This is a genomic window from Brevundimonas sp. EU05-FHT14B07 (assembly GCF_058790795.1).
On sequence record NZ_JBYTCZ010000002.1, the window covers coordinates 445736 to 556554 of the forward strand.

Sequence of the window (110819 nt, forward strand, 5' to 3'; positions counted from 1 at the left end):
CTGATCGTCCGACACCTCCGCGATCAGGCCGATCATCAGTTGCGACGGAAAGGGCCAGGGTTGGCTGGAGTGATAGGCTGTGGCGATAACGGTCAGGCCGGCCTCTTCCTTCACCTCGCGGGCGCAGGCCTCCTCGATGGATTCGCCCGGTTCCAGGAACCCGGCCAGAGCCGACATCCGTCCGGCAGGCCAGGCCGCCTGCCGGCCCAGCAGGCAGATGGGCTCGGCCCCGCCTTTATAGACCGGCAGCATGATGGTGACCGGATCGACGCGCGGGAAATGTTCGGTCCCGCAGGCCGGGCAGATCCGCTTCCAGCCGCCCGACGCCGTCTCGCTCAGCGTGCCGCAGTTGGCGCAGAAGCCGTGTTTGCGGCGCCAGTCGAACAGGCTCTTGGCCCCGCCCGCGATCGCCGCATCCGCCGCCGGCAGGATCGCCGCCGCCGCGCGCATCTCTTGAAAGGCGCCCAGCCCGGCCAGCGGCCCATCGGTCGGATCGATGGAGCCTTCGAACTCGATGGCGAAGACGGGTTCGTCGTTCCACAGGCCCAGAAACGCCTCGCGATCGCGCACCAGAGCGCGCGCATGGCGCATCTGCAGCCACGCCAGCCTCGGCCCCTCGCCCGTCTCCTCGATCAGCGGCCGCCCTTCCCAGAGCACCAGGGCCTGGGCGTAGGGCTTGGCGGCCTGCTCGGCCAGCCAGTCGGGATCATTCCTCAGGTCCCCGGCCCGATCGAGCGGATTGCCGGCGAAGGTGTTGTGATGGGCCATGCGGGTTTGTAGCTCTTGATTCCAACCGCCGCACCCGTCATATCTCCGTTTGGAGATCGCGGGCGAAGGTTTCGCCAATCTGGTCAGGGCCGGAAGGCAGCAGCCACAACGAATTCCCCTTCGGGTCGCGGTCTCTACTTCCTCTTTTTTGCGCTAGCGCTCGCCGCACGGAGGCTCGCTGCTCGAGCGCGTTTGGCGCGCCATTTTTTGAACGCCAGGGCAGACGGTTGTGATACGCCACAACTTCTGCGAACGTCGTCCTATGAGACGTGTATGGCTCCTTGGATTGTTGGGGTTGTGCGCCTGTGGATCGGCGCCCGCGGAGCCGCGACCGCAGTTGACGGGGTTCAGCGTCTACCGGACGATGGGCTGTTACGAGACGGCGCTTCAGACAAACGGCGCTCAGATCGATCTCAACCCTGACGGAACCGTCCAGATTTCGACGTACAACGGCGACAAATCTCAACGTACTCCCGCAAGTGAAATCGGTCGCCGCCTGTACGAAATGGGCCTCGATGTCAGGAACCCGATCTACGTCGGGCCGAAAGCATCCAATCGATACACCGACGTCGTTGGAATTCTTAAGGACTTGCAGATGCGAGGGTACCAGCACGTACGGCTGATGAACTTGCCTGCATGACCGAGTCCTAGCGCCGCGTTTCCAATCCGAGATAATCCAGCCTTTTGGGTGAACGGCCGCTTCGCTGCGGACCTCGCCCGCTGTAAGACTTCCTCCCATGACGGACAGCGACACGAATCTCGACGGCCCGCCCTGGGAAGAGGACGACGTCGTCGAACGCGACGAGAACACCGAAGATATGTTCGGCGCGCCCGCCGCGGCGGCGCCTGAGCCGGTCGCCGCCCCCGTCGCCAAGCCCGCCCCCGCCGAAGTCACAGCCCACGTCGATGACGGCGCCGCCTATCAGGTGCTGGCGCGCAAATACCGGCCGCGCACCTTCGAGGACCTGATCGGTCAGGAGGCGATGGTGCGCACCCTGACGAACGCCTTCGCCACCGGCCGGATCGCCCACGCCTTCATGCTGACCGGGGTGCGGGGCGTCGGCAAGACGACCACCGCCCGCCTGTTGGCCCGCGCCCTGAACAATGAGACCGACGTCATCGACAAGCCGTCGCTGACCCTCACCGCCCACGGCCGGCACGACGCCGCCATCATGGCCGGCCAGCATATGGACGTGATGGAGATGGACGCGGCGTCGCACACCGGCGTCAACGATATCCGCGACATCCTGGAAAGCGTCCGCTATGCGCCCGTCGAGGCGCGCTACAAGGTTTATGTGCTGGACGAGGTCCACATGCTGTCGACGCAGGCGTTCAACGCCCTGCTGAAGACGCTGGAGGAGCCGCCGCCCCACGCCAAATTCATCTTCGCCACCACCGAGATCCGCAAGGTGCCGGTGACGATCCTGAGCCGCTGCCAGCGCTTCGACCTGCGCCGGGTCGAGCCGGAAATCCTGGTCGAGCATCTGGGCCGGATCGCCGACCGCGAAGGCATGAAGATCGAGACCGACGCCCTGGCCTTGATCTCGCGCGCGGCCGAGGGGTCGGTGCGCGACGGCCTGTCCCTGCTGGATCAGGCCCTGGTCCAGGCCGAGAGCGGTCAGATGGTCAAGACCGAGACGGTCCGCGACATGCTGGGTCTGGCCGACCGCACCCAGACCATCGCCCTGTTCGAAAGCGTCATGGCGGGCCGCACGCCCGAGGCGCTGGAGAGTTTCCGCACCCTCTACGGCTTCGGCGCCGATCCGGTGCAGGTGACCAACGACCTGTTGGAACATTGCCACGCCGCCTCGGTCGCCAAGATGCTGGGTCCGAATGCGACGCGCCTGCCCAATGATCAGGCGCAGAAGTTGGCGGCCCTGGGCGCGGCCATTCCTGCGGCGACGTTGTCGCGCACCTGGCAGATGCTGCTGAAGGCGCTGGACGAGGTGCGGCGCGCGCCCAATCCGGCCGATGCGGTGGAAATGGCGATCGTGCGCCTGGCCTATGCCGCCGATCTGCCGGGACCGGAGGAGGCGCTGAAGCGGCTGCAGTCCGGTGAACCGATGGGCGGCGGCTCGGCCCCGCGTGGTGGCGGTGGTGGAGGCGGCGGCGGAACTTCGGCGCAGCTGGCCGCGCGGCCGGTGATGGCCCCCGCCCTGCCCGATCCGCAGACCTTCGAACAGGTCGTCGCCCTGATCGGCGAGAAGCGCGAGGTCGGACTTCAGATGGATGTGGAGCGGTATGTGAAGCCGGTCTCGTTCAAGCCCGGCGCCATCGTCTATGAAAGCGTCCAGGGCGCGCCCATCGAACTGGCGCGCAAGCTATCGGCCCGCCTGCGCGAATGGACTGGTCGCACCTGGCTGATCGCCGCCAACGGCCAGGGCGGGGCCGAGACGGTCATCGAGGTCCAGAAAAAGGCCCGCGCCGCCGAACGCGCCGAGGTCGAGGCCAATCCCTTCGTCCAAGCGGTGCTTCAGGCCTTCCCCGGCGCCAAGCTGGGCGAGATCAAGACCATCGCCCCGACCGTGGTCACCCCGGAAATCCCCGACGTGGTCGAGGACGACGACGAGGATTGAGGGTTCGGCCTATCGCGGCGCGCGCTTGGCCAGGATGCGTTGCAGGGTGCGGCGGTGCATGCCCAAGCGGCGGGCGGTTTCCGAGACGTTGTGGTCGCACAGCTCGTAGACGCGCTGGATGTGCTCCCAGCGGACGCGGTCGGCGCTCATCGGGTTTTCGGGTGGTTCGGGCGAATCGCCGGTTGCGAGCAGGGCCTTGACCACATCATCCGCGTCGGCGGGCTTGGACAGATAGTCGACGGCGCCGGCCTTGACCGCGGCGACCGCCGTGGCGATGGCGCCGTAGCCGGTCACCATGACGATGCGGGCGTCCTCGCGCTTCTCACGTACCGCCTCGACGATCTTCAGCCCGTTGCCGTCCTCAAGCCGCATGTCCAGCACGGCGAAGGCCGGGGCCTTGTCACGCAGCAACTGCATCGCCTCGGCGACGGATTCAGCGGTTGTCACCTGAAAGCCGCGCGCCTCCAGCGCCCGCCCCATCCGGGTGCGCAGGGCCTGGTCGTCATCCAGCAGCAGCAGGGACTTGTCGGGAAGGGCGGCGATGCGGGCTTCGAGTTCTGACATGCGTTTCTCTCCTGCCGCTTCAAGTCGGGACGGGTAGCGCGCGGGTCAAGGCCAAGGTTCCGCCTGCGACGCTTCGACCCAATCGCCTCATGCCGCGACCTCCAGCGCCGGTCGCGCCCAGCGCACCGCCACGCGCGCGCCACGGGGGGCCGCCTTGGCCTCCGATTGCGGCAGGCCCTGGCCCACGCTGACCGAGCCGCCGGTCCGCTCCAGCAGGGTGCGGGCGATGAAGAAGCCCAGGCCCATGCCGCCCTGACTGGGGGCGATGGGCGGCTCGACCGTCGCGCGGGGTTTGGACGGGCGAGCGGCGGCGGCGATCTGGGCGGCCAGGGCCTGGCGCGCCTTGCCCTGAGGCCGACTGGTCACATAGGGCTCGCCCAGCCGGGGCAGGATGTCCCCCGCAAAGCCCGGGCCATCGTCCAGAATCTCGATCTCGATCCAGCCGGCGTCCACCACCGCCTGGACCCGCACCGTCGTCTTGGCGAAATCGGCGGCGTTCTCGACCAGGGTGGACAGGCCGTGGATCACCTCCGGCATCCGGCGCACACGCGGTGCGGGTTGCCCCGGCGGTGTCCTGACCAGAACATCGAAGGCCAGGTCGAAGCCCCGGTGGGGCTCCACCACCTCTTCCAGCAGGGCCTTCAGCGAGACGTCGGCATACAAAGCGTCGTCGCCCTCGGGCTGCTGCGACAACTGGGTCAGGATGCCCCGGCACCGTTCGGCCTGTTGCAGGATCAGGGCCGCATCCTCGGCCGCGTCGCTGTCGGGGGCCGAGGCGCGCTGAAGCTCCTTGGCCACCACCTGAATGGTCGCCAGCGGCGTGCCTAGTTCGTGCGCCGCCGCCGCCGCCAGGCCGCCCAGCGCCGCCAGCCTCTGTTCGCGTTGCAGCACGTCCTGGGTGGTCGCCAGAGCCAGTTCCAGCTTCTCCGCATCGGCCGCCACCCGCCAGGCGTAGCCGGCGGTGAAGACCACGCCGGTCACCAGGGCCATGGCCATGCCGAGACGATACAGCGTCGGCAGGTGGAAGTTCTCGTGCGGCCGCCACGGCAATGGTTCGGACCAGAAGAACAGCACCCCGACCGCGATCAGGGCCAGCACGCCCAGCATCAGGGCCTGACGCGCCGGCAGGGCCGCCGCCGCGATGGTGACGGGCGCGACCAGCAGCAGGCAGAACGGGTTCTCCAGCCCGCCGGTCAGACCCAGCAGCACGCCCAGCTGGAAGATGTCGAAGCCCAGATGGATCGCCGTCGTGCGCCCGTCCGGCAGGCTGGCCTCCAGCCGGCGCACCCGCGCCATGGCCCCCACATTCACCGCCGCGCTGATGGCGATCACGATCAGGCAGGGCCAGAGCGGCAGGGGGAAATGCAGCCCCTGATGCGCCGTCAGGATCGCGGCGCTCTGGCCGATGATGGTCAGCCAGCGCAGAACGATCAGGGTCCGCAGCGAAAACCCGCGGCCGCGACGCGGCGCATCGCTCCAGCCGTTCAACGGCTCCGAAGAGGATGCGCCGTGCGGCGCCATGCGGGCTTCTGTCGAGGTCACACGCCTTCTATAGACCGATCACATCCGTTTCGTGAGAGGCCGTCATGCCGCGTCGTTCCATCCTGCTGTTCGCGGGCGCCTGCATCGCCATCGCCGTGGCCCTGGCCATCATCACCGTCGTGGTGGTCAGCGGTCGTGCGCCCACGTCGGACGGCGCCGAGGTGACGTCGACCGGCCAGCCCCTGGTCGGCGGCGACTTCAAACTGGTCAATCAGGATGGGCGCCCCGTCGATCAGACGATGCTGAACGGCAAATGGAGCCTGGTCTTCTTCGGCTTCACCTACTGCCCCGAGTTCTGCCCGACCACCTTGGCCGAGCTGGGCGCGGTGCAGCAGCGGCTGGGCGACAAGGCGGACAATTTGCAGATCGTCTTCGTCAGCATCGACCCTGAACGCGACACGCCCCAGGCGCTGAAGGACTATCTGTCATCCGACGGCTTTCCCAAGGGGACCATCGGCCTGACGGGCACGCCCGAACAGGTGGCGACCGCGGCCAAGGCCTACCGCGCCTTCTATCAAAAGGTCGGCGAGGGCGAGGGCTATACGATGAACCACTCCCTGACTGTCTATCTGATGGGCCCGGACGGAAAGTTCCGCACCGCCGTCGCCTATGGAATGGGGCCGGACAAGACGACCAGGATCATCGAACAGGCGATGGCGCGGGGTTAGCGGCGACCCCATAATCCTTTTGCAGGGTGATGCATTATATGTTGCCCTGCACAAAACGGCGCTCGGCCGTATCGGATCGTCATGCTCTACGCCTTTCATGAACTCGCCTACCAGTCGGCCCTGCCGTTCCGGGTCGGCGCGCAACTGGCCCGCAGCTTCTGGACCTCGCCGTTCAACCCGGCGGCCGACACCGCCATCGGCCGCACCGCCTACGCCTCGGCAGAACTGTTCGAGAGCGTGACGCGGCGCTACGGCAAGCCGGCCTGGAAGCTTGAGACCATCGACATCGGCGGCAAGCCGGTGCGCACCACCGAACAGGTGATCTGGCAGAGCCCGTGGTGCCGCCTGGTCCGCTTCGCCCGCAACATCGGCGACCTGAAGCGCGCCAAGAAGCCCGCCTCCGGCCCGGCCGTCCTGATCGTGGCCCCGCTGTCGGGCCACTACGCCACCCTGCTGCGCGGCACGGTCGAGGCCTTCCTTCAGGACCACGACGTCTATGTCACCGACTGGGTCAACGCCCGCCAGGTGCCGATGCTGGAAGGGCGGTTCGATTTCTTCGACTACATCGACCACGTCCGGCTGATGCTGGCCGAGATCGGCGGCCGCGCCCACGTCGTCGGCGTGTGCCAGCCCGGCCCGCCGGTGCTGGCCGCCGGCGCGGTGATGGCCGAGGACGAGGACGAAAACCGTCCCCTGTCGATGACCTTCATGGGGTCGCCCATCGACGCGCGCCTGTCGCCGACCGTCACCAACCAGCTGGCCGAGGAAAAGCCCTTCACCTGGTTCAAGTCGAACATGATCCACACGGTGCCCCTGCCCTATGCGGGCTTCGGGCGGCGCGTCTATCCGGGCTTCGTCCAGCTCTACAGCTTCATGTCGATGAACGAGGATCGCCACCGCGACGCCCACTGGAACTATTTCACCAGCCTGATCGCCGGCGACGGCGACGAGGTCGAGAAGCACGAGGAATTCTACGACGAATATCTGTCGGTGCTGGACCTGACCGAAGAGTTCTATCTCCAGACCATCGACATCGTCTTCCAGCAGCATCTGCTGGCGCGGGGCCTGTTGGAGCATCGCGGGCGCAAGGTCGATCTGTCCAGGATCACCGACATCGGCCTGATGACCGTCGAGGGCGAGAAGGACGACATCTCCGGTGTCGGCCAGACCCAGGCCGCGCACGGCCTGTGCCCCAATATCCCCGAGGATCGCCGCGTCCTCTACGTCCAGCCGGGCGTCGGCCATTACGGCGTGTTCAACGGCCGTCGCTTCCGTGACGAGATCTATCCCCGCGTGCGCGATTTCATCGCCCAGAACGAGGCCGCCGGTGGCGTACCGCAACGGTCAGCGGCTGCCGCTTGACGAAAGCGGGGCCGGCGCTGGTCCCGTTCTAAGACTGTCGGTCAATCCACGCGCGCGCCGCCTGTCGGTGAGGATCGACGCGCGCGCCGGCGAGGCCGTGGTCATCGCCCCGACCGAGCGCGGCCTGAGCCAGGCCGTCGCCTTCGCCCGATCCAAGGCCGTCTGGATCAGCGAACGCCTGGCCGTCCGTCCCAAGAGCCGCCCGCTGCAACCGGGCCAGGTCATCTCCCTGCGCGGGCGCCCCGTGCGGCTAGAGGCCGTGTCCGGCGCGGGCGCCGCGCGCTTGGTCGAGGACGGGACCATCATCCGCTCAGGCGGCGAAGGCGAGGCCTATGCCCGCCGGGTCGAAAACCTGTTGAAGCGCGAGGCGCGCGATACGCTTCTGGAACGCACCGACCACCATCTGCGCGCTCTTGGCCAGGGCCCGGTCAAGATGGGGATCGCCGACACCCGGTCGCGCTGGGGCTCGTGCAGCCCGCACAACCGCACCATCCGCTATTCCTGGCGCGTCATCATGGCCCCGCCCCCGGTCATCGACTACCTCGCCGCCCACGAGGTCGCCCACCTGGTCCACGCCGACCACAGCGCGGCCTATTGGTCCGTGGTCGAACGTCTGGTCGGGGATCACAAGCCCTGGCGCAAATGGCTGAAGGATTACGGCGGGGCGCTGCACGCCGTGGGACGCTAGGCGGAAACCCTGGCGGCCGGGCGCGTTTCAGCATGGCTAGTCCACTCAGGAACGCCCCATGAAAACGATGATCACCCTGTCGATCGCGCTCGGCCTCGCCGTCACCGCCGCCTCGTCCGCCAGCGCCCAGTCGCAGGCCACGATGAACGCCAACGCCGCTCAGGAACTGCAGCGTGCCGATCGGGCGCTGAACAGCCAGTACACGACGACGATGGGACGGCTATCGCCCGCCAGCCGCACCCTGCTGCGCACCGCCCAACGCACCTGGATCAGCTTCCGCGATCAGCAATGCCGCTTCGAGGCCTCCGGCGTTCAGGGCGGTTCCGCCTATCCGATGGTGCATTCGACCTGCCTCGCGCGTCTGACGACCGAGCGGACGCGCCAGTTGCGGACCCTCAGCCAATGTCAGGAAGGCGACCTGTCCTGCCCCCGCTGACCCAGGCCTGAAATGCAGAGGGAGGCGACCTCCGGGTCGCCTCCCTTTTCTATGCGCCGTTGGCGTCGCGATCAGAAGAACAGGGCGTCGCCCTTTCGCTCCGGCGCCGGGCGGCCCTCGGGCTGCTGCGGGTTCGGCGCATCGCGATAGCCGCCCTTGGGAGACGCGGGACTGGACGGCTGCGGCGACGACTGCTGCATCGGCGCCTGGTCGTCCGGGACATAGGGCTCGCCCGCCAGAGGATCGACGGGTTCGATGGGCAGGCCGTTCTGGTCCAGCCCGCTCATCAGGTCGCCGACCGGATCGGGCGCGACCCAGCCTTCGGGCATGGGCGGACCGTTGGGGATGGCGGGGGCGTCCAGGCGCGGCAAGGCTGCCTCCATGAAGCCCTTCCAGATGGCGGCGGGCGACGAGCCGCCGGTCACGCCGCGCATGGCGGTGTTGTCGTCCTTGCCGACCCAGACGGCGGTGACGAAGCCGCCGGTATAGCCGACGAACCAGGCGTCCTTGTAGTCCGAGGTCGTGCCGGTCTTGCCCGCGAGGTCGCGGCCAGAGATCGCCGCCGACCGCCCCGAACCGCTGGTCACGACGCCGCGCAACATCTGGTTCATGTAGTACAGCGACGGATTGTTGATCGCCTGACCGCTCTGGCCCGACTGGCGCTGATAGATGACGCGGCCCTGCGGCGTGCGGATGCGGCTGATGCCATAGGCGTCGACGCGGCGCCCGCCATTGGCGAAGGCGTCGTAGGCGGTGGCCATCTCGATCGGCGAGACCTCGACCGCGCCCAGCGCCATCGCCGGCTCCAGACCGATGCGGCTTTCGATGCCCAGGCGGCGCGCGGCGCGGGCCACGCTGTCGCGCCCGACCTGATCGGCGACGTAGGCCGCCACCGTATTGGTCGACTGGGCCACAGCCTGGGCCAGGGTCATGTTTCCGCTGAAGGTCCCGGAATAGTTGCGGGGCGACCAGTTGCCGATGGTGATCGGCTGATCGACCACCGGGGTCTGGGGCGTATAGCCGGCCTCGACCGCCGCCAGATAGACGAAGGGCTTGAAGGCCGAACCCGCCTGGCGCTTGGCGTCAACGGCGCGGTTGAACTGGCTGTCGGCATAGGAGGAGCCGCCGATCATGGCGCGCACCCGGCCGTCGCCGTCCAGCGCGACCAGGGCCGCCTGCTGTACGCCCTTGCCGGCGTCGCGGTCCAGAATGCGACGCACCGATCGTTCGGCCGCCGTCTGCAGCGTCAGGTCCAGCGTGGTCTCGACCACCATGTCCTCGGTCGGTTCGCCGACCAGGCTGCGGATCGACTTGTCCAGCCAGTCGATGAAATACTGGGCGTGCTGGGTCGCGAGCGTCCGCGAGACGATGACCGGCTGGGTCACGGCCTGTTCGCGCTGGGCGGCGGTGATGACGCCGGCCTCTTCCATCTCGTTCAGCACGACGGTGGCGCGGGCGGCGGCGCGTTCGCTCTCGGACACCGGCGAATAGCGCGAGGGCGCCTTCAGCAGGCCGGCCAGCAACGCAGCCTCGCCGACTGTCAGGTTCTTGGCCGACTTGTCGAAATAGCGCTGCGACGCCGCCTCGATTCCGTAGGCGCCGGCGCCGAAATAGACCCGGTTCAGATAAAGGGCCAGGATCTCCTTCTTGGAGAATTTCATCTCCAGCCAGACCGCCAGCATCAGCTCCTGCACCTTGCGGCGCATGTTCTGGTCGGGCGTCAGGAACAGGTTCTTGGCCAGCTGCTGCGTCAAGGTCGAGCCGCCCTGCACCACCCGACCGGCGCGGACGTTGGTCGCCATCGCCCGCATCATGCCGATGGGGTCAAAACCGGGATGGTGATAGAAACGCCGGTCCTCGATCGCGATGAAGGCGGCCGGCACATAGTCCGGCAGGGCGTCCAGATCGGCGGGCGGCGCCATCTGGGTGCCTCGCGTCGCGATCAACGCCCCATTGCGATCCAGATAGGTGATCGAGGGCTGGCGATCGACCTGATACAGGCTGGAGGTGTCCGGCAGGCCGCGCGCAAAGACGGCGAAGAAGACGACCAGGAAGATCAGCCCCCAGACCGCCAGCACGGCGCTCCAGTAGAACAACCGTCCCAGGGCCGACCGGCGGGGCTTGCCCTGCGCCTGTGGTCCGCCCGCGTTCACCGGTCCCGCCATGTCCGTCCTTCAGATGCCGCCTTGGGCGAGTTCTCGTTCATCGGCTGTGTATCGCGTATGAACGCCCGCCGAAACGGTCCCGCCGACTTCACGGGATCGTGAGCGGCTATTTCGCCGAAAGAAAGGCGCGCCTGCACAGCCAAACGCCGCTTTCCGCCCCGTCGTATTCCACGCGCAATCCGGCGTCGGCCAGCAGGGCGCGATAGGCCTCCGGGTCAAGACTGGCGTGATAGAGCGGCTCGCCCCGCCACTGTCCGATGGTCTCGCCGTACGCCGGGCCCGAGGTGAACATCAGCCGCCCGCCCTCGGCGACGCTCGCGGCCAGCTTCGGCAGCACCTTTTTCTGATCGTCGGGGCTGAGATGAAACAGGCTGTGCCAAGCCAGAACGCCGTCGAAGGGACCAGGCGGAAACGCATCGCGCATATCCGCCACCGACCACACGCCCTTCGGCAGCGTCGTCTGAGCATGGGCGATCAGGCCCGGCGACGCATCTACCCCGGTCAGCTGAAACCCCCGCTCCAACAGGGCGGCCCCGATGGGCCAGCCCGAACCGCAGCCGACATCCAGAATAGATGCGCCTGCGGGCAGGCCGGCGACGAACCGATCCAGCCAGACCGCTTCGTCCGCCCCGGCCGCGCCGGAATACAGGGTCGCGCCTCGATCCCGGACCCAGTCGTCGGCCTTGTCCCGATAAAGGCTGACGGTTCGTTTCGCAGACGGGTGGGTCACCGCGCCTATTTCGCCAGGAAGGAGTCCAGGTCGGCGTAGAAGGCCTGGGGCTGGTCGAACATGATGAAGTGGGCGCTGTTGTCGATCCGCTTCAGCTGGGCGTCCTTCAGATTGGCGAAGGACATCCGATAGATGCTGTCGGTGATCTGGGGCGTCATGCGCGGGTCGTTGAACTTGGCGTACACCACCTCGGTCGGGGCGGTGATCTTGGACAGTTCGGGACGCAGGTCCGTCGTGATCAGCTCTCGGAAGGCGGCGGCCGAGACCTTCTGGTCGCTTTCGCGCATGTCTTCCAGCGCCTCGGCGCGGCGGCTTTCGGTGTTGATCATGCCGTTGATGCTGGCGGTCGCCTGGGCGACATAGGCCTCGCGCGGGCTGTTGGCCTGGGCGGCCCAGATCTGATCGGCGACCGGCGTCACGCTTTCGGCCGAGGCGCCCGGCGCGGCGAACATCGCGCCCATGAAAGGCACCATGTCCACGACCATCAACTTGCCGACCGCATCGGGATGGCGCGCGGCCAGCATCATGCCGATGGTGCCGCCCATCGAATGACCCACGACGACCGGCTTCGTCAGGCCCTTCTCACGGATGTAGCGGGCGATCTCTTCCGCGACCGGCGCGGCGACGGGCGAAGGGGTCGCGCCCTGCGCATTGCCCTCGGCGGGCGCGCCGGCGAAACCCTGGACGTGAATGCGATGCACGCGCCAACCGGCGCCCAGATGATCCACCGTCCCCTGCCAGACCTCGGGCGAGGAGCTGAGGCCGGGGATCAGGATGATGTCGCGTCCGCCGGCGTCGCCATCGACGCGGACGTGGATGCGGTCCGACTGGAAGGCGGCATGCTGGTGGCCGTGGGCGTGACCCTGGTCGGCATGGGTTCCGTGGCCGTCCTGAGCGAATGCGGCAGGCGCAGCGAGGATGATGGCCGCAGCGGTGGCGCGCACGAGAAGATCAGCGACGGACATGGTGTAACTCCCCTTCGAGGCACCCCTTATGGCGCTCTAACTTTGTTTTGTAAAGCACTCTATATGTTGCCTTGAGACAGAAGGCGCAGCCCTCTGTTAGACAGACGCCATGAAGCCCGCCGCGCCCTCCTCCGTCCAGCCCCTTCAAGCAGAAGCCGCCCCGTCCAAGGCGGGCGTCAGTCCGTTCGGCAAGGGGTTCGTCACCGACGCCTGGTATTTCGTCGCCCTGGGCCGCGACGTCGCCCCGGCCAGCCTGAAACGCTACGAGATCATGGGCGAGCCGGTGCTGGTCGGACGCACCCGCGCGGGCCAGGTCTATGCGATGCGCGACATCTGCCCCCACCGCGCCGCGCCGCTGTCGGCGGGCAAGCTGGTGGACAAGCCTGGCGAGGGCGAGACGGTCGAATGCCCCTATCACGGGTGGCGTTTCCGCCCCGACGGCGTCTGCGCCGCCATTCCTTCGCTGGTCGAGGATCAGGCGTTCGAGGCGAACCGCATCCGCGTGCGGTCCTATCCGGTGCGCGAGAGCCAGGGCATCGTCTTCGTCTGGATGGCGTCGGACGCGCGCAATCCGATGGAGCCGGACCATGAGCCGCCGCTCTTCCCCGGTGTGGTCGGCGGCGAGGCCAAGCTGGTCGAGGCGATGGATTTCGACAGCCACATCGACCACGCCGTCGTCGGCCTGATGGACCCCGCCCACGGGCCCTATGTCCACCAGCAATGGTGGTGGCGGTCCGAACATTCGATGCACGAGAAATCCAAGGCCTTCGCCCCGACCGAGTTCGGCTGGGCTATGGTGCGCCACGCCCCGTCGTCGAACAGCCGGCTCTACAAGATTCTGGGCGGCGCCCCCGCGACCGAGATCACCTTCCGCCTGCCCGGCTTCCGCTGGGAGCACATTCAGGTGGGCGAAAAACAGGTTCTGGCCCTGACCTGCCTGACCCCGATCACCGACACGAAGACGCGCATCACCCAGATCTTCTGGTCCGACCACTGGGTCTTCGGCCTGGCCAAGCCTTTCCTGCGGATGGGGGTGGTCGCCTTCCTGAAACAGGACGGCGGCATGGTGAACCTGCAGAACGAAGGCCTGCGCTACGACCCCGCCCTGATCTGGATCGACGACGCCGACAAACAGGCCAAATGGTATCAGCAGCTGAAGCGCGAATGGGCCAAGAGCCGCGCAGACGACCGGCCGTTCATCAATCCGATCCAGCCTGTGACTCTGAGGTGGAAGAGCTGAACGTCCTGCTCAGCCGATCGGCTTAAGGCGCTTCACCCCATCGCCGTGCCGACGCCCGATCCGCCGCCGGGCACCTTGGCCACGTCCAGCAGTTTCAGCCGGAAGATCAGCACCGAATTCGCCGGGATCTTGAGGCTGCTCCGCTCGCCATACCCCAGCTCGGGCGGCACATAGAGCAGCCATTCGTCGCCGACGCGCATCTTCTGCAGCGCCTCGGTCCAGCCCTTGACCACTTCCTCGGGCGTGAACACCGCCGGCGCGCCGCGTGCGAAAGAGCTGTCGAACACGCTGTTGTCGACCAGCTTGCCCTCGTAGTCGACCTTGACCAGGTCGTTGCGGTCCGGGCTGACGCCGCCGGCCGGTCCCGCCTGAACCACCTTGTATTGCAAGCCGCTCGGCAGGGTCTGAACGCCCTCCTCCTTGGCGTTCTTGGCCATGAAGGCGGCCGCCTCGGCCTTGCCTGCGTTCGGATCGACCGGCTCGGCCTGGCCGCAGCCCGCCAGCAAGAAGGCCGCGACGATCGCCGCCCTACCCCATCCGAAGTTCATAGCCGCGTTCCTTCAAGGCCTCGCCGATCTCGTCGGCGTGGGCGCTATCGCGCGTTTCGACCATGATGTCGAACTCGGCGCCCTTGGCCGGCACGTCCAGCGCCAGCCGGTTGTGAACCACGTCGATGATGTTGCCGCCCAGGCCGCCGATCACCGCCGCCATGGCCGACAACATGCCCGGCCGGTCGTCGCCCAGGATGCGATAGACGATCAGTCTCCGTTCACGGACCATCTCGCGGTTCAAGACGACCGCCAGCATCCGCGCATCGATGTTGCCGCCGCACAGCTCCAGCCCGACCTTCATCCCCTTGAACCGGTCGGGGTAGGCCAGCAGCGCCGCCAGACCGCCCGCGCCGGCGCCTTCGGACACCGTCTTCTCATAGGTGACATAGGTGGCGACGGCCCGTTCGAAGTCGGCTTCCTCGCAGACGAAGACCTCGTCCACCAGCGGGTCGGCCAGGGCGAAGGGAATGTCGCCCACCGCCTTGATGGCGATGCCCTCGGCGATGGTCTGGCCGGTGCAGACCGGCGGCTTGCCCGCCCGTCTGGCGGTGAAGGACGGATAACGGGCGGCCTCGACGCCAAAGATCTTGATGTCCGGCTTCATCGCCTTGGCCGCGATGGCGCAGCCCGCAATCAGCCCGCCGCCGCCGATGGGGATGATCAGGGCCTCGACCTCGGGCGCATCCTCCAGAAGCTCGATCGCGCAGACGCCCTGGCCCGCCACGATGCCTTCATCGTCGAAGGCCGAGACGAAGACATAGCCCTTTTCCGCTTCCAGCCGCTTGGCCGCCTCGGTCGAACCGGTGAAGTCCAGCCCCTCGATCACCACGGTCGCGCCGTGCGAGCGGGTGCCGTTGATCTTGGCGAAGGGCGTGCCCTCGGGCATCACGATGGTCACCGGCACGCCAAGCCGTCCGCCGTGATAAGCCAGGGCCTGGGCGTGGTTGCCGGCGCTGGCGGCCACCACGCCGCGCTTCATCTCCTCGGGACTCAGCATCAGCAGCCGGTTCAGGGCCCCGCGCTCCTTGAAGCTGCCGGTGAATTGCAGATTGTCGAACTTCACCCAGACCTCGGCCCCCGTCAGCTGCGACAGCTTTCTGGAATAGCGGGTCGGGGTGCGGTCAACCGCGCCCGCGATCCGGGTGCGCGCGGCTTGGATATCGGCGAAGGTGACGGTCATGCGGGGCGTTTCCGAGCTGTCGCGCCTCGACGAATGGGCGCGTTGTCGGGCCTGTTTCGCGCGTTGTCGGGTCCGGGTCCAGAGGGGGAATCTTGAGCGTGGAAGTCGCCCGGCCTGTCGTGCGATAGTGGGGGAAGTCGTCCCCCCACGACCCCGAAATCCCGGAGGAAGCCCCATGTCGATCCGTTCGTTCGCCGCCCCTGGCCTGGCTCTCGCCCTGACCGCCGCAGCGCTCTCCGCCTGTGCGCCCACTGCCGGCGGCGGCCTGCCGAACGGGGGCCCGGCCGCGTTCAACGAGGCCGATTTCGGTTGGTCCCAGATGCCCGGCCGCAACAGCATTCAGGGCCAGATCGCCTTCGCCCGGGACGGCAAGGCCTTCGATTGCGTCGCCAGCGTCGGCCTGACGCCAGACACGCCCTACACGCGCGCGCGCATTCGCACCCTGTACGGTTCGACCCAGCGCGCGGCCGTGCCTGCCGCCGTCGTCCGCGCGCGCACCGTCGCCGACGCCAACGCCGACTATCGCAACTATGTCCGCTCCGAGCGGTGCGAGAACGGCCGTTTCCGCTTCGACGGCCTGCCGGACGGCGGCTGGTTCCTGATAGTGCCGGTCACCTCGGGCGACGCGCCCCTGGTGCTGATGCAGTCGGTGCAGACGCGCGGCGGCCGGGTCGTCTCGGTCACCCTGTGACCCGCGTGCCCCTTCTCACGAAGATGCGACCCCGGTAACGCGGATCGCCATCTTCTGACCACGAGCGCCCCGGACTGATCGCTGCTTCTGTGCGAGAGTTCGGGGAACTTTTTTCTTGTCCCAACACAATATCATAGGATCCGAGGCCTTTACGCGAGGGCCGTCGGTCATCATCCGCAAATACAAGGCGGGCGGCATGCGGCGTCGCCGGTCCAAGACCATCGCCACCTTCATCGCCGGCGCGGGCGCCATGCTGGTGGTGGGCGCCGTCGCCGTCGCCGCCGTCTATGGCCCCGCCCTGGCGGGCGGCTGATCCTGCGGGCTGGCCGTCAGGCCAGCCACACCATCATGCGCGTATCGGCCTCAGCCCTACGCGCCCGGCTCCATGCCCGGCGCGTCTCGCCGGTGTAGAGAAAGCCGGCCTTTTCCAGCACGCGGCCAGAGGCCGGATTGTCGGCGAAATGCCCGGCGACCAGCGCCCGGCGCTTCCACTTGCGGCTGGCCCAGACCAGAGCGGCGTCCAGCGCCTCGGTGGCGAAGCCCCGGCCCCAGTATTCACGCCCGATCCAATAGCCGGTTTCCGGCACCCGGTCTTCGCCCTCGAACAGGCCGATGACGCCGATGGGCCCCACGTCCTCATGGTCGATGACGAAGGTATTGGCCCGCCTGGGATCCTGCGAGGCGACCTGCAGCACGAAGTCGTCGGCGTCGCGCATCTGAAACGGATGCGGCATCCGCTTGGTCATGCGCGCGATGTCCAGGTCGTTGGCTAGGGCGGCGATGCGCGGCGCATCCTGGGGCGCGGGCGCGCGCAAGATCAGGCGCCGGGTCTCGACGACAGGAGAGGTTTCGATGACGCACATGGGCGTTGCCTCGGATTGTCGACCATCTCCTTGAAGGGCTCGGACGGTCTTCGAGGCGGGGAAACGCAAACGGGGAGCCTGGTGATCCAGACTCCCCGCGGATTATCATCCCTGGTCCGGATCGGCTGCTGGCAGGAGCAACGCGATCCGGGAAGGTCCAGACTGCGTTACTCGGCGGCCATCGCCTGAGCGGCGTCGTCATTGGCCGCGAGGATCGACACGTAACAACGGCCGCCACGTTTGGTGGTGAATTTCACAGCGCCGTTCGTCAGGGCGAACAGGGTGTGGTCGCGGCCCATGCCCATGTTCTCACCGGCGTGGAAGGTGGTGCCGCGTTGGCGCACGATGATGTTGCCGGCCAGCACGCGCTCGCCGCCATACTTCTTCACGCCAAGGCGCTTCGACTCGGAGTCGCGACCGTTACGCGACGAACCACCGGATTTCTTGTGAGCCATCTTGCCGCTCCGTACTTTCTTGGTGCGCTACCGGCCTTTCGGCCTACTTGAGCGCGTCCGTAACTAGGTCTGGCGCCGAGGCGCCGGTGAATGTCTTAGGCTTCGTCGCCGGCGGCTTCAGCCTTGGGCGCAGCCTTCTTCTTGGCCGGGGCCTTCTTGGCGGGAGCCGAGCTCTCGACCACGACGCCCTTGACCTCGGCGCCGTCCACGTCGGTCACGACCGTCTCGGTCGAACCCAGCGAGGAGGTGGCGTCACGAGCGGCCAGGTTGCGAGCGCGCAGGTTGATCTCGGCCTTGGTGGTCAGATCGACCTTGCCGTCCCACTTGGCGGTCTCGCCGGCGCCTTCGATGCCGGTGATGCGCAGGACCGATTCCATCTGGCGATGGCCGTTCGTGCGGCGATAGCCCTGGCGACGGGTCTTCTTGAAGATCTTGATCTTCTCACCCTTGCGGGTCTCGACCAGGGTCGCGCCGACGAAGGCGCCGTCGATCAGGGGGGCGCCCAGGGTCACGCCCTTGTCGCCGCCCAGCATCAGGACGCTGTCGAACTTCAGCTCAGCGCCGGCGTCGCCGTCGAGCTTTTCGACGACGATGGTGTCGCCCGGTTGGACCCGGTACTGCTTGCCGCCGGTCTTGATCACCGCGTACATGTTGAAGCCTCAGCGCAAACGCAAAAAAAGATACGCCCCCGGAGCGGGCCCCGGCGGCGAAGAGCGGCGACATATACGGAAGGGTGTCGGAGAGTCAACGCCGAACCGGGCGGAAATTCAGCCCCGGACGGATTATCCCCGGTGTCGCCGCGCCTGAAACTCAGTCCAGGGCGCAGATGTCCGGCAGGCCCCTCAGCGTCCCGGCGTGGTCCAGGCCATAACCGACCAGGAAGCGGTTCGGCGCCTCCCAGCCCACGAAGTCGGGCTCGGGCGCGCGGGGCTTGGGCCAGGGCTTCCTGGCGAAGACGCAGGTCAACACTTCGGACGCGCCGGCGTCCTTGGCGATGCACACGGCCTCGGCCAGCGACAGGCCGGTGTCGAACACGTCGTCCAGTATAAGGACGCGGCGGCCCGCGATCGGGCGCTGGAACGGCGCATAGACGTCGATCCGGCCCCGGCTGGTCTGTTCATCGCCATAGGAGGCCAGCCACAGGGCGTCGAAACGGACGTTGCGGCCAACGCGCGACAGGGCGCGGGTCAGGTCGGCCGCGAACCACAGGCCGCCGGTCAGCAGCACGGCGGCGACCGTGTCGTCGTCGATGACGGGCGCGATGCGCTGGGCCAGGTCGGCGACGATGCGCGCCACCTCGGCCTCGGACAGAAGAACGGTCGGCGTCGGGGAGGGATCAGCCATGATGCGAGGCCGATACCGCCTCACCATGCCCCTTGTCCACAGCCCCGACCGGCCGCGCGTCGATCGGCGCGGCCGTGTTCGGCGCCTCGGCGCCGGGCGCCGTCGCCGAGCGCAGCCCCTGCGAGGTTTCGGCGGCGGGCTGCGCTGCGTGCGCGGGCGCGGCCTTCGCATCATGTCCGCCGTGTTCAGCTGGGGGTTTGGCAGGCGCCGGGCTGGCCGGCGCGAAGTCGACGCCGATCCCGGCCCCGTGGCCGCCCGGATCGGGGATCAGGGCGGCGAAGCCCTGGACCTTGCCCGGCAGGACCGGCGCCGCGTCGATCTTTACGATCTTGAACCCGACCTCGGCGCCGGCGGCGTCCAGCAGGGCCACGCGAATCGGCGGCGAGACGATCTCTACGTCGCGCACATTGCGGATGGCGCCGGACACCACGACCATGCCGGGATGGTTCGGCGCAGCCTTGGCCGTGAGGGCTTCGAAGTCCAACCCGACCGGATTGACCGGCGCGCCGAAGAATTTGTAGGCCGAAGCGGCTCGGGGGAAGGCCTGAACGATCTCGACACGGAACAGGAAGGCCGAAACGATCAGGCCGATGAAGACGCTGGCCAGACCCGCCCAGATCACGCCCTGGGTGGCGGCGCGGCGCAGCTTCTTCTGGCGATCGGCGCGAGCGCGGAACGCCCGGGGCAACTCCGGCGCCGGCGTTTCGGCCAGGCTGGCGGCGGTCGGTGCGGGATCGGGTTCGGGCGGGGTTGCAGGCGTGGCGGCGGCGGCGACCGCCGGGTCGGGCGCCAAGGTCAGTTCCAGCGGCTCGTCCGGCGTCGCGCGCCAGACTTCGCCGCACGATTGGCAGCGCACCTTGCGGCCTTCAGAGCCTATGGCTTCGTCACGAATGAAATAGCTGGTGGCGCAGGCGGGGCAGGTCAGTATCATGTGGCTGACTGCGAGGCTGTCGCCCCCTCCCGTAAGGCGCGACGCCGCGCCCTGTTCCTGAAACACATACCATGCCGTCCTCGCCCGCCGAACCCGCCGCTATGACCGAGACCGTTCGCCTGTCCGGCGTCGGCTTCGGCTATGTCGGCGCGCCCGACGTGCTGCGGGACGTTAACCTCATTTTGCCGCGCGGCTCTTTCCACTTTCTTACCGGGCCGTCCGGGGCCGGAAAGTCTTCGCTGCTGCGTCTGCTGACGCTGGCGGACCAACCCCGAACGGGAACCCTCCGCCTGTTCGGATCGGATGTCACGCGCATCGATCGTCGCGACATCCCGGCCTTTCGGCGGCGGATGGGCGTGGTGTTCCAGGATTTCCGCCTGCTGGATCATCTGTCGGCCTTCGACAATGTCGCCCTGCCCCTGCGCCTGGCGGGCGGATCCGAGGCCGAGTACGCCGATGACGTACGCGAGATGCTGAAGTGGGTGGGCTTGGGTCGCCGGATGGACGCCCGCCCCCCCGCCCTGTCCGGCGGCGAGAAGCAGCGGCTGGCCATCGCCCGCGCCGTCATCACCCGCCCCGGTTTGATCGTGGCGGACGAACCGACCGGCAGCGTGGACGCCGTGATGGCCGACAAGCTGCTGCGGCTGTTCCAGTCGCTGAACAAGCTGGGGGCCACCGTCCTGATCGCCAGCCATGACGAGGCCCTGGCCCAGCGGTCGGGCGCGCGCGTCTTGAGGCTGGAGGCCGGGCGGCTCAGCGAACCCTCGCGGGCCACCGCATGATCCGTCTGTCCGATTTCAGCCTCTCCAGCCGCCGGCCCGGCCTGCTGCCGCCCGCCGCGGCCGGCGAGCCGTGGCTGATGACCGTCATCGCCGTCCTGTGCTTTTTGGCCTGCCTCGCCGCCGTCGCCGCCTCGGCCGCCGACCGCGCCGCGCACGGCTGGGCCCGACAGCTGGGCGCCGAGGCCACCGTCCAGGTCCGCCCCCGCGTCGGCGAAACCGGCGACACCGCCGCCGCCCGCGCGGCCGAGACCCTGTCGGGCGTCGATGGGGTGGAGGAGGCCGCCGCCCTGAGCCGCAAGGCGGCCGAGGACCTGCTGCGCCCCTGGCTGGGCGACGCGGTCCTGCCCGACCTGCCCCTGCCTCATCTGGTGACCGTGCGGCTGAACCGCGACGCCCCCGCCAGCGCCGTCACCCTGAGCCGCGCCCTGGCCGAGGCCGGACTGGACGCCACGGTGGACGATCACAGCCTGTGGCGCGGCGAGGTCGAGCGGTCCGCCGGCATGATCACGGTCCTGGCCGGCGCCGCCTTCCTGGCCGTCGCCTTCGCGGCGGCCGCCGCTATCGCCTATGCGACCCGGGCAGGCTTGGCGGCCGGTCAAGGCGTGATCGAGACCCTGAGCCTGAACGGCGCGACAGACGGCGCCATCGCCTGGCTGTTCCAGCGGCGGTTCGGCCTGATGGCGGCTGGCGCGGGCGCGATCGGCGCCGGACTGGCGGCGGTTCTTCTGATCCTCCTGCGGTTCATCGGCGGATCGGGCGGCCTGACGGCGGCCCTGCCGATCAGCTGGAGCGACCTGGCGTTGCTCTCGCCTTGCCCGCTGCTCGCGGCTACGGTTGCGGTTCTCGCGGCGAGATTCGCCGCCATGCGAATGCTGGCTTCAGGACGGCCGACAGAGGGAGGGGGCGCATGAGACTGTTGAGCGTCATCTTCATCGCCGGTCTGATCTGGCTGGTCGGCCTGTTCGCCTTCGCCCACCGGGTGCGCGAACTGACGCCGGCCGACGACCCCGCCCGCGCCGACGCCATCGTGGCCCTGACCGGTCCGTCGTCCGAACGGGTCAACACCGCCATCCGCCTGCTGGAACAGGGCAAGGGCGAACGGGTGCTGATCTCCGGCGTCAATCGCGAGGTGCGCCGCCAGGAGCTGCGCGAGCTGACGCCCGGCTCCAGCCGCCTGTTCAACTGCTGCGTCGATCTGGGTTTCGAGGCCGAGGACACCGTCGGCAACGCCCAGGAGATCGCCGCCTGGAGCCGCGCCAAGGGCTATCGCAGCCTGATCGTCGTGACCTCCGACTATCACATGCCGCGTTCGCTGGTCGAAATCCGGGGCCAGCTGCCGGGCGTGAAACTGACGCCCTACGCCATCTCCACCCCGTCGCTGGACAATGCGCGCTGGTGGCGGGCGGCGGTGACCGCGCGTCGGATGACGCTGGAATATATGAAATACCTCGCCGTCCTGGGCCGTGAGGGCGTGCGCCGCATCACCCGCGACCGGCCCGCCGCCGTACCGGCCGAGAGCGAAACCGCCCCTGACGAAAAGGCCGCGTCCTAAGTGAACACACTGCGTTCCCTGATTTTCACCGCCTGGCTCTATTTGTCGATGCCGATCATCGCCATCGGCCTGTCGCCGGTCCTGCTGCTGCCGCACCGCTATGTGCAGGGCGTGTGCAAGCTGTGGGCGAAGATCGTCCTGTTCGGCCTGCGCTGGATCGCGGGGGTGAAGGTCGAGGTGCGCGGGTTGGAGCACGCCCCGTCCGGCGCCGCCCTAATCGCGTCCAAACACCAGGGGATGCTGGACATCGTGGCCCTGCTGGCCGTCCTGCCCGACGCCTGTTTCGTGATGAAGAAGGAGCTGATGCCCCTGCCCTTCTTCGGCTGGTTCGCCTGGAAGGCCAAGATGATCGCCGTGGATCGCGCGGGCCACGCCAAGGCGCTGAAGGACATGACGCGACAGGCGCGCGACCGCCTGTCCGAAGGCCGCCAGATCGTCATCTTCCCCGAGGGCACACGCAACAATCCGGGCGTGCCCGGCGACTACAAGCCCGGCGTCGCCGCCATCTATCGCGATCTGGAAGGCCCCTGCTGGCCCGTCGCCACCAACTCCGGCGTCCACTGGCCGGCTCATGGTTTCCGCCGCTATCCCGGCACGGTCGTGTTCGAATTCCTTGAGCCGATCCCGGCCCAGCTGAAGCGCGGGGCCATGATGGCGTTGCTGGAAAGTCGCATAGAGACGGCGTCGTTGGCGCTGCTGGAGCCAAAGGCCCAGCTTGCGCATTCTGAACCGGCCTGATCTCCCCGCTCGGGCGCCACCCATGGAAACGCCCGATGCTTCGTCCCCTTCTGCTCTCCGTCGCCTTCGCCGCCGTCGCCGGCTCCGCTCTGGCCCAGTCGCAACCGTATGAGCAGATCCGGCCGGCCCCCCAGAACTGGACCGTCGATCTCGGCGCGGGCGTCCTCTATCGCAATGACTCCAACGGTGACACGGGCTCCAAGACGACGGTCGCCCCGTGGGTCTCGGCCAACTATCGCGACCTGGTCTATCTGAACCCGATCGACGGCGTGGGCTGGAACGCGATCAAGACCGACGACTTCCGCGCCGGCCTTCAACTGCGCCCACGCTTCTCGGCCGATGATATCGAAAGCCTGACGCTGGATCGTCCGGGCTTCGGCGCCGACCTGGCCGCCTACGCCTACAAGCGTCTGCCCGGGAATGTGGTGGTCGGCGGTCGGATCAGCCGCGACGTGTCCGACGTCAGCGAGGGCACGGAATACTATGCCTCCGTCGGTCATCAGCGCGTGACGTCGGTCGGCCTGCTGAACGCCTCGGTCTATGTGCGCGGCGGCGATTCCAAACTGGCCGACGCCTACTACGGCGTCAGCACGGCCGAGGCGGCCGCCAACGGCATCAGAGCCTATTCCCCCGGCGGCGGCCTGCAGGGCGCGGGCGCCAGCCTGGTCCTGCTGGTCCCGGTTGGCGACAAATGGGGCGCCGGAGCCTTGCTCAACTACGAACGCCGCCTGGGCGACGTGGCCGACAGCCCCCTGTCGCAAAGCGACGACGCCGTCCGCACCGGCGTCTTCATCGCCCGTCGCTTCGGCGGCTGAGGCGCGTCAGTTCGCCTTTTGGCGTTCGCGCCAGGCTCGGTGAGCTTGGCGCACGTCTTCTTTGCTCATGTGCGGGTCGAGCTGACAGCCAAGAAATGCGCCGCGTTTTTGCTGACCATCAGAGGTAAGTATGGGTGGTCCTTCACGCTCAAGACCACCCATAGCCTGGCATCGTTCAGCAGGGTCGGTCGGTAGTGGCGTAGCACAGGCCGAAATACCCAGCATCAAACCGCCGACAACGCCAAACGCTCGCCAGCGGCCCATTATTGCGCCGCAAACTCACTCAAGGCGTCGATGACAGCGCGGTTCTGATCCTCGGTGCCGATGGTGATGCGCAGGGCCTGAGGCAGGCCATAGCCGCCGACAGGGCGGACGATGATGCCCTTGGTGTTCAGATAGTCGTTGGCGGCGGCGGCGCGCTCGGCGCTGTCGAACAACACCAGCACGAAGTTGCCGGCGCTGGGCAGGACGTTCAGCCCAAAGCCGCGCAGCGCCTGGGTCAGGCGCGGCTTCCAGTTCGAAATCAGATCGCGCGACGCCGTCTGGTGCGTTTCGTCCGACAGGGCCGCCGTTGCGGCCTCAAGCCCCGGCACCGAGACGTTGAACGGCAGGCGAATGCGGTCGATGGCCTCGGCGACCTTCAGCGGCGCATAGCCGAAGCCGATGCGCAAACCGCCCAGGCCGTGGATCTTGGAGAAGGTGCGGGTGACGACGATGTTCTCGGCGTCCCTGGCCAGCGGGAAAGCGGTCTCCCAGTCGGCCTCGGTCACATATTCCGCATAGGCCTCGTCCACGACCAGGATGATGTGAGCCGGAAGCGCCGCGTGCAGGCGGCGGATCTCCTCGCCGGTGTTGTAGCTGCCGGTCGGGTTCGACGGGTTGGAGACATAGACGATCTTCGTCCGGTCATCGACCTGGGCCAGCAGGGCGTCGACCTCGGCCTTGAAGTTCGGCTCGGGCGCCAGCTTGACCTGGGCCTCGCAACCCAGGGCGCTGATGCGATAGGCCAAGAAGCCGTACTGGCCGCAGACGATGTTGTCGCCCGCCGTCAGATAGGTCTGGTTCAGCAGGGCGAAGACCTCGTCCGACCCGTTGCCGAAGATCAGCCGCTCGGGCTCCAACCCGTGCAGTTCTGACACCGCGTTCCGCAGCTTGGTCGCCCGGCCGTCGGGATAGATGTGGATGTTCCTGACCGCCGCCTCATAGGCCGCACGAGCCTTTTCGCCCGCGCCCAGCATGTTCTCGTTGGAGGACAGCTTCATCGGTTCGGCGACGCCGGCGATGGACGACTTGCCGCCGACATAGGGGGCGATGTCGAGGATGCCGGGCTTGGCTACAGGCGCGTCGGTCATGAAAAGCCTTGATCTCAGAAGATGGGGGCGGCGCCGATCACGCCGCTCATTCGGCCGGGCGCGCTCTTCAGCCGCCCGTCGTCGACCTGCACATAGCCCGTCAGCATGAACAGCTTCAAGCCGCCCGCCGCCGCCAGAGGATCGGCGACCAGACCCGCCTCGCCCAGGGCCTCGATGATCTTGCCTTCGGACCAGCCGCTGTCGGTGACCCAGAAGCTGCGGTCGTCGCCGGTCGGGCCGGACATGTCCTTGGACACCACGAAGGCCTGGGGCCGGCCGCGTCGGTCGTCCGGCAGGCCAGCGACGATCCTCAGTTCGGGCCGGGCCAGCAGCCGTCCCCACCACGGCCGGTCGGGCGACAGGTCGATCACCGCGCGCGACCCGGCCTCGACCGCTTTCAGCGCCTCGTCCGCCGACATCGGCCGCGCGCCCAGACCATAACGGTCGGTCGCCAGAGCCTGGGCCAGGCCGCCGCAAACGACGACGGCCGCGCCGGTCGCGACCTCCAGCCGTCCCCACACCGCCTTGACCGCAGCCGCCTCGGCCGGCGAGGCGCCGTCCAGCAGTCCACGCAGGGCGATGGCCGAGGCATCGGCCCGGTCGCGCGGTCCCGCCACCACGCGGGCCTTCACCGCCTCGACCAAGGCGCGGTCCAGCGCCAGCAGGGCCTCGTTCGTATCGGGTTCGTTCAACAGGGTCATCAGAACAGCTTGGGCGCAGGAGCCAGCGGGAAGGGACCGAGCCAGGTGCGGCCGTCGCGGAAAACCAGCGTCAGCGGCAACTGCTCCTGTCCGGTCGCCTCGGCCGCGCCCGCCGCTGCGGCGGCCCCGGCCGCGCCGATGCGGTTCACCGGCCCCTGACGCGTCGCCATCAAACCAGCGAGGGCGGGCAGAGGTTTCTGCGCCTGCAGCTCGACCTGGCCCGTCAGCCGTCCGTTCGCATCGGCTCTCAACACGTCGCTGGAGAGGGTCGCACGGCTGTCGCCGGCCTGAAGATCGCCGCGCACATTGCGAAACGTGCCGCCCGCTTTTGTCCAGGCGGAGAAGACGCCCGCCGCGTCGCCGCCGGTCTTCAGCAAGCTGGCTTGGCCGATCTCGGCCTCCAGCTGCGTCGTCAGGCGGCCGTCCTGGGCGAAGCCTTCGACGGGGCCGTCCGCCCGCCCCTGCCCGTCCACCAGCCGGAACATGACATCGACGTCGTCGGTCGGCGCGGTCGAACCTTCCAGATGCGGCCGGGCGTAGAATTCGATCCGCGCCGCGCGCGCGATGGGGAAGGGTTCGGCGCCGGTCTGGGCCGTGAAGACCGGATTGACCATCTCCAGCGCCAGATTGGGCCAACGCTGATCGATGCCGCTGGCGCTCATGCGGATGGCGTCGCCCTTGACCGCGACCTCGCCCTTGCCGGCGCGGGTCAGCATCAGGCCTTGCGGGGCCACCACCACCCATTTGGTCGGCTGATAGGCGTTGGCCTCCGCGGTCAGTTCGGTCGCCTTGATCGCATGGCCCGACGGCGCCTGAACGATCAGGTTCGTCAACGCCACATGGTTGCGAAACGGCCAGCCGTTGATGGATTTGTCGGCGAAGCGAATGTCCCAGCCAGCGTCACGCAGGCTCTGGACCTGGGCCTCCAGCCGCGTATCGATCTGGCGCGTCAGGAAGATCCACCATCCGGTCCAGGCCGCCAGCGCGATCAGCACCAGGATGAAGGGCGCATACAGGCCCTTGCGGCTGTGTCGCTTGGTCGTCGAGGCGTCGGTCATGCCGGACCTATAGCGCGCCGCACCTCGCCCTTCTAGGCGGTCAGGTCGGCCAGCACCGCATCCGCGACCCGGCGCGCATCCTCCGGCGCGATGCCCAGCAGCAGGCCCCGCTGTCCTGCGTTGATCAGCACCTGATCGAACAGGATGGCCGTCTCGTCCATCGCGGTCGGCACGGCCTTTCGCTGGCCGAACGGGCTGACCCCGCCGACCTTGTAGCCGGTCAGCCGTTCGGCGTCGGCAGGCTTCATCATCTGGGCCGACTTGCCCCCCAGCACCGCCGCCAGCTTCTTCATGCTGACCTCGCAGTCGGACGGCGCGATCACACAGGCGGGGGCGCCGTCGATCAGCACCATCAGGGTCTTGAACACCTGCTCAGGCGCCATGCCCAGCGCCTCGGCGGCCTGCAAACCTACGCGCGGCGCGTCGGGATCATAGTCGTAGGGAAACAGATCGAAGGCGACGCCGGCCTTGGTCAGGGCGACGGTGGCGGGCGTGGTCTTGGACATCCTACGTCGTCTCGGGGTTCAGGAAGCTGCGGGTCAGTTCCACCGCATCGGCCAGGCCCATCCGCTGGACCTCGGTTCCCGGCGGCAGGCTGGCGAACAGGCGGGTGGGGGTGGCGGCGTCGAGCATCAGGAAGATCCCCTTGTCGTCGCCGCGCCGGATCAGCCGGCCGAAGGCCTGGGCGATGCGGGCGCGGGCGAGCGCATCGTCATAACCCTTCCCGCCCAGCCGTTCGCGCCGCGACTTGTGCAGCAGGTCCGGGCGCGGCCAGGGCACGCGGTCGAAGGCCAGGACGCGCAAGGACCGTCCCGGCACGTCCACCCCGTCGCGCACGGCGTCGGTGCCCAGCAGGCACGAGTTCTCCTCGACCCGGAACATGTCCACCAGCGCCCCGACCTCCAGCGGATCGACATGCTGGGCGTAAAGCGGCACGCCCGACTTCGCCAGGTCCGGCCCCAGCCGCTCATAGACCGCCTTTAGCCGGCGGATGGCGGTGAACAGGCCCAGGCCCCCGCCGTCCGCCGCCAGGAACAGTTCGCGCATCGCCGCCGCCGTCTGGCGCGGATCGTCCTTGACCAGATCGTTGACGACGATGACCCGGCTGTTGGCGGCATAGTCGAACGGGCTCTCGACCTTCAGGGTGCGCGGCGGATCGATCAGCCGCGCCGAGCCGGTCCGCATCCGCGCCAGGTCGAACGGGTCCTCCTGCATCGGATCGGACAGGGTGGCGGATGTCACCAGCACCCCGTGCGACGGCACGATCACGGCGGCCTCCAGCGGAACGGTCGGGTCGATCCAGTGACGGCGCAGGGCCACGTCGTGGATTCGGCCGAACGCCGTCTCGGCCGACAGCCAATCGACGAAGTCGGGATCGGGCTGATCGCCCCCGTCCTCCAGCGCCGCCAGCATCGACCGCCACCCCGGCAGGGTCATGCGCGCGCGCCGGTCCAGGCCCCGCAACGCCCCCTCGATCCGGGACCGCTGCGACCCGTCCAGCTCGGCCGCCTCGTCGTCGAGAATGTCTTCCAGATGCCGCGACAGGGCCAGCAGGGGCGCCTCGATGGCGGCCAGGGCCTGGGCCGCCGCGCGGGCGGTCTCCGCCACCGGATCGGTCACGGGCTTCAACGCGCACTCCATGCCGAACTCGGGCCCGCCATAGGTGTTGGTCTCGGCGGTGCGCGCCCGAAGCTGGTCCAGGGCGGCGGCCAGGAAGGCCTCGATGGGGCCGATGGGGTTCACCTCGCCCGAGGCCGGCGCAACGCGGCCCGACACGCCTTCCCCCGGCAGGGCGGCCGAGGCGCGGATGGCGTCCTGAAGCGCCTTCAGCGCGGCGTCATTGTCGCCGACCATGTCGCCCAGCCGCTGCTCCAGCCCGCGCCCGCGACGCCCCCGCCCCTCAGGCCCCCGGATCCAGCGACGCAGCTCGGCCGCTTCCTGGCCCGACAGACAGGCGGAAAAGGCGCTGTCGGCCGCATCGAACAGATGGTGACCCTCGTCGAAGACGATGCGCTTCAGGGCCGCGGTCTCGCCGTCCTGCTTCTGGCCCCGCGCCGAGCGCGCGCCGTCGAAGGCGGCCTGGCTCAGGACCAGGGCGTGGTTGGCGATGACCAGGTCCGCGCGGCGGCTGGCGCGGATGGTCTTTTCCACGAAACAGGTGCGGTAGTGCGGGCAGGCAGCGTGGACGCACTCGCCGCGCCGATCCACCAGATTCGCCGCCCCCGCCGCATGGGCCGCCGGCATGGCGAACAGGCCGGGCAGCCAGCCGGGAAAGTCCCCGCCCGTCATGTCGCCGTCGCGCGTATGCAGCGCCCAGCGCCCGGCCAACGCCAGGCCGATCAGGTCGCCGTTCCCCAGCTGGGCCGCCTGGACCATGTCCTGAAGGTTCAGGACGCACAGATAGTTCTCGCGCCCCTTGCGGATCACCGCCTTCTTCTTGCGTTCGGCCGGATCCGGCCACAGCGAATGGCTCTCGCGATCGATCTGGCGTTGCAGAGCCCGCGTATAGGTCGAAATCCAGGCCGCGCCCTGGTTCCGCTCGGCCCACAGGGAGGCGGGCGCCAGATAGCCCAGGGTCTTGCCCGTCCCCGTCCCCGCCTCGGCCAGTAGGACACGCGGCCGCCCCTCCTCGTTGCGTGGCGAAAAGGCGAAGGCCGCCTCGGCGGCGTAGTCGGACTGCGTCGGCCGCGTCTCGTCCAGACCCGAGGCCTGAAGCAGTTTCTCCAGCCGGATGCGGGCGCTCTCGCTGTCGACCGGCGCCGATCCCGCCTCGCCGCGCGGCGCCTCGTCCTCCCATTCGGTCAGCCGCGACCAGACATCCATCCCGGACCCGCGATGCTGGCGCGCCCGCACGCCGCCGGCCTCCAGCGCCTGAACCACCCGCTCGCCCCAGGCCCAGCCCGCCCGCTGCATCGTCAGCGCCAGGATATAGGCCGCCTCGCGCTCCGGGTAGGCCGGATCAGCCAGTTCGCGCAGCAGCAGCCCCGCCGCCTCACGCAGGGCCGCCGCCTGTTCCTCCGCCGACTTCGGCTCGGCCAGCCCCAGCGACAGCGCCAGCCCCGTCGGCGAAGGCGCACAGAACCGCGCCGGCCGCACGAAGGCGTAAAGCTCCAGCACATCCATCAAATCAGCCGACCGCGGCGGCGGCGTCAGCCCCAGCCGGCGCGCCGTCAGCGACGCATGCGCCACCATCACCGGTCCGGCGCTGAAGAACCCCTCGGCCGCCCCGCGCCCGATCTTCCGGGCCCCCGCCTCGTCGCATACCGCCCCTGCGCCCGGCGGCGTAGCGAGCGCCGGCGGCAAGTCCGCCCACGGCTGGACGCCGGTCGGGCGGGTTTCGGAAATGACGGATTCGTCGGACACGTCCGATAGATAGCGAGCCTGGGGCTGAAACGGAACGGGAACATGCTATATCCCGTCCGTGACGACCGCCGCCGCTCCCGCAACGCTTCCGCCCCTGTTCGCCGACTGGTTCGCGTCGCGCGGCTGGTCGCCCCGGCGGCATCAGCTGGAGATGGTTGCGGCGGGGGAGGCCGGCCGCCACGCCCTGCTGGTCGCGCCGACCGGCGGGGGCAAGACGCTGGCGGGGTTTCTGCCCAGCCTGATCGACCTGGCCGAGCGCGGACCGAAGCCGGCGACCGGGGCGGGGTCGGGGGTGCATACGCTTTATTTGTCGCCGCTGAAGGCCCTGACGACGGACGTCGAGCGCAATCTGATGACCCCGATCCGCGAGATCGGGCTGAACATCCATGTCGAGACGCGCACCGGCGACACCAAACAGTCCAAACGCCAGCGACAACGCGACTTTCCGCCTGATATCCTGCTGACCACGCCCGAGCAGTTGGCCCTGTTCTGCGCCTGGGAAGGCGCCCGTTCTTATTTCGCCGATCTGAAATGCGTGGTTCTGGACGAGGTGCATGCGATCTGGAGCGGCAAGCGCGGGGACCTGTTGTCGCTCGGGCTGGGTCGGTTGCAGAGCTTCGCCCCCGATATGCGCCGGGTGGGACTGAGCGCGACTATCGAGGACCCCGATCTGATCCGGGGATGGTTGGCGCCGGGCGATGCGGAGACAAACAACCCCTCCCCCGCTTCGCGGTCCCCCTCGCCGCAAAGCGGTGAGGAGACGCAAGCCGACTTGTCTCCTCCCCATGCCATGGGGAGGGGGACCGCCGAAGGCGGTGGAGGGGCTCTTGACGCGGTGACCCTCGTCCGCGGCGACCCCGGCGCGCCGGCGGTCATCGACGTGCTGATCTCCGAGGGCAAGGTGCCTTGGGCCGGCCACACCGGCCAGCACGCGATCCCGGAGGTCTACGCCGCCATCCAGCGTTCGACCCTGGCGCTGATCTTCGTCAACACCCGCTGGCAGTCGGAGTTTGTGTTCCAGCAGCTGTGGGCCATCAATGAAGACAATCTGCCCATTGGCCTGCACCACGGCTCGCTGGCGGCCGAGCAGCGGCGCAAGATCGAGGCGGCCATGGCGCGCGGCGATCTCAGAGCCGTGGTCTGCACATCGACGCTGGATCTGGGCATCGACTGGGGCGACGTGGACCTAGTCATCCAGATGGCCGCGCCCAAGGGCTCCAGCCGCCTGGTCCAGCGGATCGGCCGCGCCAACCACCGGCTGGACGAGCCGTCGCGTGCGCTTCTGGTGCCCGCCAGCCGTTTCGAGATGCTGGAGTGCCAGGCGGCGCGCGAGGCCGTCGCCGACAACGCCTTCGACTGGGAGCCGGTCCACATCGGCACGCTCGACACCCTGGCCCAGCACGTAAGGGGCGTCGCCTGTTCCGAGCCGTTCGACATGCAGGTCCTGTATGACGAGATCACCGGCTGCGGCCCCTATCGCGACCTGACCTGGGAGCAGTTCGAGGAGGTGGTCGATTTCGTCGCCACCGGCGGCTATGCGCTGCGCACCTACGACCGGTTCGCGCGCATCGTGCGCACGCAAGACGGCCGCTGGAAGGTCCGAAACCAGCATATCGCCCAGCGCCACCGCATGAATGTCGGGGCCATCGTCTCGGCCGGAACGCTGAATGTCCGCGTCGCCAGCCGTCGCGGCGGCGCCGCGCGCCAGCTGATCGGCGGCCGCAAGGTGGGCGAGGCCGAGGAGTGGTATTTCGAACAGCTGACGCCCGGCGACACCTTCCAGTTCGCCGGCCAGACCTGGGCGTTTCAGGGCATCACCGGGACCGACGCCCTGGTCACCCACGCCAATGACAGCGACCCCAAGATCCCATCGTGGGGCGGATCGAAGTTCCCGCTGTCCACGTCCCTGGCCGACCGGGTGCGTACCATGATCCACGACCGCGACCACTGGCGCGTCCTGCCGCCCGACGTTCAGGAATGGCTGGAGTTGCAGGAAGCTCGGTCCGTCATTCCCGACGCCGAATCCATGCTGGTCGAAACCTTTCCGCGCGGCAGCCGGCATTTCCTGGTGGCCTATCCGTTCGAGGGCAATCTGGCCCACACCACCCTGTGCATGCTGTTGACCCGGCGGCTGGACCGGATGGGCGTCGGGCCGCTGGGGTTCGTTGTGACCGACTATTCGCTGGCGATCTGGTCGATCAAGCCGATGGATGCGATCGATCTGGACGCCCTGTTCCAGCCGGACATGCTGGGCGACGACCTGGAAGCCTGGCTGGAGGAAAGCTTCATGATGAAGAGATCCTTCCGCAACTGCGCCCTGATCTCGGGCTTGATCGAACGCCGCCAGCCCGGCGCCGAAAAGACCGGCCGGCAGGTGACCTTCTCCACCGACCTGATCTACGACGTGCTGCGCCGCCACCAACCGGACCATCTGCTGCTTAAGACCGCCCGCGCGGACGCCGCCTCCGGCCTGCTGGACGTGGCGCGCTTGGGCCAGATGCTGACCCGCATCGAGGGGCGTATCCGTCACCAACCCCTGAGCCGCGCCTCGCCCTTCTGCGTGCCCGTTCTGGTCCAGATCGGACGCGAGCGGGTCAGCGGAGACGCCGCCGAAATGATCTTGGACGAAAGCGCCGACCTGCTGATCGCCGAGGTCATGGACGACGCCGAGCCAGAATCCGCCGCATGAACGCCGCCCTGCGCCAAACCCTGTCCCCGGCCCGCAAGATCTGCGGTTCGCTGAGCGTGCGGATCGCGGGAGAGGCCTGCGTGCTGCGCTGTTCCGGAGCGATGTGGGTTCCGGCCTACGGCGCCCTGATCGTCGCGGATCTGCATCTGGAAAAGGGCTCTGCCTTCGCCGTGCGCGGCCAGCTTCTGCCGCCCTATGACAGCCGCGCCACGCTGGACAGGCTGGAAGCCGAGATCGTCGAACTGAACCCCGCCATGGTCGTGCTGCTGGGCGACAGCTTCCATGACACCAAGGCCATTCCCCGCATGGCGGCCGACGACCGGGCGCGGCTGGACCGGCTGGCGGCGGGGCGCGACTGGCTGTGGCTGGAAGGCAATCACGACCGCGAGGCGCTCGCTCGCGATGCGGACACGGCATCCCGCCTGCCCGGCCGGATCGTCGGCGATATGGCCTTGGGCGCGCTGCGCTTGACCCACGAACCGGAGGCGCTGAGCGCCGACGACGACCGTCGTGGCGAGGTCGCGGGCCACCTGCACCCCGCCGCCAAGGTCGCCGCCTATGGACGCGGCGTGCGCCGTCCCTGCTTCGTCACCGACGGATCGCGCATCGTCCTGCCGGCCTTCGGCGCCTTCACCGGCGGGCTGAACGTGCTCGATCCCGCCATCGCCGACCTGTTCGCCGCTCCGCCGCTGGCCGCCGCCCTGGGACGAGACCGTGTCCACGCCCTGGATTGGGCGATCCTGCGATAGTCTGTTCGTAAAGCGTTCAGCACATCGCTTCACCGCATCTTGGGGGACGGCGATGCAGGATGACGGCGGATCAAGGTCACGGACACCCGCCTCATGCTCACGCCCAGCCGCATCGTCATGGCCGCCCGCCTCGGCTTCGCCCTGGCGGCGCTGGGCATGGCCGTCTTGATGCTGGGGCCCTTTCAGGGTCTGGAACAGGTCTTCGGCCTGAATGACAAGGCCGCCCACGTGATCGCCTTCTATGGCGTGGCCAGCGGCCTGTTCCTGATCGCGCCGAACCAGCGCCGCGACGACCTGGCCCTCTATGTCATCGCCGCCGCCTTCGGGGCTGAACTGCTTCAGGCCCTGACCGGCCGCAGCGTCTCGGTCATCGACTTTCTGGCGGGCGCGGCCGGCGTCGCCGCCGCCTGGGCGCCGGGACGAATCGAACAGTTGCGCCAGGCCTTCCGCCGCCATCCGGACATGACTCTGGCCGAGATCGATCGTCTGGATCGCCGCCTGCGCCGTCGTCGCGCCGAAACCAGTCGCCCCGGCGTCGCCGTCCTGCGGCCCTAGGGCTCCAGCTCGATGTCCCAATAAAGGTAGTCCAGCCAGCTCTGGTGCAGATAGTGCGGCGGGAAGCGCCGGCCGGCGTCCTGAAGCTGCCAGGCGTTGGGGCGATAGGGTTCGCGGCGGATCGGCATCATGGCCTGGCGCGGCGTTCGCCCGCCCTTGGCCAGATTGCAGGGGCTGCAGGCCGCGACGATATTGTCCCAGGTCGTGCGTCCGCCCTGTGAGCGCGGGATGACGTGGTCGAAGGTCAACTCAGCCGACTGACCGCAGTACTGACAGGCGAAGCCGTCTCGCAGAAAGACGTTGAAGCGGGTGAAGGCGGGGCTGCGGTCCTGATCTACATAGCTGCGCAGCGCAATCACGCTGGGAAGCTGCATCTCCATCGACGGCGAGCGGACGACCTTGTCATACAGGGACACCACGTCCACGCGGTCCTGATAGACCGCCTTGACCGCCTCCTCCCACGGCCACAGCGACAGCGGATAGTAGGACAGCGGCCGGAAGTCGGCGTTCAACACCAACGCGGGAAAACCGGAGGGTGGTCGATGGAGAACCTGCATCAGGCCCTCCCGCGCGGACGGGGGGATTTTGAGGCGACAGAGGTGAGGACACGTCTCCTTCCCTAGTCTTGTGAGATCAGCCTACCCCTGATTCCCGCTCATCGCCATGACCAGTGTGCAGCGTTTTCGTGACGTCCTGCCTTAGACCCGTCGCGCGTGGGTCGGGAACCCCGGCAGGGTCCAGCCCCAGCGCAAGGCGGCCGCGCGCAGCAGGAAGCCCGACAGCGCCGCGACGATGGCGGCGGGCCAGACGCCGACGCCCGGCGCCCTCAGCATCATATAGACCGTCGCCGCCAGGATCGCGGCCGTGACGTTGATCTCTCGCCGCAGCAGGATCGACGGTTGACCCGCCAGGGTGTCGCGCACCACCCCGCCGAAACAGGCCGTGAGCGTGCCCATGACGATGCAGATCAGGGCCGGCGCCCCGGCCGCTTCGGCCTTGGCCGCCCCCATCACGCCATAGGCCGCAAGACCCACCGCATCCAGCCACAGCAGGGCGCGAAACCGCCAGTCGCGCTGCCCCACCAGCCAAAGGGCCGTCGAGGCGAAAAGGCAGACCGCCAGATAGCGCCAGTCCTGCACCCAGAAGACCGGCAGGCCGAGCAGCAGGTCACGCAGCGTCCCGCCGCCCACGCCGGTGATGGCGCCGAAGAAGGCGAAGGTGACGACGTCGTGCTTCTCGCGCGCGGCGGCCAGGGCGCCGGTGGCGGCGAAAACCGCCACGCCGGCGAAATCCAGCGCGGTTAACACGGTCTGCGGATTGCGCAGCGGTTCGGTCAGAGCGGGATCGAGCGGGGTCATGCCGGCGCATCCAGCGCGATCTCGCCGCGCTTCACGCCCGTGTACCAGGCCCACAGCAGATGGGTGGCGACCGCACGATAGGGCCGCCAGATCTCGGCGCGGGCATAGGCGCCCTTCTGATCGGGCCGCACCTCTGCGCCGTCCGCCCAACGGATCGCCTCCTGCAAGGCCACGTCGCCGCCGGGGAAGACATCCAGCCGCCCCTCGCACATCATCAGATAGGCCTCGGCCGTCCACAGGCCGACGCCCTTCAGCGCCGTCAGGGACGCGATCGCCGCCTCGTCATCCAGGTTGGCCAGATGCTCCAGATCGATCTCGCCCGCGATCTGCGCCCGCGCGATGCCCTGTCCATAGGTCGCCTTCTGTCGCGACAGACCCATGTCGCGCAGTTGATCCAGATCGTGCGCCAGCAACAGCTCGGGCGTGATGCCGCCCATGCCTTCACGCAGCCGCGCCCAGACCGAAGCGGCCGAGGCCACCGACACCTGTTGCTCCACGATCATGCGGAACAAACCTTCGAACCCGCCAACTCTCAACCGCCACTCCAGCGGCGGCGTCTGGGCGTCCACGCGAACGAGCGCCGGATCAGCGGTGACCAGCGCCCGGCGCGCGGCGGCGATATCATCAGGCGTGGGTGCGAGCGGCATACGCTATGCTTACGGCCCGTCGCGCTTGTCGGAAAGAGCGGGGGCGCCGTTGAGGACCGCAAACCGCTAAGGAGCGTCGTGATGTTCGCCACCCGCTTCGCCCCCTCGCCTACCGGCCGCCTGCACAAGGGCCACGCCTTTTCGGCCCTGACCGCCTGGACGGCGGCGAAGTCGGCGGGCGGGCGGTTCGTGCTGCGCATCGAGGATATCGATCCGACGCGATGCCGGCCGGAGTATGAGGCCGACATTCTGCAGGACCTGGCCTGGCTGGGTCTGGACTGGGAGACGCCGGTCCGGCGCCAGTCGGATCATCTCGGAGAGTACGCCGCCGTGATCGAAAATCTGCGGGCGCGAGGCCTGCTCTATCGGTGTTTTCGCACGCGCAAGGAGGTCCTGAGCGCCATCGGCGACGCGCCGCACGGGGCGATGGAGGCGGCGAAGCCCGGTCCGCATTCAGCGGACGAGGAGGCGCATCTGCTGGCCTCGGGCGCACCGTTCGCCTGGCGGCTGTCGCTGGATCGGGCGCGCGAAACTTTGGGCGAGCCGACCTGGAACAACCTGAGTTTCGTCGAGGAGGGCGAGGGTCCGAACGGCGAAACCGGCGTCATCGCCGTCGATCCCGAGGCGGCGGGCGATGTCGTTCTGGCGCGCAAGGATACGGGCGTCGCCTATCATCTGGCCGTGACGCATGACGACGCCTTGCAGGGGATCACACACGTGATCCGGGGCCAAGACCTGTTCGAGGCGACCCATGTGCAGCGGCTGATCCAGACCCTGATGGGCTGGCCGGCGCAGACCTATCGTCATCACAGCTTGCTAACAGGACCGGACGGGCGGCGCTACGCCAAGCGCGATCGCTCGATCACCCTGGCCGAGCTGAGGGCCGGCGGATTGACGGCCGAGGGCCTGCGCGCCGAGCTGGGCTTCAGCTCCGCCGGCTGAAGATGCGCGAGGCGCCATAGCCGGTCAGGGCGGCCAGCACGACGCACAGCACGCCGTACAGCCACGGCCGACGGTGGGCGAACTCATAGATGTCGCGCTCCAGCCCGACCTTCTCGACCGTCAGGGTCAGGTTCGACACCGACTGCGGCTCGCCGTCCTGAAACAGCCAGACCTCGGCGTAGTATTTTCCGGTGGGCGCCACGGTCGGCAGTTTGACCTCGGCGCGGAACAGGCCCCGGTCGACGAACTCCACCCCTTCGGAATCGGTGTCGTATAGGGCGGCGGCCTCCTTCAGCCGGATCACCGCGCGGCGCCAATCCAGATAGTCGTCGCCCAGACGGCTGACGACCACATCGCGCACGCCGTAGCGGGTGACGGTGCGGCTTTCCTCCGGTGCATCGATGCGCAGGTGATCGACGCCGACGCCCAGCCGGCGCAGCTGGCCGAAGTCCGCGATGTCGCTGAGCGGGCGCGTTGAGGCGGTCATGTAGAAGCCGGGCGCCCCCTCGAACAGCACCGGCCGGCTGTTCAGCCAGACACCGGACGTGCGCGTCTTCTTGACCAGGCGGATCGGCGCGTCCGGCCCCCGCACCACGACCACGACGTCCGCAGGTTCGGGCGTCGGATTGAACACCGCGCCGTACAGGACGATGGACGCGCCCCGGAAACTGCTGTCGACCCGGACTTGGGCGTCGGTCAGGGCGGCGGCGACGCGCAGGTCTCCGGTCGTCGCTTCGGACCGATCGAGCGGCGGGGCCGCGACAGGGGGCGGAGGGGGAGGAAGCGCCTGCATCAGTCGGCGATCCCCGGCGCGATCATGAAGATGTCGTTGGGCCGCACGAACAGATCCAGCCCCATCTGGATCCCCACCAGCAGCACGATCAGTCCTAGCGCCGCCCGCAGTTCCTCGGCGCGGAACCGCCCGGCGAAGCGTGCGCCGATCTGGGCGCCGACGACGCCGCCGAGCAGGAGAATGGTGGACAGCACGATGTCGACCGTCTGGTTACGCCCAGCCTGAAGGATGGTGGTGATGGCGGTGGTGATGATGATCTGGAACAGGCTGGTGCCCACCACCGCGCCCGCCCTCATGCGCAGGATATAGAGCATGGCCGGCACCAGGATGAAGCCGCCGCCCACCCCCATGATGGCCGACAGGACGCCCGCGAAGACGCCCAGGCCGAACGGCGGCAAGGCGCTGATATAGAGGCCCGACTTCGGGAACTTCATTTTCAGCGGCAGACCATAGAGCCACATCGGCCGCCGACGCTGCTTGTGCGGCGCGGGCAGCCCTCGGCGGCGGCGCAGGATCTCGGTCAGGCTCTCGTTCAGCATCAGAATGCCGATCGCGCCCAGGAAGACGAGATAGGACAGGGCCACGACGAGGTCGGCCTGGCCCAGCAGGCGCAGGTAGCGAAACAGCTCGACCCCCGCCAGGGCGCCGGCCGCGCCCCCGGCCGCCATCACCGATCCCATCTTGAAATCGACCGACCCCGCGCCCGCATAGCGGATGACGCCCGACGTCGAGGAGGCCACGACGTGGCTGGCCTGGCTGGCGACGGCGACGGTCGGGGGGATGCCCAGGAAGACCAGGATCGGCGCCATCAGGAAGCCGCCGCCGATGCCGAACAGGCCGGACACGAATCCGACCACCGCCCCCAGGATCACCAGGGTCGGCCAGTTCACCGAAACCTCGGCGATCGGCAGATAGATGTCCAAAGGACGCGCCTTCGGCTGGAGCGGACACAAGAATCGCCGTCAGGCGGGCGAGGTCGGGGACGACCGGGCGACCGATAGCCGCCCGGCGCCTGGGAATCTAGCCTGTCGCCTGGGCTTGGGCCTGCGACTGGGCCACGAAGGCGTCGGCGGCGGTGCGGGCCGCGCGCTGGGCCGTGGCGCTGGCCGTCGGACGCAGGCGCGTCACGGCGGCCTGGGCCTCCGCATCCCCGCCGCGCGCGGCGATCATGTACCATTTCAGCGCTTCGGTCGGATTCTTGGCCACGCCGTCGGCGCCGGTCTCATAGATGCGCGCGACATTGTACTGGCTGTCCGGCAGACCGCGCTCGGCCGCGTTCAGCAGCCAGGTCAGGGCCTCGGCCTGATTGGTCGCGCCGCCGTCGCCTTCATAGAGCTGCATCCCATACAGATGCATCCCGCGCGGATCGCCGCCCTCGGCCGCGCGACGGCCCCACTGACGGCTTTGAGCCGGGTCGGCGGGCACGCCATTGGCGCCGTCCAGATACAGCTGACCCAGATAGGTCTGGGCGGGGGCGTAGCCCAGGTTGGCGGCGCGCTTCATGCCGTCCAGGCCAGAGTTGTCGCCGGCCTCCAGCTTGCCGATCGCCGCCTCGTAATCCGCCGCGCCGGGGCCGCCGATGTCGAAGGTCGCTTTCGGACCGGTCGGCGTCACCGCCGACGCGGCCAGCGGCATGGCGCCGTTTGTCGTCGAGCCGCCGCCGAAGCTGGGCATCTCGAAGTCCGGCGCACCGCCGTCGGTCAGGGACAGATAGCCATAGACGCCCCCGGTCAGGGCGACCGCCGTGACCGAAGCCAGAAACGCCTTCTTGACCGTCGATCCGTCCTTGGACGCCTGCCGGTCCAGCCGTTCCTGCAGCTTGGACTTGCCGCCGCGCTTCAGGCCGAAACCCGACCGGGGCGCAGGTTCCGGCTCAGCGGGCGCGGTGATTGCAGCACGGGCGGCGTCGATGGTGCTGCGGGTCGAGGCGGCGCGGCCGGCGGCGGCGGCGGCTTCCATGCTGGAGCGCAGCCGGCGCGGATCCACGAACTCGGTCTCGCCGCCGAAATCGTCGTCGTCCGCGTCCAGGACGGCGGCGTCACGCTTTTCGGCCGGTGCGGTCGAGAAGCCCGGCGACGTCGCCTCCAGCGCATCGTCGACATCGGCGCCGCCGAAACCGCTGAAGGGCTGGATGATGGGTTCGACGCCGTCGGGATCGACCTGACGCATCGGCAAGTCGTCGGCCAGCGCCTCGACGGGCTCGGCCTCGGTCTGGACGACGGGCGCCGACGGGAAGGGCGCAGCGGTCGCGACTTCGGGCGTCACCGGATCGCTGGACCAGGCGTCCTGGTCGGTGAAGGTCTCATCGGGGAAGGCGGCGGCGCGCCAGTCGCCTTCGATGGATGCGGACTGGATCGGCGCCTGTATGGTCGCCGAGGCGGCGCGTTCCAGCACCTGTCGCGCCGGGGTCCACGCCGGCTCATTGTCCAGCGGCTTGTCGCGGATCGGCGTCGGCGCGCGGGCGTCGATGCTTTCGCGGGCCTCGGCCAGCAGACGGGCGGTGCGTTCCTCGCTCAGACGCATCCGCTCGGCCAGTTCGCCGGACGCGCGGTCGTAGCGCTGCTCGATCTTGTCCGAGCTTTCCGACAGGCGTCGGCCGATGTCTTCCAGCGCCTGCTGCGAGCGGCGTTCGGACTGGGCGATGCGATCGCTCAGCTGGTCCGAAATGCGGGTGATCTCGCCGCCAAGCTTCTCCAGCGCGATGGCGTGGCGATCGTCGCTGGCGGTCAGACGTTGGTCGACGCGGTCGACGTGGCGGGCGAACTCCTGATCCAGACGCGCGGCGCGGCGGGCGACCTCGGTTTCGATGGTCTGGCTGACGACGTCGGCGGCGGCGCGGGCGACGGCGTCGGTGCGACCGTCGTTGTCCGTCTCGACCTTCTTGACCCGCGCATTCAGGTTGCGGGCGATGCGCAGGACCTCGCGGCCCATGGCCTCAAGGCCGATGGCGCCCTTCTCTTCGGACGCCTTCAACTGATCGCCGACGGCCTGGACGGCGCGTTCGATACGGTCGATGCGCGCGCCGGTTTCGGCGGCGTCCAGACGCTGCATCATCTCGGCGCGATTGTTGTCGATCTGACGCGACAGGCTTTCAGCCAGCTTCTCGAAACGGGCCAGGTCGCGCGCGCTTTCCGGCTCGACGCGGCTTTCGGCCGTCCGCATCCGCTGGTCCAGCGCGGCGAACGAGCGTTCCAGCGTCTTCAGGGCTTCGGTCGTGCGGTTCTGGGCCTCGTCCAGACGGGCGCTGACTTGGGCCAGCATTTCGGTGCCGACGCCGGGGCCGGCGGCCTTCTCGACCGCCTCCATCCGCTCGCGCAGATCGCTGACGCCCAGACGCTGGCGTTCCTCGATGTCGTACAGGCGCCCGGTTAGCGCGCCCAGGGAGGTCTCGATCTTGCCGAAGGCTTCCTGGGTCGACGGGCCGGTGTCGCGTTCGAAGGCGCGCAGGCGGCGATGCCCTTCGCGCAGCTCCTCGGCGATGTCGTCGATGCGGCGGGCGGCGCCCTGGGCCTCAACCTCTTGGCCGTCCAGCCGACGCATCAGGCCCGCGACGGCCTGATCCACGCCCTGAATGGCGACGGTCGAGCGACGTTCGGCGGCTTCCAGCCGCGCGGCGATCACATCAATGGAGGCGCTGATCCGCTGCTGGCTGTCTTCGACCTCATAGGCGTCGTCCAGACGGCGGCTGCGGTTGCGGCGTTCGTATTCGGCGGCCTGGGAGCGACGCGGCAGGGTGGCGTAGCCCTCCTCCTCGTCTTCCATGATCATGGAGTTGAGCCATTCGCCCAGCGTCATGCCGGACCGGCGCGCCAGATCCTTGGCGACCTCGCGTGCTTTGGGATCGATTCCCTTAACGCTCCACGGCGCTGCAGCGCTCACTGATTCGTCTCCCAGCCCATGCGACGAAGGCTATACCGTCAATATCGAGGGTGTAAACTGATGGTTAACCGCAATATCTAGCAGCGATATCCCAATCCTGTGGACATCACGCCAGACAGCCGGATTTGTGAATCATCTCGGTTAACGCGGCATGAAGATTAACCTCCCGGCAAGGGTTCGCTTGCCAAGCGGCGCGGCTTTCGCCACCTGCGGCGCATGAGCTTGATCACCACCCTCGTCCTGCTGGGCGTCGCCCTCGCCGTCATGGTCTTTTGCGGATGGCGCGGCGCCCGGCCGCCGGATCCGTTCAAGGGACCGCGCCTGATGCCGTGGCGGTTCCTGATGGTCGGCGCGGCGGCGATCGCCATGCTGCTGCTGATCCACCTGGCTACGCTATTCGGCGCCGAGCGTGCGCCCTGGATACCTGGCGCTTAAGCTGCGGGAACCCGATTACGGCCGGTCGGTTGAACCTTGCGAACCACTCAAGGAGAGACCGCGTGTCCGACAAACTGACCCCCGCCGAGGCCGAGAAGGAATTCTGGAAGAGCCTGAAGGAGTCCAACACCGGCATGCTGGGCATCGATCGCCCCGGCTATCACCACCAGCCCATGACCGGTTTCGGCGAGGACGAGACGGGGACCATCTGGTTCTTCACCCGCGACGACACCGATTTCGCCCGTGACGTCGCCGGCGGTGGCCAGAACGGCATGTTCTGCTACCAGGCCAAGGACGGCAAGGTTCAAGCCTGCATCCACGGCCGCCTGGCCATCGATCAGGACCGCAGCCGCATCGAGAAATACTGGAACCCCGTCGTCGCCGCCTGGTATCCGGACGGCAAGGAAGACGCGCACCTGACTCTGGTCCGCTTCGACGCCGACGACGGCCGCGTCTGGGTGTCCGACAAGGGTGCGCTGGGCTTCGGATACGAAGTCCTCAAGGCCAACCTGACCAAAAGCGTCCCGAATGTCGGCGGCGTGTCGGACGTGAAGCTGTAGGCTTCGACGGTTCAGAAACCAGAAAGGGCGGACCCGACCGGGTCCGCCCTTTTTTCGTTCAGCCGCCGAAGCACCAGGCCAGAACGGCCTTCTGGGCGTGGATGCGGTTTTCGGCCTCGTCCCAGACCAGAGAGCGCGGCCCGTCGATGACGGCGTCGGTGACTTCCTCGCCACGGTGGGCGGGAAGGCAATGCAGGAAGACCGCTTCGGGATCGGCGAGATCCATAAGGGCTTCGTCGACGCCGTAATGTTCGAACGCCGCCAGGCGCGCCTCATAGTCCTGATCCCCCATGGAGACCCAAGTGTCGGTGACGACGACATCGGCGCCCTTGACCGCCTCGCGCGGATCGCTGGTCAGGGTTACGGCGTCGCCGCCCTTGGCCAGGTCGCGAAGGTCCGGGTGGTATTCCGCCGGGCAGGCGACATTCAGATGAAAGCCGAACTTGGGCGCCGCGTGCATGAAGCTGTGGCAGACGTTGTTGCCGTCGCCGATCCAGGCGATCGTCTTGCCGGCGATCGGCCCACGATGCTCCTCGATCGTCTGCAGGTCGGCCAGGATTTGGCACGGATGCGAACGGTCGGTCAGGCCGTTGACCACCGGCACGGTCGAGACGCGGGCGAACCGCTCGACATCCTCGTGATCGTTGGCGCGGATCATCACGGCATCGACCATGCGCGACAGCACGCGGGCGGTGTCCTCCACCGGCTCGCCGCGGCCCAACTGCATGTCTGCGGCCGTGGCGATGATCGACGAGCCGCCCAACTGGCGGATGGCCGCGTCGAAGCTGAACCGCGTGCGGGTCGAGTTCTTCTCGAAGATCATCGCCAGAACGCGGTCCTTGCCCGGCTCATCGGCGTCGGCGCGCCCCTGGGGCCAGCCCTTGCGGGCGGCCTTGCGGGCATGGGCGTCGTCCAGGATGGCGCGCAGGTCCGCTGCGTCCAGCCGGTGGATGTCGAGGAAGTGCCGGACCATCAGGCCGCCAGCTTTTCGCGAGCGACCTCGCAGGCCGCCTCGAAACGGGCCACGGCTTCGCGGGCCTCGTCCAGCGTCAGGTTCAGCGGCGGTAATAGGCGCACGCAGTTGTCCCCGCCGCCGGCGATCAGCAGCTGCTGCGTATCGCGCGCCAGGGCCATGAACTCGCGATTGTTCGGCACCATCTTGATGCCGATCAGCAGACCCTTGCCGCGCACGTCGGCGATCACATCGGGGAAGCGTTCCTGAAGGCCCGCGAACTGCTGTTTCAGATAGCCGGCAACCTCGTTGACGTTGTTCAGCGTCTCGGGGCTGTTGATCAGGCTCAGCGCCTTCTGGCCCACGGCCATGGCCAGGGGGTTGCCGCCGAAGGTCGAGCCGTGAACGCCGACCGTCATCCCCTTGGCCGCCTTGGCCGAGGCCAGGCAGGCGCCGATGGGAAAGCCCCCGCCCAGGGCCTTGGCCACCGCCATGATGTCCGGCGCCATGCCCGCCCATTCGTGGGCCCACAGCTTGCCGGTCCGGCCCATGCCGCACTGGACCTCGTCGAAGATGATCAGGACGCCGTGTTCGTCGCACAGTTCGCGCAGGCCCCGCAGGCACTGTTCGGGCATGGCGCGGCAGCCGCCCTCGCCCTGCACGGGCTCGACGATGATGGCGGCGGTCGTGGGGTTGGCGATGGCGGCCTTGATCGCCTCATGGTCGCCCCACTTCAGCTGGTGGAAGCCCTGCATCGGCGGGCCGAAGCCCTCAGTATAGCTGGGGTTGGCGGCGGCGTTGATCGCGCCATAGGTCCGACCGTGGAACGAGCCGTCGAAGCCGTAGATGTCGATCCGCTCAGGCGCGCCGTTGGCCGAGTGGTATTTGCGCGCCGTCTTCAGCGCGCATTCGACGGCTTCAGTGCCCGAGTTGGTGAAGAACACCACGTCGGCGAAGCTGGATTCGCACAGGGCGTCAGCCAGCGCTTCCTGACCCGGAATGCGGAAGATGTTGGAGACGTGCCACAGCTTCTCGGCCTGATCCTTGACCGCTTGGACCAGTTCGGGGTGGGCGTGGCCCAGGCCGTTGGTCGAGATGCCGGCGACGCAGTCGAGATATTCGGTCCCGTCGGTCGCCCACAGACGCGCGCCTCGGCCGCGTTCCACTTCCAGCGGCGCGCGATTGTAGACACCCATCAGATGTTCAGTGGACACGGGACCAAGACCTCCAAAAGCGAGACGGCCCCGGCGCGAGCGCGACGGAGCCGGATCAATACGGTCAGGCGTTGTCGGACGCGCGCGGGTCTTAGTCAACACCGGCGCCGAGGACGCCCCGCGCTCGCACATCGGCGATCAAGACGCGCAACGCCTGCCGTTGATCCGTCTCCATCACGCGCAGGGGCAAAATGAAGTTGGTGTTGGGCGAGGCCGCGAAGATCAGGCGATCCTTCTCCTCCACCACCGCGACCAGATTGCGCCAGCCGATGCGGGTGTCGAAATCCGCTCCCGACAGGGCCAGACCCCTGTCATCGATGCGCCAGTCGGTTGGCCTCTGCGCGATCGGCGACCGGCGCGCCGCCGCCATGACCCTGTAATGCGCCACGACCGATAGCCCGATAAAGCCATACAGTCCGACCAGCTGAAGACCGACGATCCAGCCGGTCCGCTCCAGGGGCAGGCCGAAGCAGACAGCGATGGTCGCCAGCATGGCGCCGCCCAGAAACAACACGGGCAGGTTCGCCCAGCGCCGAACGACGGGCCACGCCTTGACGGCCGCCCGACCTTCCTTCGGCGTCGGCTGGACGCCGCGAACCTCGATGACCGCCGTCACTCGCCGCCGGGCGTCGTCGCCGGAGCCGCCGGCGCCGTTTCGGCGGCGACGGCCGCGTCCTTGGCCTGGATTTCGACCAACTTCTTGTCCAGCGCCAGGCCCAGGTCGGCGATGAACAGGCCGAAACGGGCGACGTCGACGCCCTTCAGATACGACAGCTTATCTTCGGTCGAGTGGATGCGCTGGAAGACGGGCGGGACAAAGCCCTCCTTCAGGCCGTTGTCCTTGCCGCCGTTGAAGGCCAGCCACATCTGGTGGGCACCGACCGCATCTTGAGTACCCATCGACACCACCGGCACGCCCGCGGCCGAGAAGGCGCGGTCGTCGCTGGGCGGATAGGTCGGATAGGGCATGCAGTCGAAGCCGCGTTCGGCGCACAGGCCGCGAAGCGTCTCCAGCACGAAGGCCGACTGCGGGCCGTTGTTCTCGCCATACATGACCGTCTGGCCATAGGCGGCGACATCGGCGTTGATGACAGCGGCGATCCGGTCCTTGCCGTGTTTCTCAAGGAAGGCCTTGGCGCCCAGAAGGCCCAGCTCTTCCTGGTCGGTGAAGACGAAGACGAAGCGGTGGGCGACCGGCTGGCCTTCCAGCGCCATGTCCAGCGTCTTGGCCGCCTCCATCATCGCCATGACCGAGCCGACGTTGTCGACGATGCCCTGCGACAGCGTCCCGTCGCGCAGCTTCACCGCGTCATAGTGGGCGGTCAGCACAATGTCCTTGTCGCCCTGACCGACCGTCACGACGACATTGGCGCCTTCCATCGGACCGGTGGCTTGGTTGCCGCCCTCGAAGGTCTGGATTTCGGGCGTGAAGCCCAGCGTCGTCAGGAAACCGACCAGGACCTGGGTCCGCTCGGCGTTGGTGGGCTTGATGAACTGGGCGGCGCCGGCGGCGATGTCGGGGCGGTCGCCGGCCTGGGGCGTCGCTTCCTGAGCGAGGGCGGGTACAGCGGCGAACAGGGCCGTGGCGGCGACGAGCGAACGAAACAGCATGAAGCGGACCTCTCGGGGGAGCGATCCGCAACAGGTAGCGATCTAGCTCTTAAGACGCCAGCCCGAGCGGAACACCAGCCAGCAGACAACGCCCATGACGGCCATCAGCACGGCCGACCCTATGACGCCGACCGTCAGATTGCTCTCGGCATGGCCGATGAAGCCGTAACGGAAGCCGTCGATCAGATAGAAGAAGGGGTTGTAGCGGCTCAGCGCCCGGAACGGCTCGGGCAGGTTCTCGACCAGATAGAAGGTCCCCGACAGGAAGGTCATCGGCATGACAATGAAGTTCTGGACCGCCGACAGGTGGTCGAACTTCTCGCTCCACAGCCCCGCCAGCACCCCGGTCATGCCCATGATGAAGCAGGCGGCCAGGGCGAACCAGACGATGGCGAAGATGTTGGCGATGCCCAGCGGCGCGAACGGCAGCACGCAGATCGCCGTCACCAGACCGACCGCCAGACCGCGCGTCGCGGCGCCCAGCGTAAAGCCCAGCGTCAGCTCGAGCGGGCTGAGCGGCGGGGTCAGGAAGTCGGTCGCGGTACCCATGATCTTGGCCTGGATCAGGCTGGACGAGGCGTTGGCGAAGGCATTGTTCAACATGGCCATCATGATGAGGCCGGGCGCGACGAACAGCGCGAACGGTGTGCCGTGCAGCGGCGGCCGCGCGTTCTGAAGCGCCACCACGAACACCAGCATATAGAGCAGCGTCGTGACCACCGGCGCCGCCACCGTCTGGGCGCCCACCTTCCAGAAGCGCCGCACTTCGCGCAGATACAGGGTCTGCACCCCGATCCAGTTGATCCCCGGATAGCGACGCGGCTGCGGCAGGCCGGCAGGCCGGGTGGAGATCAGATCGGGCGTATCGGTCATGGCCCGCCAGATGCGCTCGACCGCCGCGCTTCGCAAGAGATCAGGCGAGATCGTCCCGAAAACGACGGCGCCACCTTAACCTTAACGATGATTCAATATCTGGTTTCTGTGGACAGGATGATTCGCACATCTTGCGTCTCTTAACGGCTGGTTTACGATTAGTTGTAGGTCAAGACCCCGGAGGGGGAGCCTGGACCTAGATATTGAATCCAAACTCGCTGGAGGGTGGCATGACCGCAGGCTGGACCGACGACCGCGTAGGCGCGCTAAAGAAGCTCTGGCTTGAGGGCCAGTCCGCGAGCCAGATCGCCAAACAACTGGGCGGCGGGGTCACCCGCAACGCCGTGATCGGCAAGGTGCACCGTCTGGGCCTGTCGGGCCGGGCCGCCCCGTCGCAACCGGCGCGCACCGTCGCCGCGACCTTCCGCACCGCGCGTCCGCGACCCGCGCCGGCCGCTCCGGCGCAGCAACCTTCGGCCCCGCGCCGTCTGGAAGCCGTCCAGCCCAAGCCGGTCGAACCCGCCGCGCCCGTCACCGCCCCGATCCCGGACCTGCCAGGCACAGCGACCGTGATGACCCTGGGCGCTCACATGTGCAAATGGCCGATCGGCGATCCATCGTCGCGCGAGTTCAGCTTCTGCGGCCGCCGCTCGTCAGAAGGCGTCTACTGCGTCGAACACGCCCGCGTCGCCTACCAGCCGCAAGTCCGTCGCGGCTCCAAGGAAAGCGGTTCCGACCTGGCCCGCAGCCTGCGTCGTTACATCTAAGGGCGCTACCGCGCTTCGCGCGACTTGAGCGCGGCGCTTCGCGCAGGGCGCACGACTGCGCTCAAGTCGCGAGCGACCGCGTCGCGAACGTAGCGCCAAAAAGATGCTCCTTATGGAGCCGACTTCCCCCTCGCCGGTTCGCGCAAGCGGCCGGCGAGACTTCAGGGGCGGGGCTGCGGTTCATCCGGGTTGACGCAGCCCCATCCGCCCTTCGATCAGTTCAGCACCCGCCGCGCATCCGGCGTATCCAGCGAAAAGGCCGGAATCTGCGCCTCGAAACTGCGCCCGTCCGCATCCGTCATATAATAGGCGCCCACCATCGAGCCGCTGTCGGTGCCCAGCGGACAGCCCGAGGCGTAGGCGTAGCTGCCGCCCGGTTCGATCACCGGCTGTTCGCCGACGACACCGGGGCCACGCACCTCTTCGACATGGCCGTGGCCGTCGGTGATGGTCCAGCGACGCGCCATCAGCTGCACCGTCGAACCCGTCAGGTTCACGATCTCGATCTGGTAGGCCCAGACCCAGCGGCCTTCCTCTGGATCGGACTGGCCCGCCAGATAGCTGGGGCGCACCCGGATCAGGATTCCGTTCGTCTCGGCGGTATAGGCAGGACCATCGTGCATGGGCTATATGCTCGCCCCGCCGCGCGCGGGCTGCAAGCGCGACTTGGAGACAAGTCGTGAAAACCGTGTGAGACAGACGCCATGAGTTCCTTCCAAGCGCCCCGTCCCGGCATCCTGCCCGCCCAGTCCATCGAGACGTTGATCGCCGCCGGCGCCGTCACGTCCGACACGCCCTTCGACCACGACCAGGTCCAGCCGGCCAGCCTGGACCTGCGGCTGTCGGATCAGGCCTGGCGCGTGCGCGCCTCCTTCCTACCCGGCCGACGCAAGGTCGAGGACCGCATCGCCGACGTGGCCATGCACGCCATCGAGATCACCGAGGCCGGCGTCGTGCTGGAAAAGGGCTGCGTCTATATCGTGCGCCTTCAGGAGCGGCTGAAACTGCCCCAGGGCCTGATCGCCCGCGCCAATCCGAAAAGCTCGACCGGCCGCGTCGATGTTTTCGTGCGTCTGCTGACCGATCAGGGCGCCAGCTTCGATGATGTGGCCGAGGGTTATGACGGCCCCCTCTATATGGAGGTCGCGCCCCAGACCTTCTCCATCCTGGTCCGTCCCGGCACGCGCCTGAACCAGCTGCGGCTCAAGGCCGGCGATCCGCCCAAGCTGGAGACCCGCTCGGTCGGCGTCGATCTGCAGGGCGGCGACATCGTCGGCTTCCGCGGGCGTCGCCATGCGGGCGTGGTCGATCTGGACCATATCGACGGCCACGACCCGCGCGACTTTTGGGAGCCGCTGACCCTGCGCCGTGGCGAACTGCTGCTGGACCCGGGCGAGTTCTACATCCTGGCCTCGTCCGACGACGTCGAAATCCCGGTCGATCAGGCCGCCGAAATGACGCCCATCGATCCGTCGGTCGGCGAGTTCCGCGTCCACTACGCCGGCTTCTTCGACCCCGGCTTCGGCACCGATGAGGCGCATGGCGCGGGATCGAAAGGCGTGTTGGAGGTCCGCACGCACGATACGCCGTTCCTGTTGGAACACGGCCAGATCGTCGCCCGCCTGGTCTATGAACCCCTGACCGAACGCCCCAGCCGCCTGTATGGCGAAAGCGGCAGCCACTACCAGAACCAGGGCCTGAAGCTGTCGAAGCATTTCAAGGCGTGGTGAGGCAGTCCTGACCGTCTCCTCCCCATCTGATGGGGAGGTGGCTCGTAGCGCAGCGGAGAGACGGAGGGGCTTTTTACCGCATCGCTAGAGTCTGCGGGACTTTAAGAGCCCCTCCACCGCTGCGCCGCCCCCTCCCCAATTTGTTGGGAGGAGACGCGATCGTCACGTCAGTTTGTCCGCCTTCCTCAGCCCCGGGAACATCGTCGCCCAGGCGCCGGTCGCGGCCAGCGCGCCGAACCCGCCGAACACCGCCGCGCCGACCGCACCCAGCAGCCGGACCATGACGCCGGAATAGGCCTCGCCTAGTTCGTTCGAGGCGCCGATGAACAGCATGGATACCGACGACACCCGCCCGCGCATGTGATCGGGCGTGGCCAGCTGGATCAGGGTCTGGCGCACATTGACGCTGATCATGTCCGCCGCACCGCCGATGAACAGGACCAGGCCCGACAGCCAGACGATGCGCGACAGGCCGAAGGTGATGGTGCAGATGCCGAACACCGCCACCGCCGCAAACATCCAGCGCCCGCCGTTCTGGCGGATCGGATAGCGGCTCAGATAGATGGCCATGACCATGGCCCCCACGCCGAACGAGGCCCGCAACAGGCCGAACCCTTGCGGTCCGACATGCAGGATGTCGCGTGCGAAGATGGGCGTCAGCAGCGCCACGCCCGCCAGCAGCACCACCACCAAGTCCAGTGAAATGGCGCCCAGCACGATCTTGGTCTTCCAGACATAGGCCAGCCCCTCCTTGACCGAATCCACCGGCGACAGCGGATTGGCCTGGGGCGCAGGTCTCCCGCTGGTGCGGATCAGGATGAAGGCCGCGACAGCCAGCAGGAACATGCCCAGCGACACCGCATAGGCCAGGGGCACGTTCACCCCCACGATCACCCCGCCCAGGGCCGGGCCGGCGATGGCCCCGGTCTGAAACGCGATGGACTGGGCCGCGATGGCGGGCGGCAGGGCCTTTCGCCCCACCACCATCGGCAGGAAGGCCTGGCTGGCCGGCGCCAGAAACGCTCGCGCCGCGCCGAACAGGGCCGCGACCGCCAACAGACCCCACAACGGCGGATTTCCATGCAGGGCCATGGCCAGAAACGACCCCGCACACGCCGCCTCGACCAGGATCGAGATCCACACCGTGCGCTTGCGGTCGCGCCGATCCGCCATCGCCCCGGCGGGCAGGGTGAAGGCCAAGAGCGGCAGGAACTGACACAGCCCCACCAGCCCCAGATACAGGCTGGCCTCCTCGATCGGGTGATCGCGCCGGGCGATCTCATAGACCTGCCACAACAGGGCCGACGACTGAATCTGGATCGCCAGCACCGCCACCACGCGGCCGAACCACAACAGGCGGAAGTCGCGAATGCCCCACGGGCTGGACGGGCCTTCTGGCCCCCCAGATGACGGAGACGGCGGAACGGGCGGGGCGGCGGGGCCGGCAGCTATGGATTCTGTGGTCACGTTCTTCTTGGGTATTTCGGATAGGGCGAGCCGTCGCGGTGGAAATAGCCGTCGACGCCGGCGTGCAGCACCATGTCGATGTCGGGATAGTCGGCGGGGGTGATCGTCGGGCTGCGTGTGCCGACTTCCAGCAGAACCGCCTCGCGGCCGGATCGGTTCTCCAGCCTATGGCCGTTCGGCACGCCAGCCTTGAACCCGGCGCAGTCGCCGGCGCGCAGAACCGTCTCGCCGTCGTCCTCGATCAGCACCACCTCGCCCTCGACCACCATGACGAACTCGTCCTCTTCGGCATGCCAGTGGCGCTGGCTGGACCAGGCGCCGTCGGGCAGGCGCAGCAGGTTGACGCCGAACTGGCTCAACCCCGCCGCATCGCCCAGCCGCCAGCGGCGACGCGGCTTGCACGGGCCGGCGTATTCCTCGGGATAGGTGGTGCCGTTCGTCGTCGGCGCGGTGTCGATGTCGATCTTGGGCATGGGCCTTCTCGCCTCCGCACGATTTCCGTAAAGCATAGCCGCATGAGCCGCGCATCAACTCCCGTTATCGATCCTGTCGAACTGACCCGCGACCTGATCCGCATTCCGTCCGTCACCCCCGCCGACGAAGGGGCGATGGATGTGCTGGAGCGGCATCTGACGGCGCTGGGCTTCACCTGCCGCCGCCTGGCCTTCGAGGGACCGGGCGGCGAGGGCGTCCATGCGCGGATCGAGAACCTGTATGCGCGGCGCGGGACCGCCTCGCCCAACCTCAGTTTCGCCGGCCATACGGATGTGGTCCCGACCGGCCCGTCGGATCAGTGGTCGTCGCAACCCTTCAACGCCGAGGTCAAGGACGGCGTCCTGTACGGTCGCGGCGCGGTGGACATGAAGGGCGGGATCGCCGCCTGGGTCGCCGCCGTGTCCCAGGTGCTGGCTGAGGGCGAGCCCGCCGGCTCGCTCTCCTTCCTGATCACCGGCGACGAGGAAGGCCCCGCCCTGCACGGCACCAAACGGGTGGTCGAGGCCCTGGCCGCCGAGGGCGAGGTCATCGACGCCTGCGTGGTCGGCGAACCCTCCTCGTCGCAACAGCTGGGCGACATGATCAAGGTCGGGCGGCGCGGCTCGTTGAACACCTGGATCACCGTCCAAGGCAAACAGGGCCACGTCGCCTATCCCGAGCGCGCCGCCAACCCGGCCCCGGTGATCGCGAAGCTGATGGCCCGCCTGAACGACCACGTTCTGGATGAAGGCTACGAGAACTTTCCCCCGTCGAACCTCGAAATCACCACCATCGACATCGGCAATCCGGCGACCAACATCATCCCGGCCCAGGCGACGGCGCGGCTAAACATCCGCTTCAACCCCAGCCACACCGGCGACGCCCTGATCGACTGGCTGAACTGCGAGGCCGGGGCCATGCAGGCCGAGACCGGACTTCAGATCACCCTGGAGCACCTGTGCTCGGGCGAGGCCTTCCTGACCGAGCCGGGCGCCTTCGTGGAGGCGGTTCAGGACGCGGTCGAGGCCGTGGCGGGCCGCCGCCCCGAAGCCTCCACCACCGGCGGCACCTCCGACGCCCGCTTCATCCGCGCCCTGTGCCCGGTGCTGGAACTGGGCCTGGTCGGCCAGACCATGCACCAGATCGACGAACGCGTGCCGACGGCGGAGCTGGAGACGCTGACGGCGGTCTATCGCCGGGTGATCGAGACGGTGTTCGAGCGAATGCAGAAAGCCTGACGGTGTGGCCGCCAGGCATTTACCGCCAGCGCCGACAATCAAAAGCCGCTAAGCATACTCGGACCTACATTCATTATGGCATGAGTTGCGATAATGAGGACGATTGAGCCAGTTCGCAGCCAGACGACCCCCAAGAACAATCCAAACAGCGTCTGCATCAGGAACTCCGGCAAATAGCTTTGGGCTGCATATGCCAGCATCGGCCAATCCGCGTGTACAACGGGATGCATAAGAGCAAGCGGCGCGTGAGTCAGTCCGAAAAACACGCTCGACAGAAAGACCGCGTTGAACCGAGAGCGCGTCAGACTTAGCAATGCCGTCAGCAGCAGAATTCGAAATACGACTTCTTCTGCGGCAGCGGCACCGACCAATCCCGCAAGCTGGATCAAAAGATCGTTGAGTGGCGGAATGCTGTATTCTTCCGGTGCATTGGCGAACTTCAAATAGCTTATGGCCACCGCAGTGCCGAATGATGCTGCGCCTACGGCGACGAGCCTGGCCTTGGACGCGGATTTCAGTCGCACCGGCCACTTCACAAGACCGAAAATCAGAAAAACTGCCGGAATCGTCGTCCACACAATAAGACCGACGACGCCCGCCGTTTCATCAAGGCGCCCCTGAAGGTCAAACAGCCAACCCACGCACAGATGGATGGTGAGCGCTGTTGCGATCAGGAGTGCGATCCGCCCGACCTGTTGAGAGCCTGAACCTGAGCCCCAATAGATATGTGAACCCGCCGTGGCGAAACGCAGCGCCAGAAATTTCAGTCCGAAGATGACGGTCAGGGTTAGTGCAAAGAACACATAGATGGTGCTGGCGAATTCCGGATCGACGACGCCCGGAGCTGATACCATCACCCAGTAGCTCAATATCGCCAGCGCGACAGCGAACGCCAAAGACAACCTACGCGCAATCATGAGAGCGCCTAGCTCCGCTCCAGGAACCGCAACGCCGTCAGCACATGCGTCTTCACGCCCAGCGGCAGCACCTTCTCGTTCGGCGAAAACTCCGGCGAGTGGTTGGGCGCGGAGGTCGCGGGATCGACGCCGTCGGGACTGGCCCCCAAGTGGTAGAAGACGCCGGGGATGACCTGCTGGAAATAGCTGAAGTCCTCGGCCACCGTGGTCGGGGGTGTGGCGGGGTTGACGTTGCCCTCGCCCGCCGCCTCGGTCAAAACCGGGGCCAGCCAGGCGGACAGGCCGGGGTCGTTGAACACCAGGGCCGCGTTCTGTTTGACGCCGAACTCGGCGGTGGCGCCGTAGGCCTCGGCGACGTGGTCGATGGCGGTCTCGGCGCGGGCGACCAGGGCGTCGCGCTGGGCCGTATCGAAGGTGCGCAGCGTGCCTGACAGCGTCGCGCTGTCGGGGATGATGTTGTAGCGGACGCCGGCGTTGATCGTCGCGATGGTGAAGACGGTCGGGGTCGTGGTCGGATCGACCGTGCGCGCCGTCAGCGTGTTGACCGTCTCGACCACCTGGCCCGCCACAGCGATCACATCGACCCCGCGCCATGGCCAGGCGCCGTGCGTCTGCTTGCCCTTCAGGCGGATATCCACGCGGTCCGAGGCGGCCATGAACCCTTCCGGCCGATAGAAGACGCTGCCCGGACGGCCCGGCACGACGTGCAGGCCAAAGATGGCCTCGGGCTTGGGATCGTTCAGCGCCCCTTCGGCGATCATCAGGGCCGCCCCGCCCTTGGGCTCTCCCGGAGGCGCGCCCTCCTCGGCCGGCTGGAAGACGAAGACCACCGTGCCGGCGATCCGGTCCTTCATCCCCGCCAGCACCTCGGCCGCGCCCATCAGCATGGCCATATGCATGTCGTGGCCGCAGGCGTGGGCCACCGGCACCGTATTGCCCATATAGGTCCCCGTCGCGGTCGAGGCGAAGGCCAGGCCGGTCGCCTCCTGCACCGGCAGGGCGTCCATATCGGCGCGCAGGGCCACCGTCCGGCCCGGCCGTGCGCCGCGCAGCACGCCGATCACTCCGGTCTTGCCGACCCCGGTACGGACCTCCAGCCCCAGCGATCGCAGATGGTCGGCGATCACGCCGGCCGAGCGAGTCTCGGCGAAGCCCAGTTCGGGATGCTGGTGGAAGTCGCGCCGCCACGCGACGACCTCTGGCATGACGCGCTGCACGGCGGCGTCCACGCTGGCCGTATCGACCTGCGCCTGAGCGGCGCCGGCGGCAAGCAGCAGCGCCATTGTGGAGGCGGCGAACAATCTGCGCATGTGAAGGTCCCGTGAAATTTTCAGCCCGACGACAGGTGACGGCACCGCACCCGCTTGTGCAAGCCGTCGCGAACGGCGATTTCTGTCCGCATGGGTGAGAAGGCCTTCAAGAGCGCAAAGACCGAATGGCGCGACGTCGTTCTGGTCTGCCGCAAATGTTCGAAAAAGCTGGACGGCGGCTTCGGCCCCGGCGGCGATCTGACGTTGAAGAAGGCGCTGCGAAAATATCTGCACCTGAAGAAGGGCAAACAGGGTCGCAAGGGCGAGCTGACGGTCGTCGGCGCCGACTGTTTCGACATCTGTCCAAAGGGCGCCGTCGTCGCCGTCAACACGGCCCAGCCCAAGAAGCTGCTGATCATTCCGGCCGGCGCCGATCTGTTCGAGGTCAAGACGCGGCTGGCGCTGGACGACGGACGGCGGTTGAAGCGGATCGAAGCGGCCGACTGAGGCTCGGCGCCTTTCTTCCGGCGGCCAGCCGTGTCAGAGCGAAACCATGGATGACACTCGCATCGAAAAACGCGTCGGCGTTCAGGCGACCTCGGACCGCATCTGGGATCTGGTCGCGGACCTGTCTGGCTGGGGCGCCTGGAACCCGATCGACAAGGACGTCGAGGGCGCCATCGCCTATGGCGGCCGCCTGACCATGACCGAGGCGTGGCCGGACATGGCAGAGCGCCAGTCGGCCGCCCAGGTGGTGGAATGGCAACCGCGCGCTCGGCTGGTCTGGGCCGAACGGCGCGGCTTCCTGTTCCAAAGCCTGCGCTATATCCAGATCGAGGAGTTGGCACCCGGCAACTGCATCGTCGCCATCGGCATCCGCTTTTCAGGCATTCGCGGCGAGCTGTTCCATGACAAGCACCGCCCGGCGATGAAGAAGGCGCTGGAAAGCGCCGCCGAGGGGCTGAAGGCCGTAGCGGAAGCTGGAGCAGCTTAGCCGCCCTTCATCATGTCCATGACGTTCAGGATCGCAGGTCCCAGAATGACGACGAACAGCACCGGCAGGAAGAACAGGATCATCGGCACGGTCAGCTTGGCCGGCAGGGCCGCCGCCTTCTTCTCCGCAGCGGACATGCGCAGTTCACGATTTTCCTTGGCCATAACGCGCAGAGCGGTCGCCAGCGGCGTGCCATAGGTTTCGGCCTGCGTCATGGCGGTGGCCACCGACTTCACGCCCGGGTGGTTGGTGCGCTTGCCCAAGTTTTCATAGGCCATGCGACGGTCCGGAAGATACGACAGCTCGGCCGAGAGCAGCGACAGCTCCTCGGCCAGATCGATCGACGAAGGCCCCATTTCCTGACTGACCTTGGCGATGGCCGCCTCGATGGACATGCCCGCCTCGACGCAGATCAGCAGCAGGTCCAGCGCGTCAGGAAACGCCTGCATGATCGAGGTGCGGCGCTTGTCGATCCGGTTCTTCAGATACAGGTTCGGCGCATAGAAGCCCGCAACCGCCGCCGCCATGGTCGCGGTCACCTTGTTCATCGTGGGCCAGTCCACGACCTTGAGGATGAACAGGTAGAAGGCCGCCACCATCATGAAGATGAAGGGCGAAGCGAAGCGGAAGAAGTAGAAGGTCGTCAACGGACGCGGCCCGCGATAGCCCGCCTGGGCCATCTGACCCGCGACCTTTGGATCTTCCAGCAGCTTGCTGAGGTTCAGCCGATCCACGATCCGCTTCTTGAAGCCGTCATCAGTGTGACGCAGCGCGCCCTGACCGCCGGCCATGTTCGCCCGCGACCGGCGTTTCAGGTCGTCACGGCGTTCGGCGACGGCCTTCATGCGCTTGTCCAGCGCAACCCCGCCCGTCATCGACGACATCAGGGTGATGACGGTGGCGAAGACCAGCACGCCCACGCCGATGCTGAGCAGGTTCTGCGGATCGGTGATGAAGCGGATGAAGCTTTCCATGACCCCGGCCTCAGAACTTGAACGAGATCATGCGCTTCATCACGAAGATGCCGGTCGACATCAGGACGGCCGCGATCAGCAAGAGGAAGTTGCCGCGGAAGTCGGTGAACAGCGGCATCATGTAGCCAGGCGTCGTGAACATGACCATCGTCATGACCGCAGGCGGCAGGGAGGCGATGATGCCCGCCGAGGCCAGGGCTTCGGACGACAACGCCTTGATCTTTTCGCCCATCATCCGACGGGCGCGCAGCACGGCAGACAGATTGCCCAGCGCCTCGGCCAGGTTGCCGCCGGTCTTCTGCTGGATGGCGATGACGATGGTGAAGAAGCGCAATTCCGAGGTCGGCATCCGGCCGTACATCTTCTCCAACGCCTGCTCCAGGGTCAGGCCGACGCCCAGGCCCTCGACCAATGTCTGGAATTCGGGCCCAAGCGGAGCCGGACTCTCGCGGGCGATGATCTTGAAACATTCGTGGACCGGCAGGCCCGACTTGATGCCGCGCACGATCACATCGACGGCGTTGGGAAACTCCAGCGAGAACTTCTTCATCCGCGACTTGCCGAGGAAGCCCACGACCCAACGCGGCAGGCCAAGACCGAAGATCAGCGCGATACCGACGACCACCAGGATCGGCAAACCGAAGATCAGCGCGCCCAGGCCGGTCAGCAGCCCGACCACCGCCGAGATGATGTAGAAAGTCGTCACGCTCAGGCTCAGCCCCGCCTGCTTCAGCCGCGACGCCAGGGTCGTGCGCGCCTTGCGCTCGCGGCGGTCGGCATCCTGAAGCTGAACCAGAATCTGCTTGCGACGCGCCTCGGGCGTATTGGCGGCGGCCGCCTTGCGGGCAAGCGCAGGGTTCTTCTTGCCCTCGCCCATGCTCTGGGCGCGCTTGACGGCCTGGGCCGACGAATCGTCTCCGCCGACGAAGACCCAGCCCAGTCCGCCGATGGTGATGAAAGCCAGAACGGCGGCGAGAATCGGAAGCATCGTCCTACTCCGCCGCGTCCAGGGCGTCGGCCAACTCGCGCTCCAGCCCGTAATATCGGGCGCGGTCCCAGAAGCGGGGACGGGCGATGCCGGTCGAGCGATGACGGCCGATGATCTTGCCGTTCTCGTCCTCGCCAGTGATGTCGTAGACGAACAGGTCCTGCGTCACGATCACATCGCCTTCCAGGCCAACGACCTCGGTGATGTGGGTGATGCGGCGCGAACCGTCGCGCAGGCGGGCGGCCTGGATGATGACGTCGACCGAGCCGACGATCATCTCGCGGATCGTCTTGGACGGCAGGCCGTAGCCGCCCATGGTGATCATGGACTCCATCCGGCTGATGGCCTCGCGCGGACTGTTGGCGTGCAACGTGCCCATCGAGCCGTCGTGGCCCGTGTTCATGGCCTGCAACAGGTCGAACGCCTCGGGTCCGCGCACCTCGCCGACGATGATCCGCTCGGGACGCATCCGCAGGCAGTTCTTGACCAGATCCCGCATCGTGATCGTGCCCTGGCCTTCCAGGTTCGGCGGGCGGGTTTCCAGACGCACGACGTGCGGCTGCTGCAGTTGCAGTTCGGCGGCGTCCTCGCAGGTGATGACCCGCTCGGTCGGGTCGATGAAGGCCGTCAGGGTGTTCAGCAGCGTCGTCTTGCCCGAGCCGGTGCCGCCCGAGATGACGAGATTGCATCGCGACGCGCCGATGACGCCAAGGACGCGCGCGCCCTCGGGACTGATGGAGGCGTACTCCACCAGATTCTTCATCGTCAGCTTGTCTTTCTTGAACTTCCGGATCGTCAGCGTCGGGCCGTCGATCGCAAGCGGCGGAGCGATGACGTTGACGCGCGAACCGTCAGGCAGACGGGCGTCGCAAATGGGGCTGCTTTCGTCCACGCGACGGCCGACCTGGCTCACGATCCGCTGGCAGATGTTCATCAGCTGCGTGTTGTCACGGAAACGGACATTGGTCAGCTGCACCTTGCCTGCGACCTCGATGAAGACGCGGCCAACGCCATTGACCATGATGTCGGCGATGTCGTCGCGGCTCAGCAGCGGCTCCAGCGGACCATAGCCCAGGACGTCATTGACGATGTCCTGAACCAGATGCTCCTGCTCGGCGACCGACATGGAGACGTTTTTGATCGCCACCAGTTCGGCTACGATGTCGCGGATCTCTTCCGACGCCGCCTTCTGGTCCAGATGCGCCAGCTGGGCCAGGTCAATGGTGTTCATCAACGCGTTGAAGATCGTCGTCTTCGTGGCGTGATAGTAGTCGCTCTGTTCCCGGACGATCTCGGCGACCGCCTGGGCCTTTTTCAGCTGCTCGAGACCCGCCGTGGCCTTCGGGCCCGTACCGGCGACATTGCCGGTGGGACGCGGAGCCTCAGGCGCCGGCTTGGGCTTGGGACGCGAGGCCAGAGCGTCCAGACGATCGGCCGGCGCGGGCTGGGTCGGCGCAGACGCCCGATCGAAGGCGTCGGCCGCCGGCTCCAAATCCTCGTCGGCATAGGCAAAGGCCGATGCGTTGGTCGTCGCCGCCATCGGCGCGGCGGCCGTCTGCATGCTGAACACGGACACAGGTTCGCCGCCGGGCGCGGATGCCGGCGCGGGGGCCGGGGCCGGCCGCAGGGGCGCAGGGGCGGCGCCAGGCTGACCTGTGCGTTTGCCGAACATGCGTCAGCGCTTCTTGAACATATTGGCGAAGAGGGATTTCGACGCCCCGTCCGCCGGCTTGGTCTTCTCCGCCTTGCCGGCTTTCGTCGGCTTGGCCTTGGGTCCCGCCACCATCGGCAGTTCTCGCCGCGACACGATCTGAGCCAGGGTCTGGAAAGCCTCGGCCGACTTGGTCTTCGCGCCGGCGTCCAGGATCATCTGGCCGTTGTTGGCGGCGGCGCCAAAGGTCTTGGCGTCGAACGGAATGATCAGGCTGGGATGCACGCCGAGCGCCGCGCCGAAGTCCTTGGCCGGAATTTCGGGGCGTCCCGGCACGCCGACCTGGTTCAGCACCAGGCGCGGCGGCGCGTCATTGGGGCGGCCCTGACGGATCAGGTCGATCATGTTCTTGGCGTTGCGCAGGGACGCCAGATCCGGCGTCGCAACGACCACCACCTCGTCGGCGCTGATCAGGGTGCGGCGCATCCACGGCGACCACAGGTGCGGAAGGTCCAACACGACGAAGGGCGCCGTGGCGCGGATCTGGTTGGTGACCTCCTCGAACGCCTCGGTCGAGATGTCCCAGTCTGTGTCCAGGCTGGCGGGCGCCGCAAACAGGCTCAGCTTGTCGGTGCAGCGGACCATCATCCGGTCCAGCAGCGTCGAATCCAGCCGGTCGGGCTGGCCCAACGCATCGGCAACGCCGTTCAGCGGATCCTGATTGAAGTCCAGCCCAGCGGTGCCGAACGGCAGGTCATAGTCGACGATGACGGTGTTGGCGCCGATCCTTTCCGAGATCGCATAGGCGGTGTTGTGCGCCACGGCCGAGGCCCCCGCCCCGCCCCGCGCGCCAACGAAGGCGATGGTGCGACCGACGAAGGGCTGGGCCGGATCGTTGAAAAGGCCGCCGATGGCCGCGATCAGTTGCAGCGGCTGCAACGGCGCGACCAGATATTCGCTGACCCCACGCCGCATCAGTTCGCGGAACAGGATGATGTCGTTCGTCGCCCCGATGACCACGACCTTAGTGCCGGCGTCGCAGACCTCGGCCAGCTGATCGACTTCCCACAGCAGGGTTTGGGGGTCTTTCAGGCACTCGACGATGATCAGCGGCGGCGTCGGCTCATGCTGGTAGGTCTCGACGGCCGCAGCGACGCCGCCGACGCGGATCTGCGTCGTGGCGCGCGACAGACGGCGATCCTGAGCGGCGCGCTCGGCTGAGGCGAGGGTGTCCTGGCGCTCGGCGAAGACATGGATGGCGATGCGCGGCACCGACACTTCACCGATGTTGCTGGCGGGGGCCAGACCGGTGAAGGCCAGACCCGTGTCCATCAGGCTGGCTTGCGCCTGGGCGACCACGTCACCGACCGGATTGAAGCCAGCGGCGTCGGGCGCATAGGCCGGGGCGGCCGGGACCGGCGCCAGAGGCGCGGCCTGAAGCGGCGATTGGGGCTGAGGCGCCGCACCGGCCGGCATCGCCGACGCCGCAGGCGTGAACTGAAGCGGGCTGCGCGGCGCGGCGACGACGTCAACCGGAGGCGCGAACTCCATATCGACATCGAACGCATCGTCGAAGCTGTCGAACTCGCGAGGGGCTGGGGCTGTGCTCATGATCAGTTCACCGCACGGGACACGGCGGTATCCCGGATCAGTTCTTCGCGCTCGGCCGATGTCGGCTTGCCGCCGCGATAGGCATCGAACACTACAGTTCGGCGCCCGGCGTCCGCCGGCGTCATGGTGCGTGGCCGCTGGATGTCGCGTGGATCCTCGATCTGGGCCGCCAGATTGGCCGTCACGGCGCATCCGAAGTTGGATGACGACCGATTGTCGCCGGTCCGGCTCAGATTGCCCCAGGCGGTTCCGCACTGCGGCACGGCGGCGCGGATCGTCTGATAGCCGACGACCACGGGCGCGCGCGGATCCGGCGCGGCGTAGCTGACCACGGTGATGCGCTCTGGCGAGACACCGTAGGCGGCCAAGGCCGATTGGATGTCATAGGCGGTCTTCAGGGCCACCGGGTCGTTTCCGGCCGGGGCCTCGATGACCATCGGCACGGCGTCGACGTAGCGATAGCGCCCGACCAGCTCTTGCAGCGCACCGTTCTGCGCCGGCGACAGGCCGCTGTCGTGAACCGCCAGAGCGATCCGGTCGAGATTGGGCTCGACCTGGAGCTGATAACGCGATGTCGGCGTCAGCGGCGGCTCGCCGCCCAAGCTGGCGGGGCCGCCGACACAGGCGCCCAGCGCCAGGGCCGTGGTCGTCAGAAGTGTGACAATCAGGGTGCGAGTCATGGATGTGCTCACTCGATGACATAGCCGACCGAACCGGCCGGGGGCGCATTCGGCAACCCATAGACCTGGTTCAACTGGCCAAAGAGGATAGTCTGACTGTCGCTGGCGATGCGCATGCCGTCCGCCGGCGTTTGCATCCGATCGGGCGACGTCGGGCTGACGATATAGGGTTCGACGATGACGACCAGTTCGGTTTCGCCCATCAGATAGTCGCGTGACCGGAACAGCGATCCCAGCACCGGCAGGTTGGTCACCCCCGGCAGAGAGTCCACCGTCTGGCGCGTGGTTTCCTGAAGCAGGCCCGCGATCATCATCGAACCGCCCGACGGCAGTTCCACGGTGTTCTCGCTGCGCCGGACCGTCAGACCCGGAAGAGTGATGGACGAGGGCGTGCCTGCGCCGATTGTGAAACCACCCTGCGCCGTCAGTTCGGAAACCTCGACCTTCACCTGCAAGGAGATGCGACCGCCGGACATCACCACTGGTCGGAAGGCCAGACCCACGCCATAGGGCTTGTAGGTCACGGTGATGTTGCCATCCCGGTCACGTCCTGTCGGAAGCGGAAACTCGCCGCCGGCCAGGAAGTTCGCCGCCTCGCCATTCACAGACGTCAGGTTGGGTTCGGCCAGCGTCCGAGCCAGTCCCACGCGTTCGAAGGCCTCCAGGCAGCCGCTCGCATTCGTGCCAGTCATCGTTTGGAAGGCGGTCGATACGATACCCGAGATCGTATTGCTCAACGCGCTGCCAGATGTTCTCGTCGTTGTGGTCCGGTCGAAGTTGAAATCATCGCCGTTATAAGTTTGCGTCGTATCGACGACGTTGTTTCCGCTATTGACCGTCTGGCTTGTTGAGTTGGAGTTGGAGGTGTTGGTCGTTCGCCCACCCGTCTGACCGTAGCACAGACCCGTGCCGCCGGCCGCCGATCCGTTGACGCCATAGGTATTGGGTCGGCTGAAGCCATACGAATGGATGCCCGCGCCCTTCAAAATGTCAGAGCTGAAGCCAAGCTGTTTAAGCGCGGTGCGCTGCACCTCGACCACGCGCACGCGCAGCGTCACCTGGTCGGAACCGGCGACGCTGATCATGTTGATCACCTTCTCCGGCGCAGACACGAAGGCGGCGGCGACGCGCGCGGCCTGAGCCGCCTGAGCGGGACTATCCGCGACGCCCGTCAGGATGACGCTGTCGTTGACGGCTTCCGCGTGGATTTGCCCACCCGGAGCGATGCGGCTCAACGTGTCCTGAAGCGCGCTGGTGCCGGCGTCTACCCGAACCCGCAGGCTGAGGATGGTGCGGCCGGCTGCATCCAGAAACACGGCGTCGGTCTCACCTGGTGCGATGCCGATGACGGTGATGCGGCGCGGCGAGTGCAGCATGGCCTCGGCCACCTGCGGATTGGAGACGATCACGTCGCGGGCGTCGGCCGGCAGGTCCACCGCGAACGAGGTGCCGCGCGGCAGGTTGATCAGGCGCTGTGATGCGCCCGTCGCGACGGCGGCGCGGGTCTGGGCGACGCCTGCAGGCGCGGCGGCCAAGGTGGCCAGAAGGGCGCAGGCTGCGGCGGCGGCGGCCTTGCGCATCGTGGGTCGGCGCATCGGTTGAGTCCTCATGGCACGGCCACCACTTCGGGCGCGCCGCCGCGATAGATGCGCACGGCCTGGGGTTGGGAAACGGCCGCGACAGGGCGGCGCGTCGCGCCGGATGGTCCGGCGGTGTCGGCATACGATCGCAGCGACAACGACAGCTCGCCCTCGGACTTGGCCTGGGCCAGCAGAACCGAGTCCTGCGGTCGGACTTCCAGGGTCGCGGTGGCGCCCACGACGGCCTGGGCGTCGTCGCCGACGCGGGTCGCCTGGTCGATGGCCAGGACCTTGATGTTCTGTAGCACGACGCCCGAGGCGAACTTGGACTTGGTCGCGCCCTCGACGGCGCCGTCGCGATTGGTTTCGGCGGTCAGCACCACATCGACGCGGTCGCCCGGCAGGATGAACCCGCCGGCGGCGGATTCCACCGTCACGGCGATGGCCATGGCCCGCATGCCGGGCTCCAGATAGGCGGCCAGATAGCCGCTGTCGCCGGCGCGCACGATCTTGCGCGACAAAATCGGCTCTCCGGCCAGAATGGGTTCTCGGACCACCGAGCCGATGTAGTCGGACTTGGCGCCGGTCGTCGCCAGCTCCGTCGCCGCCTTGGCGACGCGGCTCACGGCGTCCGTCGCCTTCTCTGCCGCGCTTTCCGCAGCGGGCTTGGTGGGCACCGGCGTGGAGCCGTCAGTGATGAAGACGGGATTGACCTCGTCGACGGGCCAATCTTTCCATTCAAGGTCAGCCTCCACCAGACGCTTGCCGGGTTCGAGGTCCTTGGCGGCGACCAGCACCTTGGCCATCGGGCGGACTTCGACGGGAGCGGCAGCGGCGGGTGTCGCGGGTTCGTTCGACGACGACCCCATGGCCCGGACCACCAGGGCCAGGCCGATGGCCGAGACGGCGGCGATACAGATGACGACGATGCGGGCGGGCTTCATCCAGGATGTCTCCAGCAGGCGCTGTGTTTCGGATTCATCCCCCGACGCCTACCGTTAACGATCATGGGCCTTGCGGGTTAACGCTTCCTAAGCGCCGCGAACGCCGGTCAACGGGGTGTCAGCGACCCGAGGCGAAGGTCAGCAGCAGCCCGCTCTCGGGCAGGGCCAGCAGGGCGCCGATGGCGATGGCGACGCCGTAAGGAATGTCGCCCTTGGGCTGCATCAGATTGATGACCCAGCCTTGCGACACCGAAGGGGCGACCATCGGAAAATACTGACGCGCGGTCATCAGCAGCAGGCAGAAGGCCCCGCCCGCGATGCCGGTGTAGATCAAAAAGGGCGCGACGCCGCTCATCCCCATCCACAGACAACTGGCGGCCAGCAGCTTGGCGTCGCCGCCACCGATCCAGCCGGCGGCGAACATGCCCATGCCGACCAGCAAGGCCGCGAACCCGATGCCGACATGGATAGCGACATCCATCGGCGCGGCGCCGATCAGAAAGGCGATGGGGAAGAAGGCGCCGATCAGGGCCAGCGAGATCCAGTTCGGGATCTTCATGGTGATCAGGTCGTGCAGACCGCCGACGATGACCAGGGCCGGAAAGACGCCGAGCAGGGTGAGCAGCAGAATATCCATGACGCCCATTTTCGTCGGCAGGACTTAAGGTTGGGTTTCCACCATGCAAAAAGGGCCGGGACTTGCGTCCCGGCCCTTCCCGTAAAGCTCTGACGAGCCTTACTTGCTGGCGGCGTCGAGCGAGGTCGAAACCTTCGTGAAGGTCTGGCTGAGCTTGCCGCTCATCGTGGTCAGAACGGTGATCAGGGCGACGGCGACCAGGGCGGCGATCAGGCCGTATTCGATGGCGGTGGCGCCCGATTCGTCTTTGGCGAAGCGCGAGATGAACTTGGTCATGGTTAGTTCCTTTTTCAAATGGTCTAGCGAGCAACTTGGCGGGGGGAGCCGGTAGCCCGCTTGACCCCCAAACGCAGGATCAAAATGCACGAGGCCCGTTAAATCTGAGTCACGAGGTTTGGTTACGCGCAGATTTACCAAAGAAAATTCTCATACCGGCGCTTCAGCCTTTGTTGAGGATCACGGCTGCATCATGCGCGCGTTCGCGTTTGCACGCGCCACTATCAAGAGCCGCCGATGTCCCGCATCCCGTCCTTCCTGATCGCCGCCGCCCTCTTCGCTGTCCCCCTGGCCGCCCCCCTGGCCGCCAACGCCCAGGACGGTGCGCTGAACGTCGAGATCGATCGCTCGGCGCGCGTTCAGCTTCGCGGCGCCGCGGCCTCCATCATCGTCGGCAACCCCCAGATCGCCGATGTCTCTCTGGTGGACGCCAACACCATGTTCATCGTCGGCAAGGGCTATGGCGTCACCGAAGTGGTCGCCGTCGACGGCGTGGGTCGCACCCTATTCAAACGCGAAATCGTGGTGACCGGCGGCTCGACCGGCTCGGTTCGGGTCTGGCGGGGCGCCCAGGCGACCGAGATGGCCTGCGGCGCCTCCTGCACGCCCAGCGTCCGATCCTCATCCTCGTCGGCGGCCGCCGCAGCGCCCACCGCGCCCTGATTTCGGCCGATGCCCCCCCTGAGATCATCGCCGTCGCCAACGGCGCGCTCGAAGCGCAAGCGTGAAGGCGCGGCCGCCGTGGAATTCGCCATGGTGGCCATCCCGTTCTTCCTGATGATCTTCTCCATCCTGGAGCTGGGCGTCGTCTTCGTGCTGGACTCGGTGCTGGAGACGGCGACGATGGAAAGCGGCCGCTTGATCCGCACGGGTCAGGCCAAGGACCAGAACTTCGACAAGGAGAAGTTCAAGACCCAGGTCTGCGACAAGATGGTGGTCTTCAAGTCCGACTGCGCGAACCGAATGACGGTGGACGTGCGCGTCATACCGAAGTTTTCATCTCCGAACGTGCCGGACCCCATCACCAACAACGCCATGGACCCCTCCAAGACTACCTATGACGGCGGTCAGGCAGGGTCGTTGATCCTCGTTCGCGTCTGGTACACCCACCCTCTGGTCACGCCCTTGCTGAGCCAGGCCGTTTCGCGTGTCGGTCCAGGCAAGGTGTTGATGACCGCGACGACTGCCTTCCGCAACGAGCCGTGGCAATGATGCGCGGGCTGGATCGCTTCTGCGCGCATCTTCGGGCGCTCCGGCACGATGTCCGCGGTGTTGCCGCGGTCGAGTTCGCCTTCCTCGCGCCGATCCTGATCCTGTTCTACTTCGGCATGGTGGAGTTCTGTCAGGGCTATATGGCCCTGAAGCGCACGGGCCACGTCTCGTCCATGGTCGCCGACCTGGTGTCCCAAAGCGACAGCGTGACCAAGACCGATTTGACGGACGTCTTCGCCATCGGCGACCTGATCATGGCGCCCTTCGCCGCCACGCCTCTGACCCAGCGCGTCAGCAGCGTCACGCGCGTCAACGCCACGACCTACAAGGTGGATTGGAGCGTTGGTAAGGGCGTCGCCTCAAAGCTGACCGTTGCAGAGGCCAAGATTCCTTCGGACATGCTGGAAGAAGGCGAGTCTGTCATCGTCGCTGAGGCCTTCTACGACTACAGTTCCCCCTTCGATCAGGTCGCGCCCTATGTGACCAAGTTCAGCCGCATGTCCTATCTGCGCCCCCGGACCGTCGATACAATCACCTGCAGCGGTTGCTGACCCTTACATCCCAACCAAAGCTTGTCGCATCGCTGACATCTTGACGTCCGTTTCCGCCTCTTCGGCGGCCGGATCGCTGTCCGCCACGATGCCGGCGCCGGCGAGGGTGCGATATTTCCAGACGCCGTCTTTCCGTACGAAACCTGCGGTTCGGATCAAGACCGATGCGGTCAGGGCGCCGTCGTCGCCGATCAGGAACAACGACCCGCACCAGGGGCCGCGCGGCGGTTCGTGCGCGGCGATCACCTTCATCGCCTGGTGTTTGGGCGCGCCGGTGATCGAACCGGGCGGAAAGGTCGCTTCCAGCAACTCGGCCGGACCCTCTGCGGGCTGGGCCTCGCCCGTCACGGTCGAGACCAGATGATGCACCGTCGGGTGGTGCTCGACCTCGAACAGCGTCTCCACCTGGACCGATCCGGGCCGTGACACGCGCGCCAGATCGTTGCGCATTAGGTCCACGATCATCAGATTTTCCGCCCGATCTTTAATGCTGGCCCGAAGCTCGCTCGCCAGGGCTTGGTCCTCATCGGGGTCGGTAGCTCGCGCGCGAGTACCCTTGATCGGGCGCGCCTCGATGCGGCGGCTGGCGGGATCGAAGGCGAGGAACAGTTCGGGGGAGTTCGACACCAGCGCCAGATCCCCGACCCGCCAATAGGCCCCGAACGGCGACGCCCGCTCCTTTTGCAGCCGCAGGAAGACCTCGAACGGATCGCGGCCAGGCTTCAGCGCGCCGGACCAGGCCCGGGCGATATTGGCCTGGAACAGCTCCCCCGCCCCGATGCGCTGCACTACATCCGCGACCGCGTCGCGGTAGGCGCTTGCCGTCGCCTCGGCGTCGAACCGGTCAGCCGGCGCGGAGGGGATCACGACCCGCGCGGCCGTCGCCAGCCAGGTCAGGGCCCGCTCGGCCGCCGCCGTCGCCTTCTCCGCCGTCGCGCCTCTTCCCGTGGCGCACACTGAGCGATCAAGATGATCGAAACTCAGCATGGCGGGATAGCGCGCCAGCATCAGATCGGGCCAAACCGTCTCGCGCCGTCCGGTGGCCGGCCGGGCGCCCGCGTCGTAGGCGGCCAGACCGACGGCGCCGGCGGCAAACACCGGATCCCGCAGCGCCTCGAACGGCGCGGCGTCATCCACAGGACCGACGCGGACCACGTCTGGCGCCTGGGCGACATGGGACCAGCGGCCGCCCGGCCCGCCGTTCGACAGCAGGGCCAAGGCGCCGTCGCCGCCGCCGACACCCGCCGCCACGGCGACCGGATCGACCCAAGGGGCGACGCGCGTGACGGTGTGGCTGAAAACCTCGCTCACGCGGTCAGCCGCTCCACGATCCGATCACGCCGCGCCGCATCGACGCCCAGCGCCTCCTTCAGATAGGCATCCACCGATCCATGCCGCGCCTCGACCTCGGCGAGGGCGGCTTCCAGATAGGCGGCCTCGACCCCCAGAAAGGCCACGATCGCGTCGTCCGACGCGACCCGACCCGTCATCTTGTGCAGCTGTTTGGCGATGCCGGGCGCCCGGCCCGCCAGATCGACGGCGGTGTTGGTCAGCAGATAGTCCTCGACCATGTCGTCGCGCGACACGCCCAGCAGCTGGTGGGTCAGGGCGGCGAGAAAACCCGTCCGATCCTTGCCCGCCGCGCAATGGATCACCACCGCTCGATTTCGAGAAGTTTCGGTCTGATCCGCCAAGGCCTGGAAATAGCGGCCGAACACGTCCTGATGCGACGGGTCGAACGGCAGGCTGCGATAGGTCTGGGTCATGAAGCGCCGCCCGGAGTCCGGCGTCAGGTCGGCGGTTTTCAGAAAGGTGATGTGCGGCGCCTCCGCGCCATCGTCCACGCCGCCTTCGATGATCTGCCCGCTGAAGCCTTCAGGCCGACGCGACGGCTGGTCGCGGCGCTCGCCGGGGCGGCGCAGATCGATTACGACCCCGATGTCAAGCGCCTTCAGCCGCTCCAGGTCCGCCTCGCTGGCCCGGGCGTGGTGAGCCGAACGCAGCAGTCGGCCGTGCTTCACGCGCCGCCCGGCCGCCGTGGCGTAGTCGCCATAGTCCCGAAAGTTGTCGATGGCCTCGAAGGCGTGAAGGCGGTCGGTCATGACCGCGCTTCTAGCCTATGTTCACCGCTCTGGCAGCAGGCCCGCCATTGCATCCAGATAGGCGACGAAGGCGTCGCGTCCCTGATCGGTCAGACTGGCCTCCGTCAGCGGCTTGCGCCCGTTGAAGCTCTTGGAGACGGCGACGAACCCCGCCTCTTCCAGCTTCCGCAGATGGACCGACAGATTGCCGTCCGTGGTCTGCAACCGGGTCTTCAGGGTGGTGAAGTCGGCCGATCCGGCCCCGGACAGATAGGCCATGATCCCCAGCCGGATGCGCCCGTGAATGACGTCGTCGATCCGGCTGATGTCGAAGTCGTCGGCCATGCTCAGACCACCTCCGACGGTTCCTGGCGCATCAGGACGATGCCCGGCACCAAAGCTACGGCCAACAGGATCACGGCGAAGACCGGATAGATCGTGGCGCTGCCCATGAACCAGGCGACGGCGACAGCGCCTACGTAGGAAGCCAAGGCCGTAAAGGACATCCAGCGCGTCCGCGTCATCGCCGCGCCGATCATCCAGGCCGAGCCATAGGCGACCAGGACCACCGTCGGCATCACCGCCATCCAGGACCACTGGCCGGTCTTGAAGGACAGAGCGACGAGCGCCAGCCAGGTGACGAAGATCCCGTAGCCCACGCCTTCCCAGGCCGCGCTGACCGCCTTGTTGCCGGCGGAGTTGACGCCGGGCTTGGTCTTGATGCGGCCGATCAGGACGGTCAGGGCGACGGCGAACACGACGGCTGCGACGATCCACACCCACAGCTGGGACCAAGGGTTCAGCCGAACGAGGCCCGACTGGATGGCCCATTGGATCAAACTGGTCGTTCCAAACACGATGCCGGCCGTCACTAGGATCGGCCCGGCCAGAAGGGGGGCATGCCGCCCCTCGTGCGCCAGGCTGCGCATATAGGCGATGTCGTCCTGAATGGCTTGGGTCTCGCGGGTCATGATGCTCTCCTCCTCGAACCGTTGAGACAACATCACTCATTTGCTTTGTTTTGTAAAGTTCTTTTTCAGGTCGATTCTTTACGTGAAAAAGGGGACGACGCTGAAGCCTCGTCCCCTGATCAGAAATTGACCTGCCGCCTTACGACCGGGAAGACCCTCCACGGCCTCTCAATCCACCTGCCACAAGTGCGACGATGAAAAGGATGATAGCGACAACCGCGACAGTCTTGGCAATCTCGAAAGTAATGCCAGCAACGACTCCGAAACTCAGGATGGCCGCAACGAACGCCACGACAAGGAAGATAACTGCCCAGCGCATCATGGGTTTAGCTCTCCTGAGTTGATGTTGCCGTCGGCGACACGGGAGCCGTTCGTCGGTCTGCATCATCAACGCCAGGGTCGCCTGGCCGTTCCATCGCCTATCGACGGCGACGACGCGAATAGCCGCCCTGATCCATCTTGCGATCCGCGACCATGCTGGCGACGATCGCCGCCAGAGCCGGGTTGCGCAGCAACAGGAAGGCGGCGCCCAGACCGCCCACAGCGCCGACGATCGGACGCTCGCGAACGATGTGCAGCACCTTGCCCAGCAGGCCCTCAGGCTCATCTTCCTCTTCGGCGTCGTCGTGCTTGTCGCCCTTCAGGAAGACCAGCGCCACGATCAGGGCGACCAAGGCGAACAGACCAAACGTCACGGCCGCCGCGCCGAGCGGCGTCAGCGTCAGGCTGAGCGCATAGAAGATGGCCACGCCCAGGAAGACGACGGCCAGAAACGCACTGGCGGCGACGACAGCCGTCGCCACCAGTTTTTTGACGATGCCCTTGAACATCAGCGACGGCGGCCGGCCAGCAGCATGCCGAGGATGACGCCGACGCCGAGCGCCACGGCGGTCGATTGCAGCGGACGCTCCTGCACGCGCTCGACGACATAGCGTTGCGCCTCATCGAAGCGTTCGGCGGCGTCGTCGTAATATTCGCGGCCCTTCACGCGCGCCTCGTCATAATAGCTGCGGGCCTGCTCGCGGACTTCGTCGCTCTTGGCGCGCAGCTTGGCTTCGGCCTCGGCGGCCTTGTCGCGCAGGCGTTGGGTCTCTTCGCGGGCGCCGGTCTTCAGATCCTCCTTGAGGGTCTTCAGGTCGGCCTTGATATCTTCTCGAGCCTTGGTGGTGGCCATGGTGCGCGCTCCGTTGAAAGCTTGGCGGTAGAATAGAGAACCCCGTGTTGCAACGCCACATGCGCAACGAGGTTCCTTTAGGTGGGTCGGGCGTGCGCCTCTCGCCACGGGCTTTTCGCCGCACTAGAACGGTCGCCATGACCCAATGGCTGTTTGCGCCCCGCCCCGTCCCGTCCTTGCCGATCGTCGGATCGTACCAGCGCTTCCCCGTTCGCCGCATTCTGTGCGTGGGCCAGAACTACGCCGCCCATGCGCGCGAAATGGGGTCGGACCCTGACAAGCAGACGCCCTTCTTCTTCACCAAGCCAGGCGACGCCATCGTCTCGGACGGCGCAAACCCGTCCTATCCCTCGGCGACCGCAAACCTGCACTACGAGGCCGAACTGGTCGCCGCGATCGGGCCGGGCAAGGATGGCGGCGTCGCCATCGTCGGCTGGGCCGTCGGCTGCGACCTGACCCGCCGCGATCTTCAGGCCGAGGCCAAGAAGGCCGGTCGCCCCTGGGACGCCGCCAAGGGGTTCGATCAGTCCGCGCCCTGCGGCCCTATCACCTTGGGCGACCTGCCCTCGCCCGACGGCGCCATCCGTCTGAGCGTCAATGGAGAAACCAGACAGGACAGCGTTCTGAACGACATGATCCTGAACCCCGACCGGATCATCGCGGCCGCCGCCGCCCTGTGGTCGCTGCAACCCGGCGACCTGATCTTCACCGGGACGCCGTCCGGCGTCGGCCCGGTCAAGCCGGGCGACCGCGTGGTCGTGACCATCGACGGGTTGGAGACGCTCAGCTTCGAGGTGCAGCCATGATCCTGCACGGCTACTGGCGCTCGGGCGCCAGCTACCGCGTTCGCATCGCTCTGAATCTCAAGGGGATCGGCTACGAAAACGCCGCTCACGACCTGCGCAAGGGCGAACAGAAGACGCCCGACTATGTGGCGCTGAACCCGCAGGGCATGGTCCCCGCACTTCAAGACGGCGACCTGGTCCTGACCCAAAGCCCGGCGATTCTGGAATGGCTGGAGGAAACCCGCCCCGACCCGGCCCTCCTGCCAAAGGGGGCGAACGACCGGGCGACCGTGCGCGCCATGGCCGCGCTGATCGGCTGCGACATTCATCCGCTCAACAATCTGCGCGTGTTGAAGGCCATCAGGTCTGAGTTCAACGCCGATCAAGCCGCCGTGGACGCCTGGGCAGCCCGGTGGATCGCACCGGGCTTCGACGCGCTGGAGGCGCTGGTCGCCCGCCACGGCGCCGGCTGGAGCTTCGGCGACGCCCCGACTCTGGTCGATTGTTATTTGATTCCGCAGATGTATTCGGCGCGGCGCTTCAACATGGACCTGTCGCCTTGGCCGCGTCTGCTGGCGGTCGAACAGACCGCCCTGGCCCACCCCGCCTTCGCCTCGGCCCACCCGGACTTGCAGCCCGACGCCGACGCCTGATTTTCGCCTCAGCGCGCATATCAGCGGTGGATAAGTAGGGTTCGCTTAAGGTCTCGCTCAGCGTCCCTTAAGCATTGGCGATCATAGTGTCGGGCGTGTCGTATTCCCCCGCCACACCTTCGGCGTCGTCGCCCATCCATCGCCTGGCCCTCGCCGTGGTGACCGAGCCCGAGCGCGCGCCCGGCGCATTCATGAGCGCGCCCTCCGGCGCCCGCGAAGAAGCCATGCGCTTTCTGCTGCAGACCGGAGCCGACGCCGGGGTCAAGCTGATCGCCACCCGGCCCGAGGGCGACGGCGAACGCCTGCTGGGTCAGGCCTGGCCCTTCCCCTCGCCTTTCCAGGTTACGGTCCGCACCGTTGCGCTCAGCGAAGGTCTGGACCGGGTCGAGGCCCGCGCTCGTCGCTCGCTGGAACGGATGGGCCTGCCGCGCGGCGATGTTCTGCTGATTTCCAACGCCGCCGATCTGGCCGGCGCCGAAGGCCGCGCCCTGTGGGATCGCGCCCGCAGCCTGAAGGATCGCGGCCTGTTCCGCCGCATCGGTTTCTGCGCCACGATCGAGGACGGCCCCGCGCTTCTGGCCCGCCGTCTGGAAGCCGACGTGGTCCAGGTGCCGTGCAGCCTGCTGGACCAGCGCGCGGCCCAGGACGGCGTTCTGGAAGCCATCGCCGACACAGGCGCCTCGGTTCATCTGTCTTCGGTCTTCGCCGGCGGCCTGCTGTTCGCCGGCGGCGACGATCTGCCCGCCGAACTGGCCAGTCATGCCCAGGCCCTGTCGCGCACGCGTCGGCGTCTGGCCGAGCAGCGCTGCGATCCGATGCAGGCGGCTTTGGGTTACGCCTTGGCCTTGCCCGGCGTCGACAAGGTCGTGGCCAGCGTCGCCTCCGCCGCCGAACTGCGCGCCATCCTGGCCGCCGCCCACGCCCCCTGTCCCAATCTGGACTGGGCGACTCTGGCGCTCGAGGCGCCGGCGGCCTTCACCGCCGACGCCCGCGCCCGGATCAGTAGCGCAGCCTGATCCCGACATAGCCGGACCGTCCCGGCTCGCCGTATCCGAACACCTGCTGATAGTGTTCGTCGCCCAGGTTCTCGATCCGCGCCGTCAGGGTGACCTGGTCGGTCAGTTCATAGGCCGCATTCAGATTGGCGGTGACGAAGCCGTCGCGCGCCACGGTCGAGAAACCGCCCGAATCGTCCTGATCGCCTTCCGCCCGCACCGTCAGCGCACCGGACAGACGGTCGCCCGTCCAGCCCAGGGTCGCCGAACCCGCATGTTCCGGCACGCGCAGCAGGCGCGCGCCCGTCGTGCGGTCCGTCGCGTCGGTCCAGGCATAGGCCAGCGTCAGTTCGAAGCCGCCGCCCAGCAGGGCGCGGCCTTCCAGCTCGAACCCGTCCGAACGCGTCTTGGCGACGTTGATGTAGCGACCGGCCGAATACGTAATCTGGTCCTCGACGTTCAGGCGATAGAGGGTCGCCCGCCCATCGAACTGACCGTCGGCCGAGGCCCAGCCCAGGGCGATCTCGACGCTGTCGGCCGTTTCGGGCTTCAGCTTGGGGTAGGGCCGCGACGCAAAGCAGAAGTCGCAGACCGCCTGGCTGACCGTCGGCGACTTGAAGCCCGTGCCGTAGGCGCCCGACAGGATGAAGCCGCCGGCCAGGTCGTAGGCCGCCGACACCCGACCCGTCGTCTTGGAGCCGAAATCGTCAGTGTCGTCGTAACGCAGTCCGCCGGTCAGGTTCAGCGCGCCGACATCGTATTGCGCCACGCCGAACACCGAGGTGATCGACAGATCGCGCGACAGGCCCGACGACAGGGCCGCCGAGGTTTCGTTGCGTTCGACGCCGAACGCATAGTCGATATCCTGCGCCTGGCCGTTCGCCTGCCAGCGATAAGCCTGACGGTCGCCGGTGAAGGTGGAGCCGAAGCCGCCGCTGACCGAGCTGCGATCCAAATCCGACGCCGAGACGCTGAACTGATGCGTCAGGCCGAACGCCTTGGCCGTCACGCGGCCGAAGCCCGACCATTGCTCGCTTTCCTGGGTGTCGGCGGTGTCGGCCAGAGTAAAGCTCGGCGCCGGGAAGCCGTCGATATCGGCCTTGGACTTGTTCCAGCGCACCGATCCATCGACCTTGACCGCATCGGACAGGACATATCGCCCCTTGGCGCCGAGCGTCGTGCTACGGAAGCCGTCGGCTTCGGTGTTGCCGTCCGCCTCGTCCGCCGCCGAAATCCCGTCGGTGTCGAAGCGCGAGGCATAGGCGCTGAAGGCGTAGGTCTCGTTGGCGACCCCGGCCGACACCCGACCCCGCACGGTGTCGAAGCTGCCGGCCTCGGCCTCGGCGCGCAGGCCGTCGATCTCTTGCGTCGTGAAGGAAATCACCCCGCCAATGGCGTCGGATCCCCACAGCGACGACTGCGGGCCGCTCAGCACTTCGATCCGCGCGATATCGGCCAGCTCGAAGCTGGAGAAGTCATAGGCGCCATTCGGCTCGGCCGCATCGTTGACCGGCGCGCCGTCGACCAGGACCAGGGTCTTGCCGGGCGTCGCGCCGCGCATCCGCACCTGGGCCACGCCGCCAAAGGCGCCCGAGCGCGTCACCGACAGACCCGGCACATCGGCCAGTATGTCGGCGGCGAAGATCGCGCCGCGCTGCTCGATTGTCTTGCCGTCGATGACGCGGGCGCCGGGCGTGTCGGCGACGATGGCCGGGATGCGGGTGGCGGTGACGATCACCTCGTCCAGCTGGGTCGCGTCCTCGGCAAAAGCAGGCGCGGCGAAGGCGGCCGCGATCGCGGCCGTCGAAAGAAGAATGGAACGCTTCATTGAGCGATACCCCCGTGTTCGGTCCCGCGAATGCGCGCGAGAGACCGTCATGAGCGAACCGACCCGCCAGACCGCTTAAAGGTCTGGACGGCGCAAGGTCGGGTCGCTTCCACGGAGAAACCGCGCTGCTGTCTGGTCCCGGACAGGAGCGAGCGACGTCGGCGGCCAGGTCTCCTGGCTTGCGGGTCGTAAACCGCCGTCCTCGCCTTCCCAGTTGCCCAGTGGCGCCGGGATCGAAACCCCGGACGGACGACGCTCTCGCCGCCTACAGTTGCGGGCACAGCCACGGCGTCACACCGTGTTCCCTTAACCGCCTGACCCGGCCTATCGCAGGGCCGACAAGCCTGTGCAAGAGCCGGTCAACGGCCTTGAGCCGCCGGGCGCGATCCGTCACCCTGTGGCCACATGAACGCGCCCGCCAAATTCCCCGATAATGGGCATCCCCCGGAAATCGCCGCCTCGCTGGAGGGCGCGACGCCGTTCATGGCTCAATATCTGACGGCCAAGGCGGGCCAGCCGGACTCCATCCTGTTCTTCCGCATGGGCGACTTCTACGAGCTGTTCTTCAAGGACGCCGAGGTCGCGGCGGCGGCGCTCGGCATCACCCTGACCAAGCGCGGCAAGCATCAGGGCGAGGACATCCCTATGGCCGGCGTGCCGGTCCATGCGATGGAGGGCTATCTCGCCCGCCTGATCCGCATTGGCCACAAGGTCGCCATCTGCGAACAGCTGGAAGACCCCGCCGAGGCCAAGAAGCGCGGCGGCAAGGCCGTGGTGCATCGCGGCGTGGTCCGGGTCGTCACCCCCGGCACCCTGACCGAAGACAGCCTGCTGGACGCGCGCGGCGCCAACCGTCTGGCGGCGGTCGCGGTGCGTAAAGGTCGGGCGGCCGTCGCCGTGGTCGAACTGTCGTCCGGCGCGGTCGACAGCGTCGCCTGTTCTATCGAAGACCTGGGCGCGGCCCTGGCCGCCTTCCGCCCGTCCGAAGTCCTGGTCACCGACCGGATGTATTCGGACGAGACGACGCGCGACGCCCTGGACGGCTCGGGCGGCGTGGTCCAGGCGCTGGCGTCGGCCATCGCCGAACCCCAGGCTGCGCGCGCCCGCGTCGAACGCCTGTACGGCGTCTCGGCGCTCGACGGCTTCGGCGCCTTCGAAGAGGCCGAGGTCTCGGCGCTGGGTCTGATCGCCGCCTATCTGGAGACGACCCAGGCCGGCAAGGTTCCCGCCCTGGCCCCGCCGCGCCGTCTGGGCGAAAGCGGCTTCCTGGCCATCGACCCGGCGACCCGCGCCAGCCTTGAGATCGATCGCACCCAGCGGGGCGAGCGCGAGGGCAGCCTGCTGGCCTGCATCGACCGCACCGTCACCTCGGGCGGCGCCCGGGCCCTGGCCGAACGCATCGCCCGGCCCCTGCGCGATCCCTTGGCCATCAATGAGCAACTCGACGCTGTCGAATGGCTGCTGGAGCGTCGCGACCTACGCCGCGACCTGCGCGACGCGTTGAAGGCCTCCTCCGACATCGCCCGCGCCGTCGGACGATTGGCGCTGGGTCGGGGCGGCCCGCGCGACCTGGCGGCCGTGCGCACCGGCCTGTCGATCGCCGAGGGCGTCGCCGGCCTGTTCGTGGGCCAAGTCGATCCCCTGACGGGTCAGCCGCGCCGCATCGCCTCGGCGCTGGACCGCCTGACCCTGTCGCCCGACGTCTCGCGGCTGAAGGCCGACCTGATCGACGGCCTGGTGGACGAGCCGTCCCATCTGGCGCGCGACGGCGGCTATGTGCGCCCCGACTATCGCCCCGAACTGGACGCCGCCCGCACCCTGCGCGACGACAGCCGCCGCGTCGTCGCCGATCTGGAGGCCCGCGCCGTCGCCGAGTCCGGCGTGCCGTTCAAGATCAAGCACAACGCCGTGCTGGGCTATTTCCTCGAAACCAGCGCCAAGGCCGCCGAGGGCCTGCTCCGAGCCGGTCCCGACAGTCCCTTCATCCACCGCCAGACCCTGGCGAACCAGGTCCGCTTCACCACTGTCGAACTGTCGGAGCTGGACGCCAAGATCAGCCAGGCCGGCCACCGGGCTCTCGCCATCGAAGGCGAGACCTTCGAGGGCTGGCGACGCGAGGCCGCCCGCCTGGCCCAGCCGCTACAGGCCGTCGCCGAGGCGCTCGCCGAACTGGACGCCCACGCCGCCCTCGCTGAATGGGCCCAGGAAGTCGGCGCGACCCGCCCGATCGTGGACGACACCCTGACCTTCTGCGTCGAGGCTGGCCGCCACCCCGTCGTGGAGGCGGCGGTCAAGGCGGGCGGCGATCCCTACACCCCCAACAACGCCCGGCTTGACGGTTCGGGCCAGGACGGATCGCGCCTGGCCATCGTCACCGGCCCGAACATGGCGGGTAAATCGACCTTCCTGCGCCAGAACGCGCTTCTGGTCATCCTCGCCCAGGCGGGCGCCTTTGTGCCCGCGCGGTCGATGCGGCTGGGCGTGGTGGACCGGCTATTCAGCCGCGTCGGCGCCGGCGACGATCTGGCGCGCGGCCGCTCCACCTTCATGATGGAGATGGTCGAGACCGCCGCCATCCTGACCCAGGCCACGCCGAAAAGCTTCGTCGTTCTGGACGAGATCGGGCGCGGCACCGCCACCTACGACGGCCTGGCCATCGCCTGGGCCACGGCCGAGGCCCTGCACGAGACCAACCGCGCCCGCACCCTGTTCGCCACCCACTATCACGAGCTGGCCCAGCTTGAGACGCGGCTGGATCACGTCTGCAACCTGTCCATGGTCGCGCGCGAGTGGAACGGCGAGCTGGTCTTCCTGCACGAGGCGGCGCCCGGCGCGGCCGACCGTTCCTATGGCGTCCAGGTCGCCAAACTAGCCGGAGTCCCCGCCTCCGTCGTCGCCCGCGCCCGCTCGGTGCTGAACCGGCTGGAAGGCGAAAAGGCCGCCGCCGCCCGCCTGGACGACCTGCCCCTGTTCGCCGTCGCCGAGCCGGAACCGATGCGCGGCCCCTCGCCCGTGGAACTGGCGCTTCGCGACGTCGACCCCGACGACCTGACCCCCCGCGAAGCGCTGGAGGCGCTTTATCGGCTGAAGGGTCTGGCCTGATGTGACGAAGGCCCGGACGTCGCCGTCCGGGCCCTGCTTGAAGTCGCGATCCGTTTCGGATCAGGCCTGCATCATCCAGCCTTCGACGTCCATGGCCGCCTGACGGACGGCTTCCGAACGGGTCGGGTGGGCGTGGCAGGTGCGAGCGATGTCTTCCGACGCACCGCCGAAGCTCATGGTGATGGCCGCCTCGTGGATCATCTCGCCGGCCTGCGGGCCCATGATGTGGACGCCCAGCACCTTGTCGGTCGCCGCGTCGGCAAGAACCTTCACGAAGCCGTCTGTCTCGTGATTGATCTTGGCGCGGCTGTTGGCGGTGAAGGGGAATTTGCCCTTCTTGTACTGAACGCCGGCCGCCTTCAGCTGGTCCTCGGTCTGACCGACCCAGGCCACTTCGGGGAAGGTGTACACGACGCTGGGGACCAGGGCATAATCGACGTGGCCGTATTTGCCGGCGATGGTGTCGATCACGGCGACCGCGTCTTCTTCCGCCTTGTGGGCCAGCATCGGACCGTGGGTCACGTCGCCGATCACCCAGACGCCATCCGCCACCTTGAAGTGGTCATGGTCGATGAAGCCGCGCTTGTCCGGCGTCACGCCGACGGTCTCCAGGCCCAGACCGTCCGTGAACGGACGACGGCCGATGGCGACCAGCACCACATCGCCCTTGATCGTCTCGGCGGCGCCGCCGGCCGACGGCTCAACGGTCAGTTCCACCCCGTCCTTGCCCGACTTGGCGCCAGTGACCTTGGCGCCCAGTTTGAAGCTCATGCCCTGTTTGGTCAGGGTGCGCTGGAAGGCGGTGGCGACCTCGGTGTCCATGCCGGGCGTGATCCGGTCCAGGAACTCGACCACCGTGACCTCGGCGCCCAGACGGCGCCAGACCGAACCCAGCTCCAGGCCGATGATGCCGGCGCCGACCACGATCAGCTTCTTGGGCACGGCCGGCAGCGACAGGGCGCCGGTGGAATCGATGACCTTGCCGTCTTCGAAGGCGACGCCCGGCAGCGGGGTCGGCTCCGAGCCGGTGGCGATGACGATGTTCTTGGCGTCCAGCGTCTGGACCGAGCCGTTGGCGGCGGTCACCTCGACCTTGCCCTTACCGACGATCTTGCCCTTGCCCTTGATCCAGTCGGCCTTGTTCTTCTTGAACAGGAACTCGATCCCCTTGGTCAGGGCGGTGACGCTGTCGTCCTTGGCCTTATGCATCTGGTCCAGGTGCAGCTTGGGCTGGACCTCGATGCCGATCTTGGCGAACTCGGTATTAGCGGCGTTCCACAGTTCCGAGGCGTGCAGCAGGGCCTTGGACGGCATGCAGCCGACGTTCAGGCAGGTTCCGCCCAGCGTCGAACGCATCTCCACGCAGGCGACCTTCAGGCCCAGCTGGCCCGCCCGGATCGCGGCGTTATAGCCGCCAGGGCCTCCGCCGATGATGACGACGTCGTAGGCGGCGGTGGCTTCGGCCATGGTATCCTCTGGTCTTCTGGCGCGCGGGGAAAGGCGCGCGGACACTAGCGTTGGCCCCGCGTGGGTCAACCGCTGCACGCCATATGGGGCCGCGTTTCGACCAATTGCAGAGGGTCAGACGACGAAAAAGGGCCGAGCGTCGCCGCCCGGCCCCTTCGGTCATGTCTGATCGGCGCGCTCAAAGCTTGAAGCGCACGCCTAGAAAGACGTTGTAGCCGAACTTCTCGTACTCGTAGGTCCGCTCCTTGACGCCATAGTAGCGCACGCCCGCGCTGTCGGTCAGGTTCTTGGCCTCGCCGAACACTTCCACCCCGTTGCCGAAGTCGTAGCTGGCGGTGAAGTCCAGCTGGCCGCGACCCTCGACATACAGATCCTTGCCGGGGTTGGTCGCGTCGATCGCCTCCAGGAAGTCGCTGCGGTGCGTGTAGGAAACCCGGGCGCTGAAGCCGTACTGTTCGTAGAACAGGGCGGCGTTATAGGTCTCATCCGACTGACCCGGCAGCACGAAGGTGTCGCGACCGGCGAAGGCGCGGCTGGTTTTGATCTCCGCATCCGTCAGCGTGTAGTTGGCGAAGACGCCGAAGCCCGACGCCCAGCCCGGCAGGAAGTCGAACGTCTGCTGCCAGTTGAACTCGATGCCGGCGATATGGCCGTCAGGGGCGTTGCGGGCCTCGGTGACCTGGGCGACCGTGGTGGTCGGGGTGACATAGGGCACGCCGTCCGTCACCAGGGTGAAGCGGTAGTTCGACAGGTCCTTGTAGAAGGCGTTGGCCGAAATGACGCCCAGCGGCCGCAGATAGTATTCCAGTCCCGCATCGATATTGTTCGACAGGGTCGGCTTCAGATCGGGATTGCCGCGCGTCACTGTCGTGCGGCCGCTGTCGGTGGTTTCCAGAACCCGCGGAACGATGTCGGTATAGTCCGGGCGCGAAATGGCGCGGGTCAGGGCGAAACGGCCGACCAGCTGATCGCTGAAGCTGTGGCGCAGCGTCAGGTTCGGGAAGAAGTCGGTCTGGTCGCGATCGACCTTGACCGGAGTCTGCGCGCCGGACAGGGCCACGCTGGTCGCAGAGCCTTCGAAGTCGGTCTTCTCGACACGCAGGCCGACCAGCACATTGGTCGCGCCGATATCGAACCGGGCCTGGCCGTAACCCGCCAGAATATCTTCCTGCGCCGTATAGTCGGCGGTGATCGACTGCGGAATGCGGCGCACGCCTGCGGCCGGATCGGGATTGGTCGAGCCCGCGCGGACGCGGTCGAAATAGTCGGTCACGAGGCCCGCATCGAACTTGAAGCCCAGATTGTAGTCGTAGTTCCGCGACGGACGATCGCTCAGCAGCGGCGCCAGGGCGCCGGAGCTGGCGGCCGCGCTCCGGTCGCGGAACCGCTCTTCATCGGCCGTGACGTCGCGGGTGCTATATTTGGCGCCGAACTTCAGCTCGATCTCGCGGCCGCCGATGACGGTGGGCAGCGACAGATTGGTCTTGAACGCCACATCGTCCTGCTCGGTGGTGTTCGAGCGGAAGGTGTTTTCGCGGAAGCTGTAGTTGTTGGCGTTCAGATAGAAGCCTGTGGGCTCGCTGAAGACCGAATAGGTCGGCTGATAATGGTCGGCCGTGTTGTAGGACAGGGTCGTCGCGCTGGAGCGGTAGACCAGCTCGTCGCGGTGCGGATAGGTCTGTTTGCTGTTGGCGAACGACAGGGCGCCGTCCCAAACCGCTCCATTGCCGAACGTCTGCTCGCCGCCCAGCACCAGGGTGGAGATGTCGTTCTCCTGGGTGCGGTGACGCAGCTGCTTGTAGATGCGGGCGTTGTTGAAGGTCGCGCTGGTGTCGGTCGAACCCGGCTGCAGCGTGCCGTCGCTGTAGGTGAAGTTCAGCGTGTTGCGGAACTCGTCGTCGCGGAACTGGGCGTAGGAGCCCTTAACCCACAGACGGATGGCGTCGCTGGGCCGCCATTCAAGCGCGCCAGTCACGGCCTTGCGGGTCCGTTCGGTCTCGTAGTCCTTGAACAGGGTGTTCTCCAGACCCCAAATCTGGCCGCCGCCCTGCGCGGCGTTGCGGTTGATCAGAACCCAGCCGTTTTCGACGTTGTCCGGCCGGCGGTTGGTCTCGGAATAGCTGACCGACACCAGGGCGCCGAAGGTCTGGTCCGGGCCGAAGACGTTGGACGCCGTGGCGCCCGCGCGTGTGTCCGAACCGCCGTAGTCGTTGTAGCTGCCGCCCGCATAGCCGCTGACGGCCAGGCGGCGCTTGTCGAAGGGCGAGCGGGTCTTGATGTCCACGGCCCCGGCGATGGAATCGGCGTCCTGGGCGGGCGTCAGGGTCTTGGACACCTCGACGCTGGAGACGATGTCCGAAGGCAGGGTGTCCAGATCGACCGCGCGGGTTGTCGGCGACACGGCCGGGATGGCGACCCCGTCCACCGACACGGCGGTGAAGGCGGCCGGCGCGCCGCGCACATTGATATAGCGCCCTTCGCCCTGGTCGCGCTGGATGGCGACGCCCTGAACCCGTTGCAGCGATTCCGCCACATTGGGGTCAGGGTAGCGGCCGATGGCGTCGGCCGACAGGACGTTGACCGTGCCGTCGGCGTTCTTCTGCTGATTCAGCGAGCGGGCGACGCCGTCGGTGATGACGCCGGTCACGATCACATCGGCCACGTCCGTCGCCGATTGCGCGCCCAGGACGATGGCGACATTGGCGTCTTCGCCCGGCGTCGCCACGACCGTCTGGCTGGTCGAGGGCAGGCCCAGATAGTTGACCTCCAGCACCATGGAGCCGCTGGCGGTCGGCAGGGTGAACTCGCCCTGGGTATTGGTCACGGCCCGCTGGCTGGTGCCGCGCACCAGAACCTCGGCGCCCGGCAGGGGCGCGCCGGCGGCGTTGGTCACCCGGCCGTAGATCACGTCCCCGGCGACCGCAGCTGATGCCGAGGCCACGGCGTCGACATCGGCATGGGCGGGCATGGCCAGCGGCGCCAGGATCATCGGCGCGATCGCGGCGCCCATCAGCAGGTTCAGTTTCATGTCAGGTCCCCTTCGGCGAGCGACGTTTCGCTTCAGCCGATGGAGGGGCCGCTTAACCTTGGGCGGCGACGCGACCGCGACGATTCCACGACGCCCAGTTCGCGGTTTTCCGACGGAACGGCGACGCTTGATCCCTTGACGGAACATCAGTCATCGAACCGACGCCGAACCGTCACGCCCTCGCCGTTGACCCACACGCGGCTTGGCCACAGGGACGCGTCCAGATCGTCCGGAGACCGACATGCGCCCTTCCCTCGCCCCCTCGCTGAGCGCCTGCGCCGCCTTGACCCTGCTCGCCGCCTGCGCCACGCACGAGGTTGATTATCAGGGCGAGGGCGCGGGCTTCGTCGGTCCGGGCGCCCCGGTTATGGCCGTGCTGGAAACCCCGTCGGTCGGCACGGCGGGTCAGGACGCCGCCGACGACCCCGCCGTCTGGGCCAGCGCTTCGCCGGTCACGATCATGGGCCAATCCACGCCCGGCTTCGTCGCCGGCACGGACAAGAAATCCGGCCTCTACATCTACGGCTTCGACGGCAAGATCCTGCAGTTCCTGCCCGAGGGCTTGCTGAACAATGTCGATGTGGTCGAGGGCCTGTCGGTCGGCGGCCGTCCGCAGGTGGTGCTGGGCGCCAGCGACCGCACGCCGGGCAAGACGGGCATCTCCCTCTACATCTTCGACCCGGCCGGGACCGGCCAGAACGGCGTGCGCTACTGGGGCGCCGTCGCCACCGACGTGGTCGAGCCCTACGGCTTCTGCTTTGCGCGTCGCGGGGCCGAGGTTCACGCCATCCTGGTCGGCCATGAGGGCGAGCTGCGCCAGTTCGTCCTGGGCGTAGACGCCGCCGGCCGGCCCACGGCGCGTCTGGTCCGTACCGCCGAGATCGGCACCATCTCCGAAGGCTGCGCCGCCGACGAAGGCACCGACGCCCTCTATATCAACGAGGAGAACGTCGGCCTGTGGCGCTATGGCCTGAACCCGGCCTCGGGCGCGGCCCGCACCCTGATCCAGCCCATCGCCAAGGACATTCTGGTCGCCGACGCCGAAGGCCTGACGACCATCGCCGACGCCTCAGGCCGCTATCTGATCGCCTCCAGCCAGGGCGACTCCACCTTCCCCGTCTGGCGCATCGACGGCCCGGCGCCCGAGTACAAGGGCCGCTTCAAGATCGTGGACGGCGCGGTCGACGGCGTCACCGGGACCGACGGCTTGGCGGCCGCAAGCGGTCAAGTCGGCCCCTTCCCCGAAGGCCTCGTCGTCATCCAGGACGACGTCAACGACGTGGGCACGCAGAACTTCAAATACGTCGACTGGCGCGACGTGCGTCGGACGCTGGGGCTTTAGCGGCCGCTCGGCGCTTCTTCAGCAGCCACAGGCAAGGCTGACCCAGATCTGTCGCCCCAAGCGCAATATCCAAAAGTCGGCAATGGGTCAGTGTTGGCTTTCGACCCAATGCGGACTCTGATCAGCTTGGCCGCTGCGGGCCGTCCGTTTTGCCTTATGATCTTCGCCAACACCCATCGACTCACGTCGTCAGGAGGGTTGGAGCAGCATGTCGTTTGACGAACCTAGCTGGATCGTGCGGGCGCCGGGTGATTTCGAGCGGTTTGAAGCGTCCCTCAACGGGGCAGCCTACGGTCCACACCGGCACGACACATACGCCATCGCCATAACCGTCGCGGGGGTGCAGAGCTTCTCCTACCGCGGGTCGCGGCGCCATTCGCTGCCAGGTCAGATCGTCGTTCTCCATCCGGATGAGCTTCATGACGGTCACGCCGGGGACGGGCGACACTTCCGGTACCGGAGCGCCAGCGTCGCACCGTCCGCGCTTCAGGAGGCTCTCGGCGGACGCGCCCTTCCTTTCCTTGCCGGGGGCGTATCTGACGACGCGCGGCTGCACGCGGCCGCCACGGCCCTTATTGGTGATCTCAACCAAGCCCTAGGTGGCCTGGAGTATGATCAGGCCATGCTCGACCTCGCGGAGGCGCTGTCAGAGCTTGGGAGTGAACAGACGTATCACCGGCGCGTGGATCTCCAGGCGGTGGCGCTGGCGCGAGCGTTCATAGACGCCCACCCGGACAGCAATGTCCGACTTGATGATCTCGAACGCGTCAGCGGACAGGATCGTTGGCAACTCTCTCGCGGATTCCGTGCGCTGCTGGGCGTCAGTCCATATCGCTATCTGATCTTCCGCCGCCTCGACACAGCGCGAGCCATGATGAACGGCAGGACCCCGCTTGCAGAAATCGCCGCTGCCAGCGGATTCTCTGACCAGAGCCACCTGACGCGACACTTTCGAAGCGCCTACGGCCTGACGCCGGCGCAATGGCGACGACTCAATCGTCCTGGATCTGTATGAGGCGCGCCCAACAGCGGCGACCCCGAAACCGCCGCCCTGCGTCAGTGGGCGTGAACGCACACGATCGTTCTATAACCGGACCGCGACCCGCTTCAGTCTGCGGGTATGAACCTCAGAACCATTTACAGCACATCACCGGCGCGCGGCTGGCTACCATGGGCGATTCTCACCCCCGTCATCTGCATCGCCCTCGCGATCGCCACCGAGATTCCGTCCACTCTTTTTCTTGAGCGGTTCGGCTTTGTGGATGCACAAGGCGAATTCGTCGGCGCCCAGGGCCTCACGGCGATGCTGGTTGTATCCTTCATCACCTGGCTGCTCGCCGTTGCCGCATGGATAGCCGTCGTCGAGCGGCGGAATGCCGGCACAATCGGTCTTACGAGAGACGGTGCGGCGCAAGGATTCTATGGCGGCCTGGGTGTTGGCGTCGTCATGCCGTCGGCAATGATAGCCTGTATCTGGTTGGCTGGCGCCTACGAACCTGGCGCACTGTTTCCGGCCGCTCAGTCCTCTGGCGCAGTCATCGCAATGGCTGGCCTCTTCGTAGGCTTCCTCGTTCAAGCCAGCATCGAAGAAATCATTTTCCGTGGATGGCTCATCTCAGTCATCACGCGCCGCGCGAACCTCGTCATTGCCGTCCTGTTATCGTCGCTTACCTTTACGCTGCTCCATTTCTCCCGGGGTCAGCCCTGGCTCGTCACCGGCAACATCCTGCTTTTCGCTCTCTTCGCGAGCGCGTGGTCCATCTCATCCAATAACATCTGGGGCGTGATGGGGTGGCACGTGGGATGGAACTGGATAATCGCCACCGGCTTCGACGTACCGGTCACCGGCCTCGACGCGGGCGTGCCCGCGCTCATCGTCTCGCTGGCCCCAGCCGGAACGGACTTTCTCACCGGTGGCGCGGATGGCCCGGAGGGAAGCATCTTCTGCACGCTGTTCCTTGTCTGCGGCATCATCTTCTTTATGTGGCGCATCGCACGAAAAGGCAGAGACGTCGGACCGGATCACAACAAACCTGCGGGCGCGCAGATTTGACGATGCGGCCAAGCGCATCCCCGACACTCGCCCCCACCCCATGATCCTCGATTAGAATAGGCCTCGCCTTCAGGGGTTCGGCGCTCTCCAGCACCCTGACCTTGCCTGTGATGGTGCTGACAGCTCGCTATTCAGGCCAGCGAGGTTCAGGAAGCGATCAAACTGGGCGCGAAAGACGTATTGGCGAGGCCCTCAAAGACAATCAGCGGTTCATGAAGAGAGAGCGGCTAGTTCGCTCGACAGCGCGACCAGCGGCCCAAATCGCCTTCATCTAGCGCCAGAGTTCCGTGCAAGCGCTGGGGGTCAACAACTCCAGCGTCGGCTTCCACCCAAAGGCGACCTACACACTGTCCGTTTTCGGCGATTATCGGGATGCGTTGAAGCCATGGCCCTAGGGTCAAACCCCGTAGCGCCGACCTCGGTCTACTGATCCTCGTCGAACTTCCGGGCGACCAGGTCGGTCAAAGCTTCCATCGCCTCTTCGGCGTCAGGGCCTTCGGCGGAGATGTCGATGCTGCAGCCGATGCCGGCGCCCAGCATCAGCAGGCCCATGATCGAGCGGGCGTCCACCGTCACGCCGTCGCGGGTGACGTGGATCTCACTTTCGAAGCTGGAGGCCAGTTTGACGAACTTGGCCGAGGCGCGGGCGTGCAGACCGCGCGTATTGCAGATGTTCAGGGTCGCGGTGACGGTCATTTTTCGCCTGCGAGCACCCAGGACGCGACGGAGATGTATTTGCGGCCCGCATCCTGCGCATGGGCCACGCAGGATTCCAGCGTCTCGCGCCCGCGCACGCTGGCCAGTTTGATCAGCATGGGCAGGTTCAGCCCGGCGATGACTTCGGCGCGGGTCTGTTCCATCACCGAGATGGCCAGGTTCGACGGCGTGCCGCCGAACATGTCGGTCAGCAGGATGACCCCTTCGCCGTCATCCACGGCCGCCGCCGCATCGACGATGTCGCGACGCCGACGCTCCATGTCGTCGTCGGGGCCAATGCAGATGGCCGCGACGCCGCGCTGCGGGCCGACCACATGCTCCATGGCGGAGAGAAACTCGGACGCCAACCCGCCGTGGGTGACGATCACCAGACCGATCATGAGGACTTCACTCGCATCCCGCCCCGAACCGTCCCAGGCATTCCCCCGCCCGGCAAGGGAGGCCGGACGCCGCCCTCTATGGACCGCAAGGGGCGTGTCATAGACCCGTCTTTCGGGGTTTCAAAGCGTCTCCAACGCCGCTGCGACCACATCGACGGCCGAGGCGGGTCGCGGATCGAACGCCAGCAGGGGCAGATCGACCCCCGCGAAAGCCCGTGTCTGCGGCTCCGGAAGCCGTTCGACGCCTTCCGCCACACAGGCGACGGCCAGCGCCACGCGACAGACCGGGCGTGTTCTGGCGGCCACGATTCCAAGGCCGCGCACCTCGATCCGACCGGCGATGGAGGCTGGCGCCGACGCATGAACGGCCCCGTCCGAGGCCCAGACCTGGGTGTAGTCGTCGCTGACCAGCCGCCAGCCGCGCGCGATCAGCCGCAGCGCCAGATCGCTCTTGCCCGCGCCCGACGGTCCCAGGATCATCACCCCCTGCCAGGCCCCGCGCCGGCGCACGGCGACGGTGGTGGCGTGGACTGGCTGGCCCGGGGTCACGACCAGCGGCCGACCGCCGGGAAGACGATCTCGAACCGCGCCCCGCCTTCGGTCTTGTTTTCGGCGTGGACGCGACCGCCATGCGCCTCGACGATCTGACGCACGATGGACAGGCCCAGGCCCGAGTTGGAGCCGAACACCGCCCCCTTGGGCCGCGAGGTGTAGAACCGCTCGAACACCGTCTCCAGGTTCTCGGCCGGGATGCCTGGCCCCTGGTCCTCGACCCGCACGCGGATCGGCAGATCGTCCCCGATGTCCTCCAGCGTCACCCGCACCACGCCGCCTGCGGGGCTGAACGAGCGGGCGTTATCGATCAGGTTGCGGAACACCTGCCCCAGCGGCCCGTCGCGCCCCATGACCCGCAGGGCCTGTTCGGGCGCCGTGAGCACGACCGGAATGTCGCCGGGCTTGGCCGTCGTCTCATAGACGCCGACGATATCGACCAGCAGACGGTTCAGATCGACCGGCCGCGGTCGATCGCGCGACAGCTCCGCATCCAGCCGCGAGGCGTTGGAGATGTCGGTGATCAGCCGGTCCAGCCGACGCACGTCCTGCTGCAACAGCGCCGTCAGCTTCTCGCGGTGCGCATCGGTCTTGACCAGCGGCAGGGTCTCCAGCGCCGAACGGATCGAGGTCAGGGGGTTCTTGATCTCGTGCGACACATCGGCCGCGAACCGTTCGATGGCGTCCATCCGCGTCGACAGGGTGTCGGTCATGGATTCCAGAGACCGCGCCAGATCGCCGATCTCGTCCTTGCGATCCTCGAGGTCCGGCAGGGAGATGGCCCGCGCGCGTTGCAGCTTCACCTGATCCGCCGCCGCCGACAGCCGCATGATCGGCCGCGCCACGAACAGATGCAGCAGCAGCGACCCCAGGAGATTGACCCCCAGCGCCACCAGGGCGAACGGGAACAGCGCCTGCCGCTGAGCGCCCAGGATTTCGTCCACGTCCCCGGACTCGACGGTCAGCACGCCCAGCACCTGGCGCACATGGCGCACCGGGATGGAGACGGAGACGACGCGGTCGCCGGATTCGTTGCGACGCAGGGTCGATTGGGGCGAGCCGTCCAGCGCCGCCGCCACCTCGGCCGCCAGTTCGCTGTCGGCGCGGGCGACCCGGCGCTCGGACAGCAGATTGGCCTTGGCGGCGTCCTCGGTCGCCGCCCCCGCCGGTTGCGCGTCGGGCAGGGGCCGCCCGCCGATGGCCTCGGTCACCTGATAGCTGTCGACCAGCAACAGGCCGTTCACATCATACAGCCTCACCCGTTGGCCCGCCGGGATGAACCGGTCGGTCAGCCAGATCGACGCGCGGATGGGGTCTAGTTCGGGCGTCGGCTCCCCCCGCGTCACGCCTTCTTCGCGCAACACATTGGCCAGCAGCTCGGCCTGGACCGTCAGCGATTCCTGACGCGCCTCGATCAGGCCCGGACGCCATTCGTTGATCGCCAGCGCCCCGCCGAACAGGATCAGCAGGCTGAGCAGATTGAGCACCAGGATGAAGCCGCCCAGCCGCGATCCGCCGAAGCGGAACAACGGCCGGCGCTGGGGCTCCTCGTCGGGCTCGCGCCCGCCCGGTTCAGCTCTCGCGGTAGCGGTAGCCGACGCCATACAGGGTCTCGATCGCGTCGAACTCATTGTCCACGGCGCGGAACTTCTTGCGCATCCGCTTCACGTGGCTGTCGATGGTGCGGTCGTCGACATAGACCTGGTCGTCGTAGGCGGCGTCCATCAGGTTGTCGCGGCTCTTCACGAAGCCCGGACGCTGAGCCAGAGCCTGCAGCAGCAGGAACTCGGTCACCGTCAGCTTGACGGGCTTGCCGTCCCAGGTCGACTCGTGGCGCGCCGGGTCCATCGACAGCTTGCCGCGCTTGATCGCCCGGCCCGAGACCTCGGCCGCCGATTCCGGTTCGCCGCCGTCGGCGCCCGTGCGGCGCAGCAGCGCCTTGACCCGCTCGATCAGCAGACGCTGGCTGAAGGGTTTGTGGATATAGTCGTCGGCGCCCAGGTTGAAGCCCAGGATCTCGTCGATCTCCTCGTCCTTGGACGTCAGCATGATGACCGGAATCTGCGAGGTCTGGCGCAGGCGACGCAGCACCTCCATCCCGTCCATGCGCGGCATCTTCACGTCCAGGATCGCCAGATCGGGCGGCGAGGATTCCAGCGCGGCCAGACCCGAGGCCCCGTCGTGATAGGCGGTGATCTTGTGGCCATGGCTTTCCAGCGCCAGCGAAACGGACGCCACGATGTTCTCGTCGTCATCGACCAGAGTGATGTTGGCCAAGGGTGTCTTCTCCTGAACTTTACGTTCCCGCGAGCAAGAACGCACAGCAAGCGTAACCGTTCGATCTCGGTCACATTAGGGCTAAGGCGTTTCGGGCTGAATGAAAATCGCCTGCAACCCGAAAGCGGTTCGGTGACGTCCAGATGGTCACGGCGCCGCCTCGTTTCAACGCGCGCACCGCGTCGCTCCGGCGCGGGCAGAAACATTCCGCCTTCGAAAACCTCGCCTTAAAGGCTTGGGATGCAGGATCGCCCCATGGCGGGTCCGATCCATTACGAAGTCTATGTCCGCAAGAGCGCCCCGTCGTCGTGGACGCTGCTGATCGCGACCGAAGACCGCAAACACGCCATCGAGACCGCCGAAGAACAGCTTCGGGATCGTCTCGCCATCGCCTCGCGCGTGACCAAGGAGACGCTGGACCCCGAGACGATGGAGTTCAGCTCCCTGACCATCCTGACGTTGGGCGCGCCTGAGGAGCGAAAGAAGAAGGTCGCCGACAAGGCTGTCCCGCCGGCCTGCAGCAGTCCGGCCGAACTCTATTCGCCCCATGCCCGCGCCCTGATCGGCCGGGTGCTGGAAGACTGGCTGAAACGCGAGGGCGTGACCGCCTTCGAACTGCTGCATCGTCCCGATGTGGCCGAACGGCTGGAGGCGGCCGGGGTCGAGCTCCAGCACGCCATCCAGAAGGTCGCGGTCCCCGAAAGCCAGGCCACGGGCCAGGAGGTGCACGGGGTCGTGCGCCACTATCAAAAGCTGATCGAACAGGCGATGGCCCGCCTGCGCAAGGCCGGACGCGACGGCCTGTTCCCCGCTCTGGACGACCGCTCTATCGCCGATCTGGCGCATCGGCTGACCGGCGCGCCGGATCGGGCGCTGCGCATGGGCGGGGTGGTCGCCGGCGCGCTGAAGGATCGGCGCGGCGCCCGCGATCGCCTGACCGTCCTGATGGATTTGATGGACGCCGCGCCCGCCGACGGCCCGCCGCGCGCCCTGGTCGTGGTGGTGGTCGAGCAGATTGTCGCCGAAATGCTGGCCGTGCGCACCAACCTGACCGAGATTTTGGGCCCGTCGCTGGATCAGGGCGCCAATCTGGCGGCCATCGTGCGCATGGTCGCGCCGGACGAGATGGACGCCCTGTTACGGATGGACCCGCGCCTCGCCCTGATGATGCCCCAGGTCGAGGGACCGGCCGCGCGCCTGGGCCTGCATCTGGCCTCGGGTGAGTTTCCGCTTCTCGCCGCGTCCTTGGCTCGCCTTGTCACCCGCGAACTGACCAGCCAGCGCCGCCTCCGCCCCCATGATCCGGTCGGAGAGATCGACATCCTGCGTCTGCTGGCCATGGCCCTGACGGCCTCGGCCGGGCGACTGCTGACGCTGGAAGAGGTTCAGACCGCCTTCGTCGAACGCTCCAAGAGCCTGGTCACGGCCGATTTCGTCGGCGCCTACGTCAACCCCTGCCCGACGGTCTTGGCCGAGGCCGAGCAGCTGACCCGCCTTTGCGAGAACGTGACCGGCGGGGCCAACAAACGCGCCGCCGCGCGGTGGCTCAGCGCCTGCATCGGCTCGCTGCGTTTCGAAACCGAGATCCGCCAGTCCGTCCCGGGCGGCCCCAGCGCCTCGCACAAACTCGCGACCCTGGCCCGGCTTCAACGCTCGGTTCAGGCCGCGCATCTGGCCGATCACGACCAGGCCCAGATCATGGACGCCATAGGAGCGGTCGGGGCCAATCTGGAGGCCGACGCCCATCTGGTCGCCCAGATCGTCCGCGCCCAGGCGGCTGCGCCTCAAAAGCTGACGGCCCTGCTGAAACTGGCCACCGGTGAAGCCGGCCCGCTGGGCCCCGTGGCCGACCGCGCCCGCGCCGAGGCCATCAAGCTGCTGCGTTCGCCCGACGTCCGCACAGCCCTGACCGCCGCGCCGCAAAACGTCGCGGCGTTGAGAGGCCTCATGCAGCAGGCGGGTCTGGCGGCCTAGCCGACCTCAGTCGAAGATGTCGAAGATGCTGTCGCGCTTCTTTTTCTTGTAGCGATAGTCGTCGTCGCGATGCCGGTCGTCGCGGTATTTGTCGCCCCGGTAGCCTCGATCGTCGCCGCGATACGGCTGTGACGCCCCGCCGCCCCAGGGTTGGGCCTGAGGTTGTGACTGGGGCTGGGCATAGGGCTGAGGCGGCGGCGCATAGGCCTGCGGCGCGGGCGCGACCGGGGCTGTGGCGCGGCCCTCCTCGACGGCGGCGGCCATCAGCTTTTCCAGCTCGCCGCGATCCAGCCAGACACCCCGACACTCGGGACACATGTCGAACTGGACGCCGTTGCGCTCCAGCGTCTGCATGGCGGCGTTGTCGTTGGGGCACATCAAAAGAGGCATGTCGGGCTCCGATCGAAAAAGAATGGGCGGTCGATGCGACAGGCCAGGAGGGGAAAGCTTCGCCGCATCGACACGCCCTTGCGGTCCGACATCGCGTCGTACGACCCGGCGCAAGGAAGGGGGACGCCGGACCGCGAGAACGCCAGAGGGGCCCGTTCCGCTTCTTCAAGCTAGGCGCCGTCGCCGCCCGCCGCCATGCGTCGCGGGGCCGCAGGGGGCTTGGGCCGCTCCTGCCATCGTATAGGCGACGACGATTGCGAGATTTTACCACGGCTTACGACTGACCAGCGACCACTCGCCTGTCATGGTCCTGCACCGGGTTAGAATGGCGACCCGGTCTTTGACATCTTCGCGTCCCGCCAGAACGCGCGCCGAAATAGACAGATTAGACGAATTAGACGGTGTTTTTGTCAGCGGACCCGCCGGCTAAAGTGCACAGATTGCACCTCAAAAATTCTAGCAGACCTGCCCGGCGGCCCAGCCCGACGACCAGGCCCACTGGAAATTATAGCCACCCAGCCAGCCGGTCACGTCCACCGCCTCGCCGATGAAATACAGACCCGTGACCGCCTTGGCCTGCATCGTTTGCTGGTCCAGCGCGGCCGTATCGACCCCGCCCAGCGTCACCTCGGCGGTCCTGTAACCTTCGGAGCCCACCGGCTTGACCGCCCAGGCGTTGACCGCCTGATCCAGCCGCCGCAGCACCTTGTCCGACAGGTCCGCCAGATTGCCCGACGCCCCTTCGCGCTGGCACAGGCTTTCGGCCAGACGACGCGGCACGATATGGCCCAGCGCGGTGTGCACGGCCTGTTTGCCGTTCGACGCCTTGGCCGCCTTCAGTTCTTCGAACACGTCGCGGCCCGGCGCCATGGAGGCCACCACCGCCTCGCCCTCGCGCCAGTAGGAGCTGATCTGAAGAATGGCCGGACCCGACAGGCCGCGGTGAGTGAACAGCATCGCCTCGTGGAAGCTGGCCTTGCGCGCCTTGGCCCCTTCCGGCGCCGAGGCGACCGAGGCGTCGACCGCCACGCCCGCCAGCGGCGTCAGCGTCTCAAGCAGCCCGGCCTCGAACGTCAGCGGCACCAGGGCCGGTCGGGTCTCGGTGACGCGAATGTCGAACTGGCGCGCCACCTCATAGGCCCAGCCGGTCGCCCCCATCTTGGGGATCGACTTGCCGCCGGTCGCCACGACCAGCGACGCCGCCGTGACCTGCGAGCCGTCCGACAGGATTGCGGTAAAGCCGTCGCCGGATCGCGCGATCCGCGACACACCGGTCTTCAGGCTCAGGATCACGCCCGCCGCCGCCATGTCGTCGGTCAGCATACGGACGATCTGCTTGGCGCTGTCGTCGCAGAACAGCTGGCCCAGCGTCTTCTCGTGCCAGGCGATTCCGGCCCTATCGATGCGCTTGACGAAGTCGTGCTGGGTGTAGCGGCGCAGGGCCGAGGTCGCGAACCTGGGGTTCTCGCCCAGAAAGTTCGCCGGTCCGCAGCCCAGATTGGTGAAGTTGCAGCGCCCGCCGCCCGAGATGCGGATCTTCTCGCCCGGCCGGTCGGCATGGTCCACGACCCTGACCCGCCGCCCGCGTCGCCCGGCCTCGATGGCCGCCATCATCCCGGCCGCGCCGGCCCCGACCACCAGGACGTCGACGAGGGCGTCCGAAGACGCCCTCGTCACTTGGAACCTCGCGGTTCCAGCCTCGGGGAGAGCTTAGTAACGGTAGTGATCCGCCTTGAACGGGCCTTCGACCGGCACGTTGATGTAATCGGCCTGGTCCTTGGTCAGGACGGTCAGCTTGGCGCCCAGCTTGGCCAGGTGAAGCATGGCGACCTTCTCGTCCAGGTGCTTGGGCAAGGTGTAGACCTTGTTCTCGTACTTGTCGGCGTTGGTCCACAGTTCGATCTGGGCCAGCGTCTGGTTGGTGAACGACGCCGACATCACGAAGGACGGGTGGCCCGTGGCGTTGCCCAGGTTCACCAGGCGGCCTTCCGACAGCAGGATGATCTTCTTGCCGTCCGGGAACTCGACGTGGTGGACCTGCGGCTTGATCTCGTCCCACTTGAAGTTCTTCAGGCCGGCGACCTGAATCTCCGAGTCGAAGTGGCCGATGTTGCAGACGATGGCGTTGTTCTTCATCTGCCGCATGTGATCGACGGTGATGACGTCCTTGTTGCCGGTCGTCGTCACATAGATGTCGGCGCGGCCGGCGGTGTCGTCCAGCGTCTGGACCTCATAGCCTTCCATCGCGGCCTGCAGGGCGCAGATCGGGTCGATCTCGGTCACGATCACGCGGGCGCCGCCCTGGCGCAGCGAAGCGGCCGAGCCCTTGCCCACGTCGCCGTAGCCGCAGACCACCGCGACCTTGCCTGACAGCATGACGTCGGTGCCGCGACGGATCGCGTCGACCAGCGATTCCCGGCAGCCGTACAGGTTGTCGAACTTGGACTTGGTGACGCTGTCGTTGACGTTGATGGCGGGGAAGGGCAGCTCGCCCTTTTCGGCCATCTGATACAGGCGGTGAACGCCCGTGGTCGTCTCTTCCGACACGCCGCCGATGGCGTCGCGGATGGCCGAATAGAAGCCGGGCTTCTCAGCCAGATAGCGCTTCATGACCTTGAAGAGGGCCTCTTCCTCTTCGTTCTGGGGATTGGCCAGGACCGAGATGTCCTTCTCGGCCTTCGGACCCAGCACGCACAGCAGGGTCGCGTCGCCGCCGTCGTCGAGGATCAGGTTCGGATAGCCGCCATCGGCCCATTCGAAGATCTTGTGGGCGTAGTCCCAGTATTCTTCCAGCGTCTCGCCCTTGGTGGCGAAGACCGGCGTGCCGTTGGCGGCGATGGCGGCGGCGGCGTGGTCCTGCGTCGAGAAAATGTTGCACGAGGCCCAGCGCACTTCAGCGCCCAAGGCTTCCAGCGTCTGGATCAGGACCGCCGTCTGGATGGTCATGTGCAGGCTGCCGGCGATGCGGGCGCCCTTCAGCGGCTGGCTGGCGCCGAACTCGTCACGCAGGGACATCAGGCCCGGCATTTCGGTTTCGGCGATCTCGATTTCCTTGTTGCCCCAGTCGGCCAGGGTGATGTCGCGAACGATGTAGTCGGTCATGGCTTGGGCTCCTGGCCGCAATGAGTTTGGGCCCTCATAGCCCGGCGCGCGCCGAGTATCAACAAACACATAAAGATATCCTTATGCGATCCAGGATCAGCAGTTTCTTAAATCCTGGCCGGTAGAGACCTCACCATGGAACGCCGCGCTCTTCTCGGTCTCGCCGTCGTCGCGACGGCCGCCTCAACCTCCGCCCGCGCTTCGAGCGGCGGCGCGGCGGCGTCGGCCGACACCTATATCCGGCTGCCAGTCATCACCGCCTCGATCCTTCAGGCGAACGGTCGTCGGGGCGTGCTGACCATCGAAACCGGCGTCGATGTGCCCGATGCGACCCTTCGCACCCGCGCCCAGCAGTCCGCGCCGCGCCTGCGCGCCGCCTACAACACCGCCGCCCAGCGCTTCGCCAACGGCCTGCGTCCCGGCGTCGTTCCCGACATCGACCAGCTGTCGGCCCAGCTTCAGGCGGCGACCAACGCCACCCTGGGCCGCCCCGGCGCCCGTCTGCTGCTCGGCACCGTCATGGCCGTCTGACTTCCGCCTCTAGAGGAACGAGTAGGGGTCCACGTCCACCGTCAGGCGGACGGAACCAGGCACCTTCACCCGCTGCAGCCAGGCCCGCAGGAAGGCCTGGAGGTTCACGTCCCGATCGGCTCGCACCAGCAGCCGTTTGCGCCGGCGTCCCCGTACCAGGGCGAGCGGCGCATCGGCTGGGCCATAGACCTCCAGCCGCTCGGCGTTGGGAATGGCCTGGGCCAGGTCGTTCGCCGTCTTCTCGACGGCGGCCGCATTCTCGCTGGATAGGATGATCGCCGCCAGCCGGCCATAGGGCGGCAGGGACGCCGCCTCGCGCTCGGCCATTTCCGCCTCGACGAAGGCGTCACGATCGCCGGCCGCCAGCGCCATCAGCACCGGGTGCTCGGGCGTCCAGGTCTGAAGCAGCGCCCGCCCCGGCCGATCCGCCCGCCCCGCTCGCCCGGTCGCCTGGGCCAAAAGCTGATAGGTCCGCTCGGCCGCACGCAGGTCGCCGCCGCGTAGCCCCAGGTCCGCATCCACCACGCCCACCAGCGTCAGGCGCGGGAAGTTGTGGCCCTTGGCCGCGGCCTGCGTCGCCACCAGAATGTCGATCTCCCCGTCCGTCATCTTCTGGATCAAGGCGCGGGCCGACCGGGCGTCGGGCGCAGTGTCGGAGCTGAAGACCGCCGTGTGCGCCTCAGGAAACAGTTGGCGCACCTCTTCCTCGACCCGCTCGACCCCTGGCCCGACCGAGACCAGCGAATCCTCGGCCCCGCACGAGGGACACAGTTTGGGCCTTGCCATTGAGAAGCCGGTCAGGTGACAGACCAGCCGCCCGGTGTAGCGATGCTCGACCAGCCAGCTGTCGGTGTCCGGCGCCGTCAGCCGATGGCCGCAGGCGCGACACAGGACCACGGGGGCATAGCCGCGCCGGTTCAGGAAGAGCAGGGTCTGCTCACCTCGCAGCAGGGTTTCGCCGATGGCCAAGCGCAGAGGCTGCGACAGCCAGGTCTGCGGATCGGGCGTGTTCTGCCGCAAATCCAGCAGGGCGATATCCGGCAGGACCGCCGTTCCGTGCCGCGCGCCCAGCTTCAGCCAGTCGTAGCGCCCGCTCTGGGCATTCCACAGCGTCTCCAGCGACGGCGTCGCCGAGGCCAGGACCACCGCCGCCCCCTCGATCCGCGCCCGCGCCACGGCCAGGTCGCGGCCGTGATAGACGAGGCCTTCCTCCTGTTTGAACGAGCCGTCATGCTCCTCGTCCACGACGATCAGGCGCAGATTGACGAAGGGCAGAAACAGGGCCGAGCGCGCCCCGACCACGATGTTGCAGCGCCCGGCGACGACCGCCTCCCACACCTGACGACGGCGCGGCGGGGCGACGCCGGAATGCCATTCGGCCGGGGCGGCGCCGAACCGCGCCGTGATCCGTTCGATCAGGGCCTGGGTCAGGGCGATCTCGGGCAACAGGATGAGGATCTGCGCAGCCGGATCAGCCCGCAGCACCCGCGCGATCGCCTCCAGATAGGCCTCGGTCTTGCCCGACCCCGTGACCCCGTCCAGCAGGAAGGGCCGGAAACCGCCGCCGGTCACACCCGCCGCCAGGGCTGTCGCCGCCGCCGCCTGATCGCCGTTCAGCGATGCGGGCGCGTGGTCGGGATCGGGTCGGTCGAACGCCGCCTCGGCCGCGATCTCTATGACCTCCAGCACGCCTTCGTCGATCAGGCCCTTGACCACGCCCGACGACACCCCCGCCGCCCGCGCCAGATCGGCAGCCGTCATGGACCGCTCGCCCAGAGCCTCCAGCGCGCCCGTCCGCGAAGGGGTAGCCCGCGACGGCAGCCGCTCGCCCACCCGCCGCACCCGGCGTTCGGGCCGGGGACGCGGCGCGCGCAGCCCTTTCAGCGCCGTCGCCGCCATCTCGCCCGGCGGCGACAGGGTCCAGCGCCCGGCCCATTCGACGAAATCCATCACGCCCGCCGGCAGGGGCGGATCATCCAGGCGGCTGTCGATCGCCTTTAGGCGCCGGTTTGAACCTGTGGTCTCGAACACCTCGGACACCACGCCGCGGATCAGGCGAGGCCCCAGCGGCACGGCGACCTGATCGCCCCGCGCCAAATCTCCGTGGGCCAGGGTCAGCGCCTCGGGAACCTCGTAGTCGAAGGCCTCCGGCACGGGCAGGGGAATGAGGACCGAGGCGACTTTCACCGAACTTCGCCCTCGGCTATGAAGCCGACCATGAAACTCTTTCTCGATACCGCCGACGTCGCCGTCATCAAGGACATGGTCCCCACCGGAATGGTGGATGGCGTCACCACCAATCCGTCGCTGATCGCCAAGTCGGGTCGGAACATCGCCGAGGTCATCGCCGAAATCTGCGCCCTGGTCGAGGGGCCGATTTCCGCCGAGGCCGTCTCGCTCGATTTCGAGACCATGGTCAAGGAAGGCGACAAGCTGGCCGCCATCGCCCCGAACGTGGTGGTGAAACTGCCCCTGACCTGGGATGGCCTGCGCGCCTGCCGCGTCTTCACCGACAAGGGCATCAAGACCAACGTCACCCTGTGCTTCTCGGCCGCCCAGGCCCTGCTGGCCGCCAAGGCCGGCGCCACCTTCGTCTCGCCGTTCGTCGGACGTCTGGAAGACAACGGCGCCGACGGCATCGGCCTGCTGGAAGAAATCCGCGTCCTGTATGACGTGCACGGTTTCGAAACCCAGATCCTGGCCGCGTCCCTGCGCAGTGTCGGCCATGTCGCCGCCGCCGCCGTCGCCGGATCGGACGCCGCTACCTTCGGCGCCGACACATTCAAGGCCTTGGTGAACCACCCGTTAACCGACAAGGGTCTTGATGCCTTCGTGGCGGACTGGGCCAAGACGGGTCAGTCTATTCTGTAGCATCGCGGTTCCCGGAGAGGTCTGTTTGAGCGGCTCATTGGACCTTTTCGAAACGTCGGAATCGGACGCAACGCCCCATATCGGCGACGGCTTGCATTGGCCCGACGTGCGCGGCTGGCTGCAGACCCATCCGCAGACCCTGCTGGACGACCGCTCTCTGCTTGAAGAAATCGGTCTGCGGCCGCACGGCCGCAATGTGGTCGAGTTCGGGGCCGCCGCCCTGACGCGGCTAGAGGCCGTGGTCGAGCGCGAGACCGGCGCCCGGCGTGAGATCGAACTGATCGCCCGCGCCAACTTCGCCGCCCAGACCCAGACGCACGTCGCGACCCTGGACCTGATGGAGGCCAAGAACCATTCCGATCTGGCCCGTCGGCTGGATGCGGCGGCGCAGGGGCGGTTCGGCTTGGCCGGCGCCGCCATCGCTCTGGAAAAACCGGGCGGCGTGCCCTTCGGCTGGCGCGCCCTGGAAGAAGGCGATGTCGACAACCTTCTGGGCGAGCACGGCCTGACCTGGCTCGGCCCGATGATCCCGGGGCTGAACTTCTTCGGCGCGACCGAGGATCAGGTGAAATCCATCGCCCTGGTCCGCATGGCCCCGCACCTGAAGCCGGGCGGACCGCCGCGCCCCTGCATCTGCGCCTTCGGCTCGCCCGAGCCCGAAGGCTTCACCCCGAACATGGGCTGCGAACTGGCCGCCTTCCTGGCGCGGGTGACGGAGCGGATTGCCGAGCGATGGCCGGTATTGAACTGACCGCCTCCGACGCCCTGCGCGCCTGGCTCGATCACTTGGCGCACGAACGTCGGCTGTCGCCGCGCACGCTGGAGGCCTATGGCCATATCGGCCGGCTCTATGTCGCCTTCCTCGAACACCATCGTGGCGAGACCCTGTCGCTGAAAGACATGGGGACGATCACCGCCGCCGAGGTCCGCGCCCACATGGCCGAGCGGCGCTCAGGCGATCACCCGCTGGCGGCGCGGTCGCTGAGCCAGAGCCTGTCGGCCATTCGCGGGTTTCACGCCTTCCTCGACCGGCGGTTGGACACGCCCGCCCCGCAGCTGGCCCTGGTGCGCGGTCCCAAGGTCAAGCCGTCCCTGCCCCGGCCGGTGACCGAGGATCAGGCGCGCGGCCTGCTGGCCGAACCGGACGCCGATCCCGACGCCGAACCGTGGGAGGCCGCGCGTGACAGAGCTGTCCTGACCCTGCTCTACGGCTGCGGCCTGCGGATCTCCGAGGCCATGTCCCTGACCCGCGCCGATGCGCCGCTGGGCGAAACCCTGCGTATCGTCGGCAAGGGGGCAAAGACGCGGATCGCGCCGATCCTGCCCGCCGTGCGCACCGCAGTGGACGCCTATCTGGCTCTATTGCCCTTCCCGCTCCAGCCTGCCGACGCTCTGTTCCGCGCGCGCCGCGGCGGCCCCTTAAGCCCCCGTCACGTTCAGGCCTCGGTGCAGAAGTTGCGCGGCCGGTTGGGCCTGCCCGAGCGCACCACGCCTCACGCCCTACGCCACAGTTTCGCGACCCACCTGCTGGGCGCCGGGGCCGACCTGCGGTCCATCCAGGAACTGCTGGGCCACGCCAGCCTGTCGACGACCCAGAAATACACCGGCGTCGATGCGGATCGCCTTTTGAACGCCTACGCGGCCGCCCATCCCCGCGCCTAGCGACGCGGCGCGGGCGGAGCCGGCGGCACGCCGACATCGGGCTGCGCCGGCATCAGGTTTCGACCCAGCGCCCGTTGATCCGGCACGGCGTAGCTGATCGGCAGGGGGCAGTTGTTCTGATCGCGCCGGTCCAGCAGCAGATAGCGCGGGACCTGTCCGTCATCGAGCGATCGATCCAGCGACAGGCCTGGCTGCTGCTGGCTTTTGCGCTCAGCCTGCAGCAGAGGGTCGGAGCAACTCACCATCGCCTGGTCCACTACGGGTGCGACATGCACCATGGCCTGATCGACCACCGGCGCCGGATGGACGATGGCCGAACTATTGGACAGGGCCAGCATAAGCACGGTCAGCATCGCATCCTCCTGTGTCGGCTGGGACGATACGCCGACAACCCCGGATTGGCCAGACAGCGACGAACGTTTGGCGCGCAGGCGCGGCCGCTCTGAGACGCGACAGACAAGAATATGTCTCAGGCTCTTCGCCAAATGCGCGTAGCGTGCCCTGCCCTGGCGGAGGCCCGAGGAGGACAGGCGGGTGGGTGTCGAAGGATCGAGCGTGAAGACGTCGCGGCGCAAGACGCTTGGCCTACTAGCGGCTGCTCCGTTTGTGTCCGCCCAGACCGCCGTCCCGGCAGACCTGCCCGATCAGGTCCGGCTCTTGCAAAATCTGCTGACGCGAATGGGCGTCGGCGTGCGTCTGAACGGAAGCGTCCAGCAGGTCTTCGTCATCGACACCGGCGCCGAGCGCAGCGCGGTTTCGGCCGAACTGGCTCAGGCCTTGGCCCTGCCGCCCGGCCGCCCCGTCGTGGTGCATGGGATCACGGCGGCCGAGGTCACGCCGACCGTCGAACTGGCGCAGATCGAGATCGGTCGCCGACGCTTCACCGACCTGACCCTGCCGGTCTTTCCTCGCGAAGCCTTGGGCGCTGGCGGCCTGTTGGGGCTGGACCTGCTGTCGCGCTTTCGCCTGACGCTGGACGTCAACGCCCGCCAGGTCGCCCTGTCGCCATCGGGTACGACCGGCATCGCTTTGACGACAAGCGCTGACGCCACGCGGCTTCGTCAGCAGGACGTGCTGGTCGCCGGTCGTCGCGGCCGATTTGGTCAGTTACTCCTGACCCGGATCAATGTCGCCGGCGTGGAGGTCGCCGCCTTCATCGACAGCGGCGCGCAATATTCGATCGGCAATCTGGCCCTGATGCAGGCGATCGAGATCGGCCAGGCCCCCGCCTCATCCGAGCCCGTGCGCATGATCGGCATCGTCGGCGGCGCGGTGACGGCCCGCACCGGCACGACGCCCGCCCTGCACATCGCGGGACGATCACTGGGACCGACCCCGCTGCTGTTCGCCGACCTGCATGTGTTTCAGGTCATGGACCTGATCGACAAACCGACCCTGCTGCTGGGCGCCGATATCCTGAGCCGGTTCAGCCGCATCACCCTCGATTACGGCCGCGGCCGCGTGGCCTTCGGCGGCGTGCTGCGCCGTCGTGCGCCCGGCTGATCAGATCGCCTTGATCGCTCCGCCGTCCAGTCGGATCAGCGAGCCGGTGACGTAGGCCGCCAGCGGGCTGGCCAGGAAGGCGGCGGTGGCGCCGAACTCCTCGGTCGTGCCGATCCGGCCGACCGGGATCGATTTGACGGATTCAGCTCGCGCCTCTTGCGGCGTCGTGCCGGTGCGCTCAGCGGTCGCCTGGTCCAGCCTTTCGATCCGCGGCGTATCGATCCGCCCCGGCAGCAGGGTGTTGACCGTCACCCCGTCTGGTCCGACCTCATTGGCCAGGGTCTTGGCCCAGGCCGCGACCGAGGCCCGCAGGGTGTTGGACACGCCCAGCGCCGCCGACGGCTCGACCACCGTGATCGAGGCGACGTTCAGGATGCGCCCCCAGCCGGCCGCCCGCATGGCCGGCAGCACCCGGTCCGTCAGGCGGAAGATCGACAGCACCATCGACTCGAAATGATCGCGCCACACCGCCGGCTCAAGCCCCGACACGCCCGACGGCGGCGGCCCCCCGGTGTTGTTCAACAGGATTTCGATGTGCCCGCCCAGCAGATCCTCGGCCCGGTCCGTCGCCTTCAACAGCGCCTCATGGTCCGCCAGGTCCGCCGTCACTACGACCGCCTTGCCCGGCCCGGATGCGTTCAGTGTGTCCGCCACGGCCTGAAGCCTGCCTTCGTCGCGCGACAGCAGGGCGACGTGCGCGCCCTCCGCGACCAGGGCCGTCGCCACGGCGCGGCCAAGGCCGGATGAGCCGCCGCAAATCAGGGCGCGCTTGCCGTTGAGTTTCAGGTCCATGGTCTTCTCCGATCCCGTGTGGCCCCGATATCGGATGCGCGGGTCCCCAACGCAACGCGGCGTTAACCGAGACGGCGCACCTTCTTTGTCGAGCGGCCGCCTAGACCGCCAGGACAGGCCGGGGAGGGCTCGCCCATGTCGACCAAGATGACGTCCAGCACCCGCCGCCACAGCGATCATTTCGAACCGCAGGACACCGATCCGCACGAGCAGCGTCGCCTGCGCGGCCAACTGGAGCAGATCGACTACGCCGCCTACATCGCCAACAAGGAAGTGATCGGTCACGCCCTGACCGGCGTGGACGCCGGCTCGCTGCAAAAGCTGGCGGTGATGACGGCCACGGCGCGCGCCAAATGGGTCGCGGAATCGCTGCGCCTGGCCCACTCCGGCTCGGCTGTCACGCCGGACCAAGTCGCCCGCCTGACCGCCGCCCGCACCGCCTACGACGAACTGGCCGAAGCCTACGAGGCTCTGCGTCGGGTCATCGAACGGGGCTACGTCGCGCTCCGGTGATCTGCCGAGACCGAGTGTCCGGAACCGGGCGCCCTCATCGTCGTTCTGCGGCCATGAAAATCGCTCGCACCGCTTCCATCGCCCTGATCGCCGGCGCCGCCCTGGCGCTGGGCGCCTGCGCCACCCTGCAACGCGGTCCCGTCGGCAACGCCGCCGTGCCTCAACCCACGAAGCCGGTCGACCTGAACCGCTACGCCGGCCTGTGGTATGAAATCGGGCGCTACGAGAACGGGTTCGAGCGCGGCTGCGAAGGCGTGACCGCCCAATATACGGTGCGCGACGACGGTCTGGTCGGGGTGCTGAACACCTGCCGACAGGATGCGGTCGACGGCCCGGAAAAGACCTCAGAGGGCAAGGCGAAGATCGTCGAGGGCAGCGACAACGCCAAGCTGAAGGTGTCCTTCTTCGGCCCCTTCTACGTCGGCGACTATTGGGTGCTGGACCACGCCGACGACTATTCCTGGTCCATCGTCGGCGAGCCGTCGGGTCGCTACCTTTGGCTGCTCAGCCGCACCGCGCAACCTTCGCCCCAGACCCGCGAGACCATCCTGAACCGCACCCGCGCCCTGGGCTATGACCTGACCTTGGTCCGGCCGACCCAGCATTGATCGCCCGGCTCACGCCGCCCCGAAGCCAACCCGTCTTCAAGGATCTTCCATGCGTATTGCAGCGCTTGCCGCCCTATCGGCCTTTCTGATCTCCGCAGGATCGGCCTCGGCCGAGACCATTTCGACCCACGTCTTGGATTTGGCGCGCGGCGTCGGCGGCCGCGACGTGCCCGTCACCCTGGCGATCAAGGACGGCGACGGCGGCTGGCGACAACTGGCGACCGCGCGCACCGACGAGAACGGTCGCGTCCGCTCGTTCGGCGATCAGGTCACAACCCAGGTCGCCACCTACAAACTGACGTTCGACATGTCGCAATACGGCGGCAAAGACGCCCAGCCCTTCTTCCCCGAGATCGACGTGGTGTTCCAGGTCCGCGACCCGAGCATCCACTACCACGTCCCCGTCGTCGTCAGCCCCTACGGCTACAGCACCTACCGCGGCAACTGAGTCAGGCCGCACGGGCGGCTGGTAGCTCGGCTCTGATTGAAAACGCCTGGTGGAGCCGAGGGGAGTCGAACCCCTGACCTCGTCATTGCGAACGACGCGCTCTACCAACTGAGCTACGGCCCCGTTTCCAGCGTGGGATCGGGTTTCACAGGCGTGGCGGACATAGAAGGCGGGCAGGCGTGGTGTCAACGGGCTTGTGCGCGCAAAGCGCGCAGGTCGGACACGGCCGTTGTCGGAGCAGGGGCGAACAGGCTAGAAGCGCCGATCCAAGCAGGAGTTACCGTTCATGGGCTATGCGCTCGTCTGGTTGATCAACACCATCATCAGTCTGATGATCTGGTTCATCATCGCCCAGGCCATTCTGAGCTGGTTGGTGGCGTTCGACGTCGTCAACTATCGCAACCGCTTCGTCTATTCGGTCGGGACCTTCCTGGACCGGGTCACCGCGCCCCTGCTGGAGCCGTTCCGCCGCATCATTCCGAACTTGGGCGGCATCGACATCTCGCCCATCGTGGTGATCCTGCTGCTGCAGTTCATCAGCGTGCTGTTCAACCGCACGGCGGCGCCGGCCCTGATCCAACTGCTCGGCTGAGGCGACACGGCGGGCGGAAATCTGATGCGAGAGGGTTGATCCGCTCTTGCGCCGCGCGCCTTCCTTTCTAAAGGTGCCCGCCCGACCACTTTCGACCACGGTTCATGACCTCGATCACCACAGTCGCCATTCTGGGCGCCGGACAGATGGGCGCAGGCATCGCGCAGGCGGTCGCGCTCGGGGGCTATTCGGTTCGCCTCTATGACGTCGTCGCCGACCGGCTGCCGCTGGCGCAGGGCGAGATCGCGGCTAGCCTGGCGCGTCATGTCGGACGCGGCCTGGTCGATCAGGCCGCCGCCGATGCGGCCCTGACCCGCATCACGACGAGCGACGGAATGGCCGAGGCCGTCGCCGGCGCCGATCTGGTCATCGAGGCGGCGCTGGAAGACGAGGCGGTCAAGAAGGCCATCTATGCGCAGGTGGTGCCGCACCTGGGGCCGCAGACCCTGTTGGCGTCCAACACCTCTTCGATCTCGATCACCCGCCTGGCGTCTTCGACGGACCGGCCGGACCGGTTCGTCGGCCTGCACTTCATGAAGCCGGCGCCGGTGATGAAGCTGGTGGAGATCATTCGCGGCATCGCCACCTCGGCCGAAACCCATTCCGCCGCCGTCGCCTTCGCCGAGAGCCTGGGCAAGACCACCACGGACGCCGAGGATTTCCCCGCCTTCATCGTCAACCGCATCCTGGTGCCGATGATGAATGAGGCCATCTTCGCCCTGTATGAAGGCGTAGGCAACGTCGCCTCGATCGACAAGGCGCTGCGCCTGGGCGCCAATCATCCGATGGGCCCGCTGGAACTGGCGGACTTCATGGGTCTGGACGTCGTCCTGGCCATCATGAACGTGCTGTATGACGGCCTTGCCGACAGCAAATATCGTCCCTGCCCCCTGCTGGTGAAATATGTCGAGGCCGGCTGGCTGGGCAGGAAGAGCGGCCGCGGCTTCTATGACTATTCCGGCGCTGCGCCGGCGCCGACGCGATGAGCCGGTTCGAGAGCTATTCCGACCTGCCCGGTCAGGCGACCATCGCTGCGCGGCCTGGGCGGACGCCTCGGATTCTGGCCTGCCTGGCCGGCGCGGCCTGGCCGCCTCTGTGGTTGACCCTGCCCTTCTGGCGGCCGCACGCCTATCTGCCGGGTCGCGACATGGACTGGCGGCTGGTGGTAATGCTGATCGGGCTGATCACCGTGCCGCTGGCGCTTTATCGTGTGTTGAACGAGCGCAAGCGCGACGGCCGGCCCGGGACACGGCTGGGCGTCGTCTGGCGCTTCATGATGTACGGCGGTTTGGCGGCGGCCCTGGTTCAGATCGTCGTCGCCCTGGGCATGAGCGTGATGGGCTGGTTCGAGGCCGGCGATGTCATGCAGGCCCTGGGTGCGACCGAGACCACCCTGCTGATCTTCGGCGTCGGCGGCCTGCCCATCGCCATGATCGTGGGCGTCAGCTACGCCTTGTGGGCCGGGTTGTGCGCCGCCTTCATCGCCTTCGAGGCGCGGCCGGCGGTCAAGGATCGACTGGGCTTGATGCCCAAGGGCTGAGACGCAGGGTTGGCATTCGCGCCTGACGCCTGAGTTCGAGGATTGGGGGATCCGAGAATGACCATGGACGACACGGACAAGGATGCGGCGGAGATCCTGTCGCCCGTCGCGGCGACCTCGCGCATCGCCAGCCTGGACGTCATGCGGGGGCTGGCGGTGCTGGGCATTCTGGCGGTCAATGTCGTCTCGTTCGGCCTGCCGGTCATGGTCTATCAGGACGCCAGCCTCAGCCCATTTCCGGTCACCGGCGCCAACGCCGTGGCGCGCTGGACGATGGACGTCTTCTTCCATCAGAAGTTCATCACCCTGTTTTCGATGCTGTTCGGGGCCTCGATCTATCTGGTCGGGGGCGAGCGGGACGATGCGGCGCGTGGCAAACTGCTGCGGCGCCGCCTGTTCTGGCTGGCCGTCATCGCCCTGATCCACGGCCTAGCCTTCTGGTATGGCGACGTGCTGCTGCTCTACGCCTGGTCGGGCCTGTTCGTGATGCTGATGCGGTCAATGCGGGCCGGAACGCTGATCGGGATCGGCCTGGGCGTGACCCTGTTGCTGGGCGCGATGCAGGCGGGCGCGACCTGGCTGATGGTCGCCGGGCCGCCGGCGATCACCGAGGCCATGAACCAGGGCGGGCCGCATTACACTGCCGCAATGGTGACGGAGTCGATCGCCGCCTATCGCAGCGGCTGGACCGGGGCGATAGGCCAGAACCTTGAGAACTGGCTGCTGCTGCAGGGCGCCAGCCTGACGATGTTCGTCTTCTCGACCGTGGCCCTGATGATGCTGGGTCTGGGCCTGTTCAAGGCCGGCGTATTCAGCGGCCGGGCGCCCAACGGGGTCTATGTCGCCTTGATCGGCGTCGGCGGAGCCGTACTGGCCCTGCTGGGCGTGCTGGAATGGCGCGAGGCCTTGGCCCCGGCCGGAACCCACCCGACGCGCGGCCTGGCGGAGGTCGTCGCCTCCTTCCCCGTCTTCGTCACCCTGGCCTATGTCAGCCTGATCGTGCTGGCGACGACCCGGGGGCTGGCGTGGATCACGGCGGCGCTGCGGCCGGTAGGGCAGATGGCCTTTACCAACTATCTGACCCAGACCCTGATCATGAGCACCCTCTTCTACATGCCGTGGGGGCCGCGCCTGTTCGGACGGGCCGACTATGTGCAGATGTGGGGCCTGGTCCTGGCGGTCTGGGCGCTGCAACTCATCTGGTCGCCGCTGTGGTTGTCGCGGTTCAGCATGGGGCCGCTGGAGTGGGTTTGGCGCTGTCTGACCTACGGCCGTCGCGTGCCGATTTCAAAAGGCGGCTGACGGCGCTTTTATCGCAGGCGCGAAGCGATTAACTGAGGGCCATGGCCGCCCCGGATACTCCCGCCGAAACCTTCAAGCGCGCGCTGGGTCATGCCGCGCGGGCGCTGGCCGAACAGCCCGAGCTGGAGGTGGTGTTCGGGTCCGACGGGCCCAAACTGTCGAACGGCGTCCTGACGCTGCCCCATCCGCCGCGCGATCCGTCCGGGCCCGAGAGCGCGTCCTTGCGCGGCCAGGCCGACCGGCTGGCGCTGCGTTTGGCCAATCACGATGCGGCGGTGAACAGCCGGATGCGGCCGGCGGACGCCAAGGCGGCCGAGGTGTTCGACGCGGTCGAACAGGCGCGGGTCGAGGCCTTCGGTTCGGAACATCTGGCCGGGGTGCGCGACAATCTGGGCGCCGCCCTGATCACGCGACTGGAAAAGACCGGCGCCCTGCGGATCAGCGACGCCGACCGCGTGCCCGTGTCCGAGGCCGTGGCCCTGCTTGTCCGCGAGCGGCTGACCGGGCGCCCGCCCCCCGACGGCGCCCGGGCCATGCTGGATCTGGTGCGCGCCAACATCGAGGCCAAGGCCGGCGCCAAGCTGGACGCCCTGGCCGGCACGGCGGGCGATCAGGAAGGCTTTGCGCTGAAGATGCGCGAGGTGCTGCGCGCGCTGGACCTCGACCCCGGCGACGGGCGCGGCGAAGATACGTCCGAAGATCCCGGCGACGAGGAGCCCGATCCTCAGGACCCTGCGGCCGACGACGATCAGGACGAGGAGGAAGAGCAGGACGGCGGCGAAGGCTCCCAGTCGATGGAGGGCGACGCCGACGATCAGTCTTCCGAGCAGGAGCGCGAAAGTCGCCCCGAAGGCGCGCCCGCCGATCCCGACGGCGAAGGCGCCGACGATGGCCCGGAACTTCAGGAAGGCCAGCAGCCGAACCGTCAGCAGACGGCCGACGACGGTCGCGCGGTCGATTTCTACCGCGTCTTCACCACCGCCTTCGACGAGGTGGTGGACGCCGCCGACCTGTGCGACCCCGTCGAGCTGGACCGGCTGCGCGCCCTGCTGGACGGCCAGCTGGCCATCCTGTCCAGCGTCGTGTCGCGCCTGGCCAACAAGCTGCAACGGCGCCTGCTGGCCCAGCAGAACCGTTCCTGGGTCTTCGATCTGGAAGAGGGGATGCTGGACACGGCGCGGCTGACCCGGATCGTCACCGACCCGACCGCCCCACTGTCGTTCAAGGCCGAGAGCGAAAGCCCGTTCCGCGACACGGTCGTGACCCTGCTGCTGGACAACTCCGGCTCGATGCGCGGACGGCCGATCATGGTGGCGGCGGTCTGCGCCGACATCCTGGCGCGGACGCTGGAACGCTGCGGCGTCAAGGTCGAAATCCTGGGCTTCACCACCCGCGCGTGGAAAGGCGGGCAGAGCCGCGAGGCCTGGATCACCGCCGGCAAGCCGCAAAATCCCGGCCGCCTCAACGACCTGCGCCACATCATCTACAAGGCCGCCGATGCGCCTTGGCGCCGGGCCAAGAAGAACTTGGGCCTGATGATGCGCGAAGGTCTGCTGAAGGAGAATATCGACGGCGAGGCCCTGCAATGGGCCCACGGTCGCCTGCTGGCCCGCACCGAACAGCGCCGCATCCTGATGGTCATTTCCGACGGTTCGCCGGTCGACGACTCGACCCAGTCGGCCAATGCGGCCCTGTATCTGGACAAGCACCTGCGCCAGATGATCGCAGAGATCGAGGATCGCTCGCCGGTCGAACTGCTGGCCATCGGCATCGGCCACGACGTGACCCGCTGGTATCGCAAGGCCCTGACCATCGTGGATGTGGAACAGCTTGCGGGGGCCATGACCGAGAAGCTGGCTGAACTGTTCGAGAACGAGGGGGCAGCGGGTCCCACCCGTCGCACCAAGCGAAAGCTGGCGGCATGAGCCGTTTCGGCCGGCTGACCAGTGTCTGGATCGCCCTGTCGCTGTCGGCCTGCGCCGCCTCGCTGGGCGCGCCGCGTCCCTATCCGTTGGCGTCGGACGGCTGGACGCCCCAGGTCGCGGAACTGCGAAGCGTCAGCCTGGGCCTGCCCGGCGGCACGCAGTTGGCTGACAGTGTAACATTCGCCGGCGGCCTGCAGGTCAGCGCCGCGCCGACCTCGCCTCTTCACAGCCTGTCGGACCTGAAGCTGACCGGCGACGGCGGCTTCGTCACGGTATCGGACACCGGCGATCTGGTGCGCGGCGACATTCGCCTGGACGCCCGGGGGCGGCTGGTCGGCCTGGATCGCTTCCGCTCGCGTAGGCTCACGCTTCAGGACGGCGCC

At 67.6% G+C, this 110819-nt stretch carries 112 protein-coding genes, 1 tRNA gene, 1 other RNA gene and 1 riboswitch (2 of these 115 running past the window's edge); of the genes, 50 read left to right on the forward strand and 64 right to left on the reverse strand.

Annotated elements, in window-relative coordinates:
- Positions 1-768 carry the 5' portion of an NAD(+) diphosphatase gene (gene nudC / locus AC3WRC_RS06280; protein ID WP_492303265.1) on the reverse strand. It extends 153 nt beyond the left edge of the window, so the window shows 768 of its 921 coding nt (coding positions 1-768); it begins with the start codon at positions 766-768; its stop codon lies beyond the left edge, outside the window.
- Positions 769-815: 47 nt separating this feature from the next.
- On the opposite strand from nudC, the gene ffs reads away from it, so the two are divergent.
- Both ffs and AC3WRC_RS06290 read left to right on the forward strand, forming a co-directional pair.
- Positions 816-911: signal recognition particle sRNA small type (gene ffs / locus AC3WRC_RS06285), an RNA gene on the forward strand.
- Positions 912-1505: 594 nt separating this feature from the next.
- Positions 1506-3344, forward strand: a complete 1839-nt coding sequence (locus AC3WRC_RS06290) for a DNA polymerase III subunit gamma/tau (protein WP_492303266.1) — start codon at positions 1506-1508, stop codon at positions 3342-3344.
- Positions 3345-3353: 9 nt separating this feature from the next.
- On the opposite strand, the gene AC3WRC_RS06295 is transcribed toward AC3WRC_RS06290, so the two are convergent.
- Both AC3WRC_RS06295 and AC3WRC_RS06300 read right to left on the reverse strand, forming a co-directional pair.
- Positions 3354-3908 (reverse strand): ActR/PrrA/RegA family redox response regulator transcription factor, encoded by a 555-nt coding sequence (locus AC3WRC_RS06295; protein ID WP_055754444.1) that lies wholly within the window; start codon positions 3906-3908, stop codon positions 3354-3356.
- Between the two features lie 87 nt (positions 3909-3995).
- The gene (locus AC3WRC_RS06300; protein ID WP_492303267.1) at positions 3996-5450 is read right to left on the reverse strand and encodes an ActS/PrrB/RegB family redox-sensitive histidine kinase; all 1455 of its coding nucleotides are present in this window, start codon (positions 5448-5450) and stop codon (positions 3996-3998) included.
- A 44-nt stretch (positions 5451-5494) separates the two neighbouring features.
- Between AC3WRC_RS06300 and AC3WRC_RS06305 the strand changes: the two genes are divergently transcribed.
- The 4 genes from AC3WRC_RS06305 to AC3WRC_RS06320 all read left to right on the forward strand — a co-directional run bounded on the left by AC3WRC_RS06305 (position 5495) and on the right by AC3WRC_RS06320 (position 8604).
- Positions 5495-6118, forward strand: coding sequence for an SCO family protein (locus AC3WRC_RS06305; RefSeq protein WP_055808968.1), 624 nt, complete (start codon positions 5495-5497; stop codon positions 6116-6118).
- 81 nt (positions 6119-6199) lie between these two features.
- Complete coding sequence (locus tag AC3WRC_RS06310; protein WP_039244043.1) at positions 6200-7480, forward strand: polyhydroxyalkanoate depolymerase; 1281 nt, start codon at positions 6200-6202, stop codon at positions 7478-7480.
- Positions 7446-8168, forward strand: coding sequence for a M48 family metallopeptidase (locus tag AC3WRC_RS06315; protein ID WP_492303268.1), 723 nt, complete (start codon positions 7446-7448; stop codon positions 8166-8168). Before AC3WRC_RS06310 ends, AC3WRC_RS06315 begins: the two co-directional genes overlap by 35 nt.
- Before the next feature lie 58 nt (positions 8169-8226).
- A complete protein-coding gene (locus AC3WRC_RS06320) occupies positions 8227-8604 on the forward strand; it encodes a lysozyme inhibitor LprI family protein (RefSeq protein WP_492303269.1) in 378 nt (125 codons plus the stop codon).
- A gap of 71 nt (positions 8605-8675) precedes the next feature.
- On the opposite strand, the gene AC3WRC_RS06325 is transcribed toward AC3WRC_RS06320, so the two are convergent.
- The 3 genes from AC3WRC_RS06325 to AC3WRC_RS06335 all read right to left on the reverse strand — a co-directional run bounded on the left by AC3WRC_RS06325 (position 8676) and on the right by AC3WRC_RS06335 (position 12464).
- Entirely contained in the window at positions 8676-10769 is a 2094-nt protein-coding gene (locus tag AC3WRC_RS06325) for a transglycosylase domain-containing protein (protein ID WP_492303270.1), read from the reverse strand.
- A 106-nt stretch (positions 10770-10875) separates the two neighbouring features.
- Positions 10876-11499: a class I SAM-dependent methyltransferase gene (locus AC3WRC_RS06330; RefSeq protein WP_492303271.1), complete on the reverse strand. Its 624-nt coding sequence runs from the start codon at positions 11497-11499 to the stop codon at positions 10876-10878.
- Positions 11500-11504: 5 nt separating this feature from the next.
- Complete coding sequence (locus AC3WRC_RS06335; RefSeq protein ID WP_492303272.1) at positions 11505-12464, reverse strand: alpha/beta fold hydrolase; 960 nt, start codon at positions 12462-12464, stop codon at positions 11505-11507.
- A 109-nt stretch (positions 12465-12573) separates the two neighbouring features.
- On the opposite strand from AC3WRC_RS06335, the gene AC3WRC_RS06340 reads away from it, so the two are divergent.
- The gene (locus tag AC3WRC_RS06340; protein WP_492303273.1) at positions 12574-13704 is read left to right on the forward strand and encodes a Rieske 2Fe-2S domain-containing protein; all 1131 of its coding nucleotides are present in this window, start codon (positions 12574-12576) and stop codon (positions 13702-13704) included.
- Positions 13705-13736: 32 nt separating this feature from the next.
- On the opposite strand, the gene bamJ is transcribed toward AC3WRC_RS06340, so the two are convergent.
- Positions 13737-14252 (reverse strand): BamJ family beta-barrel-assembly machinery protein, encoded by a 516-nt coding sequence (gene bamJ, locus AC3WRC_RS06345; protein ID WP_492303274.1) that lies wholly within the window; start codon positions 14250-14252, stop codon positions 13737-13739.
- A complete protein-coding gene (locus tag AC3WRC_RS06350) occupies positions 14233-15435 on the reverse strand; it encodes a threonine ammonia-lyase (RefSeq protein ID WP_055754437.1) in 1203 nt (400 codons plus the stop codon). Before AC3WRC_RS06350 ends, bamJ begins: the two co-directional genes overlap by 20 nt.
- 175 nt (positions 15436-15610) lie before the next feature.
- On the opposite strand from AC3WRC_RS06350, the gene AC3WRC_RS06355 reads away from it, so the two are divergent.
- Both AC3WRC_RS06355 and AC3WRC_RS06360 read left to right on the forward strand, forming a co-directional pair.
- Positions 15611-16126, forward strand: a complete 516-nt coding sequence (locus AC3WRC_RS06355) for a hypothetical protein (RefSeq protein ID WP_055807750.1) — start codon at positions 15611-15613, stop codon at positions 16124-16126.
- Positions 16127-16241: 115 nt separating this feature from the next.
- Positions 16242-16439, forward strand: a complete 198-nt coding sequence (locus AC3WRC_RS06360) for a hypothetical protein (protein WP_039244035.1) — start codon at positions 16242-16244, stop codon at positions 16437-16439.
- A 16-nt stretch (positions 16440-16455) separates the two neighbouring features.
- On the opposite strand, the gene AC3WRC_RS06365 is transcribed toward AC3WRC_RS06360, so the two are convergent.
- From AC3WRC_RS06365 to AC3WRC_RS06385, 5 genes are all read right to left on the reverse strand, one after another.
- On the reverse strand, positions 16456-16989 hold the full coding sequence (locus AC3WRC_RS06365) for a GNAT family N-acetyltransferase (RefSeq protein ID WP_045810625.1): 534 nt from the start codon (positions 16987-16989) through the stop codon (positions 16456-16458).
- Between the two features lie 167 nt (positions 16990-17156).
- Complete coding sequence (rpmA, locus tag AC3WRC_RS06370; protein WP_039244031.1) at positions 17157-17444, reverse strand: 50S ribosomal protein L27; 288 nt, start codon at positions 17442-17444, stop codon at positions 17157-17159.
- A gap of 95 nt (positions 17445-17539) precedes the next feature.
- A complete protein-coding gene (rplU, locus tag AC3WRC_RS06375) occupies positions 17540-18094 on the reverse strand; it encodes a 50S ribosomal protein L21 (RefSeq protein ID WP_017506418.1) in 555 nt (184 codons plus the stop codon).
- 160 nt (positions 18095-18254) lie between these two features.
- Entirely contained in the window at positions 18255-18788 is a 534-nt protein-coding gene (locus tag AC3WRC_RS06380) for a phosphoribosyltransferase (protein ID WP_492303275.1), read from the reverse strand.
- Positions 18781-19719 (reverse strand): MJ0042-type zinc finger domain-containing protein, encoded by a 939-nt coding sequence (locus AC3WRC_RS06385; protein WP_492303276.1) that lies wholly within the window; start codon positions 19717-19719, stop codon positions 18781-18783. Before AC3WRC_RS06385 ends, AC3WRC_RS06380 begins: the two co-directional genes overlap by 8 nt.
- 71 nt (positions 19720-19790) lie before the next feature.
- Between AC3WRC_RS06385 and AC3WRC_RS06390 the strand changes: the two genes are divergently transcribed.
- Genes AC3WRC_RS06390 through AC3WRC_RS06410 form a run of 5 tightly spaced genes read left to right on the forward strand, consistent with a single transcriptional unit; the run spans position 19791 to position 23606 of the window.
- A complete protein-coding gene (locus AC3WRC_RS06390; RefSeq protein ID WP_492303277.1) occupies positions 19791-20501 on the forward strand; it encodes a cell division ATP-binding protein FtsE in 711 nt (236 codons plus the stop codon).
- Positions 20498-21412 carry a cell division protein FtsX gene (locus AC3WRC_RS06395; RefSeq protein WP_084375396.1) on the forward strand — a complete coding sequence of 305 codons (915 nt, stop codon included), beginning with the start codon at positions 20498-20500 and terminating at the stop codon, positions 21410-21412. The genes AC3WRC_RS06390 and AC3WRC_RS06395 overlap by 4 nt, the downstream gene beginning before the upstream one ends.
- Complete coding sequence (locus tag AC3WRC_RS06400) at positions 21409-22053, forward strand: YdcF family protein (protein ID WP_066627937.1); 645 nt, start codon at positions 21409-21411, stop codon at positions 22051-22053. The genes AC3WRC_RS06395 and AC3WRC_RS06400 overlap by 4 nt, the downstream gene beginning before the upstream one ends.
- Positions 22054-22791: a lysophospholipid acyltransferase family protein gene (locus AC3WRC_RS06405; RefSeq protein ID WP_492303278.1), complete on the forward strand. Its 738-nt coding sequence runs from the start codon at positions 22054-22056 to the stop codon at positions 22789-22791.
- Positions 22792-22826: 35 nt separating this feature from the next.
- Positions 22827-23606, forward strand: a complete 780-nt coding sequence (locus AC3WRC_RS06410; RefSeq protein WP_492303279.1) for a MipA/OmpV family protein — start codon at positions 22827-22829, stop codon at positions 23604-23606.
- Positions 23607-23869: 263 nt separating this feature from the next.
- Here AC3WRC_RS06410 and hisC read toward each other — a convergent pair whose 3' ends face one another.
- From hisC to AC3WRC_RS06435, 5 genes are read right to left on the reverse strand one after another with little or no spacing between them, the layout of a single operon-like run.
- Positions 23870-24958: a histidinol-phosphate transaminase gene (hisC, locus tag AC3WRC_RS06415; RefSeq protein ID WP_492303280.1), complete on the reverse strand. Its 1089-nt coding sequence runs from the start codon at positions 24956-24958 to the stop codon at positions 23870-23872.
- 14 nt (positions 24959-24972) lie between these two features.
- On the reverse strand, positions 24973-25659 hold the full coding sequence (locus AC3WRC_RS06420) for a hypothetical protein (protein WP_492303281.1): 687 nt from the start codon (positions 25657-25659) through the stop codon (positions 24973-24975).
- On the reverse strand, positions 25659-26717 hold the full coding sequence (locus tag AC3WRC_RS06425; protein WP_492303282.1) for a DUF2125 domain-containing protein: 1059 nt from the start codon (positions 26715-26717) through the stop codon (positions 25659-25661). Before AC3WRC_RS06425 ends, AC3WRC_RS06420 begins: the two co-directional genes overlap by 1 nt.
- A gap of 32 nt (positions 26718-26749) precedes the next feature.
- Complete coding sequence (ybaK, locus tag AC3WRC_RS06430; protein WP_492303283.1) at positions 26750-27223, reverse strand: Cys-tRNA(Pro) deacylase; 474 nt, start codon at positions 27221-27223, stop codon at positions 26750-26752.
- Position 27224: 1 nt separating this feature from the next.
- Positions 27225-30080, reverse strand: a complete 2856-nt coding sequence (locus AC3WRC_RS06435; RefSeq protein WP_492303284.1) for an ATP-dependent DNA helicase — start codon at positions 30078-30080, stop codon at positions 27225-27227.
- A gap of 151 nt (positions 30081-30231) precedes the next feature.
- Between AC3WRC_RS06435 and AC3WRC_RS06440 the strand changes: the two genes are divergently transcribed.
- From AC3WRC_RS06440 to AC3WRC_RS06450, 3 genes are all read left to right on the forward strand, one after another.
- On the forward strand, positions 30232-32769 hold the full coding sequence (locus tag AC3WRC_RS06440; RefSeq protein ID WP_492303472.1) for a ligase-associated DNA damage response DEXH box helicase: 2538 nt from the start codon (positions 30232-30234) through the stop codon (positions 32767-32769).
- Positions 32766-33518: a ligase-associated DNA damage response endonuclease PdeM gene (pdeM, locus tag AC3WRC_RS06445; protein ID WP_492303285.1), complete on the forward strand. Its 753-nt coding sequence runs from the start codon at positions 32766-32768 to the stop codon at positions 33516-33518. The genes AC3WRC_RS06440 and pdeM overlap by 4 nt, the downstream gene beginning before the upstream one ends.
- Before the next feature lie 93 nt (positions 33519-33611).
- Positions 33612-34073, forward strand: a complete 462-nt coding sequence (locus tag AC3WRC_RS06450) for a VanZ family protein (protein WP_492303286.1) — start codon at positions 33612-33614, stop codon at positions 34071-34073.
- On the opposite strand, the gene AC3WRC_RS06455 is transcribed toward AC3WRC_RS06450, so the two are convergent.
- From AC3WRC_RS06455 to AC3WRC_RS06465, 3 genes are all read right to left on the reverse strand, one after another.
- Entirely contained in the window at positions 34070-34630 is a 561-nt protein-coding gene (locus AC3WRC_RS06455; RefSeq protein WP_026108602.1) for an HNH endonuclease, read from the reverse strand. The genes AC3WRC_RS06450 and AC3WRC_RS06455 overlap by 4 nt on opposite strands.
- A gap of 141 nt (positions 34631-34771) precedes the next feature.
- Positions 34772-35431, reverse strand: coding sequence for a trimeric intracellular cation channel family protein (locus AC3WRC_RS06460; RefSeq protein WP_492303287.1), 660 nt, complete (start codon positions 35429-35431; stop codon positions 34772-34774).
- A complete protein-coding gene (locus tag AC3WRC_RS06465; protein ID WP_492303288.1) occupies positions 35428-36078 on the reverse strand; it encodes a DNA-3-methyladenine glycosylase family protein in 651 nt (216 codons plus the stop codon). The genes AC3WRC_RS06460 and AC3WRC_RS06465 overlap by 4 nt, the downstream gene beginning before the upstream one ends.
- A gap of 78 nt (positions 36079-36156) precedes the next feature.
- On the opposite strand from AC3WRC_RS06465, the gene gluQRS reads away from it, so the two are divergent.
- Complete coding sequence (gene gluQRS, locus AC3WRC_RS06470; protein WP_492303289.1) at positions 36157-37020, forward strand: tRNA glutamyl-Q(34) synthetase GluQRS; 864 nt, start codon at positions 36157-36159, stop codon at positions 37018-37020.
- Here gluQRS and AC3WRC_RS06475 read toward each other — a convergent pair.
- The 3 genes from AC3WRC_RS06475 to AC3WRC_RS06485 form a co-directional block, all read right to left on the reverse strand.
- Positions 37004-37813, reverse strand: coding sequence for a TIGR02186 family protein (locus AC3WRC_RS06475; protein ID WP_091750657.1), 810 nt, complete (start codon positions 37811-37813; stop codon positions 37004-37006). The two genes, gluQRS and AC3WRC_RS06475, sit on opposite strands and share 17 nt — an antisense overlap.
- On the reverse strand, positions 37813-38736 hold the full coding sequence (locus tag AC3WRC_RS06480; RefSeq protein ID WP_017506607.1) for a sulfite exporter TauE/SafE family protein: 924 nt from the start codon (positions 38734-38736) through the stop codon (positions 37813-37815). Before AC3WRC_RS06480 ends, AC3WRC_RS06475 begins: the two co-directional genes overlap by 1 nt.
- Before the next feature lie 97 nt (positions 38737-38833).
- Positions 38834-41692: an SEL1-like repeat protein gene (locus AC3WRC_RS06485; protein WP_492303290.1), complete on the reverse strand. Its 2859-nt coding sequence runs from the start codon at positions 41690-41692 to the stop codon at positions 38834-38836.
- A gap of 216 nt (positions 41693-41908) precedes the next feature.
- On the opposite strand from AC3WRC_RS06485, the gene AC3WRC_RS06490 reads away from it, so the two are divergent.
- Both AC3WRC_RS06490 and AC3WRC_RS06495 read left to right on the forward strand, forming a co-directional pair.
- On the forward strand, positions 41909-42127 hold the full coding sequence (locus AC3WRC_RS06490; protein ID WP_492303291.1) for a hypothetical protein: 219 nt from the start codon (positions 41909-41911) through the stop codon (positions 42125-42127).
- A 62-nt stretch (positions 42128-42189) separates the two neighbouring features.
- Entirely contained in the window at positions 42190-42687 is a 498-nt protein-coding gene (locus tag AC3WRC_RS06495) for a pyridoxamine 5'-phosphate oxidase family protein (RefSeq protein ID WP_492303292.1), read from the forward strand.
- Between the two features lie 58 nt (positions 42688-42745).
- On the opposite strand, the gene argF is transcribed toward AC3WRC_RS06495, so the two are convergent.
- The 5 genes from argF to AC3WRC_RS06520 form a co-directional block, all read right to left on the reverse strand.
- Positions 42746-43660: an ornithine carbamoyltransferase gene (gene argF, locus AC3WRC_RS06500; RefSeq protein WP_492303293.1), complete on the reverse strand. Its 915-nt coding sequence runs from the start codon at positions 43658-43660 to the stop codon at positions 42746-42748.
- Complete coding sequence (locus AC3WRC_RS06505) at positions 43660-44853, reverse strand: aspartate aminotransferase family protein (protein ID WP_307512901.1); 1194 nt, start codon at positions 44851-44853, stop codon at positions 43660-43662. The genes argF and AC3WRC_RS06505 overlap by 1 nt, the downstream gene beginning before the upstream one ends.
- Before the next feature lie 91 nt (positions 44854-44944).
- Positions 44945-45469 (reverse strand): YcxB family protein, encoded by a 525-nt coding sequence (locus AC3WRC_RS06510; RefSeq protein WP_492303294.1) that lies wholly within the window; start codon positions 45467-45469, stop codon positions 44945-44947.
- Positions 45466-46464: a M28 family metallopeptidase gene (locus AC3WRC_RS06515; protein ID WP_492303295.1), complete on the reverse strand. Its 999-nt coding sequence runs from the start codon at positions 46462-46464 to the stop codon at positions 45466-45468. Before AC3WRC_RS06515 ends, AC3WRC_RS06510 begins: the two co-directional genes overlap by 4 nt.
- A gap of 42 nt (positions 46465-46506) precedes the next feature.
- On the reverse strand, positions 46507-47337 hold the full coding sequence (locus AC3WRC_RS06520; protein WP_045810698.1) for an ABC transporter permease: 831 nt from the start codon (positions 47335-47337) through the stop codon (positions 46507-46509).
- A gap of 230 nt (positions 47338-47567) precedes the next feature.
- Here AC3WRC_RS06520 and gcrA point away from each other — a divergent pair, with 230 nt between their 5' ends.
- Positions 47568-48104 carry a cell cycle sigma 70 cofactor GcrA gene (gcrA, locus tag AC3WRC_RS06525; RefSeq protein WP_492303296.1) on the forward strand — a complete coding sequence of 179 codons (537 nt, stop codon included), beginning with the start codon at positions 47568-47570 and terminating at the stop codon, positions 48102-48104.
- 215 nt (positions 48105-48319) lie between these two features.
- Here the strand turns inward: gcrA and apaG are convergent, their stop codons facing one another.
- A complete protein-coding gene (gene apaG / locus AC3WRC_RS06530) occupies positions 48320-48727 on the reverse strand; it encodes a Co2+/Mg2+ efflux protein ApaG (protein WP_492303297.1) in 408 nt (135 codons plus the stop codon).
- 81 nt (positions 48728-48808) lie between these two features.
- Here apaG and AC3WRC_RS06535 point away from each other — a divergent pair, with 81 nt between their 5' ends.
- Entirely contained in the window at positions 48809-49834 is a 1026-nt protein-coding gene (locus AC3WRC_RS06535) for a 2'-deoxycytidine 5'-triphosphate deaminase (protein ID WP_184280077.1), read from the forward strand.
- 162 nt (positions 49835-49996) lie between these two features.
- Here AC3WRC_RS06535 and AC3WRC_RS06540 read toward each other — a convergent pair whose 3' ends face one another.
- Together AC3WRC_RS06540 and AC3WRC_RS06545 are read right to left on the reverse strand one after the other, a co-directional pair.
- The gene (locus AC3WRC_RS06540) at positions 49997-51286 is read right to left on the reverse strand and encodes an MFS transporter (RefSeq protein ID WP_492303473.1); all 1290 of its coding nucleotides are present in this window, start codon (positions 51284-51286) and stop codon (positions 49997-49999) included.
- 11 nt (positions 51287-51297) lie between these two features.
- On the reverse strand, positions 51298-51774 hold the full coding sequence (locus tag AC3WRC_RS06545) for a cupin domain-containing protein (protein ID WP_492303298.1): 477 nt from the start codon (positions 51772-51774) through the stop codon (positions 51298-51300).
- A 42-nt stretch (positions 51775-51816) separates the two neighbouring features.
- On the opposite strand from AC3WRC_RS06545, the gene dapE reads away from it, so the two are divergent.
- Positions 51817-53013, forward strand: coding sequence for a succinyl-diaminopimelate desuccinylase (dapE, locus tag AC3WRC_RS06550; protein WP_492303299.1), 1197 nt, complete (start codon positions 51817-51819; stop codon positions 53011-53013).
- A gap of 38 nt (positions 53014-53051) precedes the next feature.
- Here dapE and AC3WRC_RS06555 read toward each other — a convergent pair whose 3' ends face one another.
- Both AC3WRC_RS06555 and AC3WRC_RS06560 read right to left on the reverse strand, forming a co-directional pair.
- The gene (locus AC3WRC_RS06555; protein ID WP_492303300.1) at positions 53052-53909 is read right to left on the reverse strand and encodes a CPBP family glutamic-type intramembrane protease; all 858 of its coding nucleotides are present in this window, start codon (positions 53907-53909) and stop codon (positions 53052-53054) included.
- A gap of 29 nt (positions 53910-53938) precedes the next feature.
- On the reverse strand, positions 53939-55240 hold the full coding sequence (locus AC3WRC_RS06560; protein ID WP_492303301.1) for an amidohydrolase: 1302 nt from the start codon (positions 55238-55240) through the stop codon (positions 53939-53941).
- Between the two features lie 90 nt (positions 55241-55330).
- On the opposite strand from AC3WRC_RS06560, the gene AC3WRC_RS06565 reads away from it, so the two are divergent.
- Together AC3WRC_RS06565 and AC3WRC_RS06570 are read left to right on the forward strand one after the other, a co-directional pair.
- Complete coding sequence (locus AC3WRC_RS06565) at positions 55331-55687, forward strand: hypothetical protein (RefSeq protein WP_284876524.1); 357 nt, start codon at positions 55331-55333, stop codon at positions 55685-55687.
- A 46-nt stretch (positions 55688-55733) separates the two neighbouring features.
- The gene (locus tag AC3WRC_RS06570) at positions 55734-56174 is read left to right on the forward strand and encodes an SRPBCC family protein (protein ID WP_492303302.1); all 441 of its coding nucleotides are present in this window, start codon (positions 55734-55736) and stop codon (positions 56172-56174) included.
- Here the strand turns inward: AC3WRC_RS06570 and AC3WRC_RS06575 are convergent.
- The 9 genes from AC3WRC_RS06575 to AC3WRC_RS06615 all read right to left on the reverse strand — a co-directional run bounded on the left by AC3WRC_RS06575 (position 56171) and on the right by AC3WRC_RS06615 (position 65515).
- On the reverse strand, positions 56171-57148 hold the full coding sequence (locus AC3WRC_RS06575) for a type II secretion system F family protein (RefSeq protein WP_492303303.1): 978 nt from the start codon (positions 57146-57148) through the stop codon (positions 56171-56173). The genes AC3WRC_RS06570 and AC3WRC_RS06575 overlap by 4 nt on opposite strands.
- Positions 57149-57158: 10 nt before the next feature.
- A complete protein-coding gene (locus tag AC3WRC_RS06580; protein WP_492303304.1) occupies positions 57159-58136 on the reverse strand; it encodes a type II secretion system F family protein in 978 nt (325 codons plus the stop codon).
- Between the two features lie 4 nt (positions 58137-58140).
- Entirely contained in the window at positions 58141-59808 is a 1668-nt protein-coding gene (locus AC3WRC_RS06585; protein ID WP_492303305.1) for a TadA family conjugal transfer-associated ATPase, read from the reverse strand.
- 3 nt (positions 59809-59811) lie between these two features.
- Positions 59812-61398, reverse strand: coding sequence for a CpaE/TadZ family protein (locus AC3WRC_RS06590; RefSeq protein ID WP_492303306.1), 1587 nt, complete (start codon positions 61396-61398; stop codon positions 59812-59814).
- 2 nt (positions 61399-61400) lie between these two features.
- Positions 61401-62078 (reverse strand): CpaD family pilus assembly protein, encoded by a 678-nt coding sequence (locus AC3WRC_RS06595; RefSeq protein WP_492303307.1) that lies wholly within the window; start codon positions 62076-62078, stop codon positions 61401-61403.
- Positions 62079-62086: 8 nt separating this feature from the next.
- On the reverse strand, positions 62087-63673 hold the full coding sequence (locus AC3WRC_RS06600; protein WP_492303308.1) for a type II and III secretion system protein family protein: 1587 nt from the start codon (positions 63671-63673) through the stop codon (positions 62087-62089).
- A gap of 11 nt (positions 63674-63684) precedes the next feature.
- A complete protein-coding gene (gene cpaB / locus AC3WRC_RS06605; protein WP_492303309.1) occupies positions 63685-64602 on the reverse strand; it encodes a Flp pilus assembly protein CpaB in 918 nt (305 codons plus the stop codon).
- A 118-nt stretch (positions 64603-64720) separates the two neighbouring features.
- A complete protein-coding gene (locus AC3WRC_RS06610) occupies positions 64721-65239 on the reverse strand; it encodes an A24 family peptidase (protein WP_039244111.1) in 519 nt (172 codons plus the stop codon).
- 99 nt (positions 65240-65338) lie between these two features.
- Positions 65339-65515, reverse strand: a complete 177-nt coding sequence (locus tag AC3WRC_RS06615; RefSeq protein WP_039243979.1) for a Flp family type IVb pilin — start codon at positions 65513-65515, stop codon at positions 65339-65341.
- A gap of 237 nt (positions 65516-65752) precedes the next feature.
- On the opposite strand from AC3WRC_RS06615, the gene AC3WRC_RS06620 reads away from it, so the two are divergent.
- Genes AC3WRC_RS06620 through AC3WRC_RS06630 form a run of 3 tightly spaced genes read left to right on the forward strand, consistent with a single transcriptional unit; the run spans position 65753 to position 67278 of the window.
- Complete coding sequence (locus tag AC3WRC_RS06620) at positions 65753-66178, forward strand: pilus assembly protein N-terminal domain-containing protein (RefSeq protein WP_055754394.1); 426 nt, start codon at positions 65753-65755, stop codon at positions 66176-66178.
- A 9-nt stretch (positions 66179-66187) separates the two neighbouring features.
- Complete coding sequence (locus tag AC3WRC_RS06625) at positions 66188-66727, forward strand: TadE/TadG family type IV pilus assembly protein (protein WP_492303310.1); 540 nt, start codon at positions 66188-66190, stop codon at positions 66725-66727.
- Entirely contained in the window at positions 66724-67278 is a 555-nt protein-coding gene (locus AC3WRC_RS06630) for a TadE/TadG family type IV pilus assembly protein (RefSeq protein ID WP_492303311.1), read from the forward strand. Before AC3WRC_RS06625 ends, AC3WRC_RS06630 begins: the two co-directional genes overlap by 4 nt.
- 3 nt (positions 67279-67281) lie before the next feature.
- Here the strand turns inward: AC3WRC_RS06630 and AC3WRC_RS06635 are convergent, their stop codons facing one another.
- The 6 genes from AC3WRC_RS06635 to AC3WRC_RS06660 all read right to left on the reverse strand — a co-directional run bounded on the left by AC3WRC_RS06635 (position 67282) and on the right by AC3WRC_RS06660 (position 71504).
- Positions 67282-68589, reverse strand: coding sequence for an anthranilate synthase component I family protein (locus tag AC3WRC_RS06635; RefSeq protein ID WP_492303312.1), 1308 nt, complete (start codon positions 68587-68589; stop codon positions 67282-67284).
- Positions 68586-69380 carry a tyrosine-protein phosphatase gene (locus tag AC3WRC_RS06640; RefSeq protein ID WP_492303313.1) on the reverse strand — a complete coding sequence of 265 codons (795 nt, stop codon included), beginning with the start codon at positions 69378-69380 and terminating at the stop codon, positions 68586-68588. The genes AC3WRC_RS06635 and AC3WRC_RS06640 overlap by 4 nt, the downstream gene beginning before the upstream one ends.
- Positions 69381-69401: 21 nt before the next feature.
- Positions 69402-69704, reverse strand: coding sequence for a winged helix-turn-helix domain-containing protein (locus AC3WRC_RS06645; RefSeq protein WP_039243973.1), 303 nt, complete (start codon positions 69702-69704; stop codon positions 69402-69404).
- Positions 69705-69706: 2 nt separating this feature from the next.
- Positions 69707-70330 carry a hypothetical protein gene (locus tag AC3WRC_RS06650; protein WP_492303314.1) on the reverse strand — a complete coding sequence of 208 codons (624 nt, stop codon included), beginning with the start codon at positions 70328-70330 and terminating at the stop codon, positions 69707-69709.
- Between the two features lie 419 nt (positions 70331-70749).
- Positions 70750-71160 (reverse strand): hypothetical protein, encoded by a 411-nt coding sequence (locus tag AC3WRC_RS06655; protein WP_492303315.1) that lies wholly within the window; start codon positions 71158-71160, stop codon positions 70750-70752.
- Positions 71160-71504 (reverse strand): ElaB/YgaM/YqjD family protein, encoded by a 345-nt coding sequence (locus tag AC3WRC_RS06660; protein WP_017506144.1) that lies wholly within the window; start codon positions 71502-71504, stop codon positions 71160-71162. Before AC3WRC_RS06660 ends, AC3WRC_RS06655 begins: the two co-directional genes overlap by 1 nt.
- Positions 71505-71641: 137 nt before the next feature.
- On the opposite strand from AC3WRC_RS06660, the gene AC3WRC_RS06665 reads away from it, so the two are divergent.
- From AC3WRC_RS06665 to AC3WRC_RS06675, 3 genes are all read left to right on the forward strand, one after another.
- On the forward strand, positions 71642-72310 hold the full coding sequence (locus AC3WRC_RS06665) for a fumarylacetoacetate hydrolase family protein (RefSeq protein ID WP_492303316.1): 669 nt from the start codon (positions 71642-71644) through the stop codon (positions 72308-72310).
- Positions 72307-72942: a maleylacetoacetate isomerase gene (gene maiA / locus AC3WRC_RS06670; protein WP_055807603.1), complete on the forward strand. Its 636-nt coding sequence runs from the start codon at positions 72307-72309 to the stop codon at positions 72940-72942. Before AC3WRC_RS06665 ends, maiA begins: the two co-directional genes overlap by 4 nt.
- Before the next feature lie 95 nt (positions 72943-73037).
- Positions 73038-73958, forward strand: coding sequence for an aldo/keto reductase (locus tag AC3WRC_RS06675; protein ID WP_492303317.1), 921 nt, complete (start codon positions 73038-73040; stop codon positions 73956-73958).
- Here AC3WRC_RS06675 and AC3WRC_RS06680 read toward each other — a convergent pair.
- Positions 73942-75765 carry a TonB-dependent receptor plug domain-containing protein gene (locus AC3WRC_RS06680; protein WP_492303318.1) on the reverse strand — a complete coding sequence of 608 codons (1824 nt, stop codon included), beginning with the start codon at positions 75763-75765 and terminating at the stop codon, positions 73942-73944. The two genes, AC3WRC_RS06675 and AC3WRC_RS06680, sit on opposite strands and share 17 nt — an antisense overlap.
- A gap of 146 nt (positions 75766-75911) precedes the next feature.
- Positions 75912-76120: riboswitch (cobalamin riboswitch) on the reverse strand.
- A 128-nt stretch (positions 76121-76248) separates the two neighbouring features.
- On the opposite strand from AC3WRC_RS06680, the gene mutS reads away from it, so the two are divergent.
- A complete protein-coding gene (gene mutS, locus AC3WRC_RS06685; protein ID WP_492303474.1) occupies positions 76249-78867 on the forward strand; it encodes a DNA mismatch repair protein MutS in 2619 nt (872 codons plus the stop codon).
- Positions 78868-78927: 60 nt separating this feature from the next.
- On the opposite strand, the gene lpdA is transcribed toward mutS, so the two are convergent.
- Positions 78928-80334 carry a dihydrolipoyl dehydrogenase gene (gene lpdA / locus AC3WRC_RS06690; protein ID WP_492303319.1) on the reverse strand — a complete coding sequence of 469 codons (1407 nt, stop codon included), beginning with the start codon at positions 80332-80334 and terminating at the stop codon, positions 78928-78930.
- Between the two features lie 178 nt (positions 80335-80512).
- Positions 80513-83362, reverse strand: a complete 2850-nt coding sequence (locus tag AC3WRC_RS06695) for a TonB-dependent receptor (RefSeq protein WP_492303320.1) — start codon at positions 83360-83362, stop codon at positions 80513-80515.
- A 241-nt stretch (positions 83363-83603) separates the two neighbouring features.
- Between AC3WRC_RS06695 and AC3WRC_RS06700 the strand changes: the two genes are divergently transcribed.
- The 3 genes from AC3WRC_RS06700 to AC3WRC_RS06710 all read left to right on the forward strand — a co-directional run bounded on the left by AC3WRC_RS06700 (position 83604) and on the right by AC3WRC_RS06710 (position 86757).
- Entirely contained in the window at positions 83604-84704 is a 1101-nt protein-coding gene (locus AC3WRC_RS06700) for a phytase (protein WP_492303321.1), read from the forward strand.
- Positions 84705-84912: 208 nt separating this feature from the next.
- Positions 84913-85719, forward strand: coding sequence for an AraC family transcriptional regulator (locus AC3WRC_RS06705; RefSeq protein ID WP_055754379.1), 807 nt, complete (start codon positions 84913-84915; stop codon positions 85717-85719).
- A 105-nt stretch (positions 85720-85824) separates the two neighbouring features.
- Positions 85825-86757, forward strand: a complete 933-nt coding sequence (locus tag AC3WRC_RS06710) for a CPBP family intramembrane glutamic endopeptidase (RefSeq protein WP_492303322.1) — start codon at positions 85825-85827, stop codon at positions 86755-86757.
- Positions 86758-87180: 423 nt separating this feature from the next.
- On the opposite strand, the gene AC3WRC_RS06715 is transcribed toward AC3WRC_RS06710, so the two are convergent.
- The 5 genes from AC3WRC_RS06715 to chvI form a co-directional block, all read right to left on the reverse strand.
- Positions 87181-87453 (reverse strand): HPr family phosphocarrier protein, encoded by a 273-nt coding sequence (locus tag AC3WRC_RS06715; protein WP_492303323.1) that lies wholly within the window; start codon positions 87451-87453, stop codon positions 87181-87183.
- The gene (locus tag AC3WRC_RS06720; RefSeq protein WP_017506133.1) at positions 87450-87854 is read right to left on the reverse strand and encodes a PTS sugar transporter subunit IIA; all 405 of its coding nucleotides are present in this window, start codon (positions 87852-87854) and stop codon (positions 87450-87452) included. The genes AC3WRC_RS06715 and AC3WRC_RS06720 overlap by 4 nt, the downstream gene beginning before the upstream one ends.
- A 120-nt stretch (positions 87855-87974) precedes the next feature.
- A complete protein-coding gene (locus tag AC3WRC_RS06725; RefSeq protein WP_174086695.1) occupies positions 87975-88403 on the reverse strand; it encodes an HPr kinase/phosphorylase in 429 nt (142 codons plus the stop codon).
- Positions 88400-90010, reverse strand: a complete 1611-nt coding sequence (gene chvG, locus AC3WRC_RS06730) for a two-component sensor histidine kinase ChvG (protein ID WP_492303324.1) — start codon at positions 90008-90010, stop codon at positions 88400-88402. Before chvG ends, AC3WRC_RS06725 begins: the two co-directional genes overlap by 4 nt.
- Positions 89979-90683 (reverse strand): two-component response regulator ChvI, encoded by a 705-nt coding sequence (gene chvI / locus AC3WRC_RS06735; protein ID WP_039243953.1) that lies wholly within the window; start codon positions 90681-90683, stop codon positions 89979-89981. The genes chvG and chvI overlap by 32 nt, the downstream gene beginning before the upstream one ends.
- 255 nt (positions 90684-90938) lie before the next feature.
- Here chvI and AC3WRC_RS06740 point away from each other — a divergent pair, with 255 nt between their 5' ends.
- On the forward strand, positions 90939-92657 hold the full coding sequence (locus AC3WRC_RS06740; RefSeq protein WP_492303325.1) for a hypothetical protein: 1719 nt from the start codon (positions 90939-90941) through the stop codon (positions 92655-92657).
- A 6-nt stretch (positions 92658-92663) separates the two neighbouring features.
- On the opposite strand, the gene AC3WRC_RS06745 is transcribed toward AC3WRC_RS06740, so the two are convergent.
- The 3 genes from AC3WRC_RS06745 to ahcY all read right to left on the reverse strand — a co-directional run bounded on the left by AC3WRC_RS06745 (position 92664) and on the right by ahcY (position 96149).
- The gene (locus AC3WRC_RS06745) at positions 92664-93047 is read right to left on the reverse strand and encodes a TFIIB-type zinc ribbon-containing protein (protein WP_492303326.1); all 384 of its coding nucleotides are present in this window, start codon (positions 93045-93047) and stop codon (positions 92664-92666) included.
- A gap of 456 nt (positions 93048-93503) precedes the next feature.
- Positions 93504-94724, reverse strand: a complete 1221-nt coding sequence (locus AC3WRC_RS06750) for a BaiN/RdsA family NAD(P)/FAD-dependent oxidoreductase (protein WP_492303327.1) — start codon at positions 94722-94724, stop codon at positions 93504-93506.
- Between the two features lie 33 nt (positions 94725-94757).
- Positions 94758-96149 (reverse strand): adenosylhomocysteinase, encoded by a 1392-nt coding sequence (gene ahcY, locus AC3WRC_RS06755; RefSeq protein WP_017506126.1) that lies wholly within the window; start codon positions 96147-96149, stop codon positions 94758-94760.
- Between the two features lie 135 nt (positions 96150-96284).
- On the opposite strand from ahcY, the gene AC3WRC_RS06760 reads away from it, so the two are divergent.
- Positions 96285-96680, forward strand: a complete 396-nt coding sequence (locus AC3WRC_RS06760; RefSeq protein ID WP_492303328.1) for a Tat pathway signal protein — start codon at positions 96285-96287, stop codon at positions 96678-96680.
- Positions 96681-96689: 9 nt separating this feature from the next.
- Here the strand turns inward: AC3WRC_RS06760 and AC3WRC_RS06765 are convergent, their stop codons facing one another.
- Positions 96690-98867 (reverse strand): primosomal protein N', encoded by a 2178-nt coding sequence (locus tag AC3WRC_RS06765; protein WP_492303329.1) that lies wholly within the window; start codon positions 98865-98867, stop codon positions 96690-96692.
- A 30-nt stretch (positions 98868-98897) separates the two neighbouring features.
- Here AC3WRC_RS06765 and fsa point away from each other — a divergent pair, with 30 nt between their 5' ends.
- Genes fsa through AC3WRC_RS06780 form a run of 3 tightly spaced genes read left to right on the forward strand, consistent with a single transcriptional unit; the run spans position 98898 to position 101213 of the window.
- A complete protein-coding gene (gene fsa / locus AC3WRC_RS06770) occupies positions 98898-99551 on the forward strand; it encodes a fructose-6-phosphate aldolase (RefSeq protein ID WP_492303330.1) in 654 nt (217 codons plus the stop codon).
- Between the two features lie 37 nt (positions 99552-99588).
- Positions 99589-100302 carry a DUF484 family protein gene (locus AC3WRC_RS06775; RefSeq protein ID WP_492303475.1) on the forward strand — a complete coding sequence of 238 codons (714 nt, stop codon included), beginning with the start codon at positions 99589-99591 and terminating at the stop codon, positions 100300-100302.
- A complete protein-coding gene (locus AC3WRC_RS06780) occupies positions 100284-101213 on the forward strand; it encodes a tyrosine recombinase XerC (RefSeq protein ID WP_492303331.1) in 930 nt (309 codons plus the stop codon). Before AC3WRC_RS06775 ends, AC3WRC_RS06780 begins: the two co-directional genes overlap by 19 nt.
- Here AC3WRC_RS06780 and AC3WRC_RS06785 read toward each other — a convergent pair.
- Positions 101210-101566, reverse strand: a complete 357-nt coding sequence (locus AC3WRC_RS06785) for a hypothetical protein (RefSeq protein ID WP_492303332.1) — start codon at positions 101564-101566, stop codon at positions 101210-101212. The two genes, AC3WRC_RS06780 and AC3WRC_RS06785, sit on opposite strands and share 4 nt — an antisense overlap.
- Positions 101567-101768: 202 nt before the next feature.
- On the opposite strand from AC3WRC_RS06785, the gene AC3WRC_RS06790 reads away from it, so the two are divergent.
- Positions 101769-102716 carry a retroviral-like aspartic protease family protein gene (locus tag AC3WRC_RS06790; RefSeq protein WP_492303333.1) on the forward strand — a complete coding sequence of 316 codons (948 nt, stop codon included), beginning with the start codon at positions 101769-101771 and terminating at the stop codon, positions 102714-102716.
- Here AC3WRC_RS06790 and AC3WRC_RS06795 read toward each other — a convergent pair whose 3' ends face one another.
- Positions 102717-103508: an SDR family oxidoreductase gene (locus AC3WRC_RS06795; protein ID WP_055754369.1), complete on the reverse strand. Its 792-nt coding sequence runs from the start codon at positions 103506-103508 to the stop codon at positions 102717-102719.
- A gap of 135 nt (positions 103509-103643) precedes the next feature.
- On the opposite strand from AC3WRC_RS06795, the gene AC3WRC_RS06800 reads away from it, so the two are divergent.
- Genes AC3WRC_RS06800 through uraH form a run of 3 tightly spaced genes read left to right on the forward strand, consistent with a single transcriptional unit; the run spans position 103644 to position 105077 of the window.
- Positions 103644-104021 carry a hypothetical protein gene (locus tag AC3WRC_RS06800; protein ID WP_271042455.1) on the forward strand — a complete coding sequence of 126 codons (378 nt, stop codon included), beginning with the start codon at positions 103644-103646 and terminating at the stop codon, positions 104019-104021.
- A gap of 53 nt (positions 104022-104074) precedes the next feature.
- The gene (locus AC3WRC_RS06805; protein ID WP_492303334.1) at positions 104075-104629 is read left to right on the forward strand and encodes a lipocalin family protein; all 555 of its coding nucleotides are present in this window, start codon (positions 104075-104077) and stop codon (positions 104627-104629) included.
- Between the two features lie 49 nt (positions 104630-104678).
- Entirely contained in the window at positions 104679-105077 is a 399-nt protein-coding gene (gene uraH / locus AC3WRC_RS06810) for a hydroxyisourate hydrolase (RefSeq protein WP_492303335.1), read from the forward strand.
- 47 nt (positions 105078-105124) lie between these two features.
- Here the strand turns inward: uraH and AC3WRC_RS06815 are convergent.
- Positions 105125-105200, reverse strand: a tRNA-Ala gene (locus AC3WRC_RS06815).
- Between the two features lie 163 nt (positions 105201-105363).
- Here AC3WRC_RS06815 and AC3WRC_RS06820 point away from each other — a divergent pair.
- The 6 genes from AC3WRC_RS06820 to AC3WRC_RS06845 form a co-directional block, all read left to right on the forward strand.
- Positions 105364-105669, forward strand: coding sequence for a YggT family protein (locus AC3WRC_RS06820; protein ID WP_017504977.1), 306 nt, complete (start codon positions 105364-105366; stop codon positions 105667-105669).
- A 104-nt stretch (positions 105670-105773) separates the two neighbouring features.
- On the forward strand, positions 105774-106655 hold the full coding sequence (locus tag AC3WRC_RS06825) for a 3-hydroxybutyryl-CoA dehydrogenase (protein ID WP_039243933.1): 882 nt from the start codon (positions 105774-105776) through the stop codon (positions 106653-106655).
- Positions 106652-107209 carry a phthalate transporter gene (locus tag AC3WRC_RS06830; RefSeq protein ID WP_137720670.1) on the forward strand — a complete coding sequence of 186 codons (558 nt, stop codon included), beginning with the start codon at positions 106652-106654 and terminating at the stop codon, positions 107207-107209. Before AC3WRC_RS06825 ends, AC3WRC_RS06830 begins: the two co-directional genes overlap by 4 nt.
- A gap of 57 nt (positions 107210-107266) precedes the next feature.
- Entirely contained in the window at positions 107267-108511 is a 1245-nt protein-coding gene (locus AC3WRC_RS06835; RefSeq protein ID WP_492303336.1) for a DUF418 domain-containing protein, read from the forward strand.
- Between the two features lie 41 nt (positions 108512-108552).
- Complete coding sequence (gene cobT / locus AC3WRC_RS06840) at positions 108553-110436, forward strand: cobaltochelatase subunit CobT (RefSeq protein ID WP_492303337.1); 1884 nt, start codon at positions 108553-108555, stop codon at positions 110434-110436.
- On the forward strand, positions 110433-110819 hold the 5' portion of the coding sequence (locus tag AC3WRC_RS06845) for an esterase-like activity of phytase family protein (protein WP_492303338.1). The gene runs 588 nt beyond the window's last position; the window shows 387 of its 975 coding nt (coding positions 1-387); its start codon is at positions 110433-110435; its stop codon lies beyond the right edge, outside the window. The genes cobT and AC3WRC_RS06845 overlap by 4 nt, the downstream gene beginning before the upstream one ends.

Bases quoted from the DNA above. Each gene is read 5' to 3' on its own strand.
- cpaB (WP_492303309.1), bottom strand. From the start codon at position 64,602: ATGAAGCCCGCCCGCATCGTCGTCATCTGTATCGCCGCCGTCTCGGCC.
- AC3WRC_RS06340 (WP_492303273.1), top strand. From the start codon at position 12,574: ATGAAGCCCGCCGCGCCCTCCTCCGTCCAGCCCCTTCAAGCAGAAGCC.
- AC3WRC_RS06740 (WP_492303325.1), top strand. From the start codon at position 90,939: ATGGCGGGTCCGATCCATTACGAAGTCTATGTCCGCAAGAGCGCCCCG.
- AC3WRC_RS06420 (WP_492303281.1), bottom strand. From the start codon at position 25,659: ATGACCCTGTTGAACGAACCCGATACGAACGAGGCCCTGCTGGCGCTG.
- AC3WRC_RS06645 (WP_039243973.1), bottom strand. From the start codon at position 69,704: ATGGCCGACGACTTCGACATCAGCCGGATCGACGACGTCATTCACGGG.
- AC3WRC_RS06400 (WP_066627937.1), top strand. From the start codon at position 21,409: ATGAGACTGTTGAGCGTCATCTTCATCGCCGGTCTGATCTGGCTGGTC.
- AC3WRC_RS06580 (WP_492303304.1), bottom strand. From the start codon at position 58,136: ATGCTTCCGATTCTCGCCGCCGTTCTGGCTTTCATCACCATCGGCGGA.
- AC3WRC_RS06365 (WP_045810625.1), bottom strand. From the start codon at position 16,989: ATGTGCGTCATCGAAACCTCTCCTGTCGTCGAGACCCGGCGCCTGATC.
- AC3WRC_RS06535 (WP_184280077.1), top strand. From the start codon at position 48,809: ATGAGTTCCTTCCAAGCGCCCCGTCCCGGCATCCTGCCCGCCCAGTCC.
- gcrA (WP_492303296.1), top strand. From the start codon at position 47,568: ATGACCGCAGGCTGGACCGACGACCGCGTAGGCGCGCTAAAGAAGCTC.
- AC3WRC_RS06380 (WP_492303275.1), bottom strand. From the start codon at position 18,788: ATGGCTGATCCCTCCCCGACGCCGACCGTTCTTCTGTCCGAGGCCGAG.
- AC3WRC_RS06515 (WP_492303295.1), bottom strand. From the start codon at position 46,464: ATGCTGTTTCGTTCGCTCGTCGCCGCCACGGCCCTGTTCGCCGCTGTA.
- AC3WRC_RS06295 (WP_055754444.1), bottom strand. From the start codon at position 3,908: ATGTCAGAACTCGAAGCCCGCATCGCCGCCCTTCCCGACAAGTCCCTG.
- maiA (WP_055807603.1), top strand. From the start codon at position 72,307: ATGATCCTGCACGGCTACTGGCGCTCGGGCGCCAGCTACCGCGTTCGC.
- apaG (WP_492303297.1), bottom strand. From the start codon at position 48,727: ATGCACGATGGTCCTGCCTATACCGCCGAGACGAACGGAATCCTGATC.
- AC3WRC_RS06715 (WP_492303323.1), bottom strand. From the start codon at position 87,453: ATGACCGTCACCGCGACCCTGAACATCTGCAATACGCGCGGTCTGCAC.
- AC3WRC_RS06455 (WP_026108602.1), bottom strand. From the start codon at position 34,630: ATGCAGGTTCTCCATCGACCACCCTCCGGTTTTCCCGCGTTGGTGTTG.
- AC3WRC_RS06520 (WP_045810698.1), bottom strand. From the start codon at position 47,337: ATGACCGATACGCCCGATCTGATCTCCACCCGGCCTGCCGGCCTGCCG.
- AC3WRC_RS06710 (WP_492303322.1), top strand. From the start codon at position 85,825: ATGAACCTCAGAACCATTTACAGCACATCACCGGCGCGCGGCTGGCTA.
- rpmA (WP_039244031.1), bottom strand. From the start codon at position 17,444: ATGGCTCACAAGAAATCCGGTGGTTCGTCGCGTAACGGTCGCGACTCC.
- AC3WRC_RS06390 (WP_492303277.1), top strand. From the start codon at position 19,791: ATGCCGTCCTCGCCCGCCGAACCCGCCGCTATGACCGAGACCGTTCGC.
- AC3WRC_RS06655 (WP_492303315.1), bottom strand. From the start codon at position 71,160: ATGTTCAAGGGCATCGTCAAAAAACTGGTGGCGACGGCTGTCGTCGCC.
- argF (WP_492303293.1), bottom strand. From the start codon at position 43,660: ATGGTCCGGCACTTCCTCGACATCCACCGGCTGGACGCAGCGGACCTG.
- AC3WRC_RS06805 (WP_492303334.1), top strand. From the start codon at position 104,075: ATGAAAATCGCTCGCACCGCTTCCATCGCCCTGATCGCCGGCGCCGCC.
- AC3WRC_RS06460 (WP_492303287.1), bottom strand. From the start codon at position 35,431: ATGACCCCGCTCGATCCCGCTCTGACCGAACCGCTGCGCAATCCGCAG.
- AC3WRC_RS06695 (WP_492303320.1), bottom strand. From the start codon at position 83,362: ATGAAACTGAACCTGCTGATGGGCGCCGCGATCGCGCCGATGATCCTG.
- AC3WRC_RS06355 (WP_055807750.1), top strand. From the start codon at position 15,611: ATGTCGATCCGTTCGTTCGCCGCCCCTGGCCTGGCTCTCGCCCTGACC.
- uraH (WP_492303335.1), top strand. From the start codon at position 104,679: ATGCGTATTGCAGCGCTTGCCGCCCTATCGGCCTTTCTGATCTCCGCA.
- AC3WRC_RS06820 (WP_017504977.1), top strand. From the start codon at position 105,364: ATGGGCTATGCGCTCGTCTGGTTGATCAACACCATCATCAGTCTGATG.
- AC3WRC_RS06800 (WP_271042455.1), top strand. From the start codon at position 103,644: ATGTCGACCAAGATGACGTCCAGCACCCGCCGCCACAGCGATCATTTC.
- AC3WRC_RS06395 (WP_084375396.1), top strand. From the start codon at position 20,498: ATGATCCGTCTGTCCGATTTCAGCCTCTCCAGCCGCCGGCCCGGCCTG.
- lpdA (WP_492303319.1), bottom strand. From the start codon at position 80,334: ATGGCCGAAGCCACCGCCGCCTACGACGTCGTCATCATCGGCGGAGGC.
- ahcY (WP_017506126.1), bottom strand. From the start codon at position 96,149: ATGACCGACTACATCGTTCGCGACATCACCCTGGCCGACTGGGGCAAC.
- AC3WRC_RS06650 (WP_492303314.1), bottom strand. From the start codon at position 70,330: ATGACCCGCGAGACCCAAGCCATTCAGGACGACATCGCCTATATGCGC.
- pdeM (WP_492303285.1), top strand. From the start codon at position 32,766: ATGAACGCCGCCCTGCGCCAAACCCTGTCCCCGGCCCGCAAGATCTGC.
- AC3WRC_RS06585 (WP_492303305.1), bottom strand. From the start codon at position 59,808: ATGTTCGGCAAACGCACAGGTCAGCCTGGCGCCGCCCCTGCGCCCCTG.
- ybaK (WP_492303283.1), bottom strand. From the start codon at position 27,223: ATGTCCAAGACCACGCCCGCCACCGTCGCCCTGACCAAGGCCGGCGTC.
- AC3WRC_RS06320 (WP_492303269.1), top strand. From the start codon at position 8,227: ATGAAAACGATGATCACCCTGTCGATCGCGCTCGGCCTCGCCGTCACC.
- AC3WRC_RS06780 (WP_492303331.1), top strand. From the start codon at position 100,284: ATGGCCGGTATTGAACTGACCGCCTCCGACGCCCTGCGCGCCTGGCTC.
- AC3WRC_RS06745 (WP_492303326.1), bottom strand. From the start codon at position 93,047: ATGCCTCTTTTGATGTGCCCCAACGACAACGCCGCCATGCAGACGCTG.
- AC3WRC_RS06465 (WP_492303288.1), bottom strand. From the start codon at position 36,078: ATGCCGCTCGCACCCACGCCTGATGATATCGCCGCCGCGCGCCGGGCG.
- AC3WRC_RS06760 (WP_492303328.1), top strand. From the start codon at position 96,285: ATGGAACGCCGCGCTCTTCTCGGTCTCGCCGTCGTCGCGACGGCCGCC.
- rplU (WP_017506418.1), bottom strand. From the start codon at position 18,094: ATGTACGCGGTGATCAAGACCGGCGGCAAGCAGTACCGGGTCCAACCG.
- AC3WRC_RS06335 (WP_492303272.1), bottom strand. From the start codon at position 12,464: ATGTCCGTCGCTGATCTTCTCGTGCGCGCCACCGCTGCGGCCATCATC.
- AC3WRC_RS06325 (WP_492303270.1), bottom strand. From the start codon at position 10,769: ATGGCGGGACCGGTGAACGCGGGCGGACCACAGGCGCAGGGCAAGCCC.
- AC3WRC_RS06705 (WP_055754379.1), top strand. From the start codon at position 84,913: ATGTCGTTTGACGAACCTAGCTGGATCGTGCGGGCGCCGGGTGATTTC.
- AC3WRC_RS06610 (WP_039244111.1), bottom strand. From the start codon at position 65,239: ATGGATATTCTGCTGCTCACCCTGCTCGGCGTCTTTCCGGCCCTGGTC.
- AC3WRC_RS06410 (WP_492303279.1), top strand. From the start codon at position 22,827: ATGCTTCGTCCCCTTCTGCTCTCCGTCGCCTTCGCCGCCGTCGCCGGC.
- AC3WRC_RS06570 (WP_492303302.1), top strand. From the start codon at position 55,734: ATGGATGACACTCGCATCGAAAAACGCGTCGGCGTTCAGGCGACCTCG.
- bamJ (WP_492303274.1), bottom strand. From the start codon at position 14,252: ATGAACTTCGGATGGGGTAGGGCGGCGATCGTCGCGGCCTTCTTGCTG.
- AC3WRC_RS06835 (WP_492303336.1), top strand. From the start codon at position 107,267: ATGACCATGGACGACACGGACAAGGATGCGGCGGAGATCCTGTCGCCC.
- AC3WRC_RS06450 (WP_492303286.1), top strand. From the start codon at position 33,612: ATGCTCACGCCCAGCCGCATCGTCATGGCCGCCCGCCTCGGCTTCGCC.
- AC3WRC_RS06575 (WP_492303303.1), bottom strand. From the start codon at position 57,148: ATGGAAAGCTTCATCCGCTTCATCACCGATCCGCAGAACCTGCTCAGC.
- AC3WRC_RS06545 (WP_492303298.1), bottom strand. From the start codon at position 51,774: ATGCCCAAGATCGACATCGACACCGCGCCGACGACGAACGGCACCACC.
- AC3WRC_RS06310 (WP_039244043.1), top strand. From the start codon at position 6,200: ATGCTCTACGCCTTTCATGAACTCGCCTACCAGTCGGCCCTGCCGTTC.
- fsa (WP_492303330.1), top strand. From the start codon at position 98,898: ATGAAACTCTTTCTCGATACCGCCGACGTCGCCGTCATCAAGGACATG.
- AC3WRC_RS06660 (WP_017506144.1), bottom strand. From the start codon at position 71,504: ATGGCCACCACCAAGGCTCGAGAAGATATCAAGGCCGACCTGAAGACC.
- AC3WRC_RS06475 (WP_091750657.1), bottom strand. From the start codon at position 37,813: ATGCAGGCGCTTCCTCCCCCTCCGCCCCCTGTCGCGGCCCCGCCGCTC.
- AC3WRC_RS06720 (WP_017506133.1), bottom strand. From the start codon at position 87,854: ATGATCGGTCTGGTGATCGTCACCCACGGCGGGTTGGCGTCCGAGTTT.
- AC3WRC_RS06490 (WP_492303291.1), top strand. From the start codon at position 41,909: ATGAGCTTGATCACCACCCTCGTCCTGCTGGGCGTCGCCCTCGCCGTC.
- AC3WRC_RS06665 (WP_492303316.1), top strand. From the start codon at position 71,642: ATGACCCAATGGCTGTTTGCGCCCCGCCCCGTCCCGTCCTTGCCGATC.
- AC3WRC_RS06700 (WP_492303321.1), top strand. From the start codon at position 83,604: ATGCGCCCTTCCCTCGCCCCCTCGCTGAGCGCCTGCGCCGCCTTGACC.
- dapE (WP_492303299.1), top strand. From the start codon at position 51,817: ATGAGCCGCGCATCAACTCCCGTTATCGATCCTGTCGAACTGACCCGC.
- AC3WRC_RS06350 (WP_055754437.1), bottom strand. From the start codon at position 15,435: ATGACCGTCACCTTCGCCGATATCCAAGCCGCGCGCACCCGGATCGCG.
- AC3WRC_RS06620 (WP_055754394.1), top strand. From the start codon at position 65,753: ATGTCCCGCATCCCGTCCTTCCTGATCGCCGCCGCCCTCTTCGCTGTC.
- AC3WRC_RS06795 (WP_055754369.1), bottom strand. From the start codon at position 103,508: ATGGACCTGAAACTCAACGGCAAGCGCGCCCTGATTTGCGGCGGCTCA.
- AC3WRC_RS06630 (WP_492303311.1), top strand. From the start codon at position 66,724: ATGATGCGCGGGCTGGATCGCTTCTGCGCGCATCTTCGGGCGCTCCGG.
- AC3WRC_RS06615 (WP_039243979.1), bottom strand. From the start codon at position 65,515: ATGACCAAGTTCATCTCGCGCTTCGCCAAAGACGAATCGGGCGCCACC.
- hisC (WP_492303280.1), bottom strand. From the start codon at position 24,958: ATGACCGACGCGCCTGTAGCCAAGCCCGGCATCCTCGACATCGCCCCC.
- AC3WRC_RS06680 (WP_492303318.1), bottom strand. From the start codon at position 75,765: ATGAAGCGTTCCATTCTTCTTTCGACGGCCGCGATCGCGGCCGCCTTC.
- AC3WRC_RS06440 (WP_492303472.1), top strand. From the start codon at position 30,232: ATGGTTGCGGCGGGGGAGGCCGGCCGCCACGCCCTGCTGGTCGCGCCG.
- AC3WRC_RS06385 (WP_492303276.1), bottom strand. From the start codon at position 19,719: ATGATACTGACCTGCCCCGCCTGCGCCACCAGCTATTTCATTCGTGAC.
- AC3WRC_RS06560 (WP_492303301.1), bottom strand. From the start codon at position 55,240: ATGCGCAGATTGTTCGCCGCCTCCACAATGGCGCTGCTGCTTGCCGCC.
- AC3WRC_RS06640 (WP_492303313.1), bottom strand. From the start codon at position 69,380: ATGACCGACCGCCTTCACGCCTTCGAGGCCATCGACAACTTTCGGGAC.
- AC3WRC_RS06565 (WP_284876524.1), top strand. From the start codon at position 55,331: ATGGGTGAGAAGGCCTTCAAGAGCGCAAAGACCGAATGGCGCGACGTC.
- AC3WRC_RS06825 (WP_039243933.1), top strand. From the start codon at position 105,774: ATGACCTCGATCACCACAGTCGCCATTCTGGGCGCCGGACAGATGGGC.
- AC3WRC_RS06785 (WP_492303332.1), bottom strand. From the start codon at position 101,566: ATGCTGACCGTGCTTATGCTGGCCCTGTCCAATAGTTCGGCCATCGTC.
- AC3WRC_RS06305 (WP_055808968.1), top strand. From the start codon at position 5,495: ATGCCGCGTCGTTCCATCCTGCTGTTCGCGGGCGCCTGCATCGCCATC.
- AC3WRC_RS06625 (WP_492303310.1), top strand. From the start codon at position 66,188: ATGCCCCCCCTGAGATCATCGCCGTCGCCAACGGCGCGCTCGAAGCGC.
- AC3WRC_RS06590 (WP_492303306.1), bottom strand. From the start codon at position 61,398: ATGAGCACAGCCCCAGCCCCTCGCGAGTTCGACAGCTTCGACGATGCG.
- AC3WRC_RS06290 (WP_492303266.1), top strand. From the start codon at position 1,506: ATGACGGACAGCGACACGAATCTCGACGGCCCGCCCTGGGAAGAGGAC.
- AC3WRC_RS06425 (WP_492303282.1), bottom strand. From the start codon at position 26,717: ATGACCGACGCCTCGACGACCAAGCGACACAGCCGCAAGGGCCTGTAT.
- chvG (WP_492303324.1), bottom strand. From the start codon at position 90,010: ATGGCGTCGGCTACCGCTACCGCGAGAGCTGAACCGGGCGGGCGCGAG.
- AC3WRC_RS06595 (WP_492303307.1), bottom strand. From the start codon at position 62,078: ATGACTCGCACCCTGATTGTCACACTTCTGACGACCACGGCCCTGGCG.
- AC3WRC_RS06830 (WP_137720670.1), top strand. From the start codon at position 106,652: ATGAGCCGGTTCGAGAGCTATTCCGACCTGCCCGGTCAGGCGACCATC.
- AC3WRC_RS06600 (WP_492303308.1), bottom strand. From the start codon at position 63,673: ATGCGCCGACCCACGATGCGCAAGGCCGCCGCCGCCGCAGCCTGCGCC.
- mutS (WP_492303474.1), top strand. From the start codon at position 76,249: ATGGCTCAATATCTGACGGCCAAGGCGGGCCAGCCGGACTCCATCCTG.
- cobT (WP_492303337.1), top strand. From the start codon at position 108,553: ATGGCCGCCCCGGATACTCCCGCCGAAACCTTCAAGCGCGCGCTGGGT.